This is a genomic window from Caballeronia sp. LZ028 (assembly GCF_031451415.1).
Classification (GTDB): domain Bacteria; phylum Pseudomonadota; class Gammaproteobacteria; order Burkholderiales; family Burkholderiaceae; genus Caballeronia; species Caballeronia zhejiangensis.
Window position 1 is genome coordinate 512,941 of sequence record NZ_JARUXN010000001.1, and the last position, 113,427, is coordinate 626,367.

At 63.2% G+C, this 113,427-nt stretch carries 105 protein-coding genes and 1 tRNA gene (2 of these 106 cut by a window edge); 68 read left to right on the forward strand and 38 right to left on the reverse strand.

The genetic code is table 11. From position 1 onward, the window contains the following. The 4 genes from QCE58_RS02460 to QCE58_RS02475 all read left to right on the forward strand — a co-directional run. On the forward strand, positions 1–12 hold the 3' portion of the coding sequence (locus QCE58_RS02460) for a cytochrome oxidase small assembly protein (protein ID WP_008351762.1). 129 nt of this gene lie to the left of the window's left edge; 12 of the gene's 141 nt are visible here — the last part of the coding sequence; its start codon lies off the left edge, out of view; it ends in the stop codon at positions 10–12. 9 nt (positions 13–21) lie between these two features. After that, the gene (locus QCE58_RS02465; RefSeq protein ID WP_008351760.1) at positions 22–594 is read left to right on the forward strand and encodes a cytochrome c oxidase assembly protein; all 573 of its coding nucleotides are present in this window, start codon (positions 22–24) and stop codon (positions 592–594) included. Positions 595–599: 5 nt separating this feature from the next. Continuing rightward, positions 600–803 carry a DUF2970 domain-containing protein gene (locus QCE58_RS02470; RefSeq protein ID WP_008351758.1) on the forward strand — a complete coding sequence of 68 codons (204 nt, stop codon included), beginning with the start codon at positions 600–602 and terminating at the stop codon, positions 801–803. An 85-nt stretch (positions 804–888) separates the two neighbouring features. Then, positions 889–1,746, forward strand: coding sequence for a cytochrome c oxidase subunit 3 (locus tag QCE58_RS02475; RefSeq protein WP_008351755.1), 858 nt, complete (start codon positions 889–891; stop codon positions 1,744–1,746). Between the two features lie 206 nt (positions 1,747–1,952). Here QCE58_RS02475 and QCE58_RS02480 read toward each other — a convergent pair whose 3' ends face one another. Continuing rightward, positions 1,953–2,162, reverse strand: a complete 210-nt coding sequence (locus tag QCE58_RS02480; RefSeq protein ID WP_008351753.1) for a twin transmembrane helix small protein — start codon at positions 2,160–2,162, stop codon at positions 1,953–1,955. Between the two features lie 125 nt (positions 2,163–2,287). Between QCE58_RS02480 and QCE58_RS02485 the strand changes: the two genes are divergently transcribed. Genes QCE58_RS02485 through QCE58_RS02505 form a run of 5 tightly spaced genes read left to right on the forward strand, consistent with a single transcriptional unit; the run spans position 2,288 to position 6,380 of the window. After that, positions 2,288–3,040, forward strand: a complete 753-nt coding sequence (locus tag QCE58_RS02485; protein WP_034470509.1) for an SURF1 family protein — start codon at positions 2,288–2,290, stop codon at positions 3,038–3,040. Positions 3,041–3,070: 30 nt separating this feature from the next. Next, the gene (locus QCE58_RS02490; RefSeq protein ID WP_008351749.1) at positions 3,071–3,721 is read left to right on the forward strand and encodes a cytochrome c oxidase subunit I; all 651 of its coding nucleotides are present in this window, start codon (positions 3,071–3,073) and stop codon (positions 3,719–3,721) included. Between the two features lie 32 nt (positions 3,722–3,753). Further along, entirely contained in the window at positions 3,754–4,878 is a 1,125-nt protein-coding gene (locus QCE58_RS02495) for a heme A synthase (protein WP_008351746.1), read from the forward strand. Between the two features lie 9 nt (positions 4,879–4,887). Then, entirely contained in the window at positions 4,888–5,793 is a 906-nt protein-coding gene (gene cyoE / locus QCE58_RS02500; protein WP_008351745.1) for a heme o synthase, read from the forward strand. Further along, positions 5,790–6,380, forward strand: coding sequence for an SCO family protein (locus QCE58_RS02505; RefSeq protein ID WP_008351744.1), 591 nt, complete (start codon positions 5,790–5,792; stop codon positions 6,378–6,380). The genes cyoE and QCE58_RS02505 overlap by 4 nt, the downstream gene beginning before the upstream one ends. Before the next feature lie 35 nt (positions 6,381–6,415). Here the strand turns inward: QCE58_RS02505 and QCE58_RS02510 are convergent, their stop codons facing one another. Further along, entirely contained in the window at positions 6,416–6,715 is a 300-nt protein-coding gene (locus QCE58_RS02510; protein WP_034470513.1) for a YciI family protein, read from the reverse strand. Between the two features lie 201 nt (positions 6,716–6,916). On the opposite strand from QCE58_RS02510, the gene QCE58_RS02515 reads away from it, so the two are divergent. Beyond that, complete coding sequence (locus QCE58_RS02515) at positions 6,917–7,729, forward strand: MetQ/NlpA family ABC transporter substrate-binding protein (RefSeq protein WP_008351742.1); 813 nt, start codon at positions 6,917–6,919, stop codon at positions 7,727–7,729. A gap of 58 nt (positions 7,730–7,787) precedes the next feature. Here QCE58_RS02515 and QCE58_RS02520 read toward each other — a convergent pair whose 3' ends face one another. Further along, positions 7,788–8,831 (reverse strand): GNAT family N-acetyltransferase, encoded by a 1,044-nt coding sequence (locus QCE58_RS02520; protein ID WP_250520908.1) that lies wholly within the window; start codon positions 8,829–8,831, stop codon positions 7,788–7,790. Positions 8,832–9,029: 198 nt separating this feature from the next. Here QCE58_RS02520 and QCE58_RS02525 point away from each other — a divergent pair, with 198 nt between their 5' ends. The 5 genes from QCE58_RS02525 (at position 9,030) to nagE (ending at position 16,509) form a co-directional block, all read left to right on the forward strand. Next, positions 9,030–9,764: a GntR family transcriptional regulator gene (locus QCE58_RS02525; protein WP_008351740.1), complete on the forward strand. Its 735-nt coding sequence runs from the start codon at positions 9,030–9,032 to the stop codon at positions 9,762–9,764. A gap of 162 nt (positions 9,765–9,926) precedes the next feature. Next, positions 9,927–11,030 carry an N-acetylglucosamine-6-phosphate deacetylase gene (nagA, locus tag QCE58_RS02530; RefSeq protein ID WP_008351739.1) on the forward strand — a complete coding sequence of 368 codons (1,104 nt, stop codon included), beginning with the start codon at positions 9,927–9,929 and terminating at the stop codon, positions 11,028–11,030. Then, positions 11,023–12,030, forward strand: a complete 1,008-nt coding sequence (locus QCE58_RS02535; protein WP_008351738.1) for an SIS domain-containing protein — start codon at positions 11,023–11,025, stop codon at positions 12,028–12,030. The genes nagA and QCE58_RS02535 overlap by 8 nt, the downstream gene beginning before the upstream one ends. A 12-nt stretch (positions 12,031–12,042) precedes the next feature. Further along, positions 12,043–14,631: a phosphoenolpyruvate--protein phosphotransferase gene (gene ptsP, locus QCE58_RS02540; protein WP_250480243.1), complete on the forward strand. Its 2,589-nt coding sequence runs from the start codon at positions 12,043–12,045 to the stop codon at positions 14,629–14,631. Positions 14,632–14,718: 87 nt separating this feature from the next. After that, the gene (gene nagE / locus QCE58_RS02545) at positions 14,719–16,509 is read left to right on the forward strand and encodes an N-acetylglucosamine-specific PTS transporter subunit IIBC (protein ID WP_250480244.1); all 1,791 of its coding nucleotides are present in this window, start codon (positions 14,719–14,721) and stop codon (positions 16,507–16,509) included. 131 nt (positions 16,510–16,640) lie between these two features. On the opposite strand, the gene rpoH is transcribed toward nagE, so the two are convergent. Continuing rightward, the gene (rpoH, locus tag QCE58_RS02550) at positions 16,641–17,576 is read right to left on the reverse strand and encodes an RNA polymerase sigma factor RpoH (protein WP_008351733.1); all 936 of its coding nucleotides are present in this window, start codon (positions 17,574–17,576) and stop codon (positions 16,641–16,643) included. Positions 17,577–17,939: 363 nt separating this feature from the next. On the opposite strand from rpoH, the gene QCE58_RS02555 reads away from it, so the two are divergent. Further along, positions 17,940–18,506: an acyloxyacyl hydrolase gene (locus QCE58_RS02555; RefSeq protein ID WP_034470522.1), complete on the forward strand. Its 567-nt coding sequence runs from the start codon at positions 17,940–17,942 to the stop codon at positions 18,504–18,506. A 45-nt stretch (positions 18,507–18,551) separates the two neighbouring features. Then, complete coding sequence (locus tag QCE58_RS02560) at positions 18,552–18,935, forward strand: nuclear transport factor 2 family protein (protein WP_008351729.1); 384 nt, start codon at positions 18,552–18,554, stop codon at positions 18,933–18,935. 16 nt (positions 18,936–18,951) lie between these two features. Here QCE58_RS02560 and leuA read toward each other — a convergent pair whose 3' ends face one another. Further along, on the reverse strand, positions 18,952–20,604 hold the full coding sequence (gene leuA, locus QCE58_RS02565) for a 2-isopropylmalate synthase (protein ID WP_250433599.1): 1,653 nt from the start codon (positions 20,602–20,604) through the stop codon (positions 18,952–18,954). 417 nt (positions 20,605–21,021) lie between these two features. Continuing rightward, positions 21,022–22,014 carry a DNA-binding protein YbiB gene (ybiB, locus tag QCE58_RS02570; protein ID WP_250480245.1) on the reverse strand — a complete coding sequence of 331 codons (993 nt, stop codon included), beginning with the start codon at positions 22,012–22,014 and terminating at the stop codon, positions 21,022–21,024. Positions 22,015–22,340: 326 nt separating this feature from the next. Here ybiB and QCE58_RS02575 point away from each other — a divergent pair, with 326 nt between their 5' ends. The 3 genes from QCE58_RS02575 to QCE58_RS02585 are packed head-to-tail and all read left to right on the forward strand — an operon-like array spanning position 22,341 to position 24,308. Further along, entirely contained in the window at positions 22,341–23,039 is a 699-nt protein-coding gene (locus QCE58_RS02575) for a fumarylacetoacetate hydrolase family protein (protein ID WP_008351720.1), read from the forward strand. Between the two features lie 10 nt (positions 23,040–23,049). Continuing rightward, a complete protein-coding gene (gene maiA / locus QCE58_RS02580; RefSeq protein WP_008351718.1) occupies positions 23,050–23,694 on the forward strand; it encodes a maleylacetoacetate isomerase in 645 nt (214 codons plus the stop codon). Further along, positions 23,691–24,308, forward strand: a complete 618-nt coding sequence (locus tag QCE58_RS02585; RefSeq protein WP_008351716.1) for a LysE/ArgO family amino acid transporter — start codon at positions 23,691–23,693, stop codon at positions 24,306–24,308. The genes maiA and QCE58_RS02585 overlap by 4 nt, the downstream gene beginning before the upstream one ends. Positions 24,309–24,340: 32 nt before the next feature. On the opposite strand, the gene ftsY is transcribed toward QCE58_RS02585, so the two are convergent. After that, positions 24,341–25,576: a signal recognition particle-docking protein FtsY gene (gene ftsY, locus QCE58_RS02590; protein ID WP_250433601.1), complete on the reverse strand. Its 1,236-nt coding sequence runs from the start codon at positions 25,574–25,576 to the stop codon at positions 24,341–24,343. Positions 25,577–25,807: 231 nt separating this feature from the next. On the opposite strand from ftsY, the gene rsmD reads away from it, so the two are divergent. From rsmD to QCE58_RS02605, 3 genes are all read left to right on the forward strand, one after another. Continuing rightward, on the forward strand, positions 25,808–26,434 hold the full coding sequence (rsmD, locus tag QCE58_RS02595; RefSeq protein WP_034470529.1) for a 16S rRNA (guanine(966)-N(2))-methyltransferase RsmD: 627 nt from the start codon (positions 25,808–25,810) through the stop codon (positions 26,432–26,434). A gap of 99 nt (positions 26,435–26,533) precedes the next feature. Then, the gene (gene coaD, locus QCE58_RS02600) at positions 26,534–27,040 is read left to right on the forward strand and encodes a pantetheine-phosphate adenylyltransferase (RefSeq protein WP_008351711.1); all 507 of its coding nucleotides are present in this window, start codon (positions 26,534–26,536) and stop codon (positions 27,038–27,040) included. Positions 27,041–27,117: 77 nt separating this feature from the next. After that, on the forward strand, positions 27,118–27,378 hold the full coding sequence (locus tag QCE58_RS02605) for a YfhL family 4Fe-4S dicluster ferredoxin (RefSeq protein ID WP_008351708.1): 261 nt from the start codon (positions 27,118–27,120) through the stop codon (positions 27,376–27,378). On the opposite strand, the gene hisC is transcribed toward QCE58_RS02605, so the two are convergent. The 8 genes from hisC to QCE58_RS02645 all read right to left on the reverse strand — a co-directional run bounded on the left by hisC (position 27,375) and on the right by QCE58_RS02645 (position 34,464). Beyond that, positions 27,375–28,442 (reverse strand): histidinol-phosphate transaminase, encoded by a 1,068-nt coding sequence (gene hisC, locus QCE58_RS02610; protein WP_250480246.1) that lies wholly within the window; start codon positions 28,440–28,442, stop codon positions 27,375–27,377. The genes QCE58_RS02605 and hisC overlap by 4 nt on opposite strands. A 13-nt stretch (positions 28,443–28,455) precedes the next feature. Beyond that, positions 28,456–29,058, reverse strand: coding sequence for an aminoacyl-tRNA hydrolase (gene pth / locus QCE58_RS02615; protein ID WP_008351704.1), 603 nt, complete (start codon positions 29,056–29,058; stop codon positions 28,456–28,458). A gap of 105 nt (positions 29,059–29,163) precedes the next feature. Next, entirely contained in the window at positions 29,164–29,781 is a 618-nt protein-coding gene (locus QCE58_RS02620) for a 50S ribosomal protein L25/general stress protein Ctc (protein WP_034470532.1), read from the reverse strand. Between the two features lie 151 nt (positions 29,782–29,932). Further along, positions 29,933–30,886, reverse strand: a complete 954-nt coding sequence (locus QCE58_RS02625) for a ribose-phosphate pyrophosphokinase (RefSeq protein WP_008351701.1) — start codon at positions 30,884–30,886, stop codon at positions 29,933–29,935. A 50-nt stretch (positions 30,887–30,936) separates the two neighbouring features. Then, positions 30,937–31,013 (reverse strand) — tRNA-Gln (locus QCE58_RS02630). A gap of 53 nt (positions 31,014–31,066) precedes the next feature. Further along, positions 31,067–31,948, reverse strand: a complete 882-nt coding sequence (ispE, locus tag QCE58_RS02635) for a 4-(cytidine 5'-diphospho)-2-C-methyl-D-erythritol kinase (RefSeq protein ID WP_008351699.1) — start codon at positions 31,946–31,948, stop codon at positions 31,067–31,069. Between the two features lie 30 nt (positions 31,949–31,978). Continuing rightward, positions 31,979–32,608, reverse strand: a complete 630-nt coding sequence (gene lolB / locus QCE58_RS02640) for a lipoprotein insertase outer membrane protein LolB (protein WP_250480247.1) — start codon at positions 32,606–32,608, stop codon at positions 31,979–31,981. Next, positions 32,605–34,464, reverse strand: coding sequence for a tetratricopeptide repeat protein (locus tag QCE58_RS02645; protein ID WP_008351697.1), 1,860 nt, complete (start codon positions 34,462–34,464; stop codon positions 32,605–32,607). Before QCE58_RS02645 ends, lolB begins: the two co-directional genes overlap by 4 nt. Before the next feature lie 85 nt (positions 34,465–34,549). Here QCE58_RS02645 and mutM point away from each other — a divergent pair, with 85 nt between their 5' ends. Then, entirely contained in the window at positions 34,550–35,380 is an 831-nt protein-coding gene (mutM, locus tag QCE58_RS02650) for a bifunctional DNA-formamidopyrimidine glycosylase/DNA-(apurinic or apyrimidinic site) lyase (protein WP_250456616.1), read from the forward strand. Positions 35,381–35,386: 6 nt separating this feature from the next. After that, positions 35,387–36,448, forward strand: a complete 1,062-nt coding sequence (mutY, locus tag QCE58_RS02655) for an A/G-specific adenine glycosylase (RefSeq protein ID WP_250520909.1) — start codon at positions 35,387–35,389, stop codon at positions 36,446–36,448. On the opposite strand, the gene QCE58_RS02660 is transcribed toward mutY, so the two are convergent. From QCE58_RS02660 to kdsD, 11 genes are all read right to left on the reverse strand, one after another. Beyond that, complete coding sequence (locus tag QCE58_RS02660) at positions 36,445–37,077, reverse strand: LON peptidase substrate-binding domain-containing protein (RefSeq protein WP_008351694.1); 633 nt, start codon at positions 37,075–37,077, stop codon at positions 36,445–36,447. The two genes, mutY and QCE58_RS02660, sit on opposite strands and share 4 nt — an antisense overlap. Positions 37,078–37,133: 56 nt before the next feature. Further along, on the reverse strand, positions 37,134–38,006 hold the full coding sequence (gene rapZ, locus QCE58_RS02665) for an RNase adapter RapZ (RefSeq protein ID WP_008351693.1): 873 nt from the start codon (positions 38,004–38,006) through the stop codon (positions 37,134–37,136). Between the two features lie 63 nt (positions 38,007–38,069). Then, a complete protein-coding gene (hprK, locus tag QCE58_RS02670) occupies positions 38,070–39,038 on the reverse strand; it encodes an HPr(Ser) kinase/phosphatase (protein WP_008351692.1) in 969 nt (322 codons plus the stop codon). A gap of 174 nt (positions 39,039–39,212) precedes the next feature. After that, entirely contained in the window at positions 39,213–39,668 is a 456-nt protein-coding gene (gene ptsN / locus QCE58_RS02675; protein ID WP_008351691.1) for a PTS IIA-like nitrogen regulatory protein PtsN, read from the reverse strand. 414 nt (positions 39,669–40,082) lie between these two features. Beyond that, a complete protein-coding gene (gene hpf / locus QCE58_RS02680) occupies positions 40,083–40,442 on the reverse strand; it encodes a ribosome hibernation-promoting factor, HPF/YfiA family (protein ID WP_008351690.1) in 360 nt (119 codons plus the stop codon). Positions 40,443–40,626: 184 nt separating this feature from the next. Next, a complete protein-coding gene (locus QCE58_RS02685) occupies positions 40,627–42,144 on the reverse strand; it encodes an RNA polymerase factor sigma-54 (RefSeq protein WP_034470542.1) in 1,518 nt (505 codons plus the stop codon). A gap of 153 nt (positions 42,145–42,297) precedes the next feature. Continuing rightward, positions 42,298–43,065, reverse strand: coding sequence for an LPS export ABC transporter ATP-binding protein (gene lptB / locus QCE58_RS02690; RefSeq protein WP_085955336.1), 768 nt, complete (start codon positions 43,063–43,065; stop codon positions 42,298–42,300). A gap of 11 nt (positions 43,066–43,076) precedes the next feature. After that, positions 43,077–43,763, reverse strand: a complete 687-nt coding sequence (lptA, locus tag QCE58_RS02695) for a lipopolysaccharide transport periplasmic protein LptA (RefSeq protein WP_033536543.1) — start codon at positions 43,761–43,763, stop codon at positions 43,077–43,079. Between the two features lie 30 nt (positions 43,764–43,793). Further along, entirely contained in the window at positions 43,794–44,396 is a 603-nt protein-coding gene (lptC, locus tag QCE58_RS02700; protein WP_008351682.1) for an LPS export ABC transporter periplasmic protein LptC, read from the reverse strand. 4 nt (positions 44,397–44,400) lie between these two features. Then, positions 44,401–44,940 carry an HAD family hydrolase gene (locus QCE58_RS02705; protein ID WP_175979774.1) on the reverse strand — a complete coding sequence of 180 codons (540 nt, stop codon included), beginning with the start codon at positions 44,938–44,940 and terminating at the stop codon, positions 44,401–44,403. Further along, positions 44,940–45,923 (reverse strand): arabinose 5-phosphate isomerase KdsD, encoded by a 984-nt coding sequence (gene kdsD, locus QCE58_RS02710; RefSeq protein WP_008351678.1) that lies wholly within the window; start codon positions 45,921–45,923, stop codon positions 44,940–44,942. Before kdsD ends, QCE58_RS02705 begins: the two co-directional genes overlap by 1 nt. A gap of 160 nt (positions 45,924–46,083) precedes the next feature. Here kdsD and QCE58_RS02715 point away from each other — a divergent pair, with 160 nt between their 5' ends. Genes QCE58_RS02715 through purU form a run of 5 tightly spaced genes read left to right on the forward strand, consistent with a single transcriptional unit; the run spans position 46,084 to position 51,065 of the window. After that, positions 46,084–48,081: a monovalent cation:proton antiporter family protein gene (locus QCE58_RS02715; protein WP_008351676.1), complete on the forward strand. Its 1,998-nt coding sequence runs from the start codon at positions 46,084–46,086 to the stop codon at positions 48,079–48,081. Between the two features lie 60 nt (positions 48,082–48,141). Then, positions 48,142–48,708, forward strand: a complete 567-nt coding sequence (locus QCE58_RS02720; protein ID WP_008351675.1) for an adenine phosphoribosyltransferase — start codon at positions 48,142–48,144, stop codon at positions 48,706–48,708. Position 48,709: 1 nt separating this feature from the next. Further along, entirely contained in the window at positions 48,710–49,324 is a 615-nt protein-coding gene (locus QCE58_RS02725) for a LysE family translocator (protein ID WP_250433608.1), read from the forward strand. A 3-nt stretch (positions 49,325–49,327) separates the two neighbouring features. Beyond that, complete coding sequence (locus QCE58_RS02730) at positions 49,328–50,173, forward strand: NUDIX hydrolase family protein (RefSeq protein ID WP_250480250.1); 846 nt, start codon at positions 49,328–49,330, stop codon at positions 50,171–50,173. A 22-nt stretch (positions 50,174–50,195) separates the two neighbouring features. After that, positions 50,196–51,065: a formyltetrahydrofolate deformylase gene (gene purU, locus QCE58_RS02735; RefSeq protein ID WP_008351670.1), complete on the forward strand. Its 870-nt coding sequence runs from the start codon at positions 50,196–50,198 to the stop codon at positions 51,063–51,065. Between the two features lie 52 nt (positions 51,066–51,117). Here purU and QCE58_RS02740 read toward each other — a convergent pair whose 3' ends face one another. Together QCE58_RS02740 and uvrA are read right to left on the reverse strand one after the other, a co-directional pair. Further along, positions 51,118–52,209: an AI-2E family transporter gene (locus QCE58_RS02740; protein ID WP_008351668.1), complete on the reverse strand. Its 1,092-nt coding sequence runs from the start codon at positions 52,207–52,209 to the stop codon at positions 51,118–51,120. Positions 52,210–52,321: 112 nt separating this feature from the next. Next, positions 52,322–55,195, reverse strand: a complete 2,874-nt coding sequence (uvrA, locus tag QCE58_RS02745; protein ID WP_175979777.1) for an excinuclease ABC subunit UvrA — start codon at positions 55,193–55,195, stop codon at positions 52,322–52,324. A gap of 342 nt (positions 55,196–55,537) precedes the next feature. Here uvrA and QCE58_RS02750 point away from each other — a divergent pair, with 342 nt between their 5' ends. From QCE58_RS02750 to QCE58_RS02770, 5 genes are all read left to right on the forward strand, one after another. Further along, positions 55,538–56,740, forward strand: a complete 1,203-nt coding sequence (locus tag QCE58_RS02750) for an MFS transporter (RefSeq protein WP_075583486.1) — start codon at positions 55,538–55,540, stop codon at positions 56,738–56,740. Between the two features lie 118 nt (positions 56,741–56,858). Continuing rightward, complete coding sequence (locus QCE58_RS02755; protein WP_250520910.1) at positions 56,859–57,386, forward strand: single-stranded DNA-binding protein; 528 nt, start codon at positions 56,859–56,861, stop codon at positions 57,384–57,386. A gap of 438 nt (positions 57,387–57,824) precedes the next feature. After that, positions 57,825–58,472: a response regulator transcription factor gene (locus QCE58_RS02760; protein ID WP_033536542.1), complete on the forward strand. Its 648-nt coding sequence runs from the start codon at positions 57,825–57,827 to the stop codon at positions 58,470–58,472. A 125-nt stretch (positions 58,473–58,597) separates the two neighbouring features. Further along, positions 58,598–59,278 carry a response regulator transcription factor gene (locus tag QCE58_RS02765; RefSeq protein WP_033536541.1) on the forward strand — a complete coding sequence of 227 codons (681 nt, stop codon included), beginning with the start codon at positions 58,598–58,600 and terminating at the stop codon, positions 59,276–59,278. A gap of 59 nt (positions 59,279–59,337) precedes the next feature. After that, entirely contained in the window at positions 59,338–59,988 is a 651-nt protein-coding gene (locus QCE58_RS02770; RefSeq protein ID WP_250480251.1) for a response regulator transcription factor, read from the forward strand. 134 nt (positions 59,989–60,122) lie between these two features. On the opposite strand, the gene QCE58_RS02775 is transcribed toward QCE58_RS02770, so the two are convergent. After that, positions 60,123–60,290 carry a hypothetical protein gene (locus QCE58_RS02775; protein ID WP_160172875.1) on the reverse strand — a complete coding sequence of 56 codons (168 nt, stop codon included), beginning with the start codon at positions 60,288–60,290 and terminating at the stop codon, positions 60,123–60,125. Positions 60,291–60,380: 90 nt separating this feature from the next. On the opposite strand from QCE58_RS02775, the gene QCE58_RS02780 reads away from it, so the two are divergent. Then, positions 60,381–63,539 (forward strand): ATP-binding protein, encoded by a 3,159-nt coding sequence (locus tag QCE58_RS02780; protein WP_250480252.1) that lies wholly within the window; start codon positions 60,381–60,383, stop codon positions 63,537–63,539. A gap of 12 nt (positions 63,540–63,551) precedes the next feature. On the opposite strand, the gene QCE58_RS02785 is transcribed toward QCE58_RS02780, so the two are convergent. Continuing rightward, positions 63,552–64,487, reverse strand: a complete 936-nt coding sequence (locus QCE58_RS02785) for a LysR family transcriptional regulator (RefSeq protein WP_008351657.1) — start codon at positions 64,485–64,487, stop codon at positions 63,552–63,554. Positions 64,488–64,927: 440 nt separating this feature from the next. Here QCE58_RS02785 and QCE58_RS02790 point away from each other — a divergent pair, with 440 nt between their 5' ends. The 3 genes from QCE58_RS02790 (at position 64,928) to QCE58_RS02800 (ending at position 67,675) form a co-directional block, all read left to right on the forward strand. Continuing rightward, positions 64,928–66,091, forward strand: coding sequence for a porin (locus QCE58_RS02790; RefSeq protein WP_175979781.1), 1,164 nt, complete (start codon positions 64,928–64,930; stop codon positions 66,089–66,091). Positions 66,092–66,271: 180 nt separating this feature from the next. Beyond that, positions 66,272–66,718: a CHRD domain-containing protein gene (locus QCE58_RS02795; protein ID WP_250480309.1), complete on the forward strand. Its 447-nt coding sequence runs from the start codon at positions 66,272–66,274 to the stop codon at positions 66,716–66,718. 12 nt (positions 66,719–66,730) lie between these two features. Next, positions 66,731–67,675, forward strand: coding sequence for an alpha/beta hydrolase (locus tag QCE58_RS02800; protein ID WP_250480253.1), 945 nt, complete (start codon positions 66,731–66,733; stop codon positions 67,673–67,675). Here QCE58_RS02800 and QCE58_RS02805 read toward each other — a convergent pair. Beyond that, positions 67,645–68,493, reverse strand: a complete 849-nt coding sequence (locus QCE58_RS02805) for an EcsC family protein (RefSeq protein ID WP_008351653.1) — start codon at positions 68,491–68,493, stop codon at positions 67,645–67,647. The two genes, QCE58_RS02800 and QCE58_RS02805, sit on opposite strands and share 31 nt — an antisense overlap. Before the next feature lie 105 nt (positions 68,494–68,598). On the opposite strand from QCE58_RS02805, the gene QCE58_RS02810 reads away from it, so the two are divergent. Further along, positions 68,599–70,194 carry an MFS transporter gene (locus QCE58_RS02810; protein ID WP_175979783.1) on the forward strand — a complete coding sequence of 532 codons (1,596 nt, stop codon included), beginning with the start codon at positions 68,599–68,601 and terminating at the stop codon, positions 70,192–70,194. Between the two features lie 12 nt (positions 70,195–70,206). Next, positions 70,207–70,677 carry a MarR family winged helix-turn-helix transcriptional regulator gene (locus QCE58_RS02815; protein ID WP_008351651.1) on the forward strand — a complete coding sequence of 157 codons (471 nt, stop codon included), beginning with the start codon at positions 70,207–70,209 and terminating at the stop codon, positions 70,675–70,677. On the opposite strand, the gene QCE58_RS02820 is transcribed toward QCE58_RS02815, so the two are convergent. Beyond that, complete coding sequence (locus QCE58_RS02820; protein ID WP_008351648.1) at positions 70,674–71,948, reverse strand: amino acid deaminase; 1,275 nt, start codon at positions 71,946–71,948, stop codon at positions 70,674–70,676. The genes QCE58_RS02815 and QCE58_RS02820 overlap by 4 nt on opposite strands. Positions 71,949–72,082: 134 nt before the next feature. On the opposite strand from QCE58_RS02820, the gene QCE58_RS02825 reads away from it, so the two are divergent. Genes QCE58_RS02825 through QCE58_RS02835 form a run of 3 tightly spaced genes read left to right on the forward strand, consistent with a single transcriptional unit; the run spans position 72,083 to position 74,872 of the window. Then, positions 72,083–72,970, forward strand: coding sequence for a MurR/RpiR family transcriptional regulator (locus tag QCE58_RS02825; protein ID WP_250501699.1), 888 nt, complete (start codon positions 72,083–72,085; stop codon positions 72,968–72,970). Between the two features lie 2 nt (positions 72,971–72,972). Beyond that, positions 72,973–74,457 carry an amidohydrolase family protein gene (locus QCE58_RS02830; RefSeq protein WP_034470570.1) on the forward strand — a complete coding sequence of 495 codons (1,485 nt, stop codon included), beginning with the start codon at positions 72,973–72,975 and terminating at the stop codon, positions 74,455–74,457. 34 nt (positions 74,458–74,491) lie between these two features. Next, the gene (locus QCE58_RS02835; protein WP_008351642.1) at positions 74,492–74,872 is read left to right on the forward strand and encodes a RidA family protein; all 381 of its coding nucleotides are present in this window, start codon (positions 74,492–74,494) and stop codon (positions 74,870–74,872) included. Between the two features lie 56 nt (positions 74,873–74,928). Here QCE58_RS02835 and queF read toward each other — a convergent pair whose 3' ends face one another. The 3 genes from queF to ilvA are packed head-to-tail and all read right to left on the reverse strand — an operon-like array spanning position 74,929 to position 78,191. Further along, on the reverse strand, positions 74,929–75,753 hold the full coding sequence (queF, locus tag QCE58_RS02840) for an NADPH-dependent 7-cyano-7-deazaguanine reductase QueF (protein WP_008351640.1): 825 nt from the start codon (positions 75,751–75,753) through the stop codon (positions 74,929–74,931). Then, positions 75,750–76,661: a 5'-nucleotidase gene (locus tag QCE58_RS02845; RefSeq protein WP_008351638.1), complete on the reverse strand. Its 912-nt coding sequence runs from the start codon at positions 76,659–76,661 to the stop codon at positions 75,750–75,752. Before QCE58_RS02845 ends, queF begins: the two co-directional genes overlap by 4 nt. 6 nt (positions 76,662–76,667) lie before the next feature. Beyond that, the gene (gene ilvA, locus QCE58_RS02850) at positions 76,668–78,191 is read right to left on the reverse strand and encodes a threonine ammonia-lyase, biosynthetic (RefSeq protein WP_008351636.1); all 1,524 of its coding nucleotides are present in this window, start codon (positions 78,189–78,191) and stop codon (positions 76,668–76,670) included. Between the two features lie 494 nt (positions 78,192–78,685). Here ilvA and QCE58_RS02855 point away from each other — a divergent pair, with 494 nt between their 5' ends. From QCE58_RS02855 to QCE58_RS02940, 18 genes are all read left to right on the forward strand, one after another. Next, entirely contained in the window at positions 78,686–82,780 is a 4,095-nt protein-coding gene (locus tag QCE58_RS02855) for an FAD/FMN-binding oxidoreductase (RefSeq protein ID WP_034470575.1), read from the forward strand. A gap of 36 nt (positions 82,781–82,816) precedes the next feature. Beyond that, positions 82,817–83,251, forward strand: a complete 435-nt coding sequence (locus QCE58_RS02860) for an HIT family protein (RefSeq protein WP_008351633.1) — start codon at positions 82,817–82,819, stop codon at positions 83,249–83,251. A 9-nt stretch (positions 83,252–83,260) separates the two neighbouring features. Beyond that, positions 83,261–83,668 (forward strand): gamma-butyrobetaine hydroxylase-like domain-containing protein, encoded by a 408-nt coding sequence (locus tag QCE58_RS02865; RefSeq protein WP_250480256.1) that lies wholly within the window; start codon positions 83,261–83,263, stop codon positions 83,666–83,668. An 84-nt stretch (positions 83,669–83,752) separates the two neighbouring features. Beyond that, positions 83,753–84,484, forward strand: a complete 732-nt coding sequence (gene ubiE, locus QCE58_RS02870) for a bifunctional demethylmenaquinone methyltransferase/2-methoxy-6-polyprenyl-1,4-benzoquinol methylase UbiE (protein ID WP_175979785.1) — start codon at positions 83,753–83,755, stop codon at positions 84,482–84,484. 25 nt (positions 84,485–84,509) lie between these two features. Continuing rightward, positions 84,510–85,520 carry a Tim44-like domain-containing protein gene (locus tag QCE58_RS02875; protein ID WP_008351625.1) on the forward strand — a complete coding sequence of 337 codons (1,011 nt, stop codon included), beginning with the start codon at positions 84,510–84,512 and terminating at the stop codon, positions 85,518–85,520. Positions 85,521–85,645: 125 nt separating this feature from the next. Next, positions 85,646–86,350 carry an SCP2 domain-containing protein gene (locus QCE58_RS02880; RefSeq protein ID WP_409014090.1) on the forward strand — a complete coding sequence of 235 codons (705 nt, stop codon included), beginning with the start codon at positions 85,646–85,648 and terminating at the stop codon, positions 86,348–86,350. Positions 86,351–86,372: 22 nt separating this feature from the next. Beyond that, positions 86,373–87,944 (forward strand): ubiquinone biosynthesis regulatory protein kinase UbiB, encoded by a 1,572-nt coding sequence (ubiB, locus tag QCE58_RS02885; RefSeq protein ID WP_008351622.1) that lies wholly within the window; start codon positions 86,373–86,375, stop codon positions 87,942–87,944. Positions 87,945–87,955: 11 nt separating this feature from the next. Next, on the forward strand, positions 87,956–88,573 hold the full coding sequence (locus QCE58_RS02890; protein WP_250433651.1) for a methyltransferase: 618 nt from the start codon (positions 87,956–87,958) through the stop codon (positions 88,571–88,573). 149 nt (positions 88,574–88,722) lie between these two features. Then, positions 88,723–89,094 carry an FmdB family zinc ribbon protein gene (locus QCE58_RS02895; protein ID WP_250480258.1) on the forward strand — a complete coding sequence of 124 codons (372 nt, stop codon included), beginning with the start codon at positions 88,723–88,725 and terminating at the stop codon, positions 89,092–89,094. A 134-nt stretch (positions 89,095–89,228) separates the two neighbouring features. Next, positions 89,229–89,891, forward strand: a complete 663-nt coding sequence (locus tag QCE58_RS02900) for a DUF502 domain-containing protein (RefSeq protein WP_008351614.1) — start codon at positions 89,229–89,231, stop codon at positions 89,889–89,891. 91 nt (positions 89,892–89,982) lie between these two features. Next, entirely contained in the window at positions 89,983–91,785 is a 1,803-nt protein-coding gene (gene aspS / locus QCE58_RS02905) for an aspartate--tRNA ligase (RefSeq protein ID WP_008351612.1), read from the forward strand. Between the two features lie 109 nt (positions 91,786–91,894). Further along, positions 91,895–92,371: a dihydroneopterin triphosphate diphosphatase gene (gene nudB, locus QCE58_RS02910; RefSeq protein ID WP_250480259.1), complete on the forward strand. Its 477-nt coding sequence runs from the start codon at positions 91,895–91,897 to the stop codon at positions 92,369–92,371. Then, a complete protein-coding gene (locus QCE58_RS02915) occupies positions 92,368–93,657 on the forward strand; it encodes a phosphatidylserine/phosphatidylglycerophosphate/cardiolipin synthase family protein (protein WP_250520912.1) in 1,290 nt (429 codons plus the stop codon). The genes nudB and QCE58_RS02915 overlap by 4 nt, the downstream gene beginning before the upstream one ends. A 272-nt stretch (positions 93,658–93,929) precedes the next feature. After that, complete coding sequence (locus QCE58_RS02920; protein WP_008351607.1) at positions 93,930–94,604, forward strand: TetR/AcrR family transcriptional regulator; 675 nt, start codon at positions 93,930–93,932, stop codon at positions 94,602–94,604. Between the two features lie 69 nt (positions 94,605–94,673). Further along, entirely contained in the window at positions 94,674–96,461 is a 1,788-nt protein-coding gene (locus QCE58_RS02925; protein ID WP_008351605.1) for an acyl-CoA dehydrogenase C-terminal domain-containing protein, read from the forward strand. A 221-nt stretch (positions 96,462–96,682) separates the two neighbouring features. Then, a complete protein-coding gene (locus QCE58_RS02930) occupies positions 96,683–99,103 on the forward strand; it encodes a 3-hydroxyacyl-CoA dehydrogenase/enoyl-CoA hydratase family protein (RefSeq protein WP_309779208.1) in 2,421 nt (806 codons plus the stop codon). Between the two features lie 15 nt (positions 99,104–99,118). After that, a complete protein-coding gene (locus QCE58_RS02935; protein ID WP_034470589.1) occupies positions 99,119–100,318 on the forward strand; it encodes an acetyl-CoA C-acyltransferase in 1,200 nt (399 codons plus the stop codon). Positions 100,319–100,371: 53 nt separating this feature from the next. Next, positions 100,372–101,136 (forward strand): enoyl-CoA hydratase, encoded by a 765-nt coding sequence (locus QCE58_RS02940; RefSeq protein WP_008351601.1) that lies wholly within the window; start codon positions 100,372–100,374, stop codon positions 101,134–101,136. A 24-nt stretch (positions 101,137–101,160) separates the two neighbouring features. Here QCE58_RS02940 and fdhD read toward each other — a convergent pair whose 3' ends face one another. Further along, entirely contained in the window at positions 101,161–101,988 is an 828-nt protein-coding gene (gene fdhD / locus QCE58_RS02945; protein WP_250520913.1) for a formate dehydrogenase accessory sulfurtransferase FdhD, read from the reverse strand. Positions 101,989–102,178: 190 nt separating this feature from the next. On the opposite strand from fdhD, the gene QCE58_RS02950 reads away from it, so the two are divergent. Both QCE58_RS02950 and QCE58_RS02955 read left to right on the forward strand, forming a co-directional pair. Then, the gene (locus QCE58_RS02950) at positions 102,179–102,658 is read left to right on the forward strand and encodes a nitrate reductase associated protein (protein ID WP_008351596.1); all 480 of its coding nucleotides are present in this window, start codon (positions 102,179–102,181) and stop codon (positions 102,656–102,658) included. A 176-nt stretch (positions 102,659–102,834) separates the two neighbouring features. Next, the gene (locus QCE58_RS02955) at positions 102,835–105,957 is read left to right on the forward strand and encodes an EAL domain-containing protein (protein ID WP_250480262.1); all 3,123 of its coding nucleotides are present in this window, start codon (positions 102,835–102,837) and stop codon (positions 105,955–105,957) included. Positions 105,958–105,967: 10 nt separating this feature from the next. Here QCE58_RS02955 and QCE58_RS02960 read toward each other — a convergent pair whose 3' ends face one another. Further along, a complete protein-coding gene (locus tag QCE58_RS02960) occupies positions 105,968–106,363 on the reverse strand; it encodes an acyl-CoA thioesterase (protein WP_008351593.1) in 396 nt (131 codons plus the stop codon). Positions 106,364–106,601: 238 nt separating this feature from the next. Between QCE58_RS02960 and QCE58_RS02965 the strand changes: the two genes are divergently transcribed. Continuing rightward, the gene (locus QCE58_RS02965; protein WP_008351592.1) at positions 106,602–108,485 is read left to right on the forward strand and encodes an ABC transporter ATP-binding protein/permease; all 1,884 of its coding nucleotides are present in this window, start codon (positions 106,602–106,604) and stop codon (positions 108,483–108,485) included. Between the two features lie 10 nt (positions 108,486–108,495). Here the strand turns inward: QCE58_RS02965 and QCE58_RS02970 are convergent, their stop codons facing one another. Continuing rightward, positions 108,496–109,884: an MFS transporter gene (locus tag QCE58_RS02970; RefSeq protein WP_250496593.1), complete on the reverse strand. Its 1,389-nt coding sequence runs from the start codon at positions 109,882–109,884 to the stop codon at positions 108,496–108,498. Positions 109,885–110,159: 275 nt separating this feature from the next. Between QCE58_RS02970 and QCE58_RS02975 the strand changes: the two genes are divergently transcribed. The 3 genes from QCE58_RS02975 to QCE58_RS02985 form a co-directional block, all read left to right on the forward strand. Then, the gene (locus tag QCE58_RS02975; protein ID WP_034470598.1) at positions 110,160–111,131 is read left to right on the forward strand and encodes a LysR family transcriptional regulator; all 972 of its coding nucleotides are present in this window, start codon (positions 110,160–110,162) and stop codon (positions 111,129–111,131) included. Between the two features lie 108 nt (positions 111,132–111,239). Beyond that, on the forward strand, positions 111,240–112,553 hold the full coding sequence (locus tag QCE58_RS02980) for a Glu/Leu/Phe/Val dehydrogenase (RefSeq protein ID WP_008351589.1): 1,314 nt from the start codon (positions 111,240–111,242) through the stop codon (positions 112,551–112,553). 273 nt (positions 112,554–112,826) lie between these two features. Continuing rightward, positions 112,827–113,427, forward strand: the 5' portion of a protein-coding gene (locus QCE58_RS02985) for a glutamate/aspartate ABC transporter substrate-binding protein (protein ID WP_008351588.1). The gene runs 293 nt beyond the window's last position; 601 of the gene's 894 nt are visible here — the first part of the coding sequence; the start codon lies at positions 112,827–112,829; its stop codon lies beyond the right edge, outside the window.

The window sequence follows — 113,427 nt, forward strand, 5'->3', positions numbered from 1 at the left end:
TCGCGAGGGTAGGAAAGCAACGTGTCCACTCAGCAGGAAAATTCGCATGTCGACCGGTCGTTCAACCGGTCGATGCTGGTCAAGCTCTTCGTCGTCGCCGCGCTGATGTTCGGCTTCGGCTTTGCGCTCGTGCCGATGTACCGCGCGATCTGCCAGATCACCGGCATCAACAACCTCGTGCAGAAGGACGTCGGCGCGCGCGAGGCGAAGAACACGCAAGTGGACATGAGCCGCTCGATCTCGATCGAATTCGATGCGAACGCGCGCGGCCCGCTGAAGTTCAAGCCGGAGCAGAACTCGCTGGACATCCATCCCGGCGAAGTGATGACGGTCATGTACGACGTGACCAACGAGCAGAATCGCACGGTGAACGCGCAGGCGATTCCGAGCTATGCGCCGAAGCAGGCCACCGAGTATTTCAAGAAGATCGAATGCTTCTGTTTCACGCAGCAGACGCTCGCGCCGAACGAGACCAAGCGCATGCCGGTCGTGTTCGTCGTCGATCCGAAGCTGCCGAAGGATGTGAAGACGATCACGCTGTCGTACACGTTCTTCGAGCTGAACACCCCGAAGTCGGTGGCGAAGGGCTCGTGACGGCCATGAGCGCAGATACGCCGAAAAAGGGCGGTTTCTTCAAGCTCATCAAGGCGGTGTGCTGGTCGTTTTTCGGCGTGCGCCGCCGGGCCGACCTGGAGAGCGACGCCGCGCAGTTGAATCCGCTGCATCTGATCGCGGCGGGCATCATCGGGGCGGTGCTGTTCATCGTCGTGTTGTTGCTGATCGTGCGCGCGGTAGTGGGATAGACGGAAAACGCCGGGCGTCGCGCGAAGCGCTGCAGCCGGCGGCAAAAGAAAATTCAAGCAACTGGATCGAAGTGGAGAATCAACAATGAGCGGTCAAAACGAGAGCCCGTACTATTTCGTGCCGCATCCGTCGCGGCATCCGGTGATGGCTGCAACTGGCTTGCTGATCATGCTCGCCTCGCTGGCGTCGTGGGTGAACGGCCATAGCTTCGGGCCCGCCGGCACGTTTATCGGCTTGCTGTTCGTGCTGTTCGTGCTGTGGCACTGGTTCGGCGACGCCATCTCCGAATCCGAAGGCGGCATGTACGGCAAGCGTGTCGATGTGTCGTACCGCTGGAGCATGAGCTGGTTCATCTTCTCCGAAGTGATGTTCTTCGCGGCGTTCTTCGGCGCGCTGTTCTACGCGCGCGCCATCGCGATGCACGAACTCGGCAGCCTCGACTACAAGCTGATCTGGCCGGACTTCACCGCCGTGTGGCCGAACAACGGCCCCGCCGCGCTCGTGCCGCATTTCCGCGCGATGGTGCCGTGGCCCCTGCCGACCATCAACACGGCGCTTCTGCTGTCTTCCGGCGCGACGCTGACGGTGGCGCACCACGCGCTGCGCGAAGATCATCGCAAGAAGGCGATCATCTGGCTGGGCGCGACTGTTCTGCTCGGTATCATCTTCCTGTTCTGCCAGGGCTACGAGTATTTCCACGCGTACAACGAACTCAACCTGACGCTCAACTCCGGCGTGTACGGCTCGACGTTCTTCCTGCTGACGGGCTTCCACGGTTTCCACGTGTTCCTCGGCGGCACGATGCTGGCAGTGGTGATGTTCCGGCTGATTCGCGGTCACTTCACGGCGGAGCACCACTTCGCGTTCGAGGGCGCCGCGTGGTACTGGCACTTCGTCGACGTCGTGTGGCTGGGTCTGTACGTCGTCGTCTACTGGCTGTAAGGAATATCGACGCGGGCGCGCGCGATGCGCCGTCGGCGATGCAAGGCCGGCGGCGACGCCGGTCCGAGAGCATAGAAGCAGTGATCAACACGCCGCCCTCGATGTCTCAAGGGGCGGCGTTGTCGTTTGAAGAGGCGGTGCGTTTTAGCGCCGCGCGCGACAATTCGCCTCGCGGGGCGAGGCGCGCGTTGCGCGTATCGTCGCGATCAGCGTCCGATGGGAACGCCCGACGTTTGAATCCAGCCCATCCAGTGAGCGAACAGGATGAAAAGGAAGAGCGAGATGGATAGCCCGACGCGCGCGGCGAGCGACCACACCATCCGCTTCGTCCTGCCCCGGTCGGTCATCATGAAATAGAGCGCCGAGCCCAGACTGCCGATGATAAGGATGAATGCGATAGCAACGAAGATGTGCATGAAACCAGCCAGCGATTTTGCTCAGGAACGACGGTGAGCAGTATGAATTTGGACTATCTCATTATCTCACTCGACGGAACCCGGCGTGTAGCGGCCGGCCGGATGCCGACGGTTAGGCGTTCGGCATGAAGATCCGGTTCTGGCCCGCGCTCCTGATTCTGATCGTCGTCGCGATCACGGTGCGCCTCGGCTTCTGGCAGCGCGACCGCGCGCATCAGAAGGAAGCGCTCAACGCGCAGATCGTCGCGTTCGAGAATGCGCCCGCGCGCGAAGTCGGCGTCGAGCCGATGCCGCTCAAGTCGATCGAGTTCCATCGCGTGGAGGCGCGCGGCGAGTTCATGCCGGAGCGCGTCGTGTATCTGGACAATCGTCCCTATAACGACCAGCCAGGCTTTTATGTCGTGATGCCGCTTAAACTCGAGGGCGGCGGCTATGTGCTCGTCAATCGCGGATGGCTGCCGCGCAACATGGCGGACCGCACGGGCATCGAGCCGTATGAGACGCCGAAAGGCGTCGTCGAGGTGAAGGGGATCGCGCGCGCGAATGCGTCGCAGGCGTTCGAACTGGGCAGCGGCGGATCGGCTGCGCACAAGGAGATCCGCCAGAACCTGGACATCAGATCGTACGCGGCCGAAACCGGGCTGGCGTTTCAGCCGTTCGTGATCCAGCAGACGAACGATACCGGCGACAGGCTCGTGCGCGACTGGCCCGCGCCGACGCTCGGCGTCGAGCGCAATTACGGCTACATGTTCCAGTGGTGGGGCATGGCGGCGGCGGCCATCGGGTTTGGCCTGTACGCCGCGCGCCGCGCCGGGAAGAAGCGCGATGCAACCGACATAGGCGGCGAATCCGACGATGAAGCCGAGCATCACGCCTGAACACTGACGAACAGAGACACATTTTCACCGATGCAATCACAACGCTCCGCTGCCACCGACAAGACACGCACGCAGCAAGGAAACGCGAAGAAAGGCTCCTGGATCAGCGGCCGCTGGATGCTTTTGCTGCTCGCGCTCGTGTGCGCGGCGCCGGTGATCGCGTCGTATCTGATGTACTACGTGTTCAAGCCCGCGGGCGGCACATCGAGCTACGGCACGCTGATCGATCCGCAGCGCCCGATTCCGGCGCAGCTCGTCGTCACCGATGAAAAAGGGCAGACCCTGCCGTTCAAGTCGCTCGAAGGCAAATGGCTGATGATCACCGTCAACGGCAGCGACTGCGACGAGCAATGCGCGACGCGCCTCTATTTCATGCGACAAGTGCGCGTGTTGCAGAACGCCGAGCGCGAGCGCGTCGTGAACGTGTGGCTGCGCACCGATGACAAGCCGGTCGCCGACGTCATCAAGTCCGCGTATCCGCAGCCGGACACGCGCATGCTCGTCGCCGACGAGAAGGCGATCGCGGCGTGGCTGCCGGTGAATGACGGCACAAAGCTCACGGATCACATCTTTCTCGTCGATCCGAACGGCAATCTGATGATGCGCTTCCCGAAAAATCCCGATCCGAAGAAGATCAACGGGGATGTGGCAAAGCTCCTGAAGTGGTCGCGCATCGGCTAAAGCGCGGCTAATACGCGGTTTGAAGGTTAAACATGAGTTATGTATTGCAACTGGGCCTGATCGGCATCTGCATCGCGCTGCTGCCGCTCTCGTACGTATGGGTGAAGGCCGATGACGACAAGTTCAGGAAACTCGTCTGGCTGACCACTTTCCTGACGCTCGATCTCATCATGTTCGGCGGCTTCACGCGTCTGACCGATTCCGGCCTCGGCTGCCCGGACTGGCCCGGCTGCTACGGCACGTCGTCGCCGTTCATCGCCCATGCGCAGATTTCAGCCGCGTATCAGGCGATGCCGACCGGTCCCGTCAGCATGGTGAAGGCGTGGATCGAGATGCTGCATCGCTATTTCGCGATGGCGATCGGCGTGCTCATCATCGCGCAGGTGATCATCGCGTGGACGGCGCGCATCAAGAAGCGTCCGCTGCACGTGTCGCCGTGGTGGCCGACGGGCATTCTGCTGCTTATCCTGCTGCAAGGCGCGTTCGGCGCGTGGACCGTCACACTGAAGCTGCAACCGGTGATCGTCACGACGCACCTGCTGCTCGGACTCGCGCTGCTCGGCGTGCTCGGCTGGCTGGCGGCGCGCATGACGCCGATTCCATCGCTCGACTCGGTTTCGAATGCCGCCGCCGCGCGCTGGATGCCGGCCGCGGCATTCGGCTTGCTGGTGCTCGTCGTGCAGATCGCGCTCGGCGGCTGGGTCAGCACGAATTACGCGGTGCTCGCGTGCACGGACTTTCCGCTGTGCAACGGCCAGTGGGTTCCGCCAATGAATTTTGAGCACGGCTTTCATCTCTGGCGCGCGCTCGGCATGACCGGCGACGGTGACGTGATCTCGCAGGACGCGTTGGTGGCGATTCACTGGACGCATCGCACGTTCGCGGTCGTCGTCGTGATTTATCTGCTGTGGCTCGCGCTGAGACTGCGACGTTTCGAATCGCTGCGAAAGCCCGCAAACGGCGTATTGTTGATGATCGTCCTTCAGTTCCTGACGGGCATGTCGAACATCGTGCTGCAGTGGCCGTTGCCGGTCGCGGTGGCGCACAACGGCGGAGCCGCGATCCTGTTGCTGCTACTCGTTATGCTAAACTTTCGAATCTCTTCCAGCCGTCCCGGCCGCGCCGCAGTTCCCGCGCGCGACGTCGTTTCAGCGTGACTCCACATCATGGATAGCACGACACTCAACTCCCCACTCGGCAGCCGCGCATCGCAGTATCTCGCGCTGACCAAGCCGCGCGTCACGCAGCTCGCCGTTTTCTGTGCCGTCATCGGCATGTTTCTGTCCACGCCCGGCATGGTGCCGTGGGACAAGCTGATCGGCGGCGCCGTCGGCATCTGGTTGCTGGCCGGCGCGGCATTTGCAATCAATTGTCTCGTCGAGCAAAAAGTCGATGCAAAAATGCGCCGCACCGCGTGGCGACCGTCCGCGCGCGGCCAGATCACGTCCACGCAGATTTTGACGTTCTCCGCATTGCTCGGCGGCATCGGCATGTGGACGCTCTACACGTTCACCAATCCGCTCACGATGTGGCTCACCATTGCCACGTTCGTCGGCTACGCGGTCATCTACACGCTGCTGCTCAAGCCTTACACGCCGCAGAACATCGTGATCGGCGGTGCGTCGGGCGCAATGCCGCCGGCGCTCGGCTGGGCCGCGGTCACGGGACACGTGCCCGGCGACGCATGGATTCTCGTGCTGATCATCTTCGTGTGGACGCCGCCGCATTTCTGGGCGCTCGCGCTGTATCGCCGCAAGGATTACGAGAACGCCGGCCTGCCGATGTTGCCGATCACCCACGGCGAGAAGTACACGCTGCTCAACATCTTCCTCTACACCCTCGTGCTGTTCGCCGTGACGCTGATGCCGTATATCTCCGGCATGAGCGGCGTCGTGTATCTGGCGAGCGCGATCGCACTCGGCGCGGGTTTCATCGGCTACGCGTGGAAGATGTATCGCGACTATTCCGATGCGCTCGCGCGCAAGACCTTCCGCTATTCGATCGTGTACCTGTCGCTGCTGTTCGGCGCGCTGCTCGTCGATCACTACGTGCGTACGGTGATCGGCGCATGACGGCCATTCTTCGTCGCATCTTCGCGCTGCTGTTTTTCGCGGCGCTGCTTTCGGCGTGCGAGAAAGCCCCGGATTTCAAGAATCTCGACATCACCGGGAACAAGCAATTCGGCAGCGATTTCGCCTTGCCCGATACGCACGGCAAGACGCGCACGCTCGCGGACTTCAAGGGCAAGGCCGTGGTGCTGTTCTTCGGCTATACGCATTGCCCCGACGTGTGCCCGACGACGCTCGCCGAGCTCTCCCAAGCGATGCAGCAACTCGGCGACAAAGCGAAAGACGTGCAGGTGCTGATGGTCACCGTCGACCCCGCGCGCGACACGCCCGATCTGCTCGGTCAGTACGTGGCGGCGTTCAACTCGTCGTATGTCGGTCTGCGGCCCGCCGACGATGCGCAACTCGCGAAGCTCGCCAAGGACTTCCGCGTCTACTATGCGAAGTCGCAGGGCAAGACGCCCGACGACTACACGATGGATCACACCGCCGCGAGCTACGTGTTCGACAAGGACGGCAAGCTGCGTCTCTTCGCGCGCGACGGGCAGGGCGTCGAGCCGTGGGTTCACGACCTGAAGATCTTGATCGACTGATCGCGAAAGTGGCCCGAACGGGCCACTTTTCTTTTTCAGCCGTCCAGCGACGGCTCAGGCAGATTCAGACCCGGCGCGAGCCGCGTCGCCTTGAATTCGATGATGTCGTAGTGCGCGAGCCCTTGCTGCGCGAACGGATCTTCCGCGACGATCGCATCTAGCCGATCGCGCTCGATGCCTGACGCCACGATGACGCCGCCATCCCGCGGCACCTTCGGTCCCGCCATCACGAAGACGCCCGCCGCGAAATAGCGCTCGAGATAGGCGCGATGCGCGTCGAGCGCGTCGTCGATCTCGGCAAGCGCGCCTGTGTAGCGAAGATTGATGACGTACATGGTGAGATGCGCCTCCGGCTCGCGAGATTTGTGATGTTCTGTTGTCGATTCTAGCCGTACCCCGTGGCAGCGGATATTCACATGAGCAATCTGTATTTCACGTCGCACCAATGCTGTGCGAACATCCGTCACCCGGTCTGATCATCGATCGGAGACGAATCAGGCAATCCAGCAAGCACGCATCATCGAAACAGGAACACCATGCAGCGCAGAAATTTGCTTAAAGCCATTACCGCAGTCGCGGCCTCCGCCGCGTTGTTCACGAGCCTCGCCGCTCACGCCGACGACAAGGTGATCAAGGTCGGCACCATCAGCGGCCCTGACGCGCAAATCTGGCAAGTCGTGCAGAAGGTCGCGAAGCGCGAAGGGCTCAACGTGAAAGTGATCGAGTTCAACGACTACGTGCAGCCGAACGCAGCGCTCGACGCCGGCGATCTCGACGCAAACAGTTTCCAGCATCAGCCGTATCTCGACAGTCAGATCAAGCAGCGCGGCTACAAGATCGTCAACGCGGGGCTGACGTATATCTCGCCGCTCGGGGTCTATTCGAAGAAACTGAAGTCGCTCAAGGATCTCCCGCAAGGCGCGAAGGTCGCGGTGCCGAACGATCCGTCGAACGAGAATCGCGCGCTGTTGCTGCTGCAAGCGCAAGGCGTCATCAAGCTGAAGGCGGGCGCGGGCGCGAACGGCAACAACGCGACGGCGCTCGACGTGGCGGAGAATCCGAAGAAGATCAAGCTCGTCGAACTCGACGCCGCGCAATTGCCGCGCACGCTCGCCGACGTCGATGCCGCCGCGATCAACACGAACTTCGCGCTTGCCGCGGGCCTGCAGCCGACGAAGGACGCAATCGCGCTCGAAGACGTGCATAGCCCGTACGCGAACCTGATCGCGGTGCGCGCGAAGGACAAGGATCAGCCGTGGGTGAAGAAGCTGGTTGCGGCTTACCAGTCGGAAGATGTCCGCCAGTTCCTGAAGAGCGAGTTCAAAGGCTCGGTCGTGCCTTCGTTCTGAATGTCATCGCTTGAGTTTCGAAACGGCGTCCTGCGGGACGCCGTTTTCCTTGGAGCAATCAGTCGACGCAAATCTGCTGCAACTGCCGCTGCCAAAGAATGCCCGTGCTCCCCTCCTGCACCGGCGTGAAACCGGTTCGCATGAAGAGTCCGCAGAAATCTTCGTAGGGCTCGTCCAGCCGGCAGATCACCTGTTCGTAGCGAGCGCCGTGCGCGAAGTTCGTGCAGGCCGCGACGAGCCGCTCGCCGAGTCCGCGACGCCGCGCGCCCGGTTCGACGAACAACATGTCGATGCGTGCGCGGCTTTCGGAGTCCGCAGTAAGTATCGCGGCACCGACGCGCGTCGCGTTGTTCTGCTCCGCCACCCAACACGCGATGCGCGGGGTGTTCGCCTGCATCTCCGCGAGAAAGTTCGCGACCATGTTCGCCGCCCATGCCTCGCTGACCAGCTTCGGCCGCTCGCCGCTATATAGATGCGCCTGGCGCTCGATCATCCAGCCGAAGTCTCCGGCGCGCGGGCCGCGCAGTCGCGTTTCTCCTTCGGCGTTCGGCGGCGAGAGCAGACGCTCGACGTCCGCCATTGCCGTGCAGAGCTGATCGATTTCGGCAGCGGTCAGCCGCTTGAGCAGCGCGGCGGCCTCGGCCGATACGTGCAGATCGATCTCATCGACCTGGGCTTTCGCTTCGGGCGTGATATGAAGCAGATGCGCTCTGCCGTCCGATTCGTTCTTTCGCCGTACCACGAGGCCGTTCTTCTGGAAATTGTTGATCAGGCGACTGAGATAGCCCGTATCAAGTCCAAGGTTGCGCGATAAATCGGCCGCCGTGGCAGCCCGGTCCTGCGCCAACTCATGCAGGATGCGAACTTCAGTTAACGAAAAGCAGCTTTTATGGAGCCGCTCGTGGAGTGCGCCGGTATGGCGTGCATAAAAACGGTTGAAACGGCGCACCGCTTCGACGGCCCGGCTCGGATCGGAACTGCCCATCGCTCTAGTCTCTCGTTTTGTTGAAATTAATTGTGAATCCGAATTAATACATGCATTGTGCCAAAGAAGAACGACCGTGCGAATACGAAAATGCCCGAAAATTGGGTTATCAGGCAATTAAGGAACCAATTCGGCAAGTGGACTACGTGTACGGGTAAGTCCCAATAGCAGACATGTTCCGAATCGAGCCGCTAAACATTTTTTAACTCATTGATTTAGCGAGAAATTTGACGTTCGTCCTGAGACGCCGCTTTAGCGTTGACTGGTATTATGTTGGTTATATAATGGGCTCCACTTCTGAGGTGAGAGCTTTCGATGGAGCATCGCTGGCAGGACCTGACACCCGACGCGCGGAGCGACACGCCGCTCTATCTTCAGTTGGCGTCGCGCCTCGCCACGGCGATCCACGCGGGCAACTGGTCGGCTGGCGAGGCGCTGCCGTCCGAGCGCACGTTGTCGGAAGGTGTGGGCGTGTCGCGGATCACCGCGAGAAAGGCCATCGCGCTGCTGGTCGAGCAAGGCCTGATCCGGCGCGTACGAGGCGCGGGCAGTTTCATCACGCCGCGCGTCGAAGATCCGCTTTCCCGTCTCACCGGTTTCACGCGAAAGATGGAGCAGCGCGGCTTCACGCCCGATTCGATCTGGCTAGAACGCGGACTGCGCGCAGCGAATCGCGATGAAACCGTGCGCCTCGGTCTGGCGCCGGGCGCGGCTGTTGCAAGCCTGAAGCGGTTGCGGCGCGCGGACGGCATCGTGATGGCGGTCGAGCATTCAACGTTGCCGGTCGCCGCGGTGCCCGATCCACTCGCGATCGGCGCTTCGCTCTACCGGTATCTGGAGGCGCGCGGGCTGTCGGTGGTGCGCGCGTTGCAGCACTTTCGCGCGGTGAACGCCGGCGCGGAGATCGCGCGGCTCATGGGCGTCGCGCCGCGTGCAGCGCTGCTCGTGATCACACGCATCGGCTATTCGGCGGATCAACGCGCGATCGAATTGACGGACACCTACTGTCGCGACGACTACTACGACTTCGTCGCGGAACTGCATCGATAAGCGTCGGCACAGACGCGCTTAATCCGGACGCATCAAGAGAGCAAACAGAGAACGAGAGGACCCAAGGACGCCGTTCGCTTCTTTCGCGACGAAAGCCTGCTCGCAGCACGGCGCGGACGGCACTGAACCTCATCCATGCATCGCGTACTTCCAGAGAAATTCATGCTGAAAGGAAACATACTCACGACCGATGGCTGGATCCACGGCACGGTCCGCTTCGAGAACGGCCGCGTGACGGCGCTCGAAGGACATATCGCCGATCCGCTCGCCAACGACGCGCCCTACATCCTGCCGGGCTTTATCGATCTGCACGTTCACGGCGGCGGCGGCCGCGACATCATGGAAGGCGGCGACGCGGCGGACACCGTTGCCCGCCAGCACGCGCAGCACGGCACGACGAGCCTGCTCGCCACCACGATGACCGCGCCGCGCGACGAACTCATGAGCGTCGTCGCGGGTCTCGGCGAACAGGCCAAACACCGCGCGGCGGGCGGCGCGCGCATGCTCGGCGTGCACCTGGAAGGTCCGTACATCAATCCCGGCAAGCTCGGCGCGCAGCCGGACGCGGCCGCCGTCGCGGTGCGCGACGAAGTGCTGAAGTATCTCGATCTCGCGCCGATCCGCGTCGTCACGATCGCGCCGGAAATCTCCGGTCATCTCGACATTATTTCCGACCTCGCGGCGCGCGGCGTGCGTGTGCAGCTCGGCCATTCGCTCGGCACATACGACGACGCCGTGAACGCGCTCAAGCACGGCGCGCGCGGCTTCACGCATCTGTTCAACGCAATGTCGCCGCTGCATCACCGTGACCCGGGCATGGTTGGCGCGGCGCTCGCGCATGCCGAATACGCGGAACTGATTCCTGATCTGCTGCACGTTCATCCGGGCGCGATTCGGGCCGCGATGCGCGCGATTCCGCGTCTCTACGTCGTGACCGACAGCACCTCGGCGGCCGGTATGCCCGACGGCGAATATCGCCTCGGCAGCCAGCACGTCACCAAATGCATGGGCGGTGTGCGCCTCGCGGACGGCACGCTCGCCGGCAGCACCCTGACGATGGATCAGGCGCTGCGCAATCTCGTCTCGCTAGGCATTCCGCTCGCGGACGTCTCGAATCGCCTGTCGCGTTTCCCCGCCGACTATCTCGGACTCGAAGACCGCGGCCGCATCGCGCGCGGCGCTTGGGCCGATCTCGTCGTGCTCGACCGGGAGCACGCGCTGACCGCCACGTACGTCGAAGGAGAATCAATTGTCGAATATGCTTAATGAGGCGCTCGAGTCCGCCGACGTCGTCGCGGCCCAGCTCGCCGATACCTCGCGCATCGAAGAACTCGCGGAAAAGCTCAAGGAACAGCCGCGCAATGTCGCGCTCACGGTCGCGCGTGGCAGTTCCGACCACGCCGCCAGTTATTTCGCAAGCCTGACGATGAGCCGCATCGGCGTGCCGGTCGCATCGCTGCCGATGTCCGTCGCGACGTTGCAGCAGGCGCCGCTGCGTGTCTCGGGCCAACTGGCCGTCGCGTTCTCGCAGTCGGGCAAGAGCCCCGATCTCGTCGGCACCATGCAGGCGCTGCGCGACGCGGGGGCGTTCACCGTCGCGGCCGTCAACGTCTCCGGTTCGCCGCTCGAAAGCGCGTGCGAATACTTCCTGCCGCTGCTCGCCGGTCCCGAACTGTCGGTTGCCGCGACCAAGAGCTATATCGCGATGCTGTCGCTTTCCGCGATCGTGATCGCGCACGTTCAGCGCGACGTCGAATTGCTGAAGGCGCTCGATTCGCTGCCCGAGAAGCTGCGCGCCGCCGGCAAGCTCGACTGGACGCGCGCCGTCGACGAACTGAAGAGCGTCGATCGCATGATCGTGATCGGGCGCGGCCTCGGCCTCGCCATCGCGCAGGAAGCCGCGCTCAAGCTGAAGGAAACGTCGGGCATTCAGGCCGAAGCGTTTTCCAGCGCAGAAGTGCGTCACGGTCCGATGGAGATCATCGACCGCGACTATCCGCTGCTCGTGTTCGCGCCGCGCGGGCCGGAGCAGGCGGGTCTCATCCAGCTTGCCGCCGATATGCGTGCCCGCGGCGCGCGCGTGCTGCTCGCAGCCCCAGCCGACGTCGCCGAAGCGGAACTGCCGCTCGTCGCCACGGACCATCCCGCGCTCGATCCGATCGCCGCGATTCTTTCGTTCTACGTGATGGCCGCGGGTCTGGCCGCCGCGCGCGGGCGCAATCCCGACGCGCCGCGCCACCTGAACAAGGTCACCGAAACCCATTGAGTGAGATAGCCGATGCGCCGTGCCGAGGAGTCACTGTTGAACCATTCCATCGATAACCCGAACGACGTCGTGCTGCTCGCGCCGTTCACCGGTCCCGTCGTGCCGCTCGCCGACGTGCCGGATCCCGTGTTCGCCGAGGGCATGTTCGGCGACGGCATCGGCATCGATCCGCTCGATAACGTGCTCGTCTCGCCCTGCGACGGCACCATCACGCATCTGGCGCGCACGCATCACGCCGTGACGCTGCGCACGAAGGAAGGCGCCGAGATTCTCGTGCATATCGGCATCGACACGGTCGAGCTGGGCGGCAAGGGCTTCACGCCGAAGATCCAGCAAGGCGCGACGGTGCGCGCGGGCGAGCCGCTGATCGAGTTCGATGCGGATTTCGTCGCGCAGCACGCGCCGAGCCTCGTTTCGGTAATCGCGATCGCCAACGGCGATGCCTTCGATATCATCGATCGCGCCGGCCGCGGCGTGCTGAAAGCGGGCTCGCGCCTGCTGGTTCTGCGCGCCAAGGACGGCGAGAAAGCCGAGACGGCGCGCGCGGGCGCGGTCGTTCTCGACGAAGCGCGCCGCAGCCTGACGCTCTCCCATGCGGGCGGCCTCCATGCGCGTCCGGCGGCGCGGGCACGCGAAGCTTCCCGCGGTTTCGACGCGAAGGTCGAAGTGCGCTACGAAGGCAAGAAGGCGCCGGTGGAAAGCGTCGTCGGCCTGCTCGGCCTCGGTGCGGGCGAGGGCGCGACCATCGAGCTCGTCGGCATCGGCGTGCAGGCGCAACAGGCGGTCGAAGCGGTCGCGGTGGAATTGCTGCGCGCGGCGCAAGGCGAAGTCGAAGAATCGCCCGCGCGCGAGAAGTCGCCCGCGCCGGTCGTGCAAGCCACGCGAACGGGCGAGCCGTTGCCGCCGAACACGCTCGCGGGCGTGTGCGCGGCGCCGGGCATCGCGATCGGCAAGCTGGTGCGCTGGGACGATCAGGAAATCGTGCCGCCGGAACAGGCGAGCGGCGCGTCGGCGGCGGAAAGCCGCGCGCTCGATAAAGCCATCGCCCAGGTCGATGCCGAACTCGGCGAAACCGTGCGTACCGCGTCGCAGCGCGGCGCGGTCGGCGAAGCGGGCATTTTCGCGGTGCATCGCGTGCTGCTCGAAGATCCGACGCTTCTCGACGCCGCGCGCGATCTCATCAGCCTCGGCAAGAGCGCGGGCTTCGCATGGCGCGAGGCGATCCGCGCGCAGATCGCGCTGCTCTCGAACGTGCAGGACGAACTGCTCGCCGAGCGCGCGGCCGATCTTCGCGACATCGAAAAGCGCGTGTTGCGCGCGCTCGGCCTCAACAACACGGCGGCGCTCGAGTTGCCTCAGGAAGCCGTGCTCGCCGCCACGGAATTCACGCCGTCGGATCTGTCGTCGCTCGACCGCACGCGCGTCACCGCGCTCGTGATGGCGCGCGGCGGCGCGACCTCGCACGCGGCGATCATCGCGCGGCAGATCGGCATTCCGGCGCTCGTCGCGATCGGCGATGCGCTGCACGCGATTCCCGAAGGCACGCAAGTCGTCGTCGATGCATCGGCGGGACGCATCGAGCATGCGCCGACCGCGCTCGACGTCGAGCGCGCACGCAACGAGCGCGAGCGGCTCGCGGGCGTGCGTGAAGCGAACCGCAAGCTGTCGCGCGAAGCGGCATCGACGAAGGATGGCCGCGCGATCGAAGTCGCCGCGAACATCGCGACGCTCGACGACGCGAAAGCCGCCGTCGAAAACGGCGCCGATGCGGTCGGACTGTTGCGCACCGAACTGCTGTTCATTCATCGCCAGTCGGCGCCGACGGTCGCGGAGCACGCGCAAAGCTATCAGGGCATCGTCGATGCCTTGCAGGGCCGCACCGCGATCATCCGCACGCTCGATGTCGGCGCGGACAAGGAAGTCGATTATCTGACGCTGCCGCCCGAGGAAAATCCGGCGCTCGGGCTGCGCGGCATCCGGCTCGCGCAAGTGCGCCCCGATCTGCTCGATGACCAGTTGCGCGGCCTGCTCGCCGTGAAGCCGGCGGGCGCGCTGCGAATCCTGTTGCCGATGGTCACCGATTCCGGCGAACTGCAGCGCTTGCGTGCGCGCATCGACGAACTGGCGCGCGAAGCGGGCCGCACCGATCCGGTCGAAGTGGGCGTGATGATCGAAGTGCCGTCGGCGGCGCTGCTTGCCGACCAACTGGCGAAATACGCCGATTTCCTCTCGATCGGCACCAACGATCTCACGCAGTACACGCTCGCGATGGACCGTTGCCAGCCCGATCTCGCCGCGCAATCCGACGGCCTGCATCCGGCCGTGCTGCGTCTCATCAAGGCGGCGGTGCAGGGCGCGGAGAAGCACGGCAAGTGGGTCGGCGTGTGCGGCGCGCTAGGCGGCGATCCGGTCGCGGCGCCCTTGCTCATCGGACTCGGCGTGACGGAATTGTCGGTCGATCCGGTGTCGGTGCCCGGCATCAAGGCACGCGTGCGCAATCTCGATTACCAACTGTGCCGTCAGCGCGCCGAGGATTGCCTCGCGCTCGAATCGGCTCAGGCAGTAAGAGCGGCAAGCCGCGAAATCTGGCCGCAGGACTGAACGTCTTCCCTGCAGCCGGCTTCACGGATGCCTTTTCAGCAATCCCCGAAGCAGCAAAGACAAGACCTATATTTTTTGGAGAACCCGATGGACGCCAACCCGTTTGCAAAGATGCAGCGACTAGGCCGCGCGCTGATGCTGCCGATCGCCGTACTACCGGTGGCCGGCCTGCTTTTGCGTCTCGGCCAGCCCGATGTCTTCAACATCAAGATGATCGCGGACGCCGGCGACGCGATCTTCACCAATCTGCCGCTCTTGTTCGCGATCGGCGTGGCGGTGGGCTTCGCGAAGGACAACAACGGCACGGCGGGTCTCGCCGGCGCGATCGGCTACCTCATCGAAGTGGCCGTGATGAAGGACATCAACGACAAGCTCAACATGGGCGTGCTGTCGGGGATCATCGCCGGTATGGTGGCCGGCTATCTGTATAACCGATACAAGGACATCAAGCTGCCCGAGTATCTGGCATTCTTCGGCGGCAAGCGCTTCGTGCCGATCGTGACAGGCGTCGCGTGTCTGGTGCTCGGCATCGTCTTCGGCTACATCTGGCAGCCGGTGCAGGCGGCCATCGACGGCGCGGGCAACTGGCTGACGACCGCCGGCGCGCTCGGCACCTTCGTGTTCGGCGTGCTGAACCGCATCCTGCTGGTTACGGGTCTGCATCACATCATCAACTCGCTCGCGTGGTTCGTGTTCGGCTCGTTCACGCCGCCCGACGGCGGCGCGATCGTGCACGGCGACCTGCATCGCTTCTTCGCGGGCGACAAGACGGCGGGCGGCTTCATGACGGGCTTCTTCCCGGTGATGATGTTCGGTCTCCCGGCCGCGTGCCTCGCGATGTTCCATGAAGCGCCGAAGGAGCGCCGCGCGATCGTCGGCGGCCTGCTGTTCTCCATGGCCCTGACCGCATTCCTGACGGGCGTGACCGAGCCGATCGAATACTCGTTCATGTTCCTGGCTCCGGTGCTCTACGGCATCCACGCAGTGCTGACGGGCCTGTCGCTCGCCATCTGCTCGGCGCTCGGCATCCATCTGGGCTTCACGTTCTCGGCGGGCGCGATCGACTACGTGCTGAACTACGGTCTGTCGCAGCGCGGCTGGCTGGCGCTCGTGGTCGGTGCGGTGTACTTCGTCATCTATTACGGCCTGTTCCGCTTCTTTATCCGCAAGTTCAACATGGCGACGCCGGGCCGCGAGCCGGCCACGACCGACGCCGAAACCGACGTGGCCCAAACCGTCGATGGCGGCCTGATTCCGCCCGTGCCCGGCGCGGCAGCAGCCGTGTCGAACACGCGCGCTGCGAAGTACGTCGCGGCGCTCGGCGGCGCATCCAATCTGACGCTCGTCGATGCCTGCACGACGCGTCTGCGTCTGTCGGTCGTGGATTCGGAGAAGGTGTCGGAGCCGCAGTTGAAGAGCATCGGCGCGCGCGGCGTGTTGAAGCGCGGCGCGACCAACGTCCAGGTGATCATCGGGCCGGAAGCCGATCTGATCGCCGATGAAATCCGCAGCGAACTCGAGCATTCGTCGACGCGCGGCGCAACGCCCGCATCGTCGACGCCGGCGCAACCGGTCGCGGCAGCGGTGAGCGGCGACCAGACGCCCGGCCCGCTCGATCCGGACCCGTTCCGCTGGCTCGCGGTGTTCGGCGGCGCGACCAACGTGGTATCGCTCGACGCGGTTGCGCAGACGCGCCTGCGCGTGGTCGTGCGCGATCCGTCGTCGGTGGATCGTCAGCGTTTGTCGTCGCTGGATGTGGCGTGGGTGTCGGCGGATACGGTCCACATCGTCGTGGGCGCGGCGGCGCAGCGCTATGCGGCGCAACTGTCCACGCGCTTGTCCGGCAATGGCGGCGGCGCTGCACCGATGCCTGCCTGAAGCGGTAATCGAAGCTCGATAACAAACGGCGCCCGTGGGCGCCGTTTGTGTTTTCAGCGAAGTGCCAAAGAAAAAGCCCGCCGTCTCGTCGACGGCGGGCTTTGCAATTTCTGCAATGGCACAGTCAATTGTTACGCGTAGTCATGCAACGCCGAGCGCATCTTCTTCATCGCGCTCGCCTCGATCTGGCGAATGCGCTCCGCCGAGACGCCGAACTCGTCGGCCAGTTCATGCAGCGTCTTGCCGCCCGAGCCGTCGTCCTGCACGTCGAGCCAGCGCGCCTTGATGATGCGGCGGCTGCGTTCGTCGAGCGATTCGAGTGCATCGGCGAGGCCGTCGCTTTGCAGCCTGTCGTGCTGCCGCGCGGCGATGACGTTAGTCGGCTCGTTGTGCGAGTCGGCCAGATAGGCGATGGGCGCGTACGCTTCCTCGCCATCCTCGACCTGGCCTTCGAGCGCGATATCGCCGCCCGACAAGCGCGTTTCCATCTCCGCGACTTCCTCGCGCTTTACGTTCAGCTCGCTCGCGAGACCTTCGATCTCGTCCGGCGTGAACGCCGAATGGCTGGTCTTGTGACTGCGCAGATTGAAGAACAGCTTGCGCTGCGCCTTGGTCGTCGCGACCTTCACCATGCGCCAGTTGCGCAGGATGTACTCGTGAATCTCGGCCTTGATCCAGTGCATCGCATACGACACCAGGCGCACGTTTTGCTCTGGGTCGAAGCGCTTCACCGCTTTCATCAGACCGATGTTGCCTTCCTGGATCAGGTCGGCGTGCGGCAAGCCGTAACCGAGATAGTTACGGGCGATCGACACGACGAGGCGCAGGTGCGAAAGCACCAGCTGGCGCGCGGCGTTCAGGTTGCCCTGCTCGCGGAATTCGGTGGCGTACTGTCGTTCCTCCGCCTGCGAAAGCATCGGAATACGGTTCACTGCTTGTATGTATGAATCGATGTTGCCGATCTGGCCGGTCAGCATCGACGACTGTGCGTACGTCAGCGCGCCTGCCGAAGATGCCTTGGCAGGTGCCGAGCTCACAACATTCGGAAGGGTCATCGCATTGGTCACGCTCATAAGCTCCTTATCAACAATTCACGTGCCGCTTAACGACCGCGGCAAGTCAGACACGATATTAGCACTCCAGTCCATCGAGTGCTAAGTGTTAGAGCAGAGGGGAATGTGGGAGTTCCCACAAAAACTATCGAATTTGCGGGTCCAATAGGACGGACTGTTGCGCGAGCAGCGGAAGAAACTACCGGAGGCTGAAACGTTTTCGCATGATTTACCTTACTTGCCCACTGTCGCGATCAGAAATTCTACAAACGGGGGCGCGCTGATGCGATTTCTGCAAATGTTTTAAAACGTCACTAGAATCGCCAAGCGACAGCAATTTACGAAACACACCCGCTATCCGAGCAAATTGGGGTGCAAATGCATAAAAACAAGAGTTCGTGGCCCCGCCCGCTAGCGCGCGTGGCGGTTTGTACTGCATTGGGTCTCGCGTCGGCGGCGGCTCATGCCGACCGATTCGGTGTCCAGATCGCCGGCGGCGTCGCCGACCACGACATCAAGAAGGCCGATCTCGGCCTGTCCTGGGATCCGGGCCTCACCTGGTGGGAGATCGGTGGTTTTCACTTCACGCTCATCGGCGAAGGCCACGTGTCCTACTGGCACACGACCGAGGACAACGCCGTGCATCCGAACATATGGGAATTCGGCATTACGCCAGTGCTGCGCTTCGTGAAGAGCTCGGGCTACTTCCGGCCGTTCATCGAGGCGGGCGTCGGCGTGCGGCTGCTCTCGCACACGCGCATCACCGAGGATTTCAGCGTCGGGTCGGCGTTCCAGTTCGCGGACATGGTGGGCGTCGGCATGATCTTCGGGTCGAAGCAGAGCTATCAAGCGGGATTTCGCTTTCAGCATCTGTCGAACGGCGGTATCAAAGAGCCGAATCCTGGTATAAATTTCAGCCAGCTATATCTGCAATACAACTTCTGACGAGGCGCCGGCGCATCGGTTCCTCGACACAAGGGGAATCGACAGATGCCGGCAAAAACCATTGAGGCCATCCGCGGCCTCGAGCGCGATCGCTTCCGTGCCATGGTCGAGGGCGACGGCCCGGCGCTGGACGCGCTGCTGGCCGAGAACGTCAGCTACGTCCACACGAACGGCAAGCGGGAGACGAAGCGCCAGTTCATCGACGCGATCACCGCGGGCCGCCGCCGCTATCGGCAGATCGAAATTCAGTCGCAGGATGTGCTGCCCGCCGGCCGCGATACGTGCCTCGTGTCGGGCCGTGCGCTGATCGAGATGGAATCGAAGAACGGCGCGCTGCTGTTTCCGATCGCCTACACCGCCGTCCATGTGCAGACCGAAGGCCAATGGCAGCTGCTCGCCCTGCAGGCGACGCGCGTGGCGCTCGAATAGCCACGCGCGCCGCCCATCACGCTTCCACGGCTTCGTCTTGCCGCAGGTTGTCCACGACGCGCCCGGAGCGGTTGACCGCGCTCACGACGGCATCGGCGACCGCGAGCGCCGGATTCGCATGCACCGCGACGCCGAAGCGCGTCGGCCCGTCTCCGACACGACAGCCGACGAACGCCGCCGTGTCGCCGTTCGCCGTCGCGGACGTCTCGAACCAGTTCACGCTCGCGTCCACGCCGAGCGCGGCGGCGACCGCCTGCGCGTGAGCGTCGCCGCTCGTCGCAGCCACTACGGCCGGTAATGCGACGCGCCTTTCGAATACCGTAAGCGTCGAAACGTCGATGCGCGATACCGGCCCGCCCGCATCGAAATACTCGCGCTTGAAGAGCTCGCAGATCGCTTCGCCGCTGATTTCCGCGCCGGATGCATCGGTGACTTTCTGGACGGCGTGGCTGAATTCGATCTGCACGCGGCGCGGCGGCGTGAAGCCGAGACCGCGTTCGAGCAGATACGTCGAACCGCCCTTTCCGGACTGGCTGTTCACGCGGATCACGGCGTCGTAGCTGCGGCCGAGATCGGCCGGATCGATCGGCAGATAGGGCACTTCCCACACCGTGCCCGGCACGCGCTGCGCGAAGCCCTTGCGGATCGCGTCCTGATGCGAACCCGAAAACGCGGTGAACACGAGATCGCCCGCGTACGGATGGCGTGGATGCACCGGAATCTGATTGCAGCGCTCGACGACGCGGCGCACGGCGTCGATATCGGAAAAATCGAGGCCCGGATCGACGCCTTGCGTGTAAAGATTCATCGCGAGCGTCACGAGATCGACATTGCCGGTGCGCTCGCCGTTGCCGAAGAGGCAGCCTTCGATGCGATCCGCGCCAGCGAGCAACGCCATTTCCGCCGCCGCGACGGCCGTGCCGCGATCGTTATGCGGATGCACCGACAGCACGATGCTGTCGCGAAAGCCCATGTTGCGGTCCATCCACTCGATCTGATCGGCGAAGACGTTGGGCGTTGCCGCTTCGACGGTCGCGGGCAGATTCACGATCATTTTGTGATCGGGCGTCGGACGCCACATTTGCGCGACGGCATCGCAGACTTCGCGTGCGAACGACAGCTCCGTCATGCTGAAGGTTTCGGGCGAGTACTGATAGATCCAGTGCGTGTCCGGCCGCGCCGCCGCGCATTCCTTGATGATGCGCGTGCCTTCGACCGCCAGCGCCTTCACTTCGTCCTTCGACTGGTTGAACACGATCTTGCGGAACGACGGCGCGATCGCGTTATAGAGATGCACGATAACCTTGCTCGCACCTTCCACCGCTTCGAACGTGCGCTCGATCAGTTCGCGGCGCGACTGCACGAGCACTTCGATGGTCACGTCGTCCGGAATGCGCTTTTCGTCGATCAGCTTGCGCACGAAGTCGAAATCCGTCTGCGATGCCGACGGGAAGCCCACCTCGATTTCCTTGAACCCGATTTTCACCAGCATCTCGAAGAACTCGAGCTTCGCTGCGATGCTCATCGGCTCGATGAGCGACTGGTTGCCGTCGCGCAGATCGGTGCTCATCCAGACGGGCGCTTTTTCGATCGTGCGGTTCGGCCAGCGGCGGCCATTCAGACGGACTTGCGGAAACGGACGGTATTTCTCGGCGGGGTTCGGCATCATGATCGTCGATCTCTCTTCGGACGGTTTGCGTAGCGTCTGCGAGAGAGGCCGTGTCCGGCGGCTGGCCGGGCGTGGCGGCATGCACGTAAGACCGGGCGGCGCGCGCGTTCACACGAATCACCGGCGATGGTGACGCCTGCGACCAACGTGAACGTGCGCGAAGCAGCGTGCATGTGACCCTCGCGTTTCCGTTTCGCGGGATGCGCGAACGAAAAGCTGACGACTACAGGTTGGTAAGAAAAGGTACTGCGGGAAACTTCTGGAGGACCGCGCGACTTGCGAACGCACGGCGCTACGTCTGGCGACTTACGCTAGACGTAGCGATAGGGGCCGCGCTAGGCGGCCCGAAATAATTCGGAGGGAGGAAAACTGGGTCAAGCGCATGCGTTCGACTTTAAACCAGCGTTGAATAGTGTGTCAAACGGGATTTTCCTGACCGGCGACCGGCTTGCGCACCACATTGGCGATGACTTCAACCTGGCGCGCGACCGCGGGCGGCACCGGCACATCGCCGCGCAGCACGGATTCGATCCAGCGCGCGGTGGTCGCGGCGTCGAGCGTCTCGGGCAGCTCGACACGCGGGGCGTCCGGCTGCGAATGCTCGGGCGCGATCAGCGTTTCGGCGTGGCCGTCGTGAAACCAGTCGACCTGCACCTGGCGGCGCGTGTCCGCGACGGCTTCGCCTTCCGTGCCGCGCGCGAGCAGTGCGCCGCCCGCCGCTGCGTCCGGATGCGCGGTGAAAAGCCCGGTGAGACTCTCGCGATATTCGGGATGCGTGTAGTTGACGAGCCGCACGCCCGGGTCCGCGAACGGTTGAAGGATCTTCACGAGCGTATGTGTCGAATTGCGCACGCCCATGCGGCGTCTGAGCGCGAGCAATCGCGCGAGCTTCGGCGCGAGCACGGTGATCGGCGCGAAGGAGAGGCGGCGCGAGGCGAGGCTGTCTTCGATTTCATCGTGCGAAGCCGCGTGCGCGATGCCCAGTTCGGCGAAGATTTCGGCGCTCGTCACGCGGCCGGGATCGCCGGTGACACCGTGCACCAGGACCGGTACGCCTTCGCGCGCGAGCAGCAGCGACAGGAGCGGCACGAGATTGGGCGTCTTGCGTGCGCCGTTGTAGCTCGGGATCGAGACGGGCCGTGCGTGCTCGCGGCCATCCTGGACATGCAGCGGCTCGAACGAGCGATGCGCGGCGGAAAGCATCGCGGCAAGCTCGGCGGCGGTTTCGCCCTTGACGCGATAGGCCAGCAGCACCGCGCCCAGTTCGAGTTCGGGCACGCGATCGTCGAGCATCGCTTCGTAGAGCGCGTAAGTATCCTCGTGCGAAAGTGCGCGCGCGCCATTCGGCCCGCGGCCGATTTCCTTGATGTAGCGTGCGCAGGCGAAAGTGGGGGAAGCAGAGTCGGTCATCGGAGAGGTGCGCGATCGGGCGCTCAATTCCGTAATCTGAGCGATGCCGTTGCGCTTTTTAAGGTGCAGGAATGCTATTGAGTACCGCATTTGAGGAGCGCTGGCAAGGTTTGCCCATCGAACGTTTCGCGCGCTTTTCCGCCGATGCTTACTAAAACCACCGCGCCAGCCGCAGCTCCGAAGGCCGGTCGAAAGCTCGCTGAGCCAAGCCCGACAAGCTTCGCCACGATTTGTGCGCGCACGTTACACTCCTTGTTCTCGCCGGCCGTGAACGCCGACGCATTCGTCCGGAAATCTGCAAATCAAAACAGCATCAGGAGAGCGGGATGAGTTATGTGTTTCCTCCGGCGCCGGCAGCAGCCGTGCCCGTCGATGGTTCGAACGAGCAGTTTCCCGTGCGCCGCATCTACTGCGTCGGGCGAAACTACGAAGCCCATGCGCGCGAAATGGGCCACGATCCGGATCGCGAGCCGCCGTTCTTCTTCAGCAAGCCCGCCGATGCCGTGCTGAACGTTGCGCCGGGCTCGACGGCGGAATTCCCGTATCCGTCGCAGACGAAGAATCTGCACTTCGAGATGGAACTCGTCGCCGCGATCGGCAAGCAGGGCAAGGACATTCCCGCCGATAAGGCGCTGGACTACGTCTACGGCTACGCGCTCGGGCTCGACATGACGCGCCGTGACCTGCAAGCCGAAGCGAAGAAGCTCGGCCGTCCGTGGGACACGGCGAAGGGTTTCGACCGCTCCGCGCCGATCGGCCCGATTCATCCCGTATCGAAGGTCGGGCATCTGGAAAAGAGCGCGATCTGGCTGACGGTCAACGGCGAGGAAAAGCAGCGCTCGGACATCTCGCAACTGATCTGGTCGGTCGGCGAGACGGTCGCGTATCTGTCGACGCTCTTCGAACTCTTCCCCGGCGATCTCATCTTCACCGGCACGCCCGAAGGCGTCGGCGCGGTCGTGAAGGGGGACGTGCTGAAGGGCGGCGTCGACGGCATCGGCGAATTCTCCGTGCGCGTCGTCTGAGTCCGCGACCATGAAGCTCTACAGCTATTTCCGCAGCTCGGCGGCGTATCGCGTGCGTATCGCGCTGAATCTGAAGGGGCTCGATTACGAGTACGAGGGCGTGCATTTGCTGCGCGACGGCGGCCAGCAGTTGAAGCCCGAATATCGCGCGGTGAATCCGGACGGCATTGTGCCGGCGCTCGTCGATGGCGACGACGTTCTCACGCAGTCGCTCGCGATCATCGAGTATCTCGAGGAGACGCATCCCGAGCCGGCGCTCCTGCCGAAGAATCCGTCCGATCGCGCCTTCGTGCGTTCGGTCGCGATGCAGGTCGCGTGCGAGATTCATCCGCTCGACAATTTGCGCGTGCTCAAGTACCTGAAGCATCAGGTGAAGGTGCCGGATGACGTGAAGGACGCGTGGTATCGGCATTGGGTCGAGATGGGTTTCACGTCGCTCGAAACGCGGCTGGCCGCCGACAGGCGCGTCGGCGCGCTCACGTTCGGCGACACGCCGACCGTTGCCGATCTGTGCATCGTGCCGCAGGTGTTCAACGCGCGGCGCTTCGGCATCGACGTGAGCGCTTATCCGACGATTTCGCGCATCGCCGATCACGCCAGCACGATCGACGCCTTCGCGCGGGCCGCTCCCGCGCAGCAACCGGACGCCGAATGACGGCCGATTTCCCGAGCTTTCTGTCGGGGGCGGGATTGGGCGCGAGCCTGATCGTCGCGATCGGCGCGCAGAACGCCTTCGTGTTGCGGCAGGGTTTGAAGCGACGTCACGTAGGAATCGTCGTGTCGATCTGCGCGTTCATCGACGTGATGTTGATCGGGCTCGGCGTCGGCGGCATGGGGGCGCTCATTTCGCGTGCGCCCGTCCTGCTCGACGTGATCCGCTGGGCCGGCGCGATCTTCGTGTTCCTGTACGGCTTGCGCGCGTTCATCGCGGCGTGGCGCGGGCCGGGGCATCTGGACGCATCGGATGGCGATTCGCAGACGGCGGTGGGCGCGGCATCCACGGTGCTCGCCTTGTCGCTGCTCAATCCGCACGTTTATCTCGATACCGTCGTGCTGCTCGGCGGCATCGGCGCGCAACGCGGCTGGCCGGGCGACGCGTGGTTCGCGGCCGGCGCGATGTCTTCGTCGATCGTCTGGTTCACGGCGCTCGGCTACGGCGCGCGTCTTCTGGAACCGTGGTTCGAGAAAGACGTGTCGTGGCGCGTGCTCGATGTGATCGTCGGCTGCGTGATGTGGTGGATCGCGGCTTCCTTGCTCTTCGCGCGATAAAAAAGAGCGCCACGCGGGCGCTCGTTTCACGTTCAGCCGAGCAACGCGTCGGCGAATTCTTCGGCGCTGAACGGCTGCAAGTCCTCGACTTTCTCTCCCACGCCGATGAAATACACCGGCACCGGCCGCTGACGCGCGATGGCCGCGAGAATGCCGCCCTTCGCGGTGCCGTCGAGTTTCGTGACGACGAGGCCGGTGAGACCGAGCGCGTCGTCGAACGCCTTGACCTGCGCGAGCGCGTTCTGACCCGTGTTCGCGTCGATGACGAGCAGCACTTCGTGCGGCGCATCGGGCATTGCCTTCGCGATCACTCGGCGCACCTTGCGCAGCTCTTCCATCAGATGCAATTGCGTCGGCAGACGTCCGGCGGTGTCGGCCATCATCACGTCGATCTTGCGTGCGCGCGCCGCGCCGACCGCGTCGTAGATCACGGCGGCGGCGTCGCCGCTTTCCTGCGCGATCACCGTCACGTTGTTGCGCTCGCCCCAGACCGTCAGCTGTTCGCGCGCGGCGGCGCGGAACGTGTCGCCGGCGGCGAGCATCACCGACTGATTGAAGCGCTGCAAATGCTTCGCCAGCTTGCCGATGCTCGTCGTCTTGCCGACGCCGTTCACGCCCGCGATCATGATGACGAGCGGTTGCGCGCGTCCGAGCATCAGCGATTTCTCGAGCGGGCGCAGCAGATCGACGAGCAGTTCGCGCAGCGCCTTCTTGACCTGCGAGGCGTCCGTCAGGCGTTCCGCGCGCACCTTCTCGCGCAGTGATTCGAGCAGGAATTCCGTTGCATCGACGCCGGCGTCGGACATGAGCAGCGCGGTTTCGAGCTCTTCGTAGAGATCCTCGTCGATCTTCGCGCTGACGAAAATCCCCGTCAGATTGGAGCTCGTCTTCGAAAGACCGTGCCGCAGACGCGAGATCCACGATTTTTTCGCGGCCGCATCGAGCGTCGGCGGCGGCACGACTTCCTCGCTCGCCTGATCCGTCTCTGGGCCGCGCGCCCATTGCGATTGCGTGCGCCCTTGCCAGTATTCCTTCGATTCCTCCGAGGGCGGTGCGGCGGGCGGCGTGGGCGCAGCGGGAGCGACGGGTTCCGCGGGCGCCGGTTCCTCCGGCTGCACTTGCTCCGACGGCGTTTCGGCGGAAAGCGCCTGACGTTCCAGCTCGGCGTCGGAGATTTCTTCGTCTTCGGCCGCCTCGACGGATTCGTCCTGAGGCGCGTCGAGCGGCGCATCAGCCGGCTTTTTGAATTTCTTGAAGAAGCTGAACATGGATGTGTGACGATGATGCGCGCGTGATCCGATGGCCCTGTGCGCGCTTTCGAGTCGTTTTTGCGCGAGGCCCGCGCGATGGGATGGAAGCGGCATATTTTATCAGGCGCTGCCGCGCGCGCCCGTGCGGCTCCCGTCATGGCGTGCGTGTGGTAACGTTGGCTTTCATTGCTCGCGCCATCCGATCTCAAGCAAAAACACGCCGGCGCGCCCGACTCCCACCTTCCTTTTATGCCTCGCTCGTCCGCTACCCGCTCCGCCCTGACCAGCCACACGCCATCGCGCGGCGGCAAACCGCACACGATCCGCATCATCGGCGGAGACTGGAAGCGCACGCCGCTGCCCGTGCTCGATCTCGATGGCCTTCGGCCCACGCCGGATCGCGTGCGTGAGACCCTCTTCAACTGGCTCGGCCAGGATCTCTCCGGACAACGTTGTCTCGACATGTTCGCCGGTAGCGGCGCGCTCGGTTTCGAAGCCGCGTCGCGCGGCGCGGCGCGCGTGCTGATGATCGAACGAAGCGCGAAGGCGGCCGCTCAGATCCGCGCAAATCAGGCCAAGCTCGGCGCGCGCAACATCGAGATCGCGGAGGCCGATGCGCTGCGGCTCGTCGCGAGCCTCGCGCCCGGTTCGTTCGACGTGATCTTTCTCGATCCGCCTTTCGGCGATCACGCGTTGCTATTGCGCGCGCTCGAACTGACGGCGCCGCTCGCTTCGCCCGATGGCGCGATTTACGTCGAATGCGGCGATGCGCTGGACATGTCCGGCATCGATGCGCTCGCCGGCTGGAGCGTCGTGCGCGAGGGCAAGGCGGGCGCCGTCCGCTATCATTTGCTGCGCCGCGAAAATGAGGAATAATGCGCGTTCCCGATTTCGACGCAGCCGATTTCGCGGGAAACGAGGCAGAGCTGGTCGTCGCAGCCACGCGGCCCAGTGTAAATAGAAGAGGAGAAGCTCATGGTTGTCGCCGTGTATCCGGGTACGTTCGACCCGCTCACCCGCGGGCATGAAGACATCGTGCGGCGCGCATCGAGCATTTTCGATCAGCTCGTCGTGGGCGTCGCGGACAGCCGCGCGAAGAAGCCGTTTTTCTCGCTGCAGGAACGGCTCGATATCGCGCACGAGGTCCTCGGGCATTATCCGAACGTGCAGGTGAGCAGTTTCACCGGGCTATTGAAGGATTTCGTGCGTAAGAACAACGCGCGCGTGATCGTGCGCGGATTGCGCGCCGTCTCCGATTTCGAGTATGAATTCCAGATGGCCGGGATGAACCGCTATCTGCTGCCCGATGTCGAGACGATGTTCATGACGCCGTCCGATCAATATCAGTTCATCTCCGGCACCATCGTGCGCGAGATCGCGCAGCTTGGCGGCGACGTGAGCAAGTTCGTGTTCCCGTCGGTGGAAAAGCGGTTGATGGACAAGGTCGGCGAGCAGACGCAGAAAGATCCGGCGGCGCCTTGAGACGCCGGGCCCGCGCACTTATCTGCGAAGGTGCGCGGGTTTATGCCGGAAGCCATCCGGCAAGAAGAGAGTGAAGCATGTCCCTGATCATTACCGACGAGTGCATCAACTGCGACGTTTGCGAGCCCGAGTGCCCGAACGACGCAATTTCGATGGGTCCCGAGATTTACGTCATCGACCCGAACAAATGCACGGAATGCGTCGGCCATTTCGACGAGCCGCAGTGCCAGCAAGTGTGCCCGGTGGAATGCATTCCGCGCGATCCGGCGCACGCCGAATCGCCCGAACAGTTGATGGCCAAGTACCACGCGCTGATGGCCGCGAAGGGCAATTCCTAAGCGACGATCTCCGTCAATGCAGCGACGAGCGCATCGCATTCGGCCGGCGTGCCGATGGAAATGCGCAGATGCTGATCGATGCGCGGCAGTTTGAAGTGGCGCACGAAAATTTCCTTCGACTTTAGCGCCGCGGCGAGCGTCGCGGCATCGTGCGCGGGATGTTTCGCGAAGACGAAGTTGGCTGCGGACGGAACGACATCGAATCCAAGCGTCTGTAGCTGCGCGCTCAACTTCTCGCGGCTCGCGATCACCTTCGCGCAACCCTCCTCGAACCACGCCTGATCTTCGTACGACGCGATTGCCGCGACTTGCGCGAGGCGGTCGAGCGGATACGAATTGAAGCTGTCCTTCACGCGCGTGAGCGCCTCGATGAGCGCCGGATCGCCGAACGCAAAGCCGACGCGCATACCCGCCAGCGAACGCGCTTTCGACGTCGTCTGCACGACGAGCAGGTTCGGATAGGCGTCGATCAGATTCACGGCCGATTCCGCGCCGAAGTCCACATACGCTTCATCGATGATGACGGGTGCATCCGGATTCGCCTTCAGCAGCACTTCGATTTCCGACAGCGGCAGGGCGCGGCCCGTCGGCGCATTCGGATTCGGCAGCAGCACGCCGCCGCATGGCGCGCGGTAATCGTCGACATCGATGGCGAAATCGGCGTTCAGCGGCACGGTCTCGTATTCGACGCCGTAAAGCTGCGCGTACACGGGATAAAAGCTGTAGGTTATGTCGGGAAAGCGGATCGGCTTGTCGTGCCTGAGCAGCGCCTGGAACGCGTGCGCGAGCACTTCGTCCGAACCGTTGCCCGCGAAAACCTGCTCGATGCGCAATCCGTGATGGTTCGCGACGGCCTCGCGCAATGCACGCGCGGTCGGATCCGGATATTTGCGCAGCGACGCGCCGTCCGCGCCGAGCTCGTGGCGGATTGCATCGACGACGCGCGGCGACGGCGGATACGGATTCTCGTTGGTGTTCAGCTTGACGGGATGCGCCAGCGCGGGCTGCTCGCCCGGCACATACGGCGTCAAACGATGGACGATATCGCTCCAGAAACGGCTCACTGTCGGCTCCAAATCAAGAATTGCGGTGCAGGTTCATCATCGCACGCTCGGTTTCGCCTGCGACGACGAACGGCATCACGGCGAGCGCGCGCTCGATCGACTGATCGATCACGTCCTGTTCCTCGCGGCGCGGCGGCTTGAGGACGAAGTTCGCGACATCGGGTTTCGCGCCCGCGCGCGCGCCTTCGGGAATCAGATCACGCGGATGCCCGATCCCGATGCGCAGCCGCCAGTACTGCTGCGACGAAAGATGCGCGGAGATGTCCTTCAGGCCGTTGTGTCCGCCGCTGCCGCCGCCGAGCTTCATCTTGACGGTGCCGGGCGGAAGATCGAGTTCGTCGTGCGCGACGAGAATTTCGTCGGGGAGAATCTTGAAGAACTGCGCGAGCGCAACGACCGATTGCCCTGAGCGATTCATGAACGTCTGCGGTTCGAGCAGATGCACTTCGTGGCCGTGCAGACGTCCCTTGCCGTAGAAACCGTGGAAACGGCGCTCTTCGCGCAACGTGGCGCCGGCGTCGCGTGCGAACTGGTCGACGAACCAGAAGCCCGCGTTATGCCGCGTCGCCGTGTATTCGGCGCCCGGATTGCCCAGGCCGACGATCAGCTTGATCATGTCGAGTCTTGTAGAACGAAAAAAAACCCGCCGGGGCTTGCGCGCCGGCGGGTCACGTCGACCGTTCTTGCGAACGGATCGAGAGGATAGCGATATTCCGCGTGCTTACTCGGCTGCCGGCTTGTCGCCTTCAGCTTCGCCAGTCCCTTCCGACACGACGGCAGCCGGAATGGTCGCCGAAGCCACCACCGGATTTTCCGCCTCGACGGAGATCGTCAGGCTCACGCCCTTCGGCAGCGGGATGTCCTTCGCGTGCATCGTCTGGCCGGCTTCGATCTTCGCCAGATCGATTTCCAGGAACTCAGGCAGGTCTGCCGGCAGGCATTCCACTTCCAGTTCCGTCACGACGTGCGAGATCACCGCGCCCGACAGCTTCACGGCCGGGTTGGTTTCCTGGTTCATGAAATGCAGCGGCACCTTGGTGTGCAGCTTCTTCTTCGCGTCGACGCGCTGGAAGTCCACGTGCAGCACGAGCTGCTTGAACGGGTGGTATTGCACGTCGCGCAGCAGAACTTGTTGCGACTTGCCGGCCACTTCCAGGTCGAGAATCGACGAGTGGAAAACTTCTTTCTTCAGGGCGTGCCACAGGGCGTTGTGGTCGAGTTCGACCAGTTGAACGTCCGTTTCACCGCCGTACACGATACCCGGGGTCTTGCCCGAGTTACGCAGGCGGCGGCTCGCACCCGTACCTTGCTTGCTACGCTCGAAAGCGACGACTTTCATATTCGACTCCTATATCTGCCCGCGACCAGGCAGGGAAACCGGGATCATCGAAAACGTGTGATCCCACAACAAGCGACGCGAACCTTCGTCCGTTCGCGCCGATCATGCAAAAACGCGAAGCCTCTGCTTCGCGTTCCTTGCTCGATTCTGATTAACCTTCGGCGAAGAGCGACATCACCGAGTCGCCGCGCCGGATTCGGGAGAACGTCTCCGCGAGCAAACCCGCGCTCGACAGCGGACGGATCTTCGCGCACGCGAGCGATTCGGCCGAAAGGGGAATCGTGTCCGTGACGACGAGTTCGTCCAGCTCCGACGCCGTGATGCGCGCCGCCGCGCCGCCCGACAGAACGGGGTGCGTCGCGTATGCGAAAACCTGTTTCGCGCCACGATCCTTCAATACTTGCGCGGCCTTGCACAGCGTGCCGGCGGTGTCGACCATGTCATCCATGATGACGCAGGTGCGGCCTTCCACTTCACCGATGATGTTCATCACTTCAGCGACATTCGCCTTCGGACGGCGCTTGTCGATGATCGCGAGGTCCGTGTTCAACTGCTTGGCGAGCGCACGCGCGCGCACCACGCCGCCGACGTCCGGCGACACGACCAGCAGATGGTCATGGTTCTGCTTGCGCAGATCGCCGAGAAGAACGGGTGTTGCGTAGATGTTGTCGACGGGGATGTCGAAGAAGCCTTGAATCTGGTCGGCGTGAAGGTCCATGGTGATCACGCGATCGACGCCGGCAATTTCCAGCATGTTCGCGACGACCTTCGCCGAGATGGCCACTCGCGCGGAACGCGGACGGCGGTCCTGGCGCGCATAGCCGAAGTAGGGGATGGCTGCGGTGATCCGGCCTGCGGATGCGCGCTTGAGCGCATCGACCATGATCATCAGTTCCATCAGGTTGTCGTTCGTGGGAGCGCAGGTGGACTGCAGAACGAATACGTCTTTGCCCCGAACGTTTTCCTGAATCTCGACCATGATCTCGCCGTCTGAGAAGCGGCTGACCATCGCTTTGCCGAGAGGAATACCAAGGATTTTGACGACTTCCTGTGCAAGCGCGGGATTAGCGTTGCCAGTAAAAACCATCAGGCCGTCACTGCTCATCGTGCACCTGTCTGCGGCTGGAGGCGAGAGGAAAAACGCGAGAAAAGGAATGGCAGGGGAGGAAGGACTCGAACCCTCGCATGCCGGAATCAAAATCCGGTGCCTTGACCAACTTGGCGACTCCCCTACACAACTCTGAGTCTCGCCGGGAAGTGTAGGACATACCCGGCAAAACGAAACCTATGACGCGAAAGCGAAGAGAGGATGAGAATCCAGACTTGCCGTTACCACACTCTTCCAGCTTGCCGGCAATTTGGCTTGCGCCATTTCTGCTTCGGCTCGGCTGGCGAAAGCGGCAAACACGCTTGCTCCAGATCCGGTCATTCGCGCCGGTGCGAGATTGGAAAACCACTCGAGCACCTTTGCAACTTCCGCGTACTTTCCTGCAACCACAGCCTGCATGTCGTTTCGACCGAAGCTGTCTGGCCAGTTTGTGTCTGACCTTTGCTGTGCAAGAAAGTCCATCATTGTGACGACTTTCGTATCCCGTGTCAAGCTTTTTTCGGAGAAAATCGCCGCGGTGGGGACGTGAGCATCAGGCGTTACTACGAGGAAGAAACGTTTCGGCAGATCGACTGCCTGGAGCGCCTCACCTACACCTTCTGCGAAAGCATTTTGCCCGAAGACAAAAAACGGCACGTCCGCGCCGAGTTGCAGGCCGAGATTCTGCAGAATCTCACGCGAAAGATCAACACCCCAGAGACGATTTAACGCTAAAAGAGTTGTCGCCGCGTCGGAACTGCCTCCGCCGAGGCCCGCACCCATTGGCAAACGCTTGTCGATCTCGATCTCCGCGCCGAACTTCGTCCGCGTGTGATGCTGGAGCAAACGTGCGGCCCGCACGACGAGATCGTGTTCTTCGGGCACGCCCGGCACGTCGGTCTTGCGCATGATGACGCCGTCGTCGCGACGCCTGAAGTGCAGATGGTCGCCCCAGTCGAGCAACTGGAAAACGGTCTGCAGCGAATGGTAGCCATCCGGACGGCGGCCCGTGATGTGCAGGAAAAGATTCAGCTTCGCTGGCGCGAGGCAGTCACGAAGCGTTTCGTTCGATGAGGACATGCGTGATGCTTTGAACCGAAAGCGGCTGAGTTATTGATCGAGCACGAGCTTGATGTCGAGCGGCGGTTCGCTGCGCGTGAGATTCACGCGCTTCACGCCGGTTGCCGGCGCGTCGGCATAGGCGAGATAGTCGATCGTCCATCCGTCCTGCTTGATTTCTTTCGGACGGCCGTTGTCCGCGCCCGGATCGAGCGTGGTCTGTGCACGCGAGCTAGGCGCGGCCGACGGCTGGAGCCAGTAGCGCAACCCTTCGACCGGCAGCGCGAAGCCGAGCGTGTTCTGCATGAGTTGAGATACGTTGTCGGCGCTGACGGGTTGCCGGTTCGGCAATTCGAGCGTCGCGAGCGAGGGCGATGAAGTCACGATCGCCATCGTCTGGCCGAGGGGATTGCGCAACTGCAGCGTGACGGTGTCGCCCGTCTCCTGCCAGTCGAAATTGCCGTAGGCGTTGCGCGGCGTGCCGTTCTGGTCGTTGTACTGCACGGCGAAGCGTCCGTGATACACGCGGCTCGTCTGCGTCGCGAGCGACGTGGATGCGTTCGTCGTCGTGGGAACGCGCGGTTCCAGCGCGCAACCGGACATTACCAGCGCGGCGGCCGCCGCGATGCCGAGCGCGCCGCGTCGAAGCGATGCGCCGGCGAATGAATCGAATGCGATCAAAGGTCGTTCACCTGAAGTCGTTTCAGCGTTTTGACGAGCGTGTCGTTGTCAGGTTCGAGCTTCTGCGCTTGCCGCCATGTGGCGCGCGCCTGATCCTGCTGCCCTGACTTCCACTGCACCTCGCCCAGATGCGCGCCGATTTCGGCGTTCGGCTGAAGGTTGTAGGCGTTCTTGAGGATCTTCTCCGCCTCGGCCGCATTGCCCTGACGGAAGCGCGCCCAGCCGAGACTATCCATGATGAACGCGTCGTTCGGGGCGAGCGAAACCGCTCGTTCGATCAGCTTCACCGCTTCGTCGAGCCGCTGATTGCGATCGACGAGCGAATAGCCGAGCGCGTTGTACGCTTGCGGGTTGTTCGGCTGCGTCCGCATCAAAGTGCGAAGCTGCGTTTCCATGACGTCGTAGTGACCGTTCTTCTCGGCGGCCATTGCGTAGTCGTACGTCAGATCGGGATCGTCGGGGAACGCGGCGACCGCCTTCGCGAGATTCGCCTCCGCTTCCTTGTAGCGATGCGCCTCGAAAAGAATCGCCGAATCGGTGCGCGCGAGCAGCGCCAGATCGCGCGGATCCGAGCTTTGCAGATTGCCGATCAGCGCGCGTGCATCGTCGACCTTGCCTTGCTTCGCGAGCAGTTGCGCGCGCGTGATCTGCGCAGGCAAATACTGCTGGCTCGTGCGCGGAATCTTGTCGAGCCACTGGCTCGCGGCGTCGTCGTTCTTTTGTTCCAGCGCCAGTTGCGCGAGATAGATATAGGCCTGACCAGGATCCGCGCCCGGCGTGTTTTCCGCCGCCTTCGCGTATTGGTTCAAGAAATCCTGCGCCTTGTCGAACTGCTTTTTCTGGATGTTGATGAGCGCGAGCGCCATCAACGGCGTCAGGTCCTTCGGGTCGTTCTTGCGCATGATCTCGAACTGCTTCTGCGCGTCGTCGAGCCTGTCGGCGGACAGATACAACTGCGCGAGCGCGAGCCGCGCGTCATGCGATTTCGGATTCTTGTCGACGTATTTCTCGAACGACGCGATGCCTTCCTTGCGCTCTTCCGGGCCCATGCGCGCAAGCGTCAGCGCGGCAGGCAGGTAGTCCGGCTTGAGTTGCAACGCCTTTTCGAGCGATGCCTTCGCGCCCGGCGGATCATCCGCGACGAGCTGCTGACGTGCGAGCGCGAGTTGCGCTTCGGGCCGGTTCTGATCGTTTTGCGTCAGGTCCTTGAGCACGTTCAGGCCACCGACACGATTCGGCCCGCGCGCGAGTAAGGTCTGAAGAGAAAGTATGGCGTCGCCGCGCTGGTCCGGCGCCACCTTCGCGAGTTCGCGTTCGAGCGTCGGCTTCGCGTCTTCGGGCTTGCCGCCGACGATTAGCAGCGATGCGCTCAACTGCGCCGCGCGATCGGAATGCGGCGCGAACTGCTGCCAGAGCTGCGCCGACGTGAGCGCGTCGTTCGGGCTTTGCGCGGCGATCGCGATTTCAGTCGCGCGCTGCGCGAAACGCGGATCGTGCGTGTCGCGGGCCAGCGCGAGATAGGTCTGGAATGCGGGCGCGGGCTGGCCGCGCTGCAATGCGACTTCGGCCGCCAGAACCTGGAACACGATCTGGCTCGACATTGTCACATTCGGCAGATCCTGTGTCTCCGCGCCGCTGACGGGCGCGGTCAGCAGATCGGCGGCGTTTTGCGCGTCGGCCTGATCGTCGGCGCTCGGAACGGGCGTGGCGTTCTGCGCCTGGGCGTGCGCGGGCGCGAACGCGAGCGCGGCCATCGCGAGCGCAACGGCGCCGGCGATTCGCGACATTGGCACGGCGAACGAATGCGTCGAACTGGACTGACGCTTCGCAAACAGCTTCATGACGAACGAGTTCATGGAAATCCAGACGATGTTTCAGTCGATTGTAACGCGGTCGCTAAAATACCGGCACAAACGCCAGAGCAAGTCTCTCTCCAGAAAAATGCCCGAACTGCCGGAAGTCGAAGTCACTCGCCGCGGAATCGAACCCTATGTCGCCGGACGGCGCGTCGAGCACGTCGACGTGCGTACGCCCGCGCTGCGCTGGCCCATCCCGAAGCATCTTCCGAAGACGCTCGGCCATCTGAAAATCGACAAAGTAGAGCGGCGCGGGAAGTATCTGCTGTTCGAAACCGTCGAAGGCTGGCTGATCGTCCATCTCGGCATGACCGGCACGCTGCGGGTGCTGCGGCATGTGCCGCAGCCGCCCGAGGCGGCGAAGCACGATCACGTCGATATCGTGTTCGACGATTTCATTCTCCGTTTTCGCGATCCGCGCCGATTCGGTGCGATTCTCTGGCATCCGCGCTCGGACGGCGACGTGCTCGATCATCCGCTGCTCGCGAGCCTCGGCGTCGAGCCGTTTTCGCCGGAGTTTTCGGGCGCGCTGCTGTTCCGCGAGACGCGCGGGCGCAAGGTGTCGGTGAAACAGGCGCTGCTCGCGGGCGGGATCGTGGTGGGCGTCGGCAATATCTATGCGTCGGAGAGCCTCTTTCGCGCGGGCATCCGGCCGACGACCGCCGCCGGGCGCATCTCTCTCGTGCGCTATGACCTGCTCGCGGACGCCGTGCGCGTGACGCTCGCCGCCGCCATCGACAAGGGCGGCAGCACGCTGCGCGATTTCGTCGGCAGCAACGGCGAGTCGGGCTACTTCCAGCTCGACTATTTCGTCTATGATCGCGCGGGCCTGCCGTGCCACGTCTGCGGCACGGCGATCAGGCAAATCGTCCAGGGACAGCGCTCGACGTACTTCTGCCCGCGCTGCCAACGCTAATATCCGATGCTCGCTCTCACCGATTTTTCGTCGCGCCTCATCGCGTGGCAACGCATTCACGGCCGTCACGACCTGCCGTGGCAGAACACGCGCGATGCTTACCGCATCTGGCTGTCGGAGATCATGCTGCAGCAGACGCAGGTTTCCACCGTCATTCCGTACTACGCGCGATTTCTCGAACGCTTTCCGACGGTATCGGCGCTCGCCGATGCGCCCATCGACGACGTCATGGCGCTCTGGGCCGGGCTCGGTTACTACTCGCGCGCGCGCAATCTGCACCGCTGCGCGCAGGCCGTCGCGCACGAGCACGGTGGCGCGTTTCCGCAGACCGTCGACGAACTCGCGCTGCTGCCGGGCATCGGACGATCGACGGCAGCGGCGATCGCGTCGTTCGCGTTCGGCGCACGCGCGACGATCCTCGACGGCAATGTGAAGCGCGTGCTCGCGCGCGTGTTCGGCGTCGAAGGTTTTCCGGGCGAGAAGAAAGTCGAGAAGGCGATGTGGACGCTCGCGGAATCGCTCTTGCCGGAAGCCGCGAACAACAACGATGTGATCGCTTACACGCAAGGCCTGATGGACCTCGGCGCGACGCTGTGCGTGCGCGGCAAGCCGGACTGCGCGCGCTGTCCGTTCGCATCGGATTGCGTGGCGAAGGTCGAAGGGCGTCAGCGCGACTTGCCCGCCGCGCGCCCGAAGAAAGCCGTGCCGACGCGCAAGACATGGATGCTGGTCCTGAGGGACGGCGATTCGATCCTGCTGCAGAAGCGTCCGTCGATCGGAATATGGGGCGGATTGTGGAGCCTGCCCGAAGCGGCGGACGAAGCCGCGCTAGCGCAAGTCGCGCAGCGTCTCGGCGCCGATGAACATCTGCAGCGACTCGCGCCGATGTCGCACGCATTCACGCACTTCAAGCTGGATATCGAGCCGCGGCTCGGCGAGGCGCGCCAGGCGCCGCGCGACTTGATGGACCTCGAAACCGTCTGGGCGTCGCTCGCGAAGATCGACGCCTATGGCGTGCCCGCGCCGGTGCGCAAGCTGCTCGACGCGCTGACAGGCACGCTCCTCTAAAGCAGTTGATGATGCTGCATGTAGTGATGCACGACGTCGATGCGCGCGCCGGCGTCCATCAACTCCATGAGCTTCTGGCGTGCGCGCATCGGGATCGGCAGGATTTCGGCGAGGCGGTTGGAGACCCAGGTGGGATCGTCGTATAGAAAGGGCTCGACGAAGGGCAGATTCTGCGGCTCGCGTTCCTTGATCGTGTCGATGATGCGCTCCAGCACTTCTGCGCACGCGCCGAATTTCGCGAGCGCCTCGGCGCCCTGCAGCGGCTGATCTTCACCCAGCAACTCGGCCGTGCCGACGATCAGATTGCTCGGCTCGACACGATGATCGGTGAGCCGGAAACGATCGGTTCCGCGTGCCTGCACGAGCAGGAGACCGAAGGTATCGACATCGCATTCCGCGATTTCGGCCAGGCAGCCGATGCTTTCCGGCACCGACGGATCGCCCGGCGAGGCGACTTCGTGCCCGCTCTTGAGCAGGCACACGCCGAACGGCGTCTGCTCGCGCAGACACTCGCGCGCCATGTCCAGATAGCGTGCCTCGAATATCTTGAGCGGCAGCAGGCCGCCGGGAAAAAGCACGGTGTGAAGCGGAAACAGCGGCAAGTCGGCCAGAACAGGATTCGCGGACATCGCGTCCCTCCAGGATGGACCGCCGGCGCGGCGATCAGGTTCGCGTGTGGATCGCGCTACCCGGCGGGGATGGGCGCGTCACGATGCCGCACGATCACATTCGCCGTCTCGCAAAAGCGCGCGGCGAGCGCCTCCGCGATGAACACCGAGCGATGCTGGCCGCCCGTGCAGCCGATCGCGACAGTGAGATAGCTGCGGTTGTCGTCGCGAAAACGCGGCAGCCATTTGCCGACGAACGCGCCGATATCGTCGATCATCTCGCCGACCAGCGGCTGCGCGGTGAGGAAATCGATGATCGGTTTGTCGAGGCCCGTGAACGGGCGCAATTCGCGGTCGTAGTACGGATTGGGCAGCGTCCGGACGTCGAAGACGAGATCGGCGTCGAGCGGCACGCCGCGCTTGAAGCCGAACGATTCGAACATCAGCGTGAGGTCGGCGGCGTCGGTTTCGACGAAGCGCTTGACCCACGCGCGCAGAACGTTCGCGCGCAAATTGCTCGTGTCGATCTGATGGCCGTATTCCGCGAGGCCCGCGACCAGTTCGCGCTCGCGTTCGATCGCTTCGGCGAGCGAGTTCAGCACGCCGACATCGGCTTCGCGCATCGGCGGGCCCGACAGCGGATGACGCCGGCGCGTCTCGGAGAAACGCTGGATCAGCGACTGCGTGCTCGCGTTGAGGAACAGCACGCGCAGATCGAAGTCCTTCGAGAGCTTGTCGATGATGGACGGCACTTCATCGAGCGAGAGACTCGAACGCGCGTCGATCGCGACGGCGAGGCGCGTCTGGCCTTCTTTCGCGAGATAGTCGGCGAGTTCGGGCAGAAAGCGCGGCGGCAGGTTGTCGACGCAATAGTAGCCGCCGTCTTCAAGCGCGTTCAGCGCAACGGACTTGCCGGAACCGGAGATGCCGGTGATCAGGATGATACGCATGGGTCTCGGGAAATTCGCTTTTCCTAAGCTTAGCACCTGCGCCCGATTCGTTTCGGCGCGCGCTCAGATCAGCTTGCCGGGAAACTGGCTGTCGGGATCCTGCATCGCAAGGCGTTGGCGATCCATGAAGTCGCGCAAGGTATCGATGCCGCGCAGTTGCAGAATCGTGTTGCGCACCGCGGCCTCGACCAGCACGGCGAGGTTGCGGCCCGCGGCGACCTGAATCGTCACCTTGCTGATCGGCAGGCCGAGCACGTCGACGGTCTGGCTTTCCAGCGGCAGGCGCTGGAATTCGCCGTCCGGCCGGCGCACGAGTTGCACGATCAACTTGAGCTTCATCTTCCGGCGCACGGCGGTTTCACCGAAGATCGTCTTGATGTCGAGCAGTCCGAGGCCGCGCACTTCGAGCAGATTTTGCAGCAGCGGCGGACAGCGGCCTTCGACGAAATCGGGGCCGAGGCGCACGAAATCGACGGCGTCGTCGGCGACGAGTCCGTGGCCGCGGCTGATGAGCTCCAGACCGAGCTCGCTCTTGCCGAGACCGGAGTCGCCGGTGAGCAGCACGCCCATCCCGAGGATGTCGATGAACACGCCGTGCAGCGTCGCGCGCGGCGCGAGAATGCGCGACATGTACGCGCGCAGGCTGTCGATAACGGCCGCCGCCGACATGCGCGTCGTGAAGAGCGGCGTCGACGAGCGCGTGCAGCGCAGAACGAGCTCCGGCGGCGCGCCCACTTCGCCCGCGACGACTAGAAACGGCGGCTCGAGCGCGATCAGCTCGGCCATGTGGCGCGAGCGGTCTTCGTCGGACTGGCGCTGGTAGTAGTTGATCTCGGCGTCGCCGAGCACCTGGATACGGTTCGGGTGAATCAGGTTCAGGTGACCGACGAGGTCGGCGCTCGACGTCGCGTTGGCGACCGTCTCGCTCGAAAAGCCGCGTTCCCAGCCTTCATGCCCGGTGAGCCAGCTGAGCTTAAGAGCGGCGGCGTTGTCGTCGAAAATGCTTTGGGCGTTGATGCTGGACGTATCCATGAGACCGGAACTCCGTTGGAAGCCGGGAGCAGCCTTTGCGTCACGACGAAGCGGGTCGCTTCGATACGCTGCATGGCGCTGCGTTTGACCGATTGTGCCCCAGAAGCCTTGCGTAAGCGAGGCGCGCCCGGCGCCGAGGCGGCACGGACGCGCAACGCTATGTTCGGGTGGCTATTACGGTTGCCATTGCGTGAGCACCTGATAGAGCGCGTCACGATCTTCTTCCTTGTGCAGACGCTCGCGCGCCTCGGTGTCGGAGAGCAGTTGGGCGATCTCCGACAGAATTTCAAGATGCTGCTGCGTCGCCTGTTCGGGCACAAGCAGGAAGATGAGCAGAGAGACCGGCTGGCCGTCGGGGGATTCGAACGCGACGGGTTCGGCGAGACGCACGAAGGCGGCGAGCGGTTGCTTCAGCCCCTTGATGCGGCCGTGCGGAATGGCGACGCCTTCGCCGAGGCCGGTCGAGCCGAGGCGCTCACGCGCGAAGAGATTGTCGGTGACGGTGCTGCGAGCGATGCCGTTCTGGTTCTCGAAAATCAGGCCCGCTTGCTCGAATACGCGTTTCTTGCTGGTAACGGACAGTCCGAGAACCACGTTCTCGATGGGAAGAAATTTGGCTAAACGATTCATGTTGGCAGGCGAAAGCGTGGCCTGATAGCTCCTCATCGTGGCCGCTGTCTGAAAGCGCTCACGGCGATGGTGAAACGGAAAGTGCGCTGGCGGCGTTGCCTGCAGCGTGCCTGTCGTGCGACCCCGAAAATTACCGGACCATTATAGAACAGGGCACTGCCCGATGGTGCGCCGCGCAATGGCACGGTTTTCAATTCAATGTGCAGGACAAAGCCCTGAAAATCAATGGCTTGTATCACCTAGCGGCAGAAATCCAACAAAAAAGCCGCCAGTCGGGGCGGCTTCGGTTCGGTGCATGCGCCGATCCATCGTTTCCGGATATTCGAGGACTCCCTCCAATCAGCCCCGCCGTCCTGTGGCGGCGGGTTTTGCTGTCATCCGGCGATCAGACTTCGTGCATGCCGTGCTTCATGCTCACGGCGACGGCGCTTCCATCTCATGCGACTCGCCGCGGTACTTCACGGACTCATGGGCGTGGCCCTGGATCTTGTCCTTGTGCTTGATGACCTGCCGATCCAGCTTGTCGACCATCAGGTCGATGGCCGCGTACATATCAGCGTCACAACTCTCGATGAAAATGTCCTTGCCCTTCAGGTGCAGATTGATTTCCGCCTTCTGCCTCTTTTCCTTTTCCCTATGATTGTCGACCGAGAGGACCACGTTGCCGTCGATCACTTGATCGAAATGACGGAGCACCCTGTCCAGTTTCGTGATCACATACTCGCGCAACGCAGGCGTCAATTCGAGGTGGTGTCCACTGATCTTCAGATTCATAGTTGCTCTCCAAGCTAATGGCCGCTAGGCCACGTCGGCTCGTCCGATACCGGTCGGCAATGTGTCCCGCCGGCGCGTCATCCTGGCGCGCTTGACAAACGGGGCGCATCGGCCGGCACGTCCGCGCTTTCGCGTTGCGGCCGGTAAACGCCCATCGCAACACGCGATGGACTACAGAGACGGGTCATAGAGACTTGCGCAGATTCACTGCCGGGATCTTGAGGGCTTCGCGGTACTTGGCTACGGTGCGCCGCGCTACCACGAATCCTTGTTCCGCCAGCAGTTCGGCGATGCGGCTGTCTGAAAGAGGAGTTTTGGGGTCTTCCGCTCCTATCAGTTGCTTGATGAGGGCCCGGATCGCCGTTGACGATGCCGCGCCTCCTGTGTCGGTCGAAACGTGCGATCCAAAGAAGTACTTAAATTCAAGCGTCCCGAATGGGGTGAGCATGTACTTGCCTGTGGTCACACGAGAAACCGTCGACTCGTGTAAACCCAGCGTATCAGCAATCTCCCGCAAAACCAAGGGGCGCATGGCGATTTCGCCATGTGCAAAAAAGTTCTTCTGACGCTCGACAATTGCCTGCGCGACACGCAGGATCGTCTCAAACCTCTGCTGAATGTTCTTGATGAGCCAGCGCGCTTCCTGAAGCTGCTGACGCAACGAACCGCTGCCCGGATCGCCGCGATTGTTGCGCAGGATGTTCGCGTACAAATGGTTGATGCGCAGCTTCGGCACGATCTCCGGGTTGAGTTCAGCCGTCCAGCCGCCCGACGTCTTGCGCACGAGAATGTCCGGAACGACGTAGTCTGCTTCGCTCTTGCCATACGCCGCGCCCGGAAACGGCTCCAGCGACTTGATCAGCAAATGTGCGTCCCGGAGGGCGTCGTCGCTTGCCTTCAACTGTTTGCGCAGGCGCGTGAAGTCGCGCGCGGCGAGCAATTCCAGATGATTCGTGACGATCTCGAGCGCCAGCGTGCGCGTCGGCGAGCCATCGAGCCGCAGCAACTGCAGTTTCAAGCATTCCGATGCCGAGCGTCCGCCCACGCCGGGCGGATCGAAACTCTGCAGCAACGCGAGTGCCGCGCTCAGTTCGTCGAGATCGACTTCGAGTTCTTCGGGAAGATCGGTTTGGACTTCGTCGAGCGATGCCGTGAGATACCCGTCCTCGTCCAGCGACTCGATCAGAAACGTGACGAGCGCCCGATCGCGCTGATTCGCCGCGGTCATGCGCAACTGCGCCGTCAGATGGTCGCGCAGCGTCGTGGTCGATTCGTGGATTTGCAGCGGCGGCAGATCGTCGTCGTCGGAAGCGTTGTTAGAACGGCCGTAGTCTTCCAGATTCCATGAACTCGAGTCCTGACCGCTGTCGGAGCCCAGGCCGTTGTACTCGTCGACGCCTTGCGGCTCGCTGTTTTCCGAACGCTCGGAACTGGAACTGCTCGACGTGGAGCCGTTGCTCATCATCGAATCGGGCGGCGCGCTCGATGTGGCCGGCGCCGCGATCAGCGAACCGTCCGCGGCGACGCGCAAAGGGCTCGCAATCCAGTCGTCGTCGTTCTCGAGCAGCGGATTCTGAGCGATGGCCATCGCGACTTCCTGCTGCAGTTCGAGCGTCGACAACTGCAGCAGCCGGATCGACTGCTGAAGTTGCGGGGTCAGCGCAAGATGCTGCGAGAGGCGGAGTTGGAGGCTGGCTTTCATGGCAAAGTTTTAATCATTGTAGAGAGTTTGCCACGCGCGCGAAACCTCGCGGGGATTCCAAAAAAGCGCATGCCGCCCACGGGGGCGGCACGTAAGTTTTGCAACTTTCGCATGATGCGGCGCACTATCAATGCGGCCTTTGCGACGGTGCGCTCACATGCGGAAATGCTCGCCGAGATAGACGCGGCGCACGCTTTCGTTCTCGATGATTTCGCTCGGCGCGCCCGCCGCGAGCACGGTGCCGTCGCTGATGATGTACGCGTGATCGCAAATGCCGAGCGTCTCGCGCACGTTATGGTCGGTAATCAAAACGCCGATGTTGCGCTGCTTCAGAAACTTCACGATTTTCTGGATTTCCAGCACCGCGATAGGATCGACGCCCGCGAAGGGTTCGTCGAGCAGGATGAAGCTCGGGTTGGTCGCGAGCGCCCGCGCGATCTCGACGCGACGGCGCTCTCCGCCCGACAGCGACAGCGCCGGATTCTCGCGAAGATGCGCGATCTGCAACTCGTCGAGCAAGGCTTCGGCGCGCTGTGTTATGGCGTCTTTTGACAGGCGTTTGCCCGACGCATCGGTTTGCAGTTCCAGCACCGCGCGGATGTTCTGCTCGACAGTGAGCTTGCGAAACACCGATGCTTCCTGCGGCAGATACGACAGGCCGAGGTGCGCGCGCTGGTGGATGGGCAGAAGGCTGATCGAGTTGCCGTCGAGATCGATTTCGCCGGCATCGAGCGGCACGAGGCCGACGATCATATAGAACGACGTGGTCTTGCCCGCGCCGTTAGGGCCGAGCAACCCGACCACTTCGCCGCTCTTCACATCGAGCGACACATCCTTCACCACGGTGCGCGAGCCGTAACGCTTCTTCAGATTGCGGACGACGAGCGAACTCGACTCGCCTTCCGGCTTACGGTGGGGCATGGCGGGCGAATTCACTGCTGCGGCGTTCCTTGAATGGTATTCGACGGAGAAAGCGTGGCAGGCGAACCGTTCAGCGGCGCGGCGCCGCCTGAACGCGGCGCGAGCATCGCGCGCACGCGGCCGCTCGGATTGCCGGGTCCGGCCTGGTCCTTGCCCGCGCTTGCCGTGTAGAAGTCCTTCTGGCCGTCATAGGTGATCACGCTGCCGTGCACTTCGTCCTGCACGGTCGTCAGGCCTTGCAGGCGGCGCACGACGGCGCGCGTCGTGAGCTTCGTGAAGTCGTTCTTGCCGTCGTAATCGATTCGCACCGCGTTGCCGTCGATGTACTCGTTCAGACCGTCACGCTTCTGACGGAAATACGAGAGATTGTTGCCGGTAGACGTGCCGGTGGCGTACTGATAACCCTGCGGGTCTTGCGTCACCTCGACGCGGTCGGCCTTGATCACGATCGTGCCTTTCGTCGCGACTACGTGACCGGTGAAGATGTTCTTCTGATTGAGATCGTCGTACGACATGTTGTCCGCTTCGATGTTGAGCGGTTTGTCGCGGTCGGCCTTTTCGGCGTGCGCCGGCAGCGCGGCCAGCGCGACCGCGATGGTCAGGGCGGCAGCGAGCCCGGCCCGCACGGCGTGCGTGGCACGGCGCGCGAGCATTGCGCGCGCAGGGCCGCCATCGGGACGAGGGAACCTTTCGTTCATGCAGTCACAATTCGGATGGGAGTGCCGGGATTACTTGGACGAACCGCCGTTGATATCCGTGGCTGCGATCGCGCCGCGCACGTTACCGAACAGCTTCATCACCCGGGTCACGTTGTTGTAGTTCATGCCAGAGGCCGTCATCACCGACGGGCCGCGCTGAAGTCTAACCGGTTTTTCCGTTTCGATGACATCGTCGTTCACCAGCACGCGAAAATGCTGGGAATCCGCCTGCATCTGCGGATCTCCGTAACCGGCCGCGCGCACGATGCGCGCGTCGTCGTAGAGATCGACGATCGAGACGTCGCCATTGACCGTGCCGCGCTGGGCCGTCGCCGTGACGGTCGGCTTCATCGGCTGGAACATTCGCATCGCGGGCAGCGTGAGCTCGCTGATCTCGTCGTCTTCGTAATGCACCATCGACTTCGCCGTCAGACGATATTGCGTCGTGCCGGTGGCGTCGAGCTCGGAAACCGAAAAGTTGTTGGCGAAGTAGTCGGGCGTGTGGCGCTTCTCGGGCGCGGGCGCCTGCTGTGCTGGAGGCAGCGTGGCCTGCAGCAGCCAGTAGGTGATGCCGGCCAGCGCCGCCACCGCGAGAAGCGGCAGGAGCGAGGCGAGCTTTCCGGGGCGCGGCATGGCCTCAGCCTCCGAGCGCTGCGGCGAGCAGTTCGTCGTAGCGATGTTGCGCGCGCAGGATCGCGTCGCAGACTTCGCGCACGGCGCCGTGGCCGCCGCGCGCTTCCGCGACCCAGTGCACGCGCTGAGTTACTTCGGGATGCGCGTTCGCGGGCGCGGCCGCAAAGCCGCAGCGGCGCATCACCGCGAGATCCGGCCAGTCGTCGCCCATGTAGCCGCATTCGTCGGCCGGGATGCCGGTGGCTTCGAGAAGTTCGGCGAGCGCGACGGTTTTATCGCCGACGCCCTGATAGAGATGCGTGATGCCCAGCTCGCGCGCGCGCGCCGCGACGATGCCCGATTGCCGTCCCGTGATGATCGCCGTCTGCACGCCGACCGACTGCAGCATCTTCACGCCGTGGCCGTCGAGCGAATTGAACGACTTCATCGCGTCGCCTTCGGCGGTGAAATAGAGACTGCCGTCGGTGAAAACGCCGTCGACGTCGAACACCATCAGCTTCAGACGGCTCGCGCGTTCGGCGGCGGTGAGAGGCTTCTGCGCCATCAAATTACCTTCTTGGAGAAGAGGTCGTGCATGTTCAGTGCGCCGATCAGCGTCGCATCGGCGTCCACGACCAGCATCTGATTGATGCGAAAGCGCTCCATCAGTTCCACGGCTTCGACCGCGAGATGATCCGGCGCAATCGTGCGCGGATTACGGGTCATGACATCGGCGAGTTTCAACGCGCGGAAATCGCCGTCGCGCTGCAGGATGCGGCGCAGGTCGCCATCGGTGAAAATGCCGTGGACGTGACGATTTTCGTCGATGACCGCGGTCATGCCCATGCGCTTGTCGGTGATCTGGAAGAGCGCGTCCGCAACGGTTGCGTCGAGCGAAACGACCGGCACTTCGTCGCCTACGCGCATCACGTCGCGCACATAGGTGAGCAGGCGCCGCCCGAGCGCGCCGCCCGGATGCGAGCGCGCGAAGTCGTCGGGACCGAAGCCGCGCGCGTCGAGCACGGCGACGGCGAGCGCATCGCCGAGCGCCATGGCGGCGGTCGTGCTGGCCGTCGGCGCGAGATTCATCGGACACGCTTCCTTTTCGACGCGTGCATTCAGATGCATGTCCGCCAGTTGCGCGAGACTCGATTCGGGACGGCCGGTGATCGCGATCAGCTTTGCCCCAAGCCGCTTGATGAGCGGCAGAATGGCGACGAGCTCCTCGGTTTCGCCCGAGTTCGACAGCGCGATGAAGATGTCGTCGGCGGTGACCATGCCGAGGTCGCCGTGGCTCGCTTCGGCCGGATGCACGAAGAACGCCGGCGTGCCGGTGGAGGCGAGCGTCGCGGCGAACTTGCGCGCGACGTGGCCCGACTTGCCGATGCCCGAGACGACCACGCGGCCGCGGCAGCCGAGCAGCGTTTCGACCGCGTTCGTGAAGTTGTCGTCGAGGAGTTCGGAGAGCCCGCGAACGGCGTCGGCTTCGATCTGAATTACGTTGCGAGCCAGCGCCAGCGCCCGGTCGCCATTGATTTTCGCTATCATGCGCGGAGTATAGCAAAGGCGATTCCGGGCCGCCCCCTACGGAGCCCGGTGCGCCGCCGTCTATCCGCCCCCGCAAGCCCTGTCGTCAGGGGCCTTTTTAAGATGCCGGAGCGCCCGATTCACGCGCCTCGGAACGCTGACGAACGAGGACGCTAGTCGGATGCCGATTTCTCCGCTCGAAATGACGCTGTTGCTGCTGCTCTGCTCCGTGGCAGGCGTCGTCGTATTTCGCTATTTCAACCTGCCGCCGATGCTCGGCTATTTGACGGTCGGCATCATCGTCGGGCCGCACGCGGCGGGCATCGCGCCGGACACCGACCGCGCGCAGCATCTCGCCGAATTTGGCGTCGTGTTCCTGATGTTCTCCATCGGGCTCGAGTTTTCGCTCTCGAAGCTGCGCTCGATGCGGCGCATCGTGTTCGGACTTGGCGCGAGCCAGGTCGGCGCGACCATCGCGCTCGCGATGATCTTCGGCTGGATCGCCAATTTCTGGATCGGCATGTCGTGGCAGGCGAGCTTCGCGCTCGGCGGCGCGATGTCCATGTCCTCGACCGCCATCGTCAGCAAGCTGCTCGCCGAGCGGCTCGAGCTCGAATCCGAGCACGGCCGCAACATCTTCGGCGTGCTGCTGTTTCAGGATCTGGCGGTCGTGCCGCTGCTCATCATCATCGCGGCGTTCGGCAACGGCCAGTCGTCGCAGCTCGCGATGTGGCTCGGCATCGCCGCGGTGAAAATCGTCATCGCGTTGACGGTGCTGCTTTTCATCGGCCAGAAGTTCATGACGCGCTGGTTCGACCTCGTCGCGCGGCGCCGCTCGCAAGAGCTGTTCATGCTGAACCTGCTGCTCGTGACGCTGGGCGCGGCGTTCATCACCGACAAGTTCGGTCTGTCGCTTGCGCTCGGCGCGTTCATCGCGGGCATGCTGATCGCGGAGACGCCGTATCGGCATCAGGTGGAAGAGGACATCAAGCCTTTCCGCGACGTGCTGCTCGGTCTGTTCTTCGTGACGACCGGCATGCTGCTGAATCCGCGCGTGATCTGGGAGCATCCGTTTCTCGTGCTCGGCTTTTTCGTCGTGCCGATCCTGCTCAAGGCGGTGATGATCACCGGTCTCGCGCGCGCCTTCGGTGCGACGCCGGGCGTCGCGATGCGTACGGGCCTCGGTCTCGCGCAGGCGGGCGAGTTCGGCTTCGTGCTGCTGAATCTGATTCTGGATTCGCATCTCGTCGATTCCACGATCCTGCAAGCCATTCTTTCCGCGATGCTGCTCTCGATGCTCGCCGCCCCGTTCATCATCCAGAACGCGGACCGGATCGTGCTGCGGCTCTCGTCGACGGAATGGATGCTGCAATCGCTGCAAATGACGAAAATCGCGACGCAGAGCCTGAAGCAGAGCGGCCACGTCATCATCTGCGGATACGGCCGCGCCGGACAGAACCTTGCGCGCATGCTGGAGCAAGAGGGCATTTCGTATGTCGCGCTCGATCTCGACCCGGATCGCGTGGCGGCGGCAGCCGCGGCGGGCGAATCGGTCGTGTTCGGCGATGCCGGACGGCGCGAATCGCTGCTCGCGGCGGGCCTGCATCGCGCGGCGACGGTCGCGATCACGTACGCGAACACGCCGTCCGCGATGCGCGTGCTGCACAACATCCACGAACTCGCGCCGACTTTGCCGGTGATCGTGCGCACCGTCGACGACGCCGATCTCGAAAAGCTCACCGCGGCGGGCGCGACGGAAGTGATTCCGGAGATCGTCGAGGGCAGCCTGATGCTCGCATCGCACACGCTCGTCCTGATGGGCGTGCCGATGCGCCGCGTCGTGCGGCGCGTGGAGGAAATGCGCGATGCGCGCTACAGCCTGCTGCGCGGCTATTTCCACGGCGCCGACGACGTCGACGACGACGATGGCCACGAGCAGGTCCGGCTACAATCCGTACCCATCGACGCAAATTCCGAAGCCGTCGGGCATTCGCTCGACGATCTCGGACTCGTCGGCAACGGTGTCGAAGTGACCGCGATCCGGCGCCACGGCATCCGGGGCGTCGCACCGGACCCCGAAACCAAGCTGCGCGCGAACGATATCGTCGTGCTGCGCGGCCTGCCCGAAGTGCTGGCGCAAGCCGAGGAACGGCTCTCGCGCAATCGCCGGGCAGCCTAGCTTCCCTCTTTTGTCACCAAGGCGAACGCGCGGCCTCACGGCGCGGACTCCGGAGAAGTCATGTCCATTACCCCCTCGCACGCCCAGCTCGACGCCGCGCGTTTCATCAAGGAGCGCGTGCGCACCGTCGATAACTGGCCGCAGCCCGGCGTGCAGTTCCGCGATATCACGACCATCCTGCAAGACCGCAAGGCGCTGCGCATGCTGATCGACCTGTTCGTGCAGCGCTATATCGACGAAAACGTGAACGTGATCGCCGGCATGGACGCGCGCGGCTTCATCATCGGGCCGATTCTCGCGTACGAGCTGAGCCTCGGTTTCGTGCCGATCCGCAAGAAGGGCAAGCTGCCGTACAAGACGCTCGAACAGTCGTACGAGCTGGAATACGGCCGCGCGACCGTCGAGATTCACGAGGATGCGTGCAAGCCGGGCGACCGCGTCGTGATCGTCGACGATCTCGTCGCGACCGGCGGCACCATGATGGCCGGCAAGATCCTGCTGGAGCGGCTCGGCGCGCAAGTAGTCGAGGCGGCGGCGATCATCGATCTGCCGGATCTCGGCGGCTCGAAACTGCTGCGCGAAAATGGCGTGCCGCTTTATACCGTGTGCGAATTCGCCGGACATTGACATGCCCAACTTTCTGCTCTTTCTCGCGGCTTCCGTCGCGATCACCGTCGCGCCGGGGCCGGACAATCTTCAGGTGCTCGCGCGCGGCATTTCGCAAGGACGGCTCGCGGGCGTGGTCGCGGCGTGCGGGTTCGCATTCGGCGTGATCTTCCATACGACGCTCGCGGCGCTCGGCATTGCGGCACTGCTGCGTTCGTCGCCGATGGCGTTTCAGGCGGTGAAACTGGCGGGCGCGGCGTATCTCGTGTGGATCGGCATCAAGGCGCTGCGCAGCCACGGCCTCGCGACCGCGCACGCGCGCCCGAGCCAGCCGCTTACGACCGTGTTCCGCCAGAGCGTAATCGGCAACATGTTGAATCCGAAAGTGACGCTGTTCTTCATCGTGTTCCTGCCGCAGTTCGTCGATCCGCACGGCGCGCAAAGCGTGATGCTGCAGATGTTCGAACTCGGCGCGCTCTTCATGCTGCAGACGGTCGTCGTGTTTTCGCTTTTCGGCATCGGCGCGGGAATGATCGGCGCGTGGCTGAAGCGCCGTCCGCGCGTGGGCGTGTGGCTCGACCGGCTCGCGGGTGTCACGTTCATCGCGCTCGGCATTCGCGTCGCGCTCAAGGACTGAGAGATGCCGCTCGCTTCGATCGTTGCCGCACGCCGCTTCGACGCCGCCGCGCACCTATCGTTCTTTATCGGCGATGAACGCGTCGGCTGGATTCGCCGATCCGACGTCGACGCGCTGCGCCGCTGGCCGGACGTCTTCGTGATCGACGCCGCTTCGGTTCGCCTGCACGCAGCGCTCGCCGATGTGAACGCGCGCAGCGCCGCGCTTGGCGCGGTCATCGGCGCGCTTTTCGCCGAAGGCAAGATTCCCGGTTGGCGCGACGAAACCTACGCGATCCGCAACGGCTTCGACGCCGCGCCGCTCGCGTTCATCGAGCGTGCGGCGTCGCGCTTCTTCGGCACGATGACCTACGCGGTGCATCTGAACGGCATCGTAAAATACCGGGATAAGGCGCCGCAGTTGTGGATCGCGCGCCGCAGCGACACCAAGGCGACCGATCCCGGCATGCTCGACAACGTCGTCGCGGGCGGCATCGGCTGGGGTTTCGCACTCATGCCGACGCTCGTGAAGGAATGCTGGGAAGAGGCGGGCATGAGCGCCGAACTCGCTTCGACGGCGACGCCCGGCCGCACGTTTCATGTGCTTCAGTCGCTTCCGGAAGGCACGCAGGCCGAGCAGATCTTCGTGTACGACGTCTCCCTGCCGCCCGATTTCGCGCCGCACAATCAGGACGGCGAAGTCGGCGAGCATCGCCTTGCGCGCATCGAGGACGTCGCGCGCTGGATCGAAGAGGGCAAGCTCACCGTCGATGCGAGTCTCGCGACGCTCGATTGCATGCTGCGTCATCAGTGGATCGACGAAGACGCGTGCGAAGGCATCGACGCGCTGTTCGAAGCGCCGCAAATTTGAAAGAACCGAACGAGGAAAGGTCATGTCGACCGAACATAGTTTTTATCTGAAGTTGTCGTGCCCGGACCGGCCGGGAATCGTGCATGCCGTGTCGGGCTTCCTGTTCAATCTCGGCGCCAATATCCTCGATTCCGCGCAGTTCGGCGACAGCCGCACCGGCGAGTTCTTCATGCGCGTGCATTTCCAGCAAGTCGGCGGCGATCCGGGCCTCGACGCGCTGCGCAAGTCGTTCAGCGATCTCGCCGATGAATTCGGCATGCGCTGGGAACTGCACGACGCATCGGTCAAGCCGCGCGTCGTCATCATGGTGTCGAAGATTGGCCATTGCCTGAACGATCTGCTGTTCCGCTATCGCACCGGGCAATTGCAGATCGAGATTCCGGCGATCATCTCGAATCACAAGGATTTTTATCAGCTCGCGGCGAGCTATGACATCCCGTTCCATCATCTTCCGCTGCTCAACGCGACGTCCGAAGCGAAGGCCGCGCAGGAAGCGCGCGTGATGGAAATCGTCGATCAGCACGACACCGATCTCGTCGTGCTCGCGCGCTACATGCAGATTCTGTCGCCGGATTTGTGCGCGAAGCTGTCGGGACGCGCGATCAACATTCATCACTCGTTCCTGCCGAGCTTCAAGGGCGCGAAGCCGTACTATCAGGCGTTCGATCGCGGCGTGAAGCTGATCGGCGCGACCGCGCACTACGTCACGTCCGATCTCGACGAAGGCCCGATCATCGAGCAGGAAGTGGAGCGCGTCGATCACAACATGACGCCGGATCAACTGACGGCGATCGGCCGCGACGTCGAATGCGTGACGCTCGCGCGCGCGGTGAAGTGGCATGCCGAGCATCGCATTCTGCTCAACGGACACAAGACGGTCGTGTTCCGCTAAATCGCGCTTTCGGAAAGACAAAGCCCGCCGGTTCAGGCGGGCTTTTTTACGCTCAGACGAGCCGCAGATAAATCAGCTCGCGCTTGATATATCCGTAGAAAATCGGCGCGGCGATGACGCCGGGAATGCCGAACGCGGCTTCCATTGCGAGCATCGCGAGTAGCAGTTCCCACGCGCGCGCCTCGATCTGCCCGCCGATGATGCGCGCGTTCAGGAAGTATTCGAGCTTGTGGATCAGGATCAGGAACGCGAGCGACGCGACCGCCGTGCCGAACGACACCGACAGCGAAATGCCGACGATGATCGTGTTCGAAATGAGATTGCCGATAACCGGCAGCAGTCCGACGATGAACGTGACGAGCACGAGCGTTTTCGAAAGCGGCAGCCGTTCGTGAAAGAGCGGCAGTGCGACGAGAAGATAGAGCGCGGTGAAGACTGCGTTGATCGCTGAAATCTTGATTTGCGCGAACACGATGCGGCGGAAGGCATCGGAGAAGCGCGACACGCGCGCGACGAGCGCGGTGGAAAGCGGCAGCCGATGGTGCGTCGCCCGCGGCGCGCTCACCGCGATAATCGCGCCGACGATCATGCCGATTACGATATGACCGAAGCCGCGCGCCATCTCCTTGCCGCCTTGCTGGAGCATCTCGGCGTGCTTGTGCATCAGCTCGGTGGCTTTGTCCTTCATCTGCACGGTGTCCACGGGCAGGTAATTCGCGAGCCAGTCGGGCACGGACAGCCGCGCGCTCGACGTGATGCTCATCAGCTGATCGAGCAATTTCTGGACGCTCGGGAAGTCGCGCTCGAAATGTTCGATGGTGGCGATGGTCGCGCCCGTCAGCCCGCCGACGATGATCGCCGAAATCAGCCCGACCGCGATGAGACGCGCGCCCCGGCTGACCACATGCCGCTCGATCAGCGGCGCGATCATGTGCGTAAGCTGAAAAACCAGCATGCCGGCGAGCAGGCCGCCGAGCAATTGCAGCCTGAGCGTGAGATACAGCGCCAGCAGCGCAAGGACGTAGCTGCCGATCTCCACCGCCGACAGCTTCGGCAAGCTCATGTCGCTCGTCAGCCTGACGTGGCGCGTGGGCAGGTCCCGTACACGCGCTTCCTCGTTGGCCGCTTCGTTGCGCTTCGCCATGACTGCGTTCCTTTTCCCCTGCTGCGTACGACGGTTATTCGTGCCGCGGCGCGCGCGGCGCATTTCGACGGTCCGGCTGACAGCGCTTCGGCAGCCAGACCGGCGCCGTGAATCAGGCCGCCGATTTGGCTCGTTGCAACAAGGGTGCCAGATATCTGCCGGTAAAGCTCGCCTTCGACTTCGCAACCTGCTCCGGCGTCCCCTGGGCGATGATCTGCCCGCCGCCGGCGCCGCCTTCCGGACCGAGATCGATGACCCAGTCGGCGGTTTTGATTACGTCGAGATTATGCTCGATGATTACGACAGTATTACCCTGATCGCGCAATCGATGAATCACTTCGAGCAAAAGCGCGATGTCGTGGAAGTGCAAACCGGTCGTCGGCTCGTCGAGGATATATAGCGTCCGACCGGTATCGCGCTTGCTCAGTTCCAGCGAAAGCTTGACGCGCTGGGCCTCGCCGCCCGATAGCGTCGTCGCGGACTGGCCGAGCCGGATATAGCCGAGACCGACGTCGAGCAGCGTTTTCAGCTTGCGCGCCACCACCGGCACCGCCTTGAAGAACTCGTGCGCGGCCTCGACCGTCAGGTCCAGCACTTCGCTGATGTTCTTGCCCTTGTACTGGACTTCCAGCGTCTCGCGGTTGTAGCGCTTGCCGTGACACACGTCGCAGGGCACGTAGACATCCGGCAAAAAGTGCATTTCTACCTTCAGAACGCCGTCGCCCTGACAGGCTTCGCAGCGGCCGCCCTTCACGTTGAACGAGAAGCGGCCGGGGTCGTAGCCGCGCTCCTTCGCCGCCGGCACGCCTGCGAACAGTTCGCGGATGGGCGTGAACAGTCCGGTGTAAGTGGCCGGATTGCTGCGCGGCGTGCGGCCGATCGGCGACTGATCGACGGCGATCACTTTGTCGAAGTGTTCGAGACCTTCGATCGACTCGTACGGTGCGGGCTCCGTCGCCGAGCCGTACAGATGCTGCGCGACCGCGTGCTGCAGCGTGTCGTTGATGAGCGTCGACTTGCCAGAGCCTGACACGCCCGTCACGCAGGTCAGAAGTCCGACGGGCAAATCGAGCGTCACGCGCTTCAGATTGTTGCCGTACGCCTCGACGATGCGCAGCATGCGCTCGTCCGGCGCGGTGCGCTCGGCGGGATAGCTGATCGTGCGCTTGCCGGACAGATACTGCCCGGTAATGGAATTCCCGTCCTTTTGCACCTGCACCGGCGTGCCTTGCGCGACGATCACGCCGCCGTGCTCGCCCGCGCCCGGTCCCATGTCGACGACGTAATCGGCCATGCGGATCATGTCCTCATCGTGCTCGACGACGATCACCGAATTGCCGATATCGCGCAGATGCTTGAGCGTGTCGATCAGCCGGTCGTTGTCGCGCTGATGCAGGCCGATCGACGGCTCGTCGAGCACGTACATCACGCCCGTAAGGCCGGAGCCGATCTGCGACGCGAGCCGGATGCGCTGCGCCTCCCCGCCCGAAAGCGTCTCCGCGCTGCGTTCCAGCGACAGATAATCCAGCCCGACGTTGTTCAGAAACGAGAGCCGCGCGACGATTTCCTTGATGACCTTGTCGGCGATTTCGCCCTTCGCGCCCTCCAGACGCAGCGTCTGGAAATAGCCGAGCGCATCGCGTAGCGGCCAGCCGCTGATTTCATAGATGCCGCGCGCCTGTTCTTCTGCGCCGACTTTCACGAAGCGCGCTTCGCGCCGCAGACGCGTGCCTTCGCACGCCGGGCACGGCTGATTGTTCTGGTATTTCGCGAGTTCTTCGCGCACCGCCGCCGAATCGGTTTCGCGATAGCGCCGCTCCAGATTCGGGATGATGCCTTCGAACGCATGCTCGCGGACCGACGCGCGCCCGCGCTCGTTAATGTACGAAAACGGAATCGCCTGCTTGCCCGAGCCGTACAGAAGAATCTTGCGCACTTTCTCGGGCAGATCCTCGAACGGCGCGTCGATTTCGAATTCGTAGAATGCCGCGAGGCTCTGCAGCATCTGGAAATAGAACTGATTGCGCCGGTCCCAGCCCTTTACCGCGCCCGCCGCGAGCGACAGCGACGGATGCGCGACCACGCGCTTCGGATCGAAGAACGTGATCTGTCCGAGACCGTCGCATTCCGGGCACGCGCCCATCGGATTATTGAACGAGAAAAGACGCGGCTCCAGTTCCGGCAGCGAATACGAGCAGATCGGACACGCGAATTTCGAGCTGAAGAGCTTCTCCTTTTCGGTGTCCATTTCGAGCGCGATCGCGCGGCCGTCGGCGAGACGCAGCGCGGTTTCGAACGATTCCGCGAGGCGCTGCTTCATGTCCGGCCGCACTTTGAGACGGTCGATCACGACGTCGATCGTGTGCTTGTCGTTCTTCTTGAGCTTCGGCAGCGAATCGACTTCGTAGATTTTCGCGACGCCTTCGTTCGCCGTGCCGCCGCCCGAGCGGATGCGAAAGCGGATGAAACCCTGCGCCTGCATTTCCTCGAACAGCTCGACGTGCTCGCCCTTCCGATCCGCGACGACCGGCGCGAGGATCATCAGCTTGGTTTCTTCAGGCAGCGCGAGTGCGGCGTCGACCATTTGCGAGACGCTTTGCGCCTCCAGCGGAATCAGATGATCCGGGCAATACGGCGTGCCGACGCGCGCGTACAAAAGACGCAGGTAATCGTGAATTTCAGTGACGGTGCCGACCGTCGAGCGTGGATTGTGCGACGTGGCCTTCTGCTCGATCGAAATGGCCGGCGACAAACCTTCGATCAGATCGACGTCCGGCTTTTCCATCAGCTGCAAAAATTGCCGCGCATACGCCGAGAGGCTTTCCACGTAACGGCGCTGGCCTTCCGCATAGAGCGTGTCGAACGCGAGCGACGACTTGCCCGACCCCGACAGCCCCGTGATCACGATCAACTTATGGCGCGGCAAGTCGAGATTGACGTTCTTCAGATTGTGGGTGCGAGCCCCACGAATACGAATTTCTTCCACGAGTTCGTTCCGGCGTTTTTCGGGTGCTTTCGGATGTTTTCAGCGGCGCTTTCATCTGTCCGGACGGGCCACGAAGCCATTGCCGGGCGGAAAGAGAGGGGGCCAAACCTGCTACTATAACGACTTTTAAAGGGCGCAGCGCCCGAGCCCAAGGGCCGGACGCGCGTCGATCGGCCGGCGCGGGGACTTGCCGGCCAAGTACGGGAGAGCGCCGACGCATCGAGCGGCGCGCTTTTAGCCGTGCGATTCCATATAGTGCCGTTTCGAGCAAGAACAAGGCGGCCGCGCCTGGCTGCGCCGCAGGCCAGGCCAGACGCGACCCTCATCCTTTTCCCGTTTCTGATGTCCAATCCGTCTGCCACGTCCACACGTCTGTCTGCGCCGGAGTTGCGCGCGACCGTGTCGCTCGCTGCCATCTTCGCGCTGCGCATGCTCGGTCTTTTCATGATCATGCCGGTGTTTTCGGTGTACGCGAAAACCATCCCCGGCGGCGACAACGTGCTGCTCGTCGGCATTGCGCTTGGCGCCTACGGCGTCACGCAGTCGATGCTCTACATCTTCTACGGCTGGATTTCCGACAAGCTCGGGCGCAAGCCGGTCATCGCGTTCGGCTTGCTCGTCTTCGCGGTGGGCAGCTTCGTCGCGGCCGCCGGGCATTCGATGACGTGGATCATCGCCGGGCGCGTGATCCAGGGCATGGGCGCCGTTTCGTCCGCGGTGATCGCGTTCATTGCCGATCTCACGCACGAGGAAAACCGCACGAAGGCGATGGCGATGGTCGGCGGCAGCATCGGCGTGTCGTTCGCGGTGGCGATCGTCGGCGCGCCGATCGTGTTCCACTGGGTCGGCATGAGCGGGCTTTTCACGGTGATCGGCGTTCTGTCGATCCTCGCGGTGGGCGTGGTGTTCTGGATCGTGCCCGATCCGCCCGCGCATCCGGTTCACGTCAAGGCGCCGTTCGCGGAAGTGCTGCACAACGTCGAGTTGTTGCGCTTGAACTTCGGCGTGCTCGTGCTCCACGCGACGCAGACCGCGCTTTTCCTCGTCGTGCCGCGCATTCTGGTGGACGGCGGGTTGCCGGTCGCATCGCACTGGAAGATTTACCTGCCCGTGATGGCGCTCGCGTTCGTGCTCATGGTGCCGGCCATCATCGCCGCCGAGAAACGTGGAAAAATGAAGAGCGTGATGCTGAGTGCGATCGGGCTTATCCTGATCGGCCAGTTGTTATTGGGCGCGGCTCCCCATACGCTGTGGTCCGTGGCAGCCATTCTGTTCGTGTACTTTCTCGGCTTCAACGTGCTGGAGGCGTCGCAGCCGTCTCTGGTGTCGAAGCTTGCGCCGGGCACGAGAAAGGGCGCGGCGGCGGGCGTGTACAACACGACGCAGTCGATCGGCCTTGCCCTCGGCGGGGTGATCGGCGGCTGGCTGCTGAAGCTCGACGGGCCGAGCGCGGTTTTCTTCGCGTGTTCGGCGCTGGTGTTGGCGTGGCTCATCGTCGCTGCATGGATGAAGCCGCCACCGCGCAGAACAGAGCGCGCGGCCTGAGAGAAATTGGAATCATCGAATCGAGCCGACAGGGTGCAACCGAATCCACGTCTGAAGACGAGATCGGTCCAATCGCATCTTTCGGCTGACAGTTAGCAAGGAATCTACCGGAGAAATCATGGCATCAGTCAACAAGGTCATTCTCGTGGGCAATCTGGGCGCCGACCCGGAAACCCGCTACCTCCCGAGCGGCGACGCCGTGGCCAATATTCGTCTCGCGACGACGGACCGCTACAAGGACAAGGCCTCCGGCGAATTCAAGGAACTCACGGAGTGGCATCGCGTGGCGTTCTTCGGCCGGCTCGCCGAAATCGTCAACGAATATCTGAAGAAGGGGTCGTCGGTTTACATCGAAGGGCGTATTCGCACGCGCAAATGGACCGATCAATCGGGCCAGGAGCGCTATTCGACCGAAATCGTCGCGGATCAGATGCAGATGCTCGGCGGTCGCGGCGGCGCCGGTGCCGGTGATGATGGCGGCTACAGCCGCAGCGCGCCGATGGATCGTTCGGGCGGCGGTGGCGGTGGCGGACGCGCGCCCGCGGGCGGTCGTGCGAGCGGCGGCTCAGCAGGCGGCGGTTCCAGCCGCCCGAGCGCGCCGGCAGGCGGCGGCTTCGACGACATGGACGACGATATCCCGTTCTAAAGAATCACCGACAATTCGCGCATCGGAAGATGGGCCTCTGGCTGAATCAGCCTGAGGCCCATTTTTTTGAGTCGGCGAGGCGCTTCCTGATTGCGGTGTGATCTATTGCTCGCGCCGGAGCCTATTCAGCGCTCGGCGCCTGGTAGTCGCGCTCGTACGCCATCAAGTGCACACCAACTATTCCGCAGTCTAATCGGATTTATCCTATGGCCTGCAAATTGGTCACATTCTATTTTTGAGGCGATTATCCGAGAAAATAAACGCAATCTTTATTTGCTTGTCGTCATCTAATTGAGGTTTTTGAAGGTTTGCGGTTTATGTGTTTCTGGTAAACGCGAATCGGAAAGCCGTGCTTAATCGTGCCGCGTGGATTAATCCGTTGCGCGCCGTTGCAGCCCACAAGCATTTTCACCGAGACCAAGAATAACCGGGGGCCTCTTGAAGCTTCGAATAGTACTGGCTGACGATCATCCTTTCGTTCTCCTTGGGATGAAGGCCATCTTCGCCGCCGCAGACGGATTAGAGGTCGTCGGCGAGGCGAATAATGCGAGCACTTTGTTGGCAGAACTCGCGGTCAAGCCGTGCGATGTGCTGGTCACGGACTTCGCCATGCCCGAGCCGGGCGTGGATGCAAATGACGGCCTCCGTCTCATTCGCAAGGTGCGCCAGGATTTCCCCGACCTCTGCATCGTCGTGCTCACCAGCGTGAGCAACGTCGCGATTTTGCGCTCCATCCTGAATGCCGGCGCGATGAGCCTCGTCAACAAGGCCGAACCCATCGAACTCGTGGTGACGGCCGTGCGGCATGCGAGCGTCGGACGCCGTTTCGTGAGCGCCTCGTTTGTCGCGGCGCTTGCGGAAGCGGGCACGGAGACCGAATTTTCGCCGGAGGAGCCGCGCCTGTCCGTGCGAGAGATCGAAGTCGTCCGCCTGTTTGCCAAAGGCCATTCGATTACCGAAATAGCAAAAGAACTCGATCGCGATGTTCGCACGATCAGCCGTCAGAAACGTGATGCGATGAATAAGCTAGGCGTAAGAAACGATCCCGGGTTATTCGCGTTTGTGCGCGCACGCGGATTAGGATGAGTTTTTGGCGCACTGAAATGGTTTCGGATGCATCTTATGTATCTAAATTTTTCGATGCCGGATGATCGACCTTCTCTTTTTTGGATGTGAATTCTGGTCCGCAGGACTAGAAGGGGTTTGAGGCAATGGAGTTCTGGAACGGGAACCAGGTGTTCTCGCACGCTAAACGGATAAGGCTCGCAATAGCGGATGATCATCCTCTCGTCATCCTCGCCGTCGAGCGACTCGCTGGGAATTTTCCCAATGTAGAGGTGGTAAGTCGTCACGCTAATTCGACCCAACTCGAAGAGTCGCTTGCTCGCGGCGAGTGCGACGTCGTCGTCATCGACTATTTCATGCCGGGCGGACGTTACGGCGACGGCGTCGAGCTGATTCAGCATGTGGCGAACCAGTATCCGGAGGTCAGGATCGTCGTCATGTCGCGCAGCGGCGACGCCGCGCTCGTCAAGCAGGCGCTGGAAGCGGGAGCCCACGCGTTTCTAAGCAAGGAAGACCGGCTCGAACTGATCTACGTCGCGATTGTTTCGGTCATCGCCAATGAAACCTATCTCGGGCCCGCAATACGCCGCACGCTCGCGCTCGCGGATTCCGAAAGCCACGCGCGTTTCATTCGTCAGCGGCTCACGAGCCGCGAACTGGAAGTGATCGAGCGCTATGCACGCGGCGCGAATGTCACCGAGATCGCGAAGGAACTCGATCGCAGCGTGAAGACGATCAGCGCCCAAAAATGCGCGGCCATGCGAAAGCTCGATTTATCGACAGACGCGGATTTGTATCGATTTATCGCGGACAGTGGCTTGATCTAGACGCATCGCATAGCGCGCACGCCGCGCAAGCCCTGAGGCCAGCAAGAACGCATAACAGAATGAGAACAAGAACGCCGAAACGCGCCATCGTTGCGGATGACCATCCGGTCGTCATCAAGGGTATTCAAACCCTGCTCGAGCGAGATGGCGCGGTGCGCGTGGTCGCCACCGCGTGCGACACGCTGGAACTTGCCGAAGCAATCGATACCACGCCGTGTGACTTCATCTTCTCCGACATCGGTATGCGCGGTATCGACGGGGAAAGCAGCTCGATCACCTTTCTCAGGCGTCTGACCTGGCAGGAAAAGCGGCCGAGGATCATCGTGCTCACGATGATCTGCCAAACGCGAATGCTGGCCGGGCTCGTTCAGCTCGGCGTAGACGGCGTGATCGACAAGCGCGACGGACTCGAATGCCTGCACGACGCGATATCCGTCGCTGAAGCCGGCGGCTGTTTCCTCTCCCCAACCGTGGAGGCGGCCGTGCGCCATTTGCCCGCGACATCGCCGGCGCGCGTGGGCGTACTGAGCCGACGCGAATGGGAGGTCTTCCAGCTCTACGCTCGCGGTCTTCTGGTCCATGAGATCGCTGAGCACTTCGGACGAAGCCGCAAGACGATCGCGACGCAGAAGCGTGCCGGCATGCGCAAGCTGGGACTCGATAGCGAGGAGGAGCTGGTCGCCTACTTTCAGCAAGTCGGCCTGGTCTGAAGTGGTGTAGCCGTCGCCGATGCCCGGTTTAGGAGCAAATTGGGACGGTTCTGATTCGATCCTGATACGCAGCGGCTCAGACTCAAGACATTTGCACTCGACAGGCAAGCACGAAGCGCGGCGACTCGTAGCGGTCAAAAGCCGTGAATCGGCGTCATCGAGTTCTTGCTCAGACGGCGCAGCAACGGTCCTTGCCGCGCCGGCCCGCATCCGAAGGATTCGAATTGAGATTTCTGTTCGCGCGTTGTTTGCTCCTTTTCAGCCTGATCGCGCCATCGTTCGGCAATGCGGCCGACCCGCATGCCTACGCTTCCCAGCCGACTTCTGGACTTCGAAAAAATACAAACGACGCAACGGCCAGCGTCCAACTCGATGAGCCCGAGCGCGGTTACTTGCGCACGCTGAGTCCGATCGCCGTCGGCTTGATAGAAGCGTCACGCGGTCGTCCGGATCAGCCGCTTCAGCCGCCGGAAGTCGCGCTCGCCAAAATCGAACAGTCCCTCGGCGTCACGTTCGAGCCGAAGCGGTTCAACGACTGGCCCACGGCCGCATCGGCGTTTCAACGCGGCGAAATCGAAATGATCGTCGCACCGAGCCCGCCCGGAACCTTGAACTACGCGATGCATTCCGAGTTGCAGCCGCTCGACCTGTTGATCAAGCGGGCGTTCAGGCAAGCCGAGACGCAAGCCGTCGCCAGGCAGGCGGCATCCGCGACCACGCATATCTCCGCGTTGCGCTTGCTGCCTGCGCTCATCGGCATCGCAGCCGTCCTGTTCGTGACGCTGCGCGCTTTCGTCCGATTGCAGCAGGAAATGGGACGGCGCATGGAGACCGAGCAGCGTCTGGCTACGCAACTCAGTTTCCAGCAGACCATGATGGAGGTGGTGCCGTATCCCCTCGTCGCGAAGGACATGCAGAATCGCTACATCGCGGTGAATCGTGCCTTCGAAGAAGCGCTCGGCGTTCGACGCGGAGACGTTCTCGGACGCACGAGCGTCGAAGTCACGGCGTGGGGAGACGCGCACAGCCGCGTGCTTCACGAGTTGACCAGCACGACGCTCAAAACGGGTCAACGTCAGGAAGTCGAAGCGGAATTTGCCGACAACAGCAATCACTCGCGCTGCGGGCTTTTCTGGACGGGCGCGTTCAATGCGTCGAACGGGGAGCGAGCGGGCGTCGTCGGCACGATGATCGACATCACCGATATTCGCGACGCCGAAACGCGCGCGCGGCAAACCGAGCGGCGTCTTCACGACGTGACGCGATCGCTGCCGGCGGTCGTGTTCCAGTTGCGCCGCGCGAGCGACGGCACGTACAGCCTTCCTTATATCGATGGCGATACGCGTCAGTTGCTCGGTCTGGACGTCGCCGCTCTGGCCGACGATCCGATTCACGCGCTGACGCACGTCCACGACGAAGACAGCGCCCGGCTTCTCGCGGAAATCGAAACTTCGGCGCGGACACTCGAGCCGCTGCACACCGAGTTTCGTTCGACGGTGGAAGGCGTGCACCGCTGGATTCGCGCGGATCTCGTCGCGCACCGCGAAGACGACGGCGCCGTGGTCTGGAGCGGCTATTGGGCCGACGCGAGTGTCGAGCACGCCCGCGCCGACGAACTCGCCCGCGCGCGCGACGCCGCCGAAGCCGCATCGCGCGCGAAGGACGACTTCCTCGCGATGATGAGTCACGAAATCCGTACGCCGATGAACGGCGTGCTCGGGCTCGTCGAAGTGCTCGAAAATACGCGTCTGAACCCCGACCAGTCGCAAATGCTCGGCATGATTCAGGATTCGGCGAGCGCGCTCCTGCAGATTCTGGACGATCTCCTCGACTATTCGAAGATCGAGGCCGGCAGGCTGACGATCGAGTCCACGCCGATCGATTTGCGCGAACTCGTCGATAGTGCGGTGGGCCTGCTCGCCGCAAGAGCGCACGAAAAGGGCCTGCGCGTGCGCGTCGACGTGGCGCCCGAAGTGGCCGCGGCGGTCAGGGGCGACAGCGTGCGGCTCAGGCAGGTTCTCTTCAATCTTATGAGCAACGCGATCAAGTTCACGATCAAGGGCGATGTCGCGCTGCACGTTCGCGCGGTCGAGCACACCGAGTCGGCGCAGGTGATCGAACTGTGCGTGAAAGACACGGGCATCGGGATCGCTCCGGACGCGCAGCGAAGCCTCTTCGAGCCGTTCGTGCAAGCTGAAACCTCCACGACGCGGCGCTTCGGCGGCACCGGGCTCGGCCTGACGATCTGCAATCGTCTCGTCGCGCTGATGGGCGGCGCGATGAGCCTTGAAAGCGCGCTGGGCGTCGGCACGGCAATGACCGTTCGTCTCACGATGCCCGTCGAGACCTTGCATTATCAGATCGACGGATTGCGCGGCAAGCGAGGCATCGTGGCGATCGACGACGATCGCGTCGCGGCGGCCCTCGTGCACTATGGCGAGGCGCTTGGTCTGCAATTGCTGCGCTACACGCCCGACGAACTCGCGCGATCAGAACACGAGTTGCTCGAAGACATCGAGATCGTCTTTCTGAGCGATACGCACAAGCACGCTTCGCCATCCGCTTCGCGTGTGATCCACGTAACCGAAAAGCCGAAGCCGACCGGATACCGCATTCTCGAAGACGACATCCGCGTGAGCGTCAATCCGATTTCATGGCACGGCCTCGGCGCGGCCTGCGTCGCCGCATTGACAGGCATGCCGCAGGTCGCATCGGGCGTCACGCATTCGCACGAAGCGAAGATGGTGGCGCCCGACCGGGAAGACGCGCTGCGCAGCGGCAGGCTCGTGCTCGTCGCCGAAGATCATCCGGTGAATCAGGAGCTGATCCGAAATCAGCTTACCCTGCTGGGTTTCGCGTGCGATGTCGTGCACGACGGCGCCGAGGCATACGCTGCCCTCGCTGACACCCGATACGGATTCCTGATTACCGATTGTCACATGCCGAACATGACGGGCTACGAACTGGCTCGACGCATCCGTTCGGATGAAGCCGGCGCGTCGCGTCGCTTGCCGATCCTCGGCGTCACGGCGAGCACGGCGCCCGACGAATTGCGCAAGTGCCGTGAGGCGGGCATGGACCACTGTCTCGTGAAGCCGACCCGGCTCGCTACCTTGCGGGAGCATCTGAACCGATGGTGGATCACGAATAATCCTGCGCCCGAAGCCGTTACACATTCCGCTCAGGGAACCGATGTGCCGGCCCGCGACGATGACGAACTCGATCTGAGCGCCATGGCGCAACTATGGGGCAGCGAAGCGACCGTCAAGGCATTGCTGGATGCGTTCGTGTCGTCGTTCCGCGAGGATCTCGTGGCGCTTCGGCAATTGCTCGATCGCGGCACGGTCGATGATCTGCGGGACTGGCATCATCGCGTCGTCGGGGCGGCGAGCGTGTTGCAGTATCGGCCGCTGCTCGGCGCGCTGGAGGAGTTTCGTCGCGATCTGCATGTGAAATCGCGCGACGTGCGCCGTCGCGAGGGACTTGCGTTGATCGCGCGATGCGAGCAGCTCGTGGACCGTATCCACGCGCAAGGCGCCGCAATTCTCTGACCGGGCGCTTTCTTATTCCGTAGGTGTGCAGGGACTCGCATCGGCGAGTTCGCCATCGCGGAAATAGGCGAGCGCGAAATCGACGAACGCGCGTGTCTTGGCCGAAACGTGCCGGCGTCCCGGGTAGACGATGGACACTTCCTTGTCAGCGTCCTTGAGCGTATGGCCGGGCAGCAGTCGCACGAGCGAACCCACCTCGATATCCTGCGCCACGTAGCTCTCCGGGAGCACCGCGATTCCCATTCCGGAAAGCGCCGCCTGCCGCAGCATGTGCGAACTGTTCACGCTGTATGCCGGATCGAGTTCGACGCTTTCCGTCTCTCCCGACGGTCCGATGAAGGACCACGTCGATCCATGGATATCCGAAGACGGCGCGAGAAACTCATGTGACGCCAGCGATGCCGGCCCGACGGGCGCGCGGCGTTGCGCCAGATAAGCCGGTGCGGCGACGAGCACCGCCGCGACTCTCACCAACGGGCGGTTGATCAGCATGCCGCTGTTCACGAGATGCGGCACGACGATGCCGACGTCGAAGCCCTCCGCGACGAGATCGACCGGACGATGCAGCAGCGTCAAGCGCAACTTCACGTTCGGGTATCGCTCGCGGAATCCGCGCAGCATTGGCGTGAGTCCGAGCAATGAGAATGATGCCGACGCGACGAGCTTGAGCGTGCCCGAAGGGTCGACCGAACTGTTCCCCACTGACGCTTCGATCGTCTCGATCTGTTCGATCACTGCACGGCAGCCGTCCGCATAGGCGCGACCGGCCTCGGTTAGCGACACGCTGCGCGTCGTGCGGTTCAGCAAGCGCGTGTTGAGATGCGCCTCGAGCAACGAGACGTAGCGCGTTATCACGGCGTTGGATAGATCGAGCGCGTTGGCGGCACGGCCGAACGATTCGGTTTCCGCCACTTTCAGGAAGACGCGCATCGCCTGGAGTTGATTCATTGAGCGATCGATGTGAGAAGCGCATTTCGAACGCTTCGAGTATGCCGATAAATGCCGGCGGCTAAAGCGCGGCCTCGCGTGCGCGATGTTAGAGCGCGATGACATGCTGGGGAATCGGAGTGTTCTGATCGGAGACGAATGTCTCAATGCGACCACTGTGGCATGAACGCAACTCGTGTCCATAGGCGCGTTCGCACGGCGCTAATCGGATGACGCGTAAGTCCATGCGGCCTAAGCGTTAACCCATCCCGAAATTGAACTTTTCGAATTATTCGAAAAGGTTTTTGTGATTCCTTTGGCGGTTTCTCAAAAATAGCGGGCAATAAACTTTGCCGTGCCGAATATCGGTGCTGAACAAGACGAGCGAAGACGGGAGTCCGAACTCGACAGGCGTTTGGCCTGAAGCAACCCATCGAGTCTCAAGACTCAAAGGAATACACATGAAAAAGACTCTGATCGTAACGGCCGTCGCCGCTCTGGCCGGTTCGTTCGCAACTGCTGCAAGCGCGCAAAGCAGCGTCACGCTGTATGGTCTGGTCGATGCGGGCCTGACGTACGTCAACAACGTGCAAGCTCCGTTCGGCGCAGGCTACGAAAAGGCAAGCGCGTGGGGCGTGACCAGCGGTAATCTGCAGAACAGCCGTTGGGGCTTGCGCGGCGCTGAAGACCTCGGCGGTGGCATGAAAGCCGTCTTCACGTTGGAAAACGGTTTCAACATCGCGAACGGCACCAGCGATGGTCGCCAGTTCGGCCGTCAGGCTTACGTCGGTCTGTCGATGGCGCAAGCGGGTACTCTGACGCTCGGTCGTCAGAACGACGCTGTTGCTGACTATCTCGGCCCGTTGAGCGCGACCGGCTCGTGGGGCGGCACGTACTTCGCGCACCCGGGCGATCTGGACAATCTGGACGGTAACGCTTTCCGCATTAACAACTCCATCAAGTTCGTGAGTGCGAACTATTCCGGCCTGTCGTTCGCTGGCGCATACGGCTTCTCGAACACCGCGGGCAGCTTCGCCGCAAACCGTGCATACAGCCTCGGTGCGGGCTATGCGAATGGTCCGTTCAAGTTCGGCGCGGCATACACGCAAGCGAACGGTTACAACTCGAACAACGTCGGCGCGATCACGGAGGTTCCGGTAACGCTGTTCACTCCGGCCGATCAAGACACAGCACGCGTGCGTACGTTCGGTGCGGGCGGTAGTTTCACGACCGGTGCTATGACGTTCGGTCTGGTTTGGACGCAGATCCGCCTCGACAACAATAGCAACGCCGCGCTTGATTCTTCGTCGATTACCAATAACTACGAAATCAACGGCCGCTACGCACTTAGCCCGGCACTGTCGGTTGGTGCGGCTTACACCTTCACGTACGCCAAGACCGAAGATCCGCTGGAGGAGTCCAGGCGCGTTCGCCGTCACCAGTTCGGTTTGCAGACGGACTATGCATTGTCCAAGCGCACCGACATCTATGCTGAAGGCGTTGTGCAGATCGCGAGCGGCGGTGGAGACGGCGTGTACCCGCGCGCTGCTATCAGCGGCGCAGGCGACGCTTCCTCGAGCAGCCGTCAGGTTCTCCTGACGACGGGTATCCGTCACCGCTTCTAAAGCGGTTTGAGCAGTACCAAGCTGTTGTAGCTAGCTAGAGAAGGGCGCCGCGAGGCGCCCTTTTCGCATTGGCGCGCCCGCTTTCACCGAAGAGAAATGCGTCACGCATTTGAATTGATCTACCATGGCGATGCGGTCCTACCAGCAAAACGCGCACTGACCGCGACCAGGAGAGCAATGATGATCTCGACATGCCGACCACATGTCCGCTGGATACCCATTCTGCTGCTCGCGACGCTCGCCGCGAGCCCCGCTCACGCCGACTCCGTCGCGCTAAAAGCGAACCTCCAGCCTTCGAGCGAAGTTCCGCCGCGCGTGAGCAAAGGCCACGGCATCCTCGACGCCACTTTCGACACCGACACTAAAGTGCTGACTTGGACCGCGACTTATGCGGATCTATCGGGTCCGGTGACGATGGCGCATTTCCACGGCCCCGCGCCGGTCGGGCAGAACGCGAAGGTGCAAGTGCCCGTCGACAAGAAAGCGCTCGCGAGCCCGATGAAAGGACAAGCGACGCTGACGGACCCGCAAGTCACCGATCTCATGGCGGGTCAGTGGTATTTCAATATTCACACGCAGGAGAACCCGACCGGCGAGATACGCGGTCAGGTGGTGCCTGCCGATTGACGCTCGGCGACGATGAGTTGGCAAAGCGCCTTCGCGTGCTGGGTCGTAGCGAAACGCGTGCGTCCGCACAGCGCGCATCCCACGCTCGACGTCGAACTCGCGCGCGACTACGCGTCGCGCCGGCTCTGGTCGCCGCGCGTGCCGAAAGGATGGCGGCTCGACATCCGCGAGACAATCGGCGATGCACCGCTGCGCGGCCAATGGCTCATCCCGCCGACAACGCCGCGCGCAACGATTCTTTATCTGCACGGCGGCGGTTATTACTTTTGCTCGCCCCGCAGTCATCGAGCGATTACGTTCGGATTGGCGACCCGCGCGAATGCCAGCGTTTTCTCGCTTGATTATCGTCTTGCGCCGGAACATCGCTTTCCAGCGGCGCTCGACGATAGCGTCGCGGCCTATCGTCGGTTGCTCGAAAACGGGGTGCCGGCGCAATCGATCGTCATCGCGGGCGATTCCGCGGGCGGCGGCCTCGCGCTCGCGACGCTTCTCTCGCTGCGCGACGCAGGCGATCCGCTTCCGGCCGCAGCCGTGCTGTTTTCACCGTGGACGGATCTGACGTGCAGCGGCGAGTCGATGCGAACCAACGACGGCCGCGATCCGATGTATCACGCGTCGGCGTTTCCCAAAGTAGCCGCGCAATATCTCGGCGCGGCGGACGCGCGCAATCCTTACGCGTCGCCCGTTTTCGGGGATTACGAAGGCTTGCCGCCGCTCTTCGTCCAGGCCGGCGATACGGAATTGCTCCTCGACGACGCCACCCGCGTCGCAGCCAAAGCGCGCGCGGCGGGCGTGCGCGTCGAAATGGAAATCTGGCGCGGCGTGCCGCACATCTTCCAGATCTGGGCGCCGTTCATGCCCGAGGCGCGCGAAGCGCTCGCGCACGCCGCCGCATTCATCGAATCGACGGCGGCGGCGACGAATGCTCATCGCCCGCCCATGACCTCGATCGTCTGATACGCGCGCTCGACCGCCGACGCGCCGTATCGACGCTCGAGTCTGCGCACGGTGAAGTGCCCATGCGCCATCTGCTGGAAATGGTCGATGAACACGGTGTTGACCATCGCGCCGAGCACCGCGCCGATCGCCGGAATCGACTTCGCCGCGACCTGCTCGCTGACCTGCACCGAAAACCGCGATGCGACCGTCTGCAGGAACTTGAGCAGCGCCGTCGATCCGTGACTGCTCAGACCCTTGGCGGCGATCTCGTTTGTCGCGCGCGAGACCGACTGCGCAAGCGCGCCGCGCACGATGAAATAGCCGAGATCGGCGTTGTCGTCGTCGGTTTTGGTGCCGCCCATTCCGAGCACCATCATGCATTGCAATTGCGCCTCGACTCGATGCACGTCCTCGCCTTCGCTGCGCGCGATATCGCAGATCGAGCGGAACATCAGCGTCGTCGTGACGGGCAACTCGACAGGCAACGCGAACAGTCCGAATGCGCCGCCCGCCGCGCCGGTCGTCGCGACGGCGAGTTTGTGCATCAGGTTGTGCGGCTTGTCGGGCGGCGGCGCGAGTAGCGAATCGGAGGGCGCGCTCTTGCCGAGCGTGCGCAGCGCGACCTGAAGGCATTTCTTCAGCGCGAGCTGCGTCGCGTCGTCGACTTTTTCCTGCGCGGCGGCCGGCAAGCGGCCCATCAGCTTTTCGATGGGCGCGCCGACGACACTCGCCAGCTTCATCGTCAGCGACGGGCTTTCCAGCAATTCCTTCGCGCGGGCAAGGGCCGCGAAATCTTCGGTCGTAAGCGGCGAGGTGATGATCGGCGTCGGTTCCATGCGAGGGTTCTATCCGGGAAAAGGTAAGTTGACACGCAGAATTAGAGTGCGCGCCCGTGCTATGATTCCATTTCCGTTGACTAGTCAATCATTGCGCTTACAAAGATGGCCGTTCATACAGCCGCGCATCATTCCAGCGGGCAGGTGCTGCCTTTTCGCGAATCCCTCATGGCGATGCTGGGCGTTTCGTTCGTCACGATGCTCGTCGCGCTCGATCAGACTGTGGTCGGCACCGCGCTGCCGACGATCGTCGCGGAGCTTAAAGGCTTCGATCTCTACGCGTGGGTCGCCACGTCGTATCTTCTGACTTCCGTCATCACCGTGCCAATTTTCGGACGCCTCGGCGATTACTACGGCCGCAAGCCGTTCGTGATCGCGTCGATCGTCGTGTTCACCGTCGCCTCCGTGCTGTGCGGGCTCGCCAACAGCATGATGTTCCTCGTGCTCGCGCGCGGCTTGCAAGGCATCGGCGGCGGGATGCTCGTCGGCACGGCGTTCGCGTGCATCGCCGATCTTTTCCCCGATAACGTCGTGCGCCTGCGCTGGCAAGTGCTGATGAGTTCCGCGTTCGGCATCGCGAACGCGGTCGGGCCGTCGCTCGGCGGCTTCCTCACGCAGTATTACGGCTGGCGTTCGGTCTTCTACGTCAATCTGCCGGTGGGCATCGTGTCGCTCTTTTTCGTGTGGCGCTTCCTGCCGCATCTGCGGCACGTCGCGCATGAAGGCAAGATGCGCCTCGACTGGCCGGGCGCCGCGCTGATCGCGGTGGCGCTCGGCGCGCTGCAATTGTTCGTCGAAATGCTGCCGAAACACGGCTTCGGCGCGGAATCCGTCGCGCTGCTCGCGATGAGCGTCGCCGCCGGCTTCGCGCTGTGGAAGTGGGAAATGCGCTGCGATTACGCGATCCTGCCCATCGACATGTTTCGCAACAAGGCGCTCGCCGCGCTCTTCACGCTCGCGATTCTCGGCGGTTTCACGATGTTCTCGCTGCTCTTCTATGCGCCGCTGCTGTTCCAGGGCGGCTTCGGCATGTCGCCGAAGGACGCGGGCATGATGATTACGCCGCTGGTCGTGTTCATCACGATCGGCAGCATCGTGAACGGGCGCATCGTCACGCGCCTGAAGAACGCCAATCTGATGCTGTACGTCGGTTTCGCGCTGCTCGCGGTGTCGTGTCTCGGCACCGTCGTCGCGACGCACAACATGCCGCGTTCGCTGCTGCTCGTCGTCATGCTGCTCGGCGGACTCGGCCTTGGCTTCGTCATGCCGAATCTCACCGTGTTCGCGCAACAGACCGCGGGCCGCGCGCATCTGGGCATCGCGACGGCGCTTTTGCAGTCGCTGCGCATGATCGGCGGGATGATCGGCACCGCGCTCACCGGCACGCTCGTCGCGCATCTCTATGCGAGCGGCGTGAATCTCGCGCTGGAAAAAGATCACGCGATGCATTGGGCCGCTGATCTCTCCGATCCGCAAATCCTCATCAATCGCGAAGGTCAGGAGACGCTGCTTGCGCAACTGAGCGCGGCGGGGCATAACGGCGCGATGCTGCTCGAAGCCGCGCGCGAAGCGCTCGTCGCCGCGATCCACATTGGTCTCGCGCTCGCGGCGGTGATCGCGGTGGTGTCGTTGTGGCAGTCGCGCCGCGTTCCGCCGGTGCGACTGAAAGGGCCGCAAGAGCCGGTCATCCTCGCCGAATGATAGAGAAAGAGCATGAATGAACAGGACCGTATCGCCGTGGTGCAGCAATTCGGGCGCACATATCGCGCGTTCATGTCGGCGTTCGAGACGGCCGTCGGCCAGCCGATGCCGCGCTGGCGCATTCTGCTCGCGTTGCACGAGCACGCGGGCGTGCTGTCGCAGAAGCGGCTCGTCGAGCATCTGAAAGTGGACCCGGGCGCGCTGACGCGTCAGCTAAAGACGCTGGAAGGACTCGGCTGGATCGTGCGCAGCGTCGATGCACGCGACAATCGCGTGTCGAATGTCGCGCTGACGGCGCAAGGACGCGCCATCGCGGAAGATGGTTTGCCGCGACGCAATGCGTTCCTTCACGACACGATGGCTTCGCTGCCCGACGAGGCCATCGAGGCCTTGTCGAGCGCGCTGCACATGTTCGAGGGACGCCTTCAGGAAGTGGCGGCCGCGAATGCCGCATCGGCGGCCGCGCTAGAAGAAAAGGCTTAGAAGAACGTTTCGATCACTTCGGTGACGCGATACTTCGGGTCGACGACCAGAATCTGACGCCACTTGTCGAACGTCAGGCACGGATGCGAGATATCGAACGCGATCATGTCGCCGACTTTCACGTCGTCGCCCGGCTTGATGCGCAAGTACGCGTGCTGATCCATCAGGCCGAAAATCTCCCAGCCTTCGTCGGGCGATACGTCACGCGGCGCTTCGTTGCCCGGACGATAATGCTTCGCCGGCTCCGGCATGCCCGCATCGAACGCGGAATCGCGCTTGCCCAGACCGATGATCGCGCGGTCCGGTTCCGGAATCGACTGCACGTACGCCCATAGTTGCAGCGCCGGCTTCAGACCTTGGCCCATCTTCTTCGCGATAGGATTGCGCGCGAAAATCTCGTTCTGCGCTTTCTTGTAGATGCCGACGTCGTGCGTCAGATAGCAGCCCGGCCGCAGGACGACCTCGATCGCATCGCTGTTGGCCTTCGCGAACTCGTCGGCGACGACGTCGTACCACGCCGATCCCGCGCCCGACAGAATCGCCGGCTTGCGCGCGATCTTGCCTTCGCCGATCAGCTTGCGCGTGACATCGACCGCGCTCTTCAGAAACTCGCGCACCTTGGTTTCGTCCTGCAGCACGCCTTCATACAACTCGATGCCCGCGAGTTCGATCGTGCCGTTCCAGCGCGCGATCGCGGCGAGCACGGCATCGCGCTGCGCGTCATCGCGCACGCCGGTGCGTCCGCCCGGCACCCCGAGTTCGATCAGCACGTTCAGCTTCTTGCGCACCGAGCTGAAAAATTCGCCGAGCTGATCGACGCCATCGGCTGAATCGACGAGACAGAAGAACTCGAAACTCGCGTCCGTGAGCAATTCGGCGATCATGCCCATGTTGCGTTTGCCGACGAGCTGATTCGCCATCAGGACGCGATGCACGCCGCCGCGATACGCCGCGCGCACCTGATGCGCGGTTGCGAGCGTAATGCCCCACGCGCCGGTGTCGAGCTGACGGCGGAAAAGTTGCGGCGCCATCGTCGTCTTGCCGTGCGGCGCGAGCTTCACACCGTATTCGCCGACAAAATCCTGCATCCACTTCAGATTGTGTTCGATGCGATCCGAATAGAGGACGGCGGCGGGCAGGCTCACGTCCTCTTCGAGCAGATTCCATTGCAGGCGCGACGCGTCGTTCAATTGGATGCCCGTGCCGGGCACCATGCCGAGGCCCTTGCCGAACGGGTCGATCGTCGCGTTCTGATAGTTTGTAACTTTCATGTGCTGCCACTCCATCGTCCGTTTAAATAAACCCCGCGCGCAGTGCGATGTGCGTCAAGGTTGACGGTGCCATGTTAACCAAAGTAGCATCCGGGAAGGAAATGTTATTTAGTAACACGGGCTCATCGTAAACCATGAACGGCCACGCCGACACGCTCAGTTTCGACATCGTCGCACGCATCGCGGAGCGGGCGCCCGAGTTGCGCGGGGCCGAGCGCAAGGTAGCCGCGCTGATTCTCGACGACATCGTGAGCGCGTCGCGCGCGAGCATCGGCGCGCTGGCGGACAAGGCCGAGGTCAGCGTCGCGACGGTGACGCGTTTCGCGAAAGCCGTCGGTTGCGAGGACGTGCGCGAACTGAAGCTGCGGCTCGCGCAGGCGGCGGGCGTCGGACAGCGTTTCTTCCGGCGCGACGCGGACGCCGTGCCCGATTCGCTCGCCGCGCGCATCTTCGAGGAAGTGCAGGCGACGCTCGCGCAGAATCAGGGCGCGCTCGCCGCCGCGCCGATCGCCGAAGCCGCGGATGCGCTCGCGGCCGCGTCGATGATCTACGTGTTCGGCATGGGCGGCGGCTCCACGGCGCTCGCCGACGAAATGCGCTTTCGCCTCGTGCGGCTCGGGCGGCCGGTCGCGTCGTATCAGGACGGGCTGTTGCAGCGCATGGTGGCGTCGACGTTATCGAAGGAACATGTGGTCGTCGCGCTTTCGGTGACGGGGCAGACGCCCGAGATCGTCGAAAGCTGCGCGCTGGCGAAGCAGTACGGCGCGCGCGTGATCGCGCTGACCGCGCCCGCATCGCCGCTCGGCGCGCTCGCGGACTGGCTGGTTCCGGTCATCGCGATCGAAACGGATTTCATCTACAAGCCCTCGTCGTCGCGTTACGCGATGATGATGGCGCTTGATTTGCTCGTCACCGAACTGGCCGTCAAGCAGGCCGATCACAGCCGCGAACTGTTGCGCCGCATGAAGCACGCGCTCGATTCGCATCGCGGCGGCGGCGAGCGTCAACCCTTGGGAGACTGATCATGGAATCGTTGAAGGCCGACACGCTGATCGTCGGCGCGCGCGTGATCGACGGCACGGGCGCGCCCGCCGTCGAACGCGATGTCGCCGTGCGCGACGGACGCATCGTTGCGATCGAGGCGCCGGGCGGTCTCGCGGACTGGACCGCCGACGACGTGTTCGACGCGCAAGGCAAAGTGCTCGCGCCCGGTTTCATCGACGTCCACACGCACGACGACACGCACGTGATCCGCTCGCCGCAGATGATGCCGAAGATCACGCAGGGCGTGACGACGGTGATCGTCGGCAATTGCGGGATCAGCGCGTCGCCGGTGACGCTGAAGGGCGATCCGCCCGATCCGATGAACCTGCTCGGTGACGCCGCCGCGTTCGCGTACCCGACTTTCGCGTCTTACGTCGATGCCGTGAATGCCGCGCGCCCGACGGTGAATGTCGGCGCGCTCATCGGCCATACGGCGCTGCGCAACAATCATATGGACCGGCTGGATCGCGGCGCGTCCGCCGATGAAGTCGCCGCGATGCGCGCGCAGCTCGAAGAAGCGCTGGGTAACGGCGCGCTCGGATTGTCGAGCGGATTGGCGTATGGCTCGGCGTTCAGCGCGCCGCCCGAGGAAGTGCAGGCGCTCGCCGAGCCGCTCGCGAAAGCGGGCGCGCTCTACACGACGCACATGCGAACCGAGTTCGACGCCATTCTCGACGCGATGGACGAGGCGTATCGCGTCGGGCGTCATGCACGCGTGCCGGTGGTGATTTCGCATCTGAAGTGCGCGGGGCCGTCGAACTGGGGACGCAGCGCGGAAGTGCTCAAGTCGATCGAAGCGACGCGCGACGGGCAGCCGGTCGGATGCGATTGTTATCCGTATAACCGCAGTTCATCGACGCTGGACTTGAAGCAGGTGACGGGCGATATCGACATCACGATCACCTGGTCGACGCCGCATCCGGAGATGGCCGGCAAGCTGATCCGCGAAGTCGCCGACGAATGGAAGGTGACGCAGCAGGAAGCGGCGAAGCGCTTGCAGCCGGCGGGCGCGGTGTATCACAACATGTCGGAAGACGACGTGCGGCGCATTCTTTCGCATCCCGCGACGATGGTCGGTTCGGACGGTTTGCCGAACGATCCGCTGCCGCATCCGCGTTTGTGGGGCGCGTTTCCGCGCGTGCTCGGCCACTATGCGCGCGACGAAGGCGTGCTGACGCTCGAAGAAGCCGTGCGCAAGATGACGAGCCTGTCGGCGCGGCGTTTCAGCATCGCGGAGCGCGGCGAAGTGAAGGTCGGCTATCACGCGGATCTGGTCGTGTTCGATCCGGAGCGCGTGATCGATTCGGCGACGTTCGCGAATCCGCAGCAGGCGGCGGACGGCATCGACGCGGTGTGGGTGAATGGCGTTTTGACGTATCGCGAGCAGGCCGTGACCGGCGCGCGAGCGGGACGTTTCGTGGCGCGCGGTTCGGCATCCAAGCTGGATGCGGCCGGCGCGTTTTGAGCACTGATTCGAGTCAGGAAAAGGAGTCTGAAAGATGAAGCGTTATGGCGTGGAAGGTGGCAAGGGACAAGGCGGCGCGCATATGCCGTTCGCACGCGCGGTCGAGGCCGATGGCTGGCTGTTTGTGTCGGGCCAGACGCCGATGGAAGATGGCGAAGTGATCAACGGCGGCATCGTCGAGCAATCGCACAAGGCGATTCAGAACGTCATCGCGATTCTGAAGGAGGCGGGTTACGGCACCGAGCACGTCGTGCGCTGCGGCGTGTGGCTGGACGATCCGCGCGATTTCGCGTCGTTCAACAAGGTGTTCAAGGAGTACTTCGGCGCGAATCCGCCGGCGCGGGCTTGCGTGGTGTCGTCGATGGTGATCGACTGCAAGGTCGAGGTGGATTGCGTGGCTTATAAGAAGGCGTAAGAAGGCGAACATGCGATCGCGGCTCTGATACCTGTGAAGCAGAGCCGCGTCGTTATTCACTGCCGCGCCAGCCGCGCATTATCCGGCATCGGCAAGTTGAAATTCGTTCTGAACGGATTGATATCCAGCCCGCCGCGCCTCGTATAACGCGCATACACCGCGAGCCGTTCCGGTTTGCACTCCCGCATGATGTCCATGAAGATGCGCTCGACGCATTGCTCATGAAACCCCGTATGTTCGCGGTAAGACACGATATACCGCAGCAATCCCGCGTGATCGATCTGCCCGCCGTAATAGCGGATCTGCACGCTGCCCCAGTCCGGCTGTCCCGTAACCGGGCAATTCGATTTCAACAGGTTCGAAAACAACGTCTCGTCGACGGGCGCTTCATCGTGCGCGGCCTTCAATAACGAAGGATCCGGCGAGAAAACATCGCAATCGAGATCGAGCCGGTCGAGCGACAAACCATCGAACTCTTCCATCGTGAGCTTGCCGAAATCGGCCGGCGCGGCGAGTTGCACCGAAACGGTCGCGCCGCAGACGGCGGACACATCGCGCTTGATTGCCGCGCGCACGTCGTCGATCGAATCGAATTGCGTCTGCGCGAACGAGCCGAGATACAGCTTGAACGACTTCGATTCCACGATGTTCGGCGAATCCGCCGGCACGAAGAACGTCGCGACCGCGATCTGCGGCTTGCCGCGCTTGTTCAGCCATGACAGCTCATACGCGTTCCAGATATCCGTGCCGAAGAACGGCAGACGCGCGGGCACGGCGATCGCATCGCGCGCGCGCTTGCGGTCGATCGGAAACAGCAGCGACGCATCGTACTGTTCGGTGTAATGGACGGGCTTGCCGAGCGGAGATTGATCGGGTGTCATGATGCGTTCGCTATGCCGCTGAGAACGTGCCCCGTCGCGGTGACGACGCGAGCCGATTCGCAGTGGCGAATTTGATCGTCGAAGAAAAAGTCGGGCTCGAATTCGCGCAGGAATTCGCCCTTGTCGAGTCCGCCGAGAAACATCGCTTCGTCGATTTCGATGTTCCACGCCATCAGCGTGCGGATCGCGCGCTCGTGCGCCGGCGCGGACCGCGCGGTGACGAGCGCCGTGCGGATGTGCATCGGCTGATCGTCGTGATCGTCGGCGATGCGCTGCAATTTGTTGAGCGCGGCGAGCAGCGGCTTAAGCGGACCGTCCGGCAGCGGCGACTCGCGTTTGTCCAATTCATGCCCGACGAACGCATGCAAACCATCGCTTTGAAACACGCGCTCGGCTTCGTCGGAAAAGAGCACGGCGTCGCCATCGAACGCGATGCGGATTTCGTCCGCGTAACGGCTCGCGGCGCGCGGCGTTTCCGGCAGCACGCGCGCGGCGGGAAAACCGGCGGCGAGCGCGTCGCGCACATCGTCCGGATTCGCCGATAGAAACAGCGACGCCCGCAACGGTTTCAGATACGCAAACGGCGAACGGCCGCGCGTGAACACGCCGCGCTCGATCGCAAGTCCGTGTTCGCGGCACGAATGAAACGCGCGCAGCCCGCTGATCGGATCGCTGCGCGACAGGATCACCACTTCGACGCGCTGTTCATCCGCGTTCAGCGCGAGCAGCTTGCGGATCAGCCCGAACGCGACGCCGGGTTTCGCGGGCGTGTCGAGCCGCGAGCGTTGCAGCGCTTCGTATTGCGCGAGATCGCCGGTCTCGAAGACGCGGTTCTCTTCCTCGAAATCGAACAGCGCGCGCGACGAAATCGCGACGACGAGCTTGTCTTCGAGCGTGAACTTCGGCATTTCGATTTACGCCAGAAACAGCTTGTAGACCGGATTCGCGCCTTCGTCCCACCACGGATAGCCGAGCGTCGCGAGGAAGCGCTCGAACTCCGCGTTGTCCGACTGCGGCACCTGAATGCCGACGAGAATCGAGCTGTAATCCGCGCCCTGATTCCGGTAATGGAACAGGCTGATGTTCCAGTCGGGCGCCATCGACGAAAGGAACTTCATCAGCGCGCCCGGACGTTCCGGAAACTCGAAGCGCAACAGACGTTCGTCGCGCGCGAGCGGCGAATGTCCGCCGACCATGTAGCGAATGTGCTGCTTCGAGAGCTCATCGTGCGAAAGGTCGACGGTCGCGAAACCATGCTCGATGAACGACGACATCATCTGCGCGGTTTCCTTGCGCGACTTGATCTGCACGCCGACGAAGATATGCGCGGCTCTTTCATCGGCGATGCGGTAATTGAACTCGGTCACGCTGCGTGTGCCGACGAGCTCGCAGAAGCGCCGGAAGCTGCCGCGCTCTTCGGGAATCGTCACGGCGAACACGGCCTCGCGCGCCTCGCCGACTTCCGCGCGCTCCGCGACGAAGCGCATGCGGTCGAAGTTCATGTTCGCGCCCGACGTCACCGCGATGAGCGTCTTGCCCTCGATGCCCTCGCGCTCCGCGTACAGCTTCGCGCCCGCGACCGCGAGCGAGCCGGCGGGTTCGAGCACGCTCCGCGTGTCCTGGAAGACATCCTTGATCGCGGCGCAAAGGGCATCGGTATCGACGGTGATGACTTCATCGAGCAACTCGTTGCACAGCCGGAACGTTTCCTCGCCGACGAGCTTCACCGCCGTGCCGTCCGAAAACAGGCCGACTTCGGAGAGCGTCACGCGCTCGCCCGCCTTGATCGACTGCGCCATCGCGCAGGAATCCTCGGTCTGCACGCCGATCACCTTGATCTCCGGGCGCACCGCCTTGATGTACGCCGCGACGCCCGCAGCCAGCCCGCCGCCGCCGATCGGGCAGAAGATCGCGTGGATCGGACCCTGATGCTGGCGCAGGATTTCCATCGCCACCGTGCCTTGTCCGGCGATCACGTCCGGATCGTCGAACGGATGCACGAAGGTCAGGCCGCGCTCTTCCTGAAGCTGCACGGCGCGCGCGTAGGCGTCGCTGTACGACTCGCCCGCGAGCACGATTTCGACCGTCGGGCCGCCGTGCGCGCGAATCGCGTCGATCTTCACTTGAGGCGTGGTCGTCGGCACGGCGATCACCGCGCGGCAGCCGAGCCGCGCCGCCGACAGCGCCACGCCCTGCGCGTGGTTGCCCGCCGACGCCGTAATCACGCCGCGTGCGAGCACATCTGCCGGGAGCTGCGCCATCTTGTTATAGGCGCCCCGAATCTTGAACGAGAAAACCGGCTGATTGTCCTCGCGCTTGAGGAACACGGAGTTGCGCAGGCGCGCGGACAGGTTGCGCGCGGGTTCGAGCTCGCTTTCACGCGCGACGTCGTACACGCGCGCGGTCAGCACTTTTTTCAGGTAGTCGGGATGTGTCATGCGAGAAATCGTCAGGCGGCCGCGATGCGCGCAGGTTTTTGAGAGCGAAAGCATCAATGATAGCGCCATCCGCGCGCGTTCCGGGCGCGCCGTGTGCTTCGACCGTCCGGACGGTCGTGTAAAAAAGCGTCGAAAATGACATGAACGCGTCGCGAATCCGCACGCAAAAGCCCCTTCTCGCTGCTAGCGCCCGCAAACGCGCGTTTGCCCGATGGGTTAGAATTTCCTTTTACGAATCAGCAATCAGGATCGGCAGATGCACCGGCAGCTTCGGATCGATTTTCTGGCGCATGTTTCCCGCGAGTCGCATCCCGCGGCGGAAAGGCATGCGCGCCACGCGCGATCGTGGCGTTGATCCAGGGCACACCGAAGGCGCTGTGACGAGCCCGGCGGCCTTCGCCAAGAGAAGTTTCATTCGAAAATTTGCGCCCCCACGCGCATCGCCGGCATTTCCGCTTTTCTAGCGCGAGCGCCGGCACACCGAACCGTCGAACATGAACGCACCTCAAGCCTTCGATCCGAACGGCGCCCATGCCGCCTTGGCGCTCGATATCGAGCCGCGTCTCCGCGAAATTCCCTATAACTACACGTCGTTTTCCGATCGTGAAATCGTCATGCGGCTCCTCGGCGACGAAGCCTGGGCCGTGCTCGACGAACTGCGCAACGAGCGCCGCACCGGCCGTTCGGCGCGCATGCTGTACGAAGTGCTCGGCGACATCTGGGTCGTGCGGCGCAATCCGTATCTGCAGGATGACCTGCTCGACAATCCGAAACGCCGGGCGCTGCTCGTCGAAGCGCTGAATCACCGTCTCGCCGAAATCGAAAAGCGCCGCAGCGCCGATCTCACCGCGCATAGCGACGAAGCCGGCAGCCGCGAACGCGCCGAGCGCGTGCAGTTGCTGGTCGCCGCCGCGCGCCGCGCCGTCGATGATTTCGCCGCCGAGTTCGGCCGCATGGCCGACTTGCGCCGCCGCGCGTCGCGTGTTCTGGGCAAGGAAACGCAGAAGGACAACATCAAGTTCGACGGCCTGTCGCGCGTCGCGCACGTCACCGATGCAACCGACTGGCGCGTCGAATACCCGTTCGTCGTGCTGACGCCGGACACCGAAGCCGAAATCGCCGGACTCATCAAGGCGTGCTTCGAACTCGGGCTTACCGTTATTCCGCGCGGCGGCGGCACCGGCTACACCGGCGGCGCGATTCCGCTCACGCCGTTTTCGGCGGTCATCAACACGGAAAAGCTGGAACAGCTCGGTCCCGTCGAAATGACGGATCTGCCGGGCGTCGATCACAAGGTCGCGACGATTTTCTCCGGCGCGGGCGTGGTCACGCGGCGCGTCACCGAAGCGGCGGAGCAGGCGGGCTTCGTGTTCGCCGTCGATCCGACTTCGCTCGATGCGTCGTGCGTCGGCGGCAATGTCGCGATGAACGCGGGCGGCAAGAAGGCGGTGTTGTGGGGCACGGCGCTCGACAACCTCGCGTGGTGGCGCATGGTCGATCCGGAAGGCAACTGGCTCGAAGTCACGCGTCTCGATCACAACTGCGGCAAGATTCACGACGTCGAAGTGGCGCGTTTCCGGCTCGACTGGTTCGACGGCAATCGTCCGCCGGGCGAGAAGCTGCTGCGCACCGAAAGCCTCGACATCGCCGGGCGCACGTTCCGCAAGGAAGGGCTCGGCAAGGACGTCACCGATAAATTCCTCGCCGGGCTGCCCGGCGTGCAGAAGGAAGGCTGCGACGGTCTCATTACGTCCGCGCGCTGGATTTTGCACAAGATGCCCGCGCATACGCGCACCGTCTGCCTCGAATTCTTCGGCCAGGCGCGCGATGCGATTCCGAGCATCGTCGAAATCAAGGACTATCTGTTCGAGACGTCGAAGCAGGGCGGCGCGATCCTCGCCGGCCTCGAACATCTCGACGAACGCTATCTGCGCGCGGTCGGCTACGCGACCAAGAGCAAGCGCAACGCGTTTCCGAAGATGGTGCTGATCGGCGATATCGTCGGCAATGACGCCGATGCCGTCGCCGCCGCCACATCGGAAGTCGTGCGCATGGCGAACGGCAAGAGCGGCGAAGGCTTCGTCGCGGTGAACGCCGAGGCGCGCAAGCGTTTCTGGCTCGACCGCTCGCGCACGGCCGCCATCGCGAAGCACACGAACGCGTTCAAGATCAACGAAGACGTCGTGATTCCGCTCAATCGCATGGGCGAGTACACGGACGGCATCGAGCGCATCAACATCGAGTTGTCGCTGAAGAACAAGCTGCAACTCGTCGACGCGCTCGAAGCGTTCTTCCGCAACGGCAAGCTGCCGCTCGGCAAGTCCGACGACGCGAACGAAATTCCGAGCGCCGAACTGCTCGAAGACCGCGTGCAGCAGGCGCTCGATCTGCTGAAGCGCGTGCGTGAGCGCTGGACGTTCGTCGGCGACAAGCTCGACATGTCCTTGCGCGAGGCGCAGCACTATCTCGTCAATCTGGGCTACGAAGCGCTCGCGGAAAAGTTCGCGGATCGCGTCGACATTCAGCCTGACGCCAACGTGTTCCATGTCGCGCAGGACCGTACGGTGCGCGTGTCGTGGAAGCAGGAAATCCGCGCGGAACTGCGCCAGATCTTCAACGGCGGCGAGTTCAAGCCGATCCTCGACGAAGCGCAGGCCATCCACAAGCAAGTGCTGCGCGGGCGCGTCTTCGTCGCGCTGCACATGCATGCGGGCGATGGCAACGTGCACACGAACATTCCCGTCAACTCCGACAACTACGCGATGCTGCAGGACGCGCATCACGCGGTCGCGCGCATCATGAAGCTCGCGCGTTCGCTCGACGGCGTGATCTCGGGCGAGCACGGCATCGGCATCACGAAGCTGGAATTCCTGACCGAAGACGAAATCGGCGATTTCCGCGCGTACAAGCAGCGCGTCGATCCGCATGGCCGCTTCAACAAGGGCAAGCTGTTCGACGGCGCCGATCTGCGCAACGCCTACACGCCGTCGTTCGGGCTGATGGGCTACGAGTCGATCATCATGCAGCAGTCGGATATCGGTGCGATTTCCGAGTCGATCAAGGACTGCCTGCGCTGCGGCAAGTGCAAGCCGGTCTGCGCGACGCACGTGCCGCGCGCGAACCTGCTCTACAGCCCGCGCAACAAGATTCTCGCGACGTCGCTGCTCGTCGAAGCGTTCCTGTACGAAGAGCAGACGCGCCGCGGCGTGTCGATCAAGCACTGGGACGAGTTCAACGACGTCGCCGATCACTGCACGGTCTGTCACAAGTGCGTGACGCCGTGTCCGGTGAAGATCGATTTCGGCGACGTGTCGATGAACATGCGCAATCTGCTGCGCAAGATGGGCAAGAAGAAGTTCAACGCGGGCAACGCGGCGGGCATGTTCTTCCTGAACGCGACGAATCCGCAGACCATCAATCTCGCGCGCAACGTGATGATGGACTTCGGCTACAAGGCGCAGCGTTTCGGCAACGATGTGCTGAAGAAGATCGTCAAGAAGCAGACGGCGCAGCCGCCCGCGACGGTCGGCAAGCCGCCGGTCGTGACGCAGGTGATCCACTTCGTCAACAAGAAGATGCCGGGCAATTTGCCGAAGAAGACGGCGCGCGCGCTGCTGGATATCGAGGACAACAAGATCGTTCCGATCATCCGCAATCCGCAGACGACCACCGTCGATTCGGAAGCCGTGTTCTATTTCCCCGGCTGCGGCTCGGAACGTCTCTTCTCGCAAGTCGGGCTCGCGACGCAAGCGATGTTGTGGGAAGCGGGCGTTCAGACCGTGTTGCCGCCGGGCTATCTGTGCTGCGGCTATCCGCAGCGCGGTTCCGGCCAGTACGACAAGGCCGAGAAGATCGTCACCGACAATCGCGTGCTGTTCCATCGCGTCGCGAATACGCTGAACTATCTCGATATCAAGACCGTGGTCGTGTCGTGCGGAACGTGCTACGACCAGCTCGCGGGCTATGAATTCGAGAAGATCTTCCCGGGCTGCCGGATCATCGACATTCACGAGTTCCTGCTCGAGAAGAACATGAAGCTCGACGGCGTGACCGGCACGCGCTACATGTATCACGATCCGTGTCACTCGCCGATCAAGACGATGGACCCGGTCAAGCTCGTCAACGATCTGATGGGTTCGCAGAACGACGGCTACAAGATCGAGAAGAACGATCGATGCTGCGGCGAATCGGGCACGCTCGCGGTCACGCGTCCGGACATCTCGACGCAAGTGCGCTTCCGCAAGGAAGAAGAGATTCGCAAGGGCGCGGCCAAGTTGCGCGGCATTCCGCTCGTCGCGGAAGCGGGCTCGAACGCGATCAATCCGATGAACGCGTCTGCGGGCTCGGCCGGCGCGGCGCCCGGTTCGGTGCTCTCCGCAGGCGATGGCGCGCAGACCAACGGCACGGACGTGAAAATCCTGACGAGCTGCCCGTCGTGCCTGCAAGGTCTGTCGCGCTACAACGAGGACGCCAACGTCGAGGCGGACTATATCGTCGTGGAAATGGCGCGCAAGGTGCTCGGCGAAAACTGGATGGAACAGTACGTCGAACGCGCGAACAATGGCGGTATCGAGCGCGTGCTGGTGTAATAGCGAAATCGAGGTTTGATTCGCTAGAGGTATGAGATGGACTGTGTGTTTTGCCGTGAAGACGGCGGCGAAGTGCTGTGGTCGGACGACACGTTGCGCGTCGTCCTTGCCGATGAGCCCGACTGGCCGGGCTTGTGTCGCGTGATCTGGGGCGCGCACGTCGCCGAAATGTCCGATTTGCCGGATGCCGACCGCGTGCGCGTGATGACCGCCGTCAACGGCGTCGAGCGCGCGATGCGCCGCGTGCTCGTGCCGGAAAAGATCAATCTGGCGAGTCTCGGCAATCAGGTGCCGCACGTCCACTGGCACGTCATTCCACGCTTTTCCAACGATTCCCGCTTTCCTCTGCCGATCTGGGCGCCGCGCCAGCGCACGGTGTCCGAATCGCAGCTATCGAAGCGCCGCGCGCAGGCCACGCTTTTGCGCGAACAGGTGCGCAACGAGCTGAACCAGGCCTTCGGCCATCAATAAGACGAGATCATGAGCGGACTCACTTCCACGACGCCGATTCCCACCGGCGTCGTCGTGCATTCGAAATCGCGCGTGCTGGAGCTGCAATACGGCGACGAGTCGTATCGCGTGCCGTTCGAGCTTCTGCGCGTCTATTCGCCGTCCGCCGAAGTGCAGGGCCACGGCCCCGGACAGGAAACGCTGCAGACGGGCAAGCGCGAGGTGACGATCATCGGCGTCGATCCGGTCGGGCACTATGCGCTGCAACTCAATTTTTCGGACGGTCACAATACCGGCATCTATTCCTGGGACATCCTGCACCATCTGGCGACGCGTCAGGACGAACTGTGGCGCGAGTATCTGGCGAAGCTGGAAGCCGCCGGCGTGGACCGAGACGCGCCGATGGCCGCAAAACCATCCGGCGGACACTGTCACTGAGCAATAGGGCTGCGGCATAACGCCGCATAGCCGGCGCGAGTTTTGCGCAGACATAGAACGAACAACAGGCGAGGAAAACGCGCGATGAGCAAGACCCACTTCGGATACGAAACGGTCGAAGAGCAGGACAAGGCGAAGAAAGTGGCGGGCGTGTTTCATTCCGTCGCGGGCAACTACGACTTGATGAACGACCTGATGTCCGGCGGACTGCATCGGATTTGGAAACACTTCACGATCGGGCAGGCCAAGGTGCGGCCGGGCTACAAGGTGCTGGACATCGCCGGCGGCACGGGCGATCTCGCGATGGCGTTTGCCAAGCAGGCCGGCGAGACCGGCGAAGTCTGGCACACGGACATCAACGAATCGATGCTGCGCGTAGGCCGCGACCGGCTGATCGACAAAGGCGTGCTGACGCCCGCGCTGCTCTGCGACGCCGAAAAGATCCCGTTCCCGGACAATTATTTCAATGTGGTTACAGTTGCCTTCGGTCTTCGTAACATGACGCATAAGGATCGCGCGTTGGCCGAAATGACGCGCGTGCTGAAACCCGGTGGAAAGCTGCTCGTGCTGGAATTTTCGAAAGTATGGGAGCCGCTAAAGAAGCCGTACGATGTCTACAGTTTCAAGATTTTGCCGTGGCTTGGCGAAAAAGTGGCCAAAGATGCGGATAGCTATCGGTACTTGGCCGAGTCCATCCGCATGCACCCGGACCAGGAAACTCTCAAAACAATGATGGAACAAGCGGGCCTGGATCGAGTCGAATATTACAATTTGTCAGGTGGCGTGGTAGCGTTACACGTCGGGACCAAATTTTGATGTTCCACTCTCTTAAGGATTCGATATGTTCGATTCGCGCAAACCCCAATCCCGGGGTTTCCTGAACCTCTTCTTCAGGAAGGCCGGAATCTTGGCGCTGGCTGGCGTTATTGCGGCCGGCGCAATCTTCGCGGAAACGGCGGAAGCCAAGCGCATGGGCGGCGGCCGGAGCATGGGCCGTCAGTCGGCCACGGCAACGCAGCAGCATCAGGCGACGCCGCCTTCGCAGTCTCAATCGATGCAGCAGAACAACGCAGCGCAGGCACAACGCGCGCCGGCCGCGCCGGCCGCACCCGCCGCGGCGCAACCCGCGCGCAATCGCTGGCTCGGGCCGATCGCCGGTCTCGCGGCGGGTCTCGGCATCGCGGCGCTCCTGTCGCACTTCGGGCTGGGCGAGGCGTTCGCCGGCGCGATGGCCAACATGATCATGATCGCGTTGATCGTGCTGGCGGCCGTCATGCTGTTCCGCTTCATCATGCGCAAGCGTCAGGGCAACAACACGCCGGCATACGCGGGTGCCGGATCAGCTTCGGGTTCGCCGTACGGCGCGGCCGCGCGCCAGAGCCTGAATCAGGAACCGCCGCAAATGCCGCAGCAGCCGACCGGTTTCGGTGCCAACTACATCGAATCGCCGGCGACGCAAGCGGTCGCGAATCCCAACGTGCCGGCGGGCTTCGACACCGAAGCATTCGTGCGTAACGCGAAGGTCTACTTCGTGCGTTTGCAGGACGCGTGGGATCGCGGCAACGTCAACGACATCCGCGAGTTCACGACGCCCGAGATGTTCGCCGAGGTGAAACTCGACGTCGACGCACGCGGCAGCGCGCCGAACCGTACCGACGTGGTTCAGCTCAACGCCGATGTGCTCGGTGTCGAGGACCGTGCGTCCGAGTATCTCGCGAGCGTGCGCTTCCACGGCCTGATCCGCGAGTCGGAAGGGGCGGCGGCGGAACCGTTCGTCGAGGTCTGGAACCTGTCGAAGCAGAAGTCGGGCAACGAAGGCTGGCTGCTGGCGGGCATTCAGCAGGTCAGTTGAGCTCGACCATGCCCTTGGCCGAATGGCCAGGGCGCCGGCAACCGTCGGTGTGATGGCCGGTTGCGAAGGTAGAATAGAAACCCGCGCGAGAAGTGTCCCGCGCGGGTTTTTTCATCTCACAGCCGATGACGAACGCAGACGAATCCGCCCGTCCCGCAGCAAATCCCGCCTTGAAGACCGCGTCCAGTGGATTCGCGGCCGCCGTGAACCATCTGCTCGTGCGCGAGCCCTGGGCGCTCGAGCGGCTCAAGCCTTATGCAGGCAAGCGCGTGAAGCTGTCGTGCGGGCCGGTTTCGATCGCGCTCGTCGTGCAGCCGGACGGTCTCTTCGCGGCAACCACGGAAGCGGAAGCGGGCGCATTCGACGTGACGATCGCCGTGCCGCTCGACGCGCTGCCCGCGTTCGTGCAAGGCGGCCAGGCGGCGGTGATGAAACACGTTCGCATCGAGGGCGACGCCGAATTCGCGACGACGCTCGCCAAGCTGGCCGAACATCTGCGCTGGGATCCGGAAGAGGATCTGGCGCGCGTAATCGGCGACGCGCCCGCGCATCGCGTTGGCATCATCGCGCGGGCGGTGCAGGAGCAGGCGCAGCGCACCGGGCGCAATCTTCTTGACACCTTCACCGAGTATTTCCTCGACGAGCGCCCGCAACTCGTGCGCAAGAGCGCGCTCGACGCATTCAATGCCGAGCTTTCGAAAGCGCGCGATGCACTGGCGCGCGTCGAAAAGCGCATCGAAAGAATCGAACGGCAAACCGAACAATCCCGGCCGGCGAGCGGCGCCTCAGCGCGATCCGGCGGCGAGTCTGTGCGCGACTCGGACGAATAACGAGCTGAAGCAAATTCGAACCATGCGTTTTCTGCGTTTCCTCAAGATTTTTTTCACGATCGTCCGATTCGGTCTCGATGAGCTGGTGATGAGCGGCATCGACGATCGTCGCGTGCGCTACCTCATGCGTATCACGACGTTCGGCCGCAGGTTCGACGTCGAGCGCGGCATCCGCTTGCGGCTCGCGCTGGAAAGCCTCGGGCCCATCTTCGTGAAGTTCGGGCAAGTGCTGTCGACGCGGCGCGATCTTCTGCCCGTCGATGTCGCCGACGAGCTCGCCAAGCTTCAGGATCAGGTGCCGCCGTTCGATTCGGCGGTGGCCGTGTCGATCATCGAGAAATCGCTCGGTGCGCCCATCGACGAATTGTTCGACGATTTCGAGCGCGTGCCGGTGGCGAGCGCGTCGATCGCGCAGGTGCATTTCGCGAAGATCAGGAACGGCGAGCACGCGGGAAAGGCCGTCGCGGTGAAGGTGTTGCGCCCGGGCATGCTGCCCGTGATCGACTCCGACCTCGCCCTGCTGCGCGACATCGCGACGTGGGCCGAGCGCCTCTGGGCGGACGGCCGGCGTCTGAAACCGCGCGAAGTGGTCGCGGAGTTCGACAAATATCTGCACGACGAGCTCGATCTGATGCGCGAGGCCGCCAACGGCAGCCAGTTGCGCCGCAATTTCCAGGGGCTCGATCTGCTGCTCGTGCCGGAGATGTACTGGGACTTGTCCGCGCCGACGGTGCTCGTCATGGAGCGCATGGTCGGCGTGCCGATCAGCCAGGTGGAGACCTTGCGCGCCGCGGGCGTCGATATTCCCAAGCTGGCGCGCGAAGGCGTCGAGATTTTCTTCACACAAGTGTTCCGCGACGGCTTCTTTCACGCCGACATGCATCCCGGCAACATTCAGGTGAGCCTCGATCCGGCGACGTTCGGGCGCTATATCGCGCTGGATTTCGGCATCGTCGGGGCGCTTTCGGACTTCGACAAGAACTACCTCGCGCAGAACTTCCTCGCCTTCTTCAAGCGCGACTATCACCGCGTCGCGACGCTGCACCTCGAATCCGGCTGGGTGCCGCCGAGCACGCGCGTCGAGGAACTGGAAAGCGCGATCCGCGCGGTCTGCGAGCCCTATTTCGATCGCGCGCTGAAGGACATTTCGCTCGGGCAGGTGCTGATGCGCCTTTTCTCGACGTCGCGACGCTTCAATGTCGAGATTCAACCTCAACTCGTGCTTCTGCAAAAGACGATGCTCAACGTCGAAGGACTCGGGCGCTCGCTCGATCCGGAGCTGGATCTGTGGAAAACGGCCAAGCCGTATCTCGAGCGCTGGATGAACGAGCAGATCGGCTGGCGCGGCTGGTACGAGCGCCTTCAAATGGAAGCGCCGCAGTGGAGCAAGACGATTCCGCAGCTGCCGCGGTTGATTCACCATATTCTGGCGGAGCGCCACGACGCGCCGAAAAGCGGCAGCGACGAACTGATGCGAATGCTCCTTGCGGAGCAGAAGCGCACGAACCGCCTGCTCGTCGCGGTGCTCGTTGCCGGTGTCGTCGCGATGGCGGGCGCGGGCTTCGTAATCGCGCAGTTCTGGCTCCATCCCTGAGGGCGCGCAGCATGAGCGATCCGACGAACTCAAACGTTCCCGATTTCGAAAACCGCGATCCGAACTCTCCGGGTTTCTGGGATGAACGTTTCGGTCAGCACTTCACGCCGTGGGATCAGGCCGGCGTTCCGGAGATGTTCAAGAGTTTCGTCGCGTCGCGCAGTGCGCAGAGTGTGCTGATTCCGGGCTGTGGCAGCGCGTACGAAGCGCTCCATCTTGCCGAACGCGGCTGGCCGGTCCGCGCAATCGACTTCTCGCCGGCCGCTGTCGAGGCGGCGCGCGCGCAACTCGGCGCGCATGCGGGCGTCGTCGAAGAGGCGGATTTTTTTGCGTATGTGCCGCCGTTTTCGCCGGATTGGATCTACGAGCGCGCGTTTCTCTGCGCGCTGCCGAAGACCCGCTGGCAGGATTACGCCAGCCGGATGGCGGCGTTGCTTGCGCCCGGCGCGCTGCTGGCGGGCTTCTTTTTCATCGGAGCGACGCCGAAAGGGCCGCCTTTCGGAATCGAGCGCGCCGAACTGGATGCGCTGCTGTCGCCGCACTTCGAATTGATCGAAGACCGCGAGGTGAGCCACTCGATACCCGTATTCGCCGGCCGCGAGCGCTGGATGACGTGGCGGCGAATCTGAGCCAGCCGGCTTGAAATTCGCCGCCGACGCCCTGAAATATTGCGCGGTTAATCTTGCGCCCGCGGTCCCGAAAAGCGCGGGCCAATATCGGTTTGCGGCTATAATTCAAGGCTTTGCAAGCGTCGACAGATCATTGTAGGAAGAGTGCCATGCCGATTTACGCGTACCGTTGCGCCGACTGCGGCCACGAAAAAGACGTGCTTCAGAAACTGAGCGATGCGCCGCTCACGCAGTGTCCCGCCTGCGGGAAGGACACTTTTTCGAAGCAGGTGACTGCCGCCGGATTCCAGTTGAAGGGTTCAGGCTGGTATGTCACCGACTTCCGTGGCGGAAAAAGCAATGCCGGCAACAAGAGCAACGCGGCCGCGTCTGACGCATCGGCGGCGAAATCGGACGATGCCGCTTCTGCCGGTTCCGGCAACTCGAATTCGAGCGATAGCGCGACGCCGGCGAGCACGCCATCATCCTCGGATGCCGCCAAACCCGCTGCGGGCGCGTCCGCATCGTCGAGCGCCGCCTGAGCGCCAGACGGCCGGCGCGGCGGGCCACATGCCGCGCCGATGACCTCGTAGACCGCGCTCAGCCGAGCGCGACCCGCCTGCCAAGCCGAATCTCCGACGCACTCGAGAGCCGGCGCAGCCTTCGCCCCGTGTAAATGACCACGAAAAAGACTACGCTGAAAACCGTGTTCCTCACCGGCCTGCTCGTGCTGGTGCCGCTCGCCATCACCTTGTGGGTGCTCGGGCTCGTGATCGGAACGATGGACCAGACGCTGCTTCTGCTGCCGCAATCGTGGCAGCCCGAGCGGATCGTCGGTTTTCATCTGCCGGGCGTGGGCGCGGTGCTGACGCTTGCGTTCATTTTCATCGTCGGGCTGTTGACGCAGAACTTCGTCGGCCAGAAGCTCGTGAAATGGTGGGACGCCATCCTTCGTCACATTCCGGTCGTCGGCCCGTTGTACACGAGCGTGAAACAGGTGTCGGACACGTTGCTGTCTTCGAGCGGCAACGCGTTTCGCAAGGCGCTCCTGATCGAGTATCCGCGCAAAGGCTCGTACACCATCGGATTTCTCACGGGCATTCCGGGCGGCGACGTGCTGAATCATCTCGATGAAGAGCACGTGAGCGTCTATGTGCCGACGACGCCGAACCCGACGTCCGGCTTCTTCCTGATGATGCCGAAAAGCGAAGTCGTCGAACTGGACATGACCGTCGACGCCGCACTGAAGTACATCGTCTCGATGGGCGTGGTGGCCCCTTCGCCGAGCGCACCGACACCGGTCGCGCCAGCCCGCCGCCCCACCGAGCCGCCGATGTAATGCCGGCGCGCGCGCAGCGAGAGTCAGCCGCGAGAGAGCATGACCCGAGCGCGCGAGCCGTTGATTAACGAACAACGAAAGACACAACATCATGTCGATGCGATCTGAATACTGCGGTCTGGTGACCGAGGCCCGACTGGGCGAAACCGTCTCGCTGTGCGGCTGGGTGCATCGCCGGCGCGATCACGGCGGCGTTATCTTCATCGACTTGCGCGACCGCGAAGGCCTCGTTCAAGTCGTCTGCGACCCGGACCGCGCCGAGATGTTCAAGGTGGCCGAAGGCGTGCGCAACGAGTTCTGCGTGCAGGTGAAGGGCGTCGTGCGCAACCGTCCGGAAGGCACCGTCAATGCGAACCTCACGAGCGGCAAGATCGAAGTGCTGTGCCACGAACTCGTGGTGCTGAACGCATCGGTGACGCCGCCGTTCCAGCTCGACGACGACAACCTGTCGGAGACCACGCGCCTCACGCATCGCGTGCTCGACCTGCGCCGTCCGCAGATGCAGAAGAATCTGCGCCTGCGCTATCGCGTCGCGATGGAAGTGCGCAAGTATCTCGACGCGCAGGGCTTCATCGACATCGAAACGCCGATGCTGACCAAGAGCACACCGGAAGGCGCGCGCGACTACCTCGTGCCGTCGCGCGTGAACGCGGGCCAGTTCTTCGCGCTGCCGCAGTCGCCGCAATTGTTCAAGCAATTGTTGATGGTCGCGAACTTCGACCGTTACTACCAGATCACCAAGTGCTTCCGCGACGAAGACCTGCGCGCCGACCGTCAGCCGGAATTCACGCAGATCGACTGCGAAACCTCGTTCCTCACCGAGCAGGAAATCCGCGATCTGTTCGAGAACATGATCCGCCACGTCTTCAAGGAGACGATGGAAGTCGCGCTGCCCGAGAAATTCCCGGTCATGCTGTACTCGGAAGCGATGCGCCGCTTCGGCTCCGACAAGCCGGATCTGCGCGTGAAACTCGAATTCGCCGACCTGACGGATGCCGTGAAGGACGTCGACTTCAAGGTGTTCAGCATGCCGGCCAACTCGAAGGACGGCCGCGTCGCGGCGCTGCGCGTGCCGAAGGGCGGCGAGTTGTCGCGCGGCGACATCGACGGCTACACGGAATTCGTGCGCATCTACGGTGCGAAGGGGCTCGCGTGGATCAAGGTCAACGACAAGACCAAGGGCCGCGACGGCCTGCAAAGCCCGATCGTCAAGAATCTGCATGACGCGGCGCTCGCGGCGATCATGGAGCGCACGGCGGCGGAAGACGGCGACATCATCTTCTTCGCGGCGGATCGCGCGAAGGTCGTGAACGACAGCCTCGGCGCGCTGCGTCTCAAGATCGGTCATTCGGAATTCGGCAAGGCGAACGGCCTGCTGGAAACCGGCTGGAAGCCGCTCTGGGTCATCGACTTCCCGATGTTCGAGTACGACGAGGAAGAGAACCGCTACGTGGCCGCGCATCACCCGTTCACGAGCCCGAAGGACGAGCACCTCGAGTATCTGGAAACGGACCCGGGCCGCTGCCTTGCGAAGGCGTACGACATGGTGCTGAACGGCTGGGAAATCGGCGGCGGTTCCGTGCGTATCTTCCAGGAAGACGTGCAGAGCAAGGTGTTCCGCGCGCTGAAGATCGGCGCTGAAGAAGCCCGCCTGAAGTTTGGCTTTTTGCTCGACGCGCTGCAGTACGGCGCGCCGCCGCATGGCGGCATCGCGTTCGGTCTGGACCGCATCGTCACGCTGATGTCCGGCGCCGATTCGATCCGCGACACGATCGCGTTCCCGAAGACGCAGCGCGCGCAGGATCTGCTCACGCAGGCCCCGAGCGAAGTGGACGAGCGCCAGTTGCGCGAGCTGCACATCCGTCTGCGTCAGCCGGAGCAGAAAGCGCAATAAGCAGCTTTCGTTGTCGATGTGATGAAAAAGGCGCCGGGTGCGCCTTTTTCGTTTTTTGCGTTACAGTCTTTGGGCATAAACAGATAAAGAAACGCGCGTTCAAAAGCTCATGCAGAAGCCGCCCAAAATTCCCGAATCCGTCCTCGTCGTCATTCATACGCCCGAGCTCGACGTGCTCATCATCGAACGCGCGGATCACAAGGGCTTCTGGCAATCGGTGACGGGCTCGAAGGATCACATCGACGAGCCGCTCATCGAGACCGCCGCGCGCGAGGTGCAGGAAGAGACGGGCATCGTGATAGGCAGCGCGCTCGTGCCCGAGAACGCGCTGCTCGACTGGCATCACAGCATTCAGTACGAGATTTATCCGCAATGGCGGCATCGCTACGCGGAAGGGATCATGCGCAACACTGAGCATCAGTTCAGCCTGCTCGTGCCACATTGTCTCGAAGTGACGCTCGCGCCGCGCGAACACACCGCGCATCTCTGGCTGCCGTTTCGCGAGGCCGCCAACCGATGCTTCTCGTGGTCGAACCGGGAAGCGATCCTGCAATTGCCCGAGCGCCTCGCGGCGCATAACCGATGATCGGACTGCGTCCCCGGCGCAGTTTCAAGCGGCTGCGCCAGGCGCTGTTCTCCGGCCGCCGGCCGCCGCGCTTATGCTTTACGACGGGCAATCACGTCAGGCTCTTCAAAGGTGGCGTGCAGTTCTTTCCGGCGTTGATCGAGCGGATCGACAACGCGCGCAAATCGGTGTCGCTCGAAACCTACATCTTCGCCAACGACGACATCGGTCGCGCCGTCTCCGATGCGCTCGTGCGCGCCGCCGAGCGCGGCGTCACGGTGCGCGTGATCACGGATGGCATCGGCACGGAAAGCAATCTGCCGATGTTCGAGCTCTGGAAGGCGCGCGGCGTCGAGCATCGCATCTATAACCCGCATCTGCTGTTCGGTCCGCAAGGCTGGTCGCGCACGCATCGCAAGCTCGCGCTGATCGACGAGACCTTTGCGTTTTGCGGCGGCATCAATATCGTCGACGACTACGACCAGAACGGCACGCGTCTGGAGCGTCCGCGCTGGGATTTCGCGATGGAGGCGCAAGGCCCCGTCGTCAAGGACGTGCGCGAAGCGTTCGATCTCCAATGGCAGCGCATCCGGCTCGGCGTGAAGCCGCGTCAGCCGTCGCAGCCGGGTTGTGAAACGCAAGAGAGCGATCGCGCGCCCGGCCGATGGAACGCCCGTCGCGCCATGCTGGCACGCCGGCGCGCGCGTCTCGGCGAGATTCACGCGGTCGATCGCCCGTGCGTCGCTTTCGTCGCGCGCGACAATCTGCTCAACCGGCGCGCGATCGAAAAGGCGTATCTGCGGGCGATCGCGAACGCCGAGAGCGAAGTCCTGCTGGCGAATCCTTACTTCATGCCGGGTCGCAAGCTGCGGCGCGCGCTTGTCAACGCGGCGGGGCGCGGCGTGCGCGTGTCCCTCGTCATCGGTCGTAAAGAGTTCGTCGCGCTCGATTACGCGACGCCGTTTCTCTACGGCAATCTGCTCAAGCATGGCGTGAGGATCGCCGAGTATGAGAAGACGATGCTTCACGGCAAGGTCGCGGTAGTGGACGCGGACTGGGCGACCATCGGCTCATCCAATCTCGATGCGCTTTCGCTCGTGCTCAACAACGAGGCCAACATGGTGCTCGTCAATCATTCCGAGATCGCGGGGTTGCACGACGCCATTCTTCAGGCTTTTGACGAAGGCCGCCCCATCGATGAAAAACACTATGCGGCGCGGCCCGTTACGGAGCGCACGCTTAATTGGCTGGCTTATAACACGTACCGGCTGATGATGAAGGTGATCACCATCGGGCAGTACGATTAACCTGCCTTTTAGCAGCGATTGCGCAAAAATACATACCGACAAGCAGCGCTGGAGAAGGCTTCCCACGAATCGGGAAATTCGGGCAGTCACTTACAGGCAGTCCGTACATAAAACGCGACAATGAACCCGGACATTGTTGAGATTTATCCTATAGACAAGGCTTGGCGTTTTAGAAATGCGTGTCTAAAAATCTGCTTGTATCACCAACGTTCGGCCATAATAATAGAACGGCCGTTCGATTTTACGGGTCACATAAGAACGGTAGGGACATCATGCGAAAAGGCGAACAGACGCGGGCCGCGATTCTCGACGCAGCGCTGGAGTTGGCAAGTCGGGACGGGCTGGAAGGGCTGACGATCGGCCTGTTGGCCGAACGGATGCAAATGAGCAAGAGCGGTGTGTTTGCGCATTTCGGGTCGCGCGAGGACTTGCAGGTGGAAGTGGTGCGCGAGTACCACAGGCGCTTCGAAGATGAGGTGTTCTTTCCGAGCCTGCGTGAGGTGCGAGGCCTGCCGCGATTGCGCGCGATGATGAATCGCTGGATGGAGAAACGCATCCAGGAAGTGACCACGGGTTGTATCTATATCAGCGGAGCGGTGGAGTACGACGACCGCGCCGCGAGCGCCGTGCGCGAGCAGCTCGTGCATAGCGTGAGCATGTGGCGCGAGGCGCTGCTGCGCGCGATCCGCCAGTCGAAGGACGAAGGGCATCTGAAGGCGGAAACCGATCCGCATCTGATGCTGTTCGAGCTGTACAGCTTTACGCTCGGCCTGCATCACGACGCGCGCTTCCTGCATCTGCCGGAAGCCGTGCAACTGACGCGGGACGCGCTGGAAAAGACGATTCAGTCGTATCAGACGTCGAGTGCGGGCGCGAATGGAAGCGTTGCGCAGCCGACTCCGATCCCGGCCACGAATCTGACATCGCAACAGACCGACAGCCGTTAGCGGCGCCGTTCGAATCGACAAAGGGTTCGGCGGCGCGCAACCAGACGCTTGAAGAAACTGGAGAGACTCATGGGACAGTACGCCGCCCCCCTTCGCGACATGCAGTTCGTGCTGCACGAAGTGCTGAACGTGGAAGCCGAATTGAAGAGCATGCCGAAGCATGCCGACCTCGACGCCGACACCATCAATCAGGTGCTCGAGGAAGCCGGGAAGTTCTGCTCCGAAGTCGTGTTCCCGCTCAATCAGAGCGGCGACCGCGAAGGCTGCACTTACGAGGGCGATGGCGTCGTGAAGACGCCTGCCGGCTTCAAGGAAGCTTATCGGCAGTACATCGATGCAGGCTGGCCCGCGCTCGGATGCGATCCCGAGTACGGCGGCCAGGGCTTGCCCGCGTTCGTGAACAACGCGCTTTACGAAATGCTCAACTCGGCGAATCAGGCCTGGACGATGTATCCGGGCCTGTCGCACGGCGCCTACGAATGCCTGCATGCGCACGGCACGCCGGAGCAGAAGTCGACGTATCTCTCGAAGCTCGTCTCGGGCGAGTGGACCGGCACGATGTGCCTCACGGAACCGCATTGCGGAACGGACCTCGGCATTCTGCGCACGAAGGCCGAGCCGAATCCCGACGGCTCGTACGCGCTCACCGGCACGAAGATCTTCATTTCGAGCGGCGAGCACGACATGGCCGAGAACATCGTTCATCTGGTGCTCGCGCGTCTGCCCGGCGCGCCGATGGGCACCAAGGGCATCTCGCTTTTCATCGTGCCGAAGTTCGTACCGGACGCGAACGGTGCGGTCGGTGCGCGCAACGACATCAAGTGCGGCTCGATCGAGCACAAGATGGGCATTCACGGCAACGCGACCTGCGTGATGAACCTCGACGGCGCGAAGGGCTGGCTCGTCGGCGAGTCGAACAAGGGCTTGAACGCGATGTTCGTGATGATGAACGCCGCGCGTCTGGGCGTTGGCATGCAGGGTCTCGGGCTGACTGAAGTCGCGTATCAGAACTCGCTCGTGTACGCGAAAGAGCGTCTGCAGATGCGCTCGCTGACCGGCCCGAAGGCGCCGGAGAAGGCCGCCGATCCGATCATCGTGCATCCGGATGTGCGTCGCATGCTGCTCACGCAGAAGGCCTATGCCGAGGCAGGCCGCGCGTTCACGTACTGGGCGGCGTTGAATATCGACAAGGAACTGTCGCATGCGGATGAAGCCGTGCGCGCCGAAGCCGCCGATTTTGTCGCGCTGCTGACGCCGGTCATCAAGGCTTTCCTGACCGATAACGCGTTCGAAGGCACGAACATGGCGATGCAGATCTACGGCGGACATGGCTTCATCTCCGAATGGGGCATGGAGCAATACGTCCGCGATGCGCGCATCAACATGATCTACGAGGGCACGAATTCCATTCAGGCGCTGGACCTGCTGGGCCGCAAGATTCTCGGCGACATGGGCGCGAAGCTGAAGCGCTTCGGCAAGCTGGTTGCGGACTTCGTCGAGCAGGAAGGCGTGAAGCCGGAGATGCAGGAGTTCATCAATCCGCTCGCGGATATCGGCGAGAAGGTGCAGAAGCTCACGATGGAGATCGGCATGAAGGCCATGCAGAATCCCGATGAGGTCGGGGCTGCTGCTGTGCCCTACCTGCGCACTGTCGGGCATCTCGTGTTTTCTTATTTCTGGGCGCGGATGGCGAGGGTTGCGCTCGATCGTGCCTCTGGCGGTGATGCCTTCTATAAGGCCAAGCTGGCCACCGCGCGGTTCTATTTCGCCAAGCTGCTGCCTGAGACCGCTTCTACGATTCGCGCTGCTCGGGCCGGTGCCAAGCCTATGATGGATTACGACGAAGCGTTGTTTTGATGTTTTTGCTTTCGCTTCTGCTTTCGCTTTCGGGTGATCCCGTTTTCGTGTCGGTCTATTAGCGTTGCCCCTGTGCGGGGCGGCAGTGCTAATGGACCGACGCGAAAACAGGATTGCACGAAGGCGGAAGCGAACCCGAGCGAAAGCGAAAGCGAACAAAAAAGCGAAAGCCGCAGCAAGACGAAACCCCAAACATTCACGAACCCCGGAGTGACCCCACCGTGAACGTCAAAAAAGTCGCCGTGCTCGGCGCGGGCGTGATGGGCGCGCAGATCGCCGCCCATCTGATCAACGCCCGCGTCCCGGTCATGCTCTTCGACCTTCCGGCCAAGGAAGGCCCGAAGAACGCCATTGCGCTGAAGGCCATCGAGAACCTCAAGAAGCTGTCGCCCGCCACGTTCGGCGTGAAAGACGACGCTCAGTACATCGAACCCGCGAACTACGACGACGACATCGAGAAACTGAAAGAATGTGATCTCGTGATCGAAGCCATCGCCGAGCGCATGGACTGGAAGCACGATCTCTACAAGAAGGTCGCACCGCACATCGCGCCGCACGCGATCTTCGCGAGCAACACGTCGGGCCTGTCGATCACGGAGCTGTCGAACGGCTTCTCCGATGAACTCAAATCGCGCTTCTGCGGCGTGCACTTCTTCAATCCGCCGCGCTACATGCATCTGGTCGAGCTGATCCCGACCGCATCCACGAAGCCCGAGATCCTCGATCAACTCGAAACGTTCCTGACGAGCGTGATCGGCAAGGGCGTCGTGCGCGCAAAAGACACGCCGAACTTCATCGCGAATCGCGTCGGTGTGTTCTCGATTCTCGCGGTCATCGCCGAAGCCGAAAAGTTCGGCCTGCGCTTCGACGAAGTCGACGATCTCACCGGCTCGCGCCTCGGCCGCGCGAAGTCCGCGACGTTCCGCACAGCCGATGTCGTCGGTCTCGACACGATGGCGCACGTCATCAAGACGATGCAGGACAACCTGCCCGACGATCCGTTCTTCGCCGTCTACAAGACGCCGCCCGTGCTCGACGCGCTCGTCAAGAACGGCGCGCTCGGCCAGAAGACGGGCGCGGGTTTCTATCGCAAGGAAGGCAAGGCGATCAAGGTTCTCGATCCGAAGACGGCTTCTTATGTCGATGGCGGGGCGAAAGCCGACGAACTCATCGGCCGCATTCTGAAGCGCCCGCCAGCCGAGCGTTTCAAGCTGCTGCGCGAAACCGACAACAAGCAGGCGCAGTTCCTCTGGGCGATCTTCCGCGACGTGTTCCACTACATCGCGGTCCATCTGGAATCGATCGCGGACAACGCGCGCGACGTCGATCTCGCGATCCGCTGGGGCTTCGGCTGGAACCAGGGACCGTTCGAAAGCTGGCAAGCCGCGGGCTGGCAGCAGATCGCGAAGTGGGTCCAGGAAGACATCGATGCAGGCAAGGCGCTCTCGAACGCGCCGCTGCCCGCGTGGGTGCTCGATGGTCCCGTCGCCGAGAAGAACGGCGTGCACACGGACGAAGGTTCGTGGTCGCCCGCCGCGCGCCGTTTCGAGCCGCGCTCGACGCTGCCCGTGTACGAGAAGCAGGTGTTCCGCGCGCCGCTCGTCGGTGAGACGGGCGCCGATCCGAAGACCTACGGCAAGACGCTCTTCGAAACCGAAAACGTGCGCGCGTGGCTCGACGACGATCAAAGCGATGTCGTGATCGTGTCGTTCAAGTCGAAGATGAACACCATCGGTCCGGGCGTGATCGAGGGCCTCACGCAAGCCATCGAACTCGCGGAGAAGGAATACCGTGGCGTCGTGATCTGGCAGCCGACTTCGCTGCAACTCGGCGCGCCGGGCGGTCCGTTCTCGGCGGGCGCGAATCTCGAAGAAGCGATGCCCGCGTTCATGATGGGCGGCGCGAAGGGCATCGAGCCGTTCGTGAAAAAGTTCCAGCAAGGCATGATGCGCGTGAAATACGCGAACGTGCCGGTCGTGTCGGCGGTTTCGGGCATTGCGCTCGGCGGCGGTTGCGAGCTGCTGCTGCATTCGGCGAAGCGCGTCGCGCATGTCGAGAGTTATATCGGTCTCGTCGAAGTGGGCGTCGGTCTCGTGCCGGCGGGCGGCGGTCTCAAGGAAGCGGCACTGCGCGCGGCGGAAGCGGCGAGCGCCGTCAACGCGACCAGCGATCTGCTCAAGTTCCTGCAGAAGTCCTTCGAAAACGCGGCGATGGCGAAAGTGTCGTCCTCCGCATTCGATGCCCGCGCGATGGGCTATCTGAAGCCGTCCGACACGATCGTCTTCAACGTGCACGAACTGCTCGACATCGCGAAGAAGGAAGCGCGCGCATTGAGCGCATCGGGCTATCGTCCGCCGTTGCGCGCGAAGCAGGTGCCGGTCGCGGGCCGCTCGGCGATCTCGACGATCAAGGCGTCGCTCGTCAACATGCGCGACGGGCGCTTCATCAGCGATCACGACTATCTGATCGCGAGCCGTATCGCCGAAGCCGTGTGCGGCGGCGATGTCGAAGCGGGCAGTCTCGTCGACGAAGAATGGCTGCTGGCGCTGGAGCGCCGCGCGTTCGTCGAGCTGCTCGGCACGCAAAAGACGCAAGAGCGAATCATGGGCATGTTGCAGACCGGCAAGCCGGTGCGTAACTAAGCGGAGCTGCATAAGATGAGCAAACAACTTCAAGACGCATACATCGTCGCCGCGAGCCGCACGCCGATCGGCAAGGCGCCGCGCGGCGTGTTCAGGAACACGCGCCCGGACGAGCTGCTCGTCCACGCGATCAGGTCGGCCGTCGCGCAGGTGCCGGGGCTCGATACGAACGTGATCGAGGACGCGATCGTCGGCTGCGCGATTCCCGAGGCCGAGCAAGGACTGAACGTCGCGCGCATGGGCGCGTTGCTCGCGGGCTTGCCGAACACCGTCGGCGGCGTCACGGTGAACCGCTTCTGCGCGTCGGGCCTGACGGCGCTCGCGATGGCGGCGGACCGCATCCGCGTCGGCGAAGCCGATGCGATGATCGCCGGCGGCTGCGAGTCGATGAGCATGGTGCCGATGATGGGCAACAAGCCTTCGCTGTCGCCGCATATCTTCGATCGCAACGAAGATGTCGGCATCGCGTACGGCATGGGGCTGACGGCGGAGCGCGTCGCGGAACGCTGGAAGGTGAGCCGCGAGGCGCAGGACGCGTTCGCCGCGGAGTCGCATCGCAAGGCGTTGGCCGCGCAGCAAGCGGGCGAATTCGCCGATGAAATCGCCGCATACACGTTGAACGAGCGCTTCCCCGATCTCGCATCGGGCGAGGTTCGCGTGAACGCGCGCGAGATCGCGCTCGACGAAGGTCCGCGCGCGGATACGTCGGTCGAAGGTCTCGCGAAGCTGCGTCCCGTGTTCGCGAACAAAGGCTCGGTGACGGCGGGCAACAGCTCGCAGACGTCGGACGGCGCCGGCGCGCTGATCGTCGTGTCGGAAAAGATCCTGAAGCAGTTCAACCTCACGCCGCTCGCGCGCTTCGTGAGCTTCGCGGTGCGCGGCGTGCCGCCCGAGATCATGGGCATCGGGCCGAAGGAAGCGATTCCGGCCGCGTTGAAGGCGGCGGGCCTGAAGCAGGACGATCTCGACTGGATCGAGCTGAACGAAGCGTTCGCGGCGCAGGCGCTCGCGGTGATCGGCGATCTCGGACTCGATACGTCCAAGGTCAATCCGCTCGGCGGCGCGATCGCGCTCGGCCATCCGCTCGGCGCGACGGGCGCGATCCGCGCGTCGACGGTCGTGCACGGCCTGCGTCGCCGCAACCTGAAGTACGGCATGGTGACGATGTGCGTCGGCACCGGCATGGGCGCGGCGGGCATCATCGAGCGGCTTTGACGCAAACGGTCCGCGAGTGCCGAAAGCTCGCGGACCGACAAAGGAGACAGCGGATGGAGATTCAGATCGAACGCGCGGACGGCGTGCTGAGCATCGTGCTCAATCGTCCGGAAAAGAAGAACGCGATCACCGCGGCGATGTATCAGGAAATGGCCGACGGCCTCTACGAAGCCGAGATGGACCCGACCGTGCGCGCGGTGCTGATCCGCGCGAACGGCACGACGTTCTCCGCCGGCAACGACCTCGATGACTTCCTGAACGATCCGCCGAAGGGACTCGACGCGCCCGTCTTCCAGTTCCTGCGGCGCATCGCCGGCTTTCCGAAGCCGATCGTCGCGGCGGTCGCGGGCACGGCGGTCGGCATCGGCACGACGATGCTCCTGCATTGCGACATCGTCTACGCGAGCCCGAACGCGAAGTTCTCGCTGCCGTTTTCGCAACTGGGGCTGTGTCCTGAAGCGGCGTCGAGCCTGCTGCTGCCGCGCACGGCGGGTTATCAGCGCGCGGCGGAAAAGCTCTTGCTGGGCGAAGCGTTCGACGTGAACGAAGCGATCGGCATGGGCTTCCTCAACGGCGCGATCGATGCCGCCGAACTCGACGCCTACGCGTTCGACAAGGCGAAGCGGCTCGCGCTCCTGCCGGCGTCGTCGCTGCGCGTGACCAAGTCGCTGATGAAAGGCGCGCACGCGCACGAAGTGACCGCGCGCATGGAAGACGAAGCCGCGCATTTCTCGCGGATGCTCGTCGCGCCCGAAGCGCGCGAGGCGTTTCAGGCGTTCTTCGAGAAGCGCAAGCCGGACTTCAGCAAGTTCGAATAGCTCGGATAGTTCGAATAGCGCGCTTCACTCGACATCGTATTCGACGAAGCTGTTCTCGCGCGCGAAGCTGACGAGCCGCAGGCCCGCCTGCATCGCGATCGAAATGGCGAGCGAGGTCGGCGCGGAAATCGTCGCGATCATCGGCACGCCGACGCGCGCCGATTTGCGCACGAGTTCATAGCTCGCGCGGCTCGACAGGTACACGAAACCTTGCGTCGTGTCCTCGCGGCGCAGGATCAACTGGCCGATGAGCTTGTCGAGCGCGTTATGCCGCCCGACGTCCTCGAAGGCGTAGCGCACCGCGCCGTTTTCGTCGCACCACGCGGCGGCGTGCAGACCGCCCGTCAGCTTCGTCAATTGCTGATGCGCGGGCAATTCGCGCGCGGCGCGTTCGATCGCATCGGGCGCGAGACGATTCAGAAAGCCGGTGTCCGGCACGCGTTCCGGCTGAAGATCGAGCAAGTCGATGCTTTCGATGCCGCACACGCCGCATCCGGTGCGCCCGGCGAGCGCGCGCCGCTTGTCCTTCAGCGACGCGAAAGCCTGCTGCACGACCTGCAGATGCACTTCCGCATGCGGCAACGCGACGCCGTCATCCCGCAAATGAACCTCGATATCGTGGATATCGCTGCCGCGCTCAACTATGCCTTCCGTCATCGAAAAGCCCACTGCGAACGCTTCGAGATCGCGTGGCGTGCACATCATCACCGCGTGCGAAATGCCGTTGAAAACCAGCGCGACGGGCCATTCCTGACCGACGTTGTCAGCGGCGATCGCAACTTCGTTCTTGCGATGCCTGCGCACCTGGCGCTCGACGAAGCCGGGTTGGTCGTCGGTTTCGAGTTGTTCCACTTCAATGCTCCTGACCGCTCACTTCGAGTAAAGTCGGGTATGTGACTTGCTGCCAAAAGTTGCTGTCCGCACGCATCGCGACGCGAACAGCGGCTAGATTGCAATGGTTCCAGCCAGATCCAAGGCCCTACAATAACTTAAGCGGGCATCGCGCGCCGCGCCGCCCGCTTCAATCCAACGAGGCTTCGCTATGGGACTTTACGACGCCGCGCGTCTCTTCGGATTCGAAGTCGAATCCTCTGACAATCTGCGCTTCATTCCGCTTGCCGTGCGCTTCAATCTCGACCGCTTCGGCATGCGCATCTCGCTCGACCAATGGCAGCAGCTTCCTTACGAAGATCGCGCGTTGCTGGCGCGCTTTCCGATCGAAGAAGAGGCCGAGCTCGAGAAGAACTTCGACCTCGCGCTTGAAGAGATGCTGAAGACGCACGCCAATGCCGCGCCCGAAAAGATCGAACGCGACCCCGATCCGGTGTGGATGCACGCCGATGCCGTGCCGGAAACCGTGATCCGTCAAAGCAGCCTCTCCGGGATCAGCGCGCCGAGTCTCGATCGCTGGGGCCAACTCGATCGTTTCCAGCGTTACGCGCTCGCGAAACTCTCGCGCAACACGGACAAGGTCAATCACGATTTCCTGCCCGCGATGAAAGAGTTCGGTCTCACGGAGTGAGCACGCGGCTCGCAAACGTTAAGCAGCCGCTTTAATCAGATTATTTGCGGGTGAGCCCTAAATGTCGGGCGAGAGGCGCCGTTAATGGACGTTATCCATTAATCGGGCGTGGAGCCGTTCGCCACGCCGCGCATTGCGTTCGATGTGCGCGCATCAAAGGGATTAGCCCGCTCTTCATGACTCGATTCCTCTCCAGAGGTTTGCTCGTCAACATTGCCGTCGTGCTGGCCGCGCTCGGCGCCAACGCGTTCGTCGCCTGCGAGCGGATCGGCGGTCTGCGTGAAAGCGACGCGCGCACCTTGCGCTCGATGAGCCTGCTGCGCGACCTCGCGAACTATCGCAGCACGCTCGGCGAATCGCTGACGCAACTGAGCCGCTTCGAAGCGACCGGCATCGCGGAAACCGCAGCGGGCCATCAGGAACGCGTGGCGCATCTCGACGCGCTCGAAAGCGGCCTGCGCGCGCAGTTCGAAATGGAGCCCGGCATGATGGGCGCATTCGATGCGCTCGCCGCCCGCGCCGCCGTCATGCGGCACGACGCCGACGTCGCCTTCGAGCGCGCGAAGAACGCGAGCCCCGACGCGTCCCGCGCATGGGCCGATGCGGCGTTCGTTACGCTCGGCGAGGATCAGCAAGGCGTCGACGACGAGCTCGCGGCGGTGCGCTCGCGCCTCGACAACGCGACGATCGGCGCGCTCGATCAGTCCGCGCGGGCGTCGAGCGGCGCCATGCTGCTGCTCGTCTGCACGATGCTCGCGGGCAGCGCCGTGCTGATCTGGCTCTTCGCGAGCCGCGAGCGGCAATCGCGCGAGAAGCTCGGCGCGGCGCGCGCGCGACAGCGCAGCAACGAGCGCTTTCGCGGCATGTTCGAGGCGCATCCGGTGCCGATGTGGATCGTCGATAGCGAGACGATGCGCTTCGTTGCCGTGAATCAGGCCGCGATCGAACACTTCGGCTTCAACGAGCCGGAGTTCATGAACATGACGCTGCGCGATCTGCATCATGCGGACGACTTCGACAGCTTCGCCGCGCGTCTTGCGCGCAGCGGCGGCGAAGGCGGCGAGCGGGGCGAGCGCGCTCAGTCGGGACGAGGTTCGGCGGGCGTCTGGCGCTATCGCTGCAAGGACGGATCGATCGTGGGCGCGGACGTGTCGCATCACTCGCTCATCTACTCGAGCCGGCCGGGCATCTTCATGCTGGCGAACGACGTGACCGACCGCATCAACGCGGAAGCCGAAGCGCGCCGCTCGAACGAGATGCTCGAAGCGGTCATCGACAACATCCCGCAGCGCGTGTTCTGGAAGGACCGCGAACTGCGCTATCTCGGCTGCAACAATGCGTTCGCGCGCGATGCGGGTCTCGCGTACAACGAGCAGGTCATCGGCAAGACGGATTTCGACTTGCCGTGGAGCGCGCTCGCAGATCTCGTGCGCGCGGACGACGAAGAGGTCATCGTCACGACCGTGCCGAAGATGCATCACGAGCGCGACATCGTGATGGGCGACCAGTTGCGCACCGTCGTTTCGAGCAAGCTGCCGTTGCTCGACGGCGAAGGGCAGACCATCGGCGTGCTCGGTTCGTATCACGACGTCACCGATCACAAGCGCGCCGAACTCGCGCTGCGTCTGCAAAGCCGCGCGCTGGACGCGAGCGTGAACGCGATTCTGATCACCGGCGTCGTCGATGGCGCGAACGTGATCGAGTATGCGAATCCGGCGTTCAAGCGCATCACGGGTTATGACCCGAGCGAGGTCATCGGCCAGGATTGCCGCTTTTTGCACGGCCCGGACGGAGATCAGGAAGGGCTCACGTCGATCCGCCGCGCCCTCGATGCGAACATGGAAGCGAGCGTCGTCGTGCGCAACTATCGCAAGGACGGCGCGCTCTTCTGGAACCAGCTCTTCGTCGCGCCGGTGCCGAACGCGCAGGGCATGACCACGCATCACATCGGCATCATCAACGACGTGACCGATCTGATGCGCTATCAGGAAGAGCTCGAATATCAGGCGAATTACGACACGCTCACGCGCCTGCCGAATCGCAATCTGCTGAAAGATCGCCTGCAGCACGCGATAGAAACGGCGCGGCGGCGCGATGCGAAGATCGCAGTCGTGTTCATGGATCTCGACGGCTTCAAGAACGTCAACGACAGTCTCGGCCACAGCGTCGGCGACCGTCTGCTTGCGGTGATCGCGGAGCGGCTCGCGCGCTCGGCGCGTACGAGCGATACGGTCGCGCGTCACGGCGGCGACGAGTTCGTTGTCGTGCTGCCGGACATCACCGACGAAGCCGGTCTCATCGTGTGGATGGAGCGCACGCGCGCGGCGATCTCCGAACCGGTGTGGATCGACGACACCGAGCTGTATGTCGGCTGCAGCATGGGCGCGAGTCTTTATCCGCAAGACGGCGACGACGCCGAAACCGTGATGAAGAAGGCCGACCTCGCGATGTATCGCGCGAAGGACATGGGCCGCAACAACTATCAGTTTTATCAGCCGGAGATGAACGCGAGCGTCGGCGCGCGCATGAATCTCGAACGGCGCTTGCGGCGCGCGCTGCGCGACGGCGAATTCCTGCTGCACTATCAGCCGCAGGTCGACATGTCGACGCGTCAGATCGTCGGCATCGAAGCGCTCGTGCGCTGGCACGACCCCGAGCAAGGGCTCGTGTCGCCGGCGTCGTTCATTCCGGTGGCGGAGGAGAGCGGGCTGATCGGACCGCTTTCCGAATGGGTGCTGCGCGAAGCGTGCCGGCAGAACAAGGCGTGGCAGGATGCGGGGCTGCCGCCGGCGCGCGTGTCGGTGAACTTGTCGGCGCGGCATTTCCAGCAGCGCGACATCGCCCGGCTCGTGACTTCGGTGCTCGAAGAGACGGGCCTTGCGCCGCGCTATCTCGAACTCGAACTCACCGAAAGCGCGATCATGCGCAACGCCGAGGAAGCGATCACGATGCTCTCGGAGCTATCGGCGCTCGGCATCGGTATTGCAATCGACGACTTCGGCACCGGCTATTCGAGCCTGTCGTATCTCAAGCGCTTTCCGGTGCATCGGCTGAAGATCGATCGCTCGTTCGTCGCGGATATCGGCTCGTCGGGCGACGATGAAACCATCACGTCGGCGATCATCGCGCTCGCGCATTCGCTCGAGATGCAGGTGATCGCGGAGGGCGTCGAAACGCACGCGCAGCACGATTTCCTGCGCGAGCGCGATTGCGACGAAATGCAGGGCTACCTTTTCTCGCGCCCGATGCCGCACGAGGCGATTCCGGGCCTTTTGCAGCAGGGCGTGCTGCCCCACTGATCGATTTTTATCAGTCCAGCGACGGCAGCACGCGCGGGCGGCGATCGCGGTCAGTCGCGACGTAGGTGAGCGTCGCCTCCGTCACCTTGACGACTTCTTCGGCGAGGCTCATGCGCTGCGCCCAGACTTCGACCGACACCGTGATGGACGTGTTGCCCGTCTTGACGATGTCGGCGTAAAAGCTCAGCAGATCGCCGACGAAAACCGGGTGCTTGAACAGGAACGAATTCACGGCGACGGTCGCGACGCGGCCGTTCGCGCGGCGGCTCGCCGGAATGGAGCCGGCGATATCGACCTGCGCCATGATCCATCCGCCGAACACGTCGCCGTGGACATTGGCGTCGGCGGGCTGCGGCACGACGCGCAGCGCGACGTGTTTCTCAGGAAGATTGGGATGGTCGGTCATGGGAGGCGTTCCGGTTTGCAAGGCGGCGCGAAGGCTGGCGCGCGTGAGCGGCCTCTTGAACCTTCTGCGACAATGCCTATTTATGAATGAGCCCGATTGCGCGCGACGTCGCGCCAGGGGCTTGCAGCAAATTGTACGGGAAAGCATCCAGACGAAGTTGCGCCCGTTTCGACGATAAAAACCTTCCCCACGCCGCGCCCGACTCCATTCGCGCGACGCGCTCGAACGATACGAACTCATGCGCCGCTTCCCGAACGCAGAGCCCGGGCCCGCGCAGCAAGGCCCGCGCAACGACTGGCAGACGATCCGCTCGCTGCTGCCTTATCTCACGACGTACAAATGGCGCGTCGCGTTCGCGCTGACGTGCCTCATCGGCGCGAAGGTCGCGAACCTCGGCGTGCCGATCGTGATGAAGCGCATCGTCGACGGCCTCGCTTCCGTGCAGCATCTCACCGCGCTCGGACGCGCGAACGATTCGCCGGGCATCGTGCTGATCGGCGGAATCGGGCTGCTCGTCGTCGCGTATGCGGCCGCGCGGCTTTCTACGTCGCTCTTCACCGAGTTGCGCGAACTGCTCTTCGCCAAGGTCACGGAAAGCGCCGTGCGGCAACTCGCGCTGCAAGTGTTCCGGCATCTGCATTCGCTGTCGCTGCGCTTTCATCTGGAGCGACAGACGGGCGGCATGTCGCGCGATATCGAACGCGGCACGCGCGGCATCCAGCAGCTCGTTTCGTATTCGCTCTACAGCATTCTGCCGACGCTCGTCGAGGTCGGGCTCGTGCTCGCGTTCTTCGTGACGAAGTACGAGGCGTATTACGCGATCGTCACGTTCATCGCGCTCGTCACGTATATCGTGTTCACGGTGAAGGTGACGGAGTGGCGCACGCACTTTCGCCGCACGATGAACGATCTCGATTCGAAAGCGAATTCGCGCGCGATCGATTCGCTGCTCAACTACGAGACCGTGAAATACTTCGGCAACGAAGAGTGGGAAACGCGCCGTTACGATGAAAATCTTCAGCGCTATCGCGCGGCCGCGATCAAGTCGCAGCGCTCGCTGTCGATGCTGAACTTCGGGCAGCAGACGATCATCGGCGTGGGGCTCGTTTTCATCCTCTGGCGCGCGACGCAGGGCGTGATGGCGGGGCGTCTGACGCTCGGCGATCTCGTGCTCATCAACACCTTCATGTTGCAGTTGTACATTCCGCTGAATTTTCTCGGCGTCGTGTATCGCGAACTGAAGCAGGCGCTGACCGACATGGATCGCATGTTCACGCTGCTCGGCGCGGGCCGCGAAGTGCCCGATGCGCCGAACGCGCCCGCGCTTGCCGTGCGCGGCGGCGAAGTGCGCTTCGAGAACGTGAGCTTCGCGTATGAGAAGGCGCGGCCGATCCTGCATGGCGTCGATTTCACGATTCCCGCGGGCACGACGACGGCGGTCGTCGGACACAGCGGCTCGGGCAAATCGACGCTCGGCCGGCTGCTCTTTCGCTTCTACGATCTCGATCGCGCGCAGGGCGGCAGCATTCGCATCGACGGGCAGGACATTCGCGACGTCACACAGGATTCCTTGCGCGCGGCGATCGGCATCGTGCCGCAGGACACCGTGCTCTTCAACGATTCGATCTATTACAACATCGCGTACGGGCGTCCTTCGGCGAGCCGCGACGAAGTGATCGCGGCGGCGCGCGCGGCGCATATCCACGATTTCATCGAGGCGTTGCCGGCGGGCTATGACACGGCCGTCGGCGAGCGTGGATTGAAGCTGTCGGGTGGCGAGAAGCAGCGCGTCGCGATCGCGCGCACGCTGCTCAAGAATCCGCCGATTTTGATCTTCGACGAAGCCACGTCCGCGCTCGATTCGAAGTCCGAGCGCGCGATTCAGCACGAACTCGACTCGATCGCGCGCGAGCGGACGACCCTCATCATCGCGCATCGGCTATCGACGGTCGTGCATGCGCAGCAGATCATCGTGATGGATCACGGGCGCATCGTCGAGCGCGGCACGCATGCGGAGTTGCTGCGTGCGGGCGGGCTGTTCGCCCAGATGTGGGCGCTTCAGCAACAGCGCGCCGCCAGCTCCGGCGAAGGAGAGGCGGCGCTGGCGACACTGGGCGAATGACGCGCTGTCCTCACTCCATCGCGTGCGCGCCGCCGATGGCGACGCCATCGTGCGATTGCGAAGCCGTCGACGACCAGCGCAGCCACTGACCGCGCAGTACGAAGAGCGCGCCGAACGCGCACGTTGCGAGCACGCCGAACGTGGCGAAGCCCATTTGATAGCTGCCCGTGCTTTCCTTCGCGATGCCCATGATGACCGGCAGATAGAACCCGCCGATACCGCCCGCTGCGCCGACGATTCCCGACAGCAATCCCGTCTTGCCCTTCCAGCGATGCGGCACGAGCTGGAACGTCGAGCCGTTGCCCAGGCCGAACGCGATATACAGGCAGATGAGAATCGCGAGACCGCCCGCGACCGGCGGCATCCAGATCGCGAACGCGAAGTCGCCGATGGCGATGGCCGCGAGCAGCACGAGCAGCGCACGCACGCCGGTCACGCGATCGGCGACATAACCGCCGAACGGACGCACGATCGCGCCGAGAAACGCGAGCAGCGACATGAAGAGGCCGGCTTCGAGCTTCGGCATCTGATAAAGCGAGGTAAGCAGCAGAGTCACATACGACGACATGCCGACGAAACCGCCGAACGTGATGCTGTAAATGAGCATGATGACCCACGTATCGCGCTCGCCGAGCACCGACCGATAATGCCGCGGCAGCACCGCGATCGCAATGAGCGCGCCGATCACCGGCAAGAGCAGCACGCCCGCCTTGCCGCCGCCGAACACGCCCGCGTTGACCGCGAGCACCAGCACGATCAGGCTCACGAGCGTCACCGCGAAGCTCGACAGCGCGCGCATCGTGCTGCCGGTTTTCACGCCGGCATCGGACGCCCATGCGAAGAGCGCGACGCCCGTAATCGCGAGCAGCGGCAGCGCGGCGGCGGTCGACATCTGCCAGCCGAAGGAATCGGCGAGATGCGGGAACAGGAAGCCGTCGAGCACCGCGCCGATGTTGCCTGCCGCGGCGAGTCCGAGCACGAGGCCCTGCACCTTCGGCGGATAGTTGCTGCCAGCCATCGGCAACGCGACGGCGAAGCTCGCGCCGCCCATGCCGAGGAACACGCCGAGCACAAGCAACACCGCATACGACGGCACGCCGGGCATGAGCGGCAGCACGATCGACGGAATCGACGAGAGCAGGACGCCCATCAGCGCGACGCGCCGTCCATCGGTCGATTGATAGAGGTTGCCGAGCGTCACGCGCAGAATGGCGGCGGCCAGCACCGGCACCGCGACGAGAAAGCCTTGCTGCGCGGCGGACATCGTCACGTCGCGTCCGATGAACGGCGCGAGCGGCCCATACAGTACCCAGACGGTAAAGCCCGTATCGAAGTAGAGGAAGCAGGCGAGGAGCGAGCGCCAGTTGCCGCTCTTGAGCGATGCGATCAGATTGGACATTGCGGGTTCCGTATATGCGCGTGCTGCCGAATGAGCACGCGACGGCCCCGAAAATTGCAAGCATCATGCCAATGGAATGCATATTTACCGATGCGCCGGGTAGCGCAAGGGTCGGCGAGGGATCAGAGCACGCGTGAGGTTCCGCGTCCCGCAAACCGACAGCACCGCGTCCGTGCGTGACCGCATGCGAATGGTGCGCCGCGCCTTCGCACGGCTCATGCGCCCGCTAGAATGCGTTCTTTGCCAAGGAAGCGCCGCGCGCGCCCGAGAAACGCATGGAACTGAAATGGCTGGAAGACTTCGTGTCGCTCGCGGAGACGCGCAGCTTCAGTCGATCCGCCGAGCTTCGGCACATCACGCAGCCCGCGTTCTCGCGACGCATTCAGGCGCTCGAAGCGTGGCTCGGCACGGAACTCATCGACCGGTCGGTGTATCCGACGCGCCTCACGCAAGCCGGCAACGTGTTCTACGAGCAGGCGCTCGCGATGCTCTCGCAGTTCCACGAAGCGCGCACGCTATTGCGCGGACAAGGCGGCGTGCCGTCGGCGACCATCGAATTCGCCGTGCCGCACACGCTTTCGCTCACGTATTTTCCGCGCTGGCTCGAACACATCGAGGCGCGGCTCGGACGCATCCGCACGCGGCTGCGCGCGCTCAATGTGCACGATGCGGTGCTGTCGCTCGTCGAAGGCGGTGTCGATCTCGTGATGGGCTATCACCATCCGAGTCATCCGGTTGCGCTCGATCCCGCGCGCTACGACATGCTCACGCTCGGCGCCGAACCGATCAGCCCGTTTTCCGCCGTGACCAAAGGCGGACGCGCGCGCTTCACGCTGCCCGCGACGGGCGAATCGCCGGTGCCGTATCTGTCGTACACGCCTAATGCGTACCTCGGGCGCATGACGGAAGTCATCATCGCGACCGCGCCGACGCGCCTCTATCTCGACAAGGTCTATGAAACCGACATGGCCGAAGGTCTGAAAGCGATGGCGCTCGCCGGTCATGGCGTCGCGTTCCTGCCGCACAGCGCTGTCGAGGATGCAGTGGAAGAAGGGCGGCTCGTGCGCCTCGATCGCGGCACGCGCGGCACGCCCGCCGGCCAGTTCACGCTGACGATGGAAATCCGCCTTTATCGCGACAAGCTCGCAGCGCAGGGCGAAGAGCCGCGACAGGCATTGATGCGCGCGCTATGGGACGCGGTCGGTGAGGAATTGCTGAAGGCGCAGCCGGAGAAGCCCGCGGCATAAGGCTCGGCGACGTTATGCAAGTTTTGCATGACGGGATAAGGAAACGGCATTGGATTTGGAAACGACGTTTTTCGACAATGAGCGAATTCCTTCACCGCTGGAGCATCAATGTCTGCCTCGAAGCAACCTGTGCAAGCGCCGGACGCAAAACACGCTATCCCGTCGTATCTCCATGCCGATGATCTCGGTCCCTGGGGAAACTATCTGCAACAGGTCGATCGCGTTGCCCCGTATCTCGGTTCTCTCTCCCGCTGGCTCGAAACCCTCAAGCGCCCGAAGCGCATTCTCGTCGTCGATTGCCCGATCGAGCTGGATAACGGCACCGTCGCGCATTTCGAGGGTTATCGCGTGCAGCACAACACGTCGCGCGGTCCCGGCAAGGGTGGCGTGCGTTACCACCAGGACGTGACGCTCTCCGAAGTGATGGCGCTGTCCGCGTGGATGTCGGTGAAGAACGCGGCGGTAAACGTGCCGTACGGCGGCGCGAAGGGCGGCATTCGTGTCGATCCGCGCACGCTGTCGCGTGGCGAACTGGAACGCGTGACGCGTCGCTATACGAGCGAGATCGGCATCATCATCGGGCCGAACACGGACATTCCCGCGCCGGACGTGAACACGAACGAGCAGATCATGGCGTGGATGATGGACACCTACTCCATGAACCAGGGCCAGACGGCAACCGGCGTCGTGACCGGCAAGCCGATTTCGCTCGGCGGCTCGCTCGGCCGCAAGGAAGCGACGGGGCGCGGCGTGTTCGTCGTCGGCACGGAAGCGGCGCGGCGCATCGGCATGGAGATCGAAGGCGCGCGCATCGCGGTGCAGGGCTTCGGCAACGTCGGCGGCATCGCGGCCAAGCTGTTCCAGGAAGCGGGCGCGAAGGTCATCGCCGTGCAGGATCACACGGGAACGATTCATAACTCGAAGGGCATCGATACCGTCGCGCTGCTCGATCACGTCGCGAAGAACGGCGGCGTGGGCGGCTTCGCGGGCGCGGATCCGGTACAGGCGGAAGAATTCTGGATGATCGAAAGCGACATCCTCATTCCGGCCGCGCTGGAAAACCAGATCACCGAGAAGAACGCGTCGAAGATCCGCACGAAGATCGTCGTCGAAGGCGCGAACGGCCCGACCACGACCGCGGCCGACGACATCCTCAACGACAAGGGTATCCTCGTGATCCCGGACGTGATCGCGAATGCGGGCGGCGTGACCGTGTCGTACTTCGAATGGGTGCAGGACTTCTCGAGCTTCTTCTGGACCGAGGACGAGATCAATCAGCGTCTCGAGCGCGTGATGCGCGAAGCGTTCGCGGGCGTGTGGCAGGTCGCGAGCGAGCACAAGGTATCGGTGCGCACGGCGGCGTTCATCGTCGCGTGTACGCGCATTCTGCAGGCGCGCGAGATGCGCGGGCTGTATCCCTGATTCGGTGTCAGGCGGTCGTGCCCTTTAATTGATTGCGGGCGGCATTTCATTCGGAATGCCGCCCGCATTTGCATGAAAGCGACAAGTCGGCCGACTCGCTGCATTCGGTCAAGCATGGTCACAAAAACGCCAGTAATATGCGCGGTCGCACCGGGTTGCACCCTTACGGCGACAGCGTCTCAGAAATAAGACGGTCGTGGGTTAACAATCATTCTTTCAGAATAATTACCCTGCTAAACTTGCCCCGGTTTTTCGCCACAGGAGATCGAACACATGAAGGTTAAAAAGGCTGCGCTGCTCGTCGCCGCGCTCGGGTTTCTCGCCACCGGCGCATACGCTCAAGACGCCGGCACGCTGAAGAAAATCAAGGACACGGGCGTGATCTCGCTGGGGCATCGCGAATCGTCCATTCCGTTTTCCTACTATGACGACAAGCAGCAAGTCGTCGGCTACTCGCATGAGTTCGCGCTGAAGGTCGTGGACGCGGTCAAGCAGAAGCTCGGCATGTCCGACCTGAAGGTGAAGCTCACGCCGATCACTTCGCAGAACCGCATTCCGCTCGTGCAGAACGGCACCGTCGATATCGAGTGCGGCTCGACGACGAACAACGCCGAGCGTCAGCAGCAAGTTTCCTTCTCGAACACGATCTTCGTGATCGGCACGCGCCTCATGACCAAGAAGGATTCGGGCGTGAAGGACTGGGCCGACCTGAAGGGCAAGACCGTCGTGACGACCGCCGGCACCACGTCCGAGCGCCTGCTTCGCAAGATGAATCAGGACAAGAACATGGGCATGAACATCATCAGCGCGAAGGATCACGGCGAGTCGTTCCTGACGCTGTCGACCGGCCGCGCCGTCGCGTTCATGATGGACG

What these genes read in the sequence shown, in the direction of transcription:
- QCE58_RS02470 (WP_008351758.1), top strand. Translation starts at nt 600, where the DNA reads ATGAGCGCAGATACGCCGAAAAAGGGCGGTTTCTTCAAGCTCATCAAG.
- QCE58_RS02475 (WP_008351755.1), top strand. Translation starts at nt 889, where the DNA reads ATGAGCGGTCAAAACGAGAGCCCGTACTATTTCGTGCCGCATCCGTCG.
- QCE58_RS02480 (WP_008351753.1), bottom strand. Translation starts at nt 2,162, where the DNA reads ATGCACATCTTCGTTGCTATCGCATTCATCCTTATCATCGGCAGTCTG.
- QCE58_RS02485 (WP_034470509.1), top strand. Translation starts at nt 2,288, where the DNA reads ATGAAGATCCGGTTCTGGCCCGCGCTCCTGATTCTGATCGTCGTCGCG.
- QCE58_RS02490 (WP_008351749.1), top strand. Translation starts at nt 3,071, where the DNA reads ATGCAATCACAACGCTCCGCTGCCACCGACAAGACACGCACGCAGCAA.
- QCE58_RS02495 (WP_008351746.1), top strand. Translation starts at nt 3,754, where the DNA reads ATGAGTTATGTATTGCAACTGGGCCTGATCGGCATCTGCATCGCGCTG.
- cyoE (WP_008351745.1), top strand. Translation starts at nt 4,888, where the DNA reads ATGGATAGCACGACACTCAACTCCCCACTCGGCAGCCGCGCATCGCAG.
- QCE58_RS02505 (WP_008351744.1), top strand. Translation starts at nt 5,790, where the DNA reads ATGACGGCCATTCTTCGTCGCATCTTCGCGCTGCTGTTTTTCGCGGCG.
- QCE58_RS02510 (WP_034470513.1), bottom strand. Translation starts at nt 6,715, where the DNA reads ATGTACGTCATCAATCTTCGCTACACAGGCGCGCTTGCCGAGATCGAC.
- QCE58_RS02515 (WP_008351742.1), top strand. Translation starts at nt 6,917, where the DNA reads ATGCAGCGCAGAAATTTGCTTAAAGCCATTACCGCAGTCGCGGCCTCC.
- QCE58_RS02525 (WP_008351740.1), top strand. Translation starts at nt 9,030, where the DNA reads ATGGAGCATCGCTGGCAGGACCTGACACCCGACGCGCGGAGCGACACG.
- nagA (WP_008351739.1), top strand. Translation starts at nt 9,927, where the DNA reads ATGCTGAAAGGAAACATACTCACGACCGATGGCTGGATCCACGGCACG.
- QCE58_RS02535 (WP_008351738.1), top strand. Translation starts at nt 11,023, where the DNA reads ATGCTTAATGAGGCGCTCGAGTCCGCCGACGTCGTCGCGGCCCAGCTC.
- ptsP (WP_250480243.1), top strand. Translation starts at nt 12,043, where the DNA reads ATGCGCCGTGCCGAGGAGTCACTGTTGAACCATTCCATCGATAACCCG.
- nagE (WP_250480244.1), top strand. Translation starts at nt 14,719, where the DNA reads ATGGACGCCAACCCGTTTGCAAAGATGCAGCGACTAGGCCGCGCGCTG.
- QCE58_RS02555 (WP_034470522.1), top strand. Translation starts at nt 17,940, where the DNA reads ATGCATAAAAACAAGAGTTCGTGGCCCCGCCCGCTAGCGCGCGTGGCG.
- QCE58_RS02560 (WP_008351729.1), top strand. Translation starts at nt 18,552, where the DNA reads ATGCCGGCAAAAACCATTGAGGCCATCCGCGGCCTCGAGCGCGATCGC.
- leuA (WP_250433599.1), bottom strand. Translation starts at nt 20,604, where the DNA reads ATGATGCCGAACCCCGCCGAGAAATACCGTCCGTTTCCGCAAGTCCGT.
- ybiB (WP_250480245.1), bottom strand. Translation starts at nt 22,014, where the DNA reads ATGACCGACTCTGCTTCCCCCACTTTCGCCTGCGCACGCTACATCAAG.
- QCE58_RS02575 (WP_008351720.1), top strand. Translation starts at nt 22,341, where the DNA reads ATGAGTTATGTGTTTCCTCCGGCGCCGGCAGCAGCCGTGCCCGTCGAT.
- maiA (WP_008351718.1), top strand. Translation starts at nt 23,050, where the DNA reads ATGAAGCTCTACAGCTATTTCCGCAGCTCGGCGGCGTATCGCGTGCGT.
- QCE58_RS02585 (WP_008351716.1), top strand. Translation starts at nt 23,691, where the DNA reads ATGACGGCCGATTTCCCGAGCTTTCTGTCGGGGGCGGGATTGGGCGCG.
- ftsY (WP_250433601.1), bottom strand. Translation starts at nt 25,576, where the DNA reads ATGTTCAGCTTCTTCAAGAAATTCAAAAAGCCGGCTGATGCGCCGCTC.
- rsmD (WP_034470529.1), top strand. Translation starts at nt 25,808, where the DNA reads ATGCCTCGCTCGTCCGCTACCCGCTCCGCCCTGACCAGCCACACGCCA.
- coaD (WP_008351711.1), top strand. Translation starts at nt 26,534, where the DNA reads ATGGTTGTCGCCGTGTATCCGGGTACGTTCGACCCGCTCACCCGCGGG.
- QCE58_RS02605 (WP_008351708.1), top strand. Translation starts at nt 27,118, where the DNA reads ATGTCCCTGATCATTACCGACGAGTGCATCAACTGCGACGTTTGCGAG.
- pth (WP_008351704.1), bottom strand. Translation starts at nt 29,058, where the DNA reads ATGATCAAGCTGATCGTCGGCCTGGGCAATCCGGGCGCCGAATACACG.
- QCE58_RS02620 (WP_034470532.1), bottom strand. Translation starts at nt 29,781, where the DNA reads ATGAAAGTCGTCGCTTTCGAGCGTAGCAAGCAAGGTACGGGTGCGAGC.
- QCE58_RS02625 (WP_008351701.1), bottom strand. Translation starts at nt 30,886, where the DNA reads ATGAGCAGTGACGGCCTGATGGTTTTTACTGGCAACGCTAATCCCGCG.
- ispE (WP_008351699.1), bottom strand. Translation starts at nt 31,948, where the DNA reads ATGTCCTCATCGAACGAAACGCTTCGTGACTGCCTCGCGCCAGCGAAG.
- QCE58_RS02645 (WP_008351697.1), bottom strand. Translation starts at nt 34,464, where the DNA reads ATGAACTCGTTCGTCATGAAGCTGTTTGCGAAGCGTCAGTCCAGTTCG.
- mutM (WP_250456616.1), top strand. Translation starts at nt 34,550, where the DNA reads ATGCCCGAACTGCCGGAAGTCGAAGTCACTCGCCGCGGAATCGAACCC.
- mutY (WP_250520909.1), top strand. Translation starts at nt 35,387, where the DNA reads ATGCTCGCTCTCACCGATTTTTCGTCGCGCCTCATCGCGTGGCAACGC.
- QCE58_RS02660 (WP_008351694.1), bottom strand. Translation starts at nt 37,077, where the DNA reads ATGTCCGCGAATCCTGTTCTGGCCGACTTGCCGCTGTTTCCGCTTCAC.
- rapZ (WP_008351693.1), bottom strand. Translation starts at nt 38,006, where the DNA reads ATGCGTATCATCCTGATCACCGGCATCTCCGGTTCCGGCAAGTCCGTT.
- hprK (WP_008351692.1), bottom strand. Translation starts at nt 39,038, where the DNA reads ATGGATACGTCCAGCATCAACGCCCAAAGCATTTTCGACGACAACGCC.
- ptsN (WP_008351691.1), bottom strand. Translation starts at nt 39,668, where the DNA reads ATGAATCGTTTAGCCAAATTTCTTCCCATCGAGAACGTGGTTCTCGGA.
- hpf (WP_008351690.1), bottom strand. Translation starts at nt 40,442, where the DNA reads ATGAATCTGAAGATCAGTGGACACCACCTCGAATTGACGCCTGCGTTG.
- QCE58_RS02685 (WP_034470542.1), bottom strand. Translation starts at nt 42,144, where the DNA reads ATGAAAGCCAGCCTCCAACTCCGCCTCTCGCAGCATCTTGCGCTGACC.
- lptB (WP_085955336.1), bottom strand. Translation starts at nt 43,065, where the DNA reads ATGCCCCACCGTAAGCCGGAAGGCGAGTCGAGTTCGCTCGTCGTCCGC.
- lptA (WP_033536543.1), bottom strand. Translation starts at nt 43,763, where the DNA reads ATGAACGAAAGGTTCCCTCGTCCCGATGGCGGCCCTGCGCGCGCAATG.
- lptC (WP_008351682.1), bottom strand. Translation starts at nt 44,396, where the DNA reads ATGCCGCGCCCCGGAAAGCTCGCCTCGCTCCTGCCGCTTCTCGCGGTG.
- QCE58_RS02705 (WP_175979774.1), bottom strand. Translation starts at nt 44,940, where the DNA reads ATGGCGCAGAAGCCTCTCACCGCCGCCGAACGCGCGAGCCGTCTGAAG.
- kdsD (WP_008351678.1), bottom strand. Translation starts at nt 45,923, where the DNA reads ATGATAGCGAAAATCAATGGCGACCGGGCGCTGGCGCTGGCTCGCAAC.
- QCE58_RS02715 (WP_008351676.1), top strand. Translation starts at nt 46,084, where the DNA reads ATGCCGATTTCTCCGCTCGAAATGACGCTGTTGCTGCTGCTCTGCTCC.
- QCE58_RS02720 (WP_008351675.1), top strand. Translation starts at nt 48,142, where the DNA reads ATGTCCATTACCCCCTCGCACGCCCAGCTCGACGCCGCGCGTTTCATC.
- QCE58_RS02725 (WP_250433608.1), top strand. Translation starts at nt 48,710, where the DNA reads ATGCCCAACTTTCTGCTCTTTCTCGCGGCTTCCGTCGCGATCACCGTC.
- QCE58_RS02730 (WP_250480250.1), top strand. Translation starts at nt 49,328, where the DNA reads ATGCCGCTCGCTTCGATCGTTGCCGCACGCCGCTTCGACGCCGCCGCG.
- purU (WP_008351670.1), top strand. Translation starts at nt 50,196, where the DNA reads ATGTCGACCGAACATAGTTTTTATCTGAAGTTGTCGTGCCCGGACCGG.
- QCE58_RS02740 (WP_008351668.1), bottom strand. Translation starts at nt 52,209, where the DNA reads ATGGCGAAGCGCAACGAAGCGGCCAACGAGGAAGCGCGTGTACGGGAC.
- QCE58_RS02750 (WP_075583486.1), top strand. Translation starts at nt 55,538, where the DNA reads ATGTCCAATCCGTCTGCCACGTCCACACGTCTGTCTGCGCCGGAGTTG.
- QCE58_RS02755 (WP_250520910.1), top strand. Translation starts at nt 56,859, where the DNA reads ATGGCATCAGTCAACAAGGTCATTCTCGTGGGCAATCTGGGCGCCGAC.
- QCE58_RS02765 (WP_033536541.1), top strand. Translation starts at nt 58,598, where the DNA reads ATGGAGTTCTGGAACGGGAACCAGGTGTTCTCGCACGCTAAACGGATA.
- QCE58_RS02770 (WP_250480251.1), top strand. Translation starts at nt 59,338, where the DNA reads ATGAGAACAAGAACGCCGAAACGCGCCATCGTTGCGGATGACCATCCG.
- QCE58_RS02775 (WP_160172875.1), bottom strand. Translation starts at nt 60,290, where the DNA reads ATGCGGGTCGGCCGCATTGCCGAACGATGGCGCGATCAGGCTGAAAAG.
- QCE58_RS02785 (WP_008351657.1), bottom strand. Translation starts at nt 64,487, where the DNA reads ATGAATCAACTCCAGGCGATGCGCGTCTTCCTGAAAGTGGCGGAAACC.
- QCE58_RS02790 (WP_175979781.1), top strand. Translation starts at nt 64,928, where the DNA reads ATGAAAAAGACTCTGATCGTAACGGCCGTCGCCGCTCTGGCCGGTTCG.
- QCE58_RS02795 (WP_250480309.1), top strand. Translation starts at nt 66,272, where the DNA reads ATGATCTCGACATGCCGACCACATGTCCGCTGGATACCCATTCTGCTG.
- QCE58_RS02800 (WP_250480253.1), top strand. Translation starts at nt 66,731, where the DNA reads ATGAGTTGGCAAAGCGCCTTCGCGTGCTGGGTCGTAGCGAAACGCGTG.
- QCE58_RS02805 (WP_008351653.1), bottom strand. Translation starts at nt 68,493, where the DNA reads ATGGAACCGACGCCGATCATCACCTCGCCGCTTACGACCGAAGATTTC.
- QCE58_RS02810 (WP_175979783.1), top strand. Translation starts at nt 68,599, where the DNA reads ATGGCCGTTCATACAGCCGCGCATCATTCCAGCGGGCAGGTGCTGCCT.
- QCE58_RS02815 (WP_008351651.1), top strand. Translation starts at nt 70,207, where the DNA reads ATGAATGAACAGGACCGTATCGCCGTGGTGCAGCAATTCGGGCGCACA.
- QCE58_RS02820 (WP_008351648.1), bottom strand. Translation starts at nt 71,948, where the DNA reads ATGAAAGTTACAAACTATCAGAACGCGACGATCGACCCGTTCGGCAAG.
- QCE58_RS02825 (WP_250501699.1), top strand. Translation starts at nt 72,083, where the DNA reads ATGAACGGCCACGCCGACACGCTCAGTTTCGACATCGTCGCACGCATC.
- QCE58_RS02830 (WP_034470570.1), top strand. Translation starts at nt 72,973, where the DNA reads ATGGAATCGTTGAAGGCCGACACGCTGATCGTCGGCGCGCGCGTGATC.
- QCE58_RS02835 (WP_008351642.1), top strand. Translation starts at nt 74,492, where the DNA reads ATGAAGCGTTATGGCGTGGAAGGTGGCAAGGGACAAGGCGGCGCGCAT.
- queF (WP_008351640.1), bottom strand. Translation starts at nt 75,753, where the DNA reads ATGACACCCGATCAATCTCCGCTCGGCAAGCCCGTCCATTACACCGAA.
- QCE58_RS02845 (WP_008351638.1), bottom strand. Translation starts at nt 76,661, where the DNA reads ATGCCGAAGTTCACGCTCGAAGACAAGCTCGTCGTCGCGATTTCGTCG.
- ilvA (WP_008351636.1), bottom strand. Translation starts at nt 78,191, where the DNA reads ATGACACATCCCGACTACCTGAAAAAAGTGCTGACCGCGCGCGTGTAC.
- QCE58_RS02855 (WP_034470575.1), top strand. Translation starts at nt 78,686, where the DNA reads ATGAACGCACCTCAAGCCTTCGATCCGAACGGCGCCCATGCCGCCTTG.
- QCE58_RS02860 (WP_008351633.1), top strand. Translation starts at nt 82,817, where the DNA reads ATGGACTGTGTGTTTTGCCGTGAAGACGGCGGCGAAGTGCTGTGGTCG.
- QCE58_RS02865 (WP_250480256.1), top strand. Translation starts at nt 83,261, where the DNA reads ATGAGCGGACTCACTTCCACGACGCCGATTCCCACCGGCGTCGTCGTG.
- ubiE (WP_175979785.1), top strand. Translation starts at nt 83,753, where the DNA reads ATGAGCAAGACCCACTTCGGATACGAAACGGTCGAAGAGCAGGACAAG.
- QCE58_RS02875 (WP_008351625.1), top strand. Translation starts at nt 84,510, where the DNA reads ATGTTCGATTCGCGCAAACCCCAATCCCGGGGTTTCCTGAACCTCTTC.
- QCE58_RS02880 (WP_409014090.1), top strand. Translation starts at nt 85,646, where the DNA reads ATGACGAACGCAGACGAATCCGCCCGTCCCGCAGCAAATCCCGCCTTG.
- ubiB (WP_008351622.1), top strand. Translation starts at nt 86,373, where the DNA reads ATGCGTTTTCTGCGTTTCCTCAAGATTTTTTTCACGATCGTCCGATTC.
- QCE58_RS02890 (WP_250433651.1), top strand. Translation starts at nt 87,956, where the DNA reads ATGAGCGATCCGACGAACTCAAACGTTCCCGATTTCGAAAACCGCGAT.
- QCE58_RS02895 (WP_250480258.1), top strand. Translation starts at nt 88,723, where the DNA reads ATGCCGATTTACGCGTACCGTTGCGCCGACTGCGGCCACGAAAAAGAC.
- QCE58_RS02900 (WP_008351614.1), top strand. Translation starts at nt 89,229, where the DNA reads ATGACCACGAAAAAGACTACGCTGAAAACCGTGTTCCTCACCGGCCTG.
- aspS (WP_008351612.1), top strand. Translation starts at nt 89,983, where the DNA reads ATGTCGATGCGATCTGAATACTGCGGTCTGGTGACCGAGGCCCGACTG.
- nudB (WP_250480259.1), top strand. Translation starts at nt 91,895, where the DNA reads ATGCAGAAGCCGCCCAAAATTCCCGAATCCGTCCTCGTCGTCATTCAT.
- QCE58_RS02915 (WP_250520912.1), top strand. Translation starts at nt 92,368, where the DNA reads ATGATCGGACTGCGTCCCCGGCGCAGTTTCAAGCGGCTGCGCCAGGCG.
- QCE58_RS02920 (WP_008351607.1), top strand. Translation starts at nt 93,930, where the DNA reads ATGCGAAAAGGCGAACAGACGCGGGCCGCGATTCTCGACGCAGCGCTG.
- QCE58_RS02925 (WP_008351605.1), top strand. Translation starts at nt 94,674, where the DNA reads ATGGGACAGTACGCCGCCCCCCTTCGCGACATGCAGTTCGTGCTGCAC.
- QCE58_RS02935 (WP_034470589.1), top strand. Translation starts at nt 99,119, where the DNA reads ATGAGCAAACAACTTCAAGACGCATACATCGTCGCCGCGAGCCGCACG.
- QCE58_RS02940 (WP_008351601.1), top strand. Translation starts at nt 100,372, where the DNA reads ATGGAGATTCAGATCGAACGCGCGGACGGCGTGCTGAGCATCGTGCTC.
- QCE58_RS02950 (WP_008351596.1), top strand. Translation starts at nt 102,179, where the DNA reads ATGGGACTTTACGACGCCGCGCGTCTCTTCGGATTCGAAGTCGAATCC.
- QCE58_RS02955 (WP_250480262.1), top strand. Translation starts at nt 102,835, where the DNA reads ATGACTCGATTCCTCTCCAGAGGTTTGCTCGTCAACATTGCCGTCGTG.
- QCE58_RS02960 (WP_008351593.1), bottom strand. Translation starts at nt 106,363, where the DNA reads ATGACCGACCATCCCAATCTTCCTGAGAAACACGTCGCGCTGCGCGTC.
- QCE58_RS02965 (WP_008351592.1), top strand. Translation starts at nt 106,602, where the DNA reads ATGCGCCGCTTCCCGAACGCAGAGCCCGGGCCCGCGCAGCAAGGCCCG.
- QCE58_RS02970 (WP_250496593.1), bottom strand. Translation starts at nt 109,884, where the DNA reads ATGTCCAATCTGATCGCATCGCTCAAGAGCGGCAACTGGCGCTCGCTC.
- QCE58_RS02975 (WP_034470598.1), top strand. Translation starts at nt 110,160, where the DNA reads ATGGAACTGAAATGGCTGGAAGACTTCGTGTCGCTCGCGGAGACGCGC.
- QCE58_RS02980 (WP_008351589.1), top strand. Translation starts at nt 111,240, where the DNA reads ATGTCTGCCTCGAAGCAACCTGTGCAAGCGCCGGACGCAAAACACGCT.